This window comes from Fontimonas thermophila, assembly GCF_900113085.1.
In the GTDB taxonomy this organism is placed as follows: Bacteria; Pseudomonadota; Gammaproteobacteria; order Nevskiales; family Nevskiaceae; genus Solimonas; species Solimonas thermophila.
The window spans coordinates 171005-284692 of the sequence record NZ_FOOC01000001.1 but is presented as its reverse complement, the minus strand read 5'-3'; the positions used below and the strand labels follow the sequence as shown (position 1 = coordinate 284692).

Genomic DNA, 113688 nt, shown 5'->3' with positions numbered 1-113688 from the left:
GGAGACGATGAGCGGCGCCTCGCCGTGGTGGGTACAGCCGGACCAGAACGGCAAGCCGGTCCAGGTCATGAGCGGGGCGAGCATCCGCGAGGAGCGGGTGGATGTGCAGCTGACCTACGGATTGCCGCTGGCCGGACTGGATTGGGCCGTCTCCGCTGGCTATTCGGACGAGGACGACTACCGCGCGGTCAACGGCGGCATCGAAGCCGCATACAGCCCGCAGGCCGGTGCGTACACGCTGAGCGCCGGCCTCGGGTATTCCTACGACCGGCTCGAACCGACGCGCGGGGCGAGCAGCCCCGATGTGATCGAGCGTGCCGACAAGGACAGCCTCACCGCCTACGCGGGGGTGTCGTTCATCGTCGATGCGCAGACCACGATGCAGGCGGCGCTGAGCCACGGCGTGTACGACGGCTATCTCAGCGATCCATACAAGCGCGCGTTCATCACCGCGAGCGCGGCGACCGTACCCGACCGCCGCCCGAGCGAACGGCATCTGTGGTCGCTGAGCGCGAAGCTGCGCCATTACTTCGCCGGTGCCGGCGCGGCGCTGCATGCGGATTACCGCTATTACTACGACGACTGGGAAATCGAGGCGCACGCGCTCGAACTCGCCTGGCACCAGACCCTGGCCGAAACCTGGCGCGTGATCCCGGCGCTGCGCTGGTACAGCCAGTCGCAGGCCTACTTCTATGCGCCGTACTACACCGCTTCGCGCGGCGACGGCCTTGCTTCCAGCGACTACCGCCTGTCCCCGTATGGGGCGCTGTCCGTGCGCCTGGATTTGCGCAAGGTGCTCGGTGCGTGGATCGTCGGCGGCGGCATCGAGTGGTACGCCGCCGATGCGGATTACGCGCTGGGGTCGGTGGCCGTCGAAAACCCGGGCCTGGTCGAGTATCTCGTGCTCAATCTGCGCCTCGGCCGCCGCTTCTGAACCGCCGCCGGATACGCCATCCGGCGGCGACGCACCTGTCGTCATCTGTTCCCTTGCGGCATCGCGTGTCATAGTGCCGGTGTACGCCGGCGGTTTAGAGTCGGATCTTGTATCGCGGCCTGCTGGAGTCTGATATGTCGCTGGAATACGTGGACGTGCTCATCGTCGGCGCTGGATTGTCCGGCATCGGTGCCGCCGTGCACCTGCAGAACGATTGCCCGCAGAAGACTTATGCGATCTTCGAGGCGCGCGACACGATCGGCGGCACCTGGGATTTGTTCCGCTACCCCGGCATCCGCTCCGATTCGGACATGTACACGCTCGGCTACCGCTTCCGCCCGTGGACCCAGGCCAAGGCGATCGCCGACGGCCCCTCCATCCTCGACTACGTGCGGCAGACCGCGCGCGAGCACGGTATCGAGCGGCACATCCGCTTCCGCCACCGCGTCGTGCGCGCGAGCTGGTCGAGCGCGGATGCGCGCTGGACCGTCGAGGCCGAGCGCGGCCCCGACCGGGAGATCGTGCGCATCGCCTGCAATTTTCTCTACCTGTGCGCCGGCTACTACAACTACGAACGCGGCTACACTCCTGATTTCGCCGGCGTGCAGGATTTCAAGGGCCGCATCGTCCATCCCCAGCACTGGCCTGAGGATCTCGACTACAGCGGCAAACGCGTCGTCGTCATCGGCAGCGGCGCCACCGCGGTCACGCTGGTCCCGGCGATGGCCGAAACCGCTGCCCACGTCACCATGCTGCAGCGCTCGCCGAGCTATGTGATGTCACTGCCCAGCCGTGACCTCATCGCCGATGCCCTGCGCCGTGTGCTGCCATCCAAGGCCGCATATGCGCTGGTGCGCTGGAAAAACGTGCTGCTGTCGATTCTGTTCTTCCAGTTGTCGCGGCGCTATCCGGAGCTGGTGAAGAAACTGCTGCGCAAGGGTGTGCGCACGGCGCTCGGGCGTGATTTCGACGTCGATACACACTTCAAACCGCGCTACAACCCGTGGGACCAGCGCGTCTGCTTCGTCCCGGACGCCGACTTGTTCAAGGCCATCCGCTGCGGACGCGCCAGCATCGTCACCGACCACATCGAGCGCTTCACCGACAGCGGCATCCGCCTCGCATCCGGCAAGGAGCTCAAAGCCGACATCATCGTCACGGCCACGGGGCTGGAGCTGAAACTGCTCGGCGGCACCGAACTCATCGTCGATGGCCAGCGTATCGATTTGTCCAAGACGCTCACCTACAAGGGCATGATGTGCAGCGGCGTGCCCAACATGGCGTTTGCGATCGGCTACACCAACGCCTCATGGACGCTCAAGTGCGATCTCACCAGCGCCTACCTGTGCCGTCTGCTCAACCACATGGATCGCATGGGTTACCGCCAGTGCACGCCGCGCAACACCGACCCGAGCGTCACCGAACTGCCGCTGATCGACTTCTCCTCCGGATATGTCCAGCGCGCCATCGATCGCTTCCCGAAACAAGGCTCGAAGACGCCGTGGCGGCTGCACCAGAACTACGTGCGCGACCTGCTCGCGCTGCGCTACGGGCCGGTGGACGACGCGGCAATGGAGTTCTCGCGTCCGGCACCGCTGATCGAACCGGCGCGCAGCGCCGCGTGAGCGCCGGTGCGCGTCTTTTCCGTCGTCCACCCCGATGCGCGCCGGGATGCTGCCGCCTTTGGCACGATACGAGAGGTATCCGATGATCCGGTCGCTCCGCTGGCTCATCGCCGGCAGTTGCCTGTGGAACACCGGCGTCGCTGCGCAATCGCCGCTCGACGCCGATATGCTGGCGCATTGCGCCGCGCAGGTGCGCCATCTGCGTAGCGCCGCGCCGCGGCTGCTGGAACAGGATGCGCAGCTCTCGGCGCAACGGGAGCAGCTGCTCGAGCGCCAGCGCGCACTCGCCAGCGAGACGACCGGCAGCGACCTCCACGCCCATCTCGCGCGCGAGGCGCAGCGCCGCGAGCTCGATGCCGCGATCCGCGAGCACAATGCGCGCGTCGAGCAACTGCGCGCCGACATCGCCGCGCTCAACACGGTGTGGAAGGACTACGACGCCCACTGCGCCGGGCGCCCTTACCGCCGCAGCGACTTCGAGCGCCTGCCGCCGGAAGCCCAGGCGGCGATGCGCGCCGGCCTTGCCGACGTGCAGGTGCCTTATGTCCCCGCACTGATGACACCGCCGGCAAGCATCTCCGAGCGCTGAACGGTGGGTTCATGCGCCGCAACGACAGTGCGGTACGGCGTCTGGGATCCAGCGCTCACAGCAGCTTGAGCACCATTTCCACCAGCGTCGAGGTCAAACGCTCGCGCGACAGATGCGACGGCCGATACAGCACGCTCTGCAAAATCGCCGACCAGACCATCGTCATCAGCAGGTAGGTGCTCGCCTCGGGATCGTCGAAATGCACGACGCGCGCGCTTTTCTTGCGCCCCTCCTGGGCGATGTGCTGGAGCGTGTCGGAGAGATCGCGCACTTCCGGGATGTCCCAGAGAAAGGGCACCTCGCGCAGCGCCACGCGCAGCAACGCACCGCGTTTCTCCAGCGCCGCGGTCATCGCCCGCATCCAGTAATCGATCCCGGCGCGCGGCTGTCCTTCGAGCGCCACCGCGACGCGCAGGCTCGCGCCCACTTCCTCGACGATTTCGCGCATCGCGCGCGCGAGCGCGCTGGCGACGATCGCCTGCTTGTTCGGGAAGTATTCGTAGAGCGAGCCGATGCTCACGCCGGCCAGTTCGGCGACGCGGTTGGTGGTGACCGCGGCATACCCCTCCTCGGCCAAGACCCGAGCACAGGCCTGCACGATGGCATCGAAGGTGGCCTGCGCCCGCGCCTGCCTCGGCCGCTTTTTGGCTTGCAATTCAAGACGTTCGCCTTCGCCACCGCGCATGCTTCGCCCCTCGCCGGATTCCGAGTGTTTCCGAGCATTTATTCGGATTAATCTTACCGATCGGGTGCGAAGGCGGGGCGGCCGCTGTGCCGAGCCCGCGGTGGAAGGAGAGCGCACATGCGCGTGACACGATACGGCGGAGCGGTGGGCCTGCTCGTGGCTGCATGCCTGGGCGGCTGCGCCGGCGAATACGCAGGCGACGTCGGCAATGGCGCGGGCGGCGGCCCGGCGCCTGGCGGTTCCTTCAGCGTCGAGGGTTTTTTCGCGCAGCGCGTGCAACCGCGCCTTGCGTTCTGCCGCACGTGCCACATCCCTGGCGGGGTCGCCGACGTCGAGGACGGCGACGATCTGATGCTGTCGAGAAATCCCGCGCAGGATCTCGCCAATCTGCGCGCATCCTGGCTGCGGCTGGGCGGCAACAACCCGGTCTCGCGCATCCTGCTGATGGCTTCCGGTGGCGAAACCCCGCACAGCGGCGGTCAGCCCTGGCCCCGCGACAGCGCAGCCTATGCCGATGTGGCGATCCTGTTCCGCTGCTTCGAAAACCCGGTCGGCTGCCTCGACGGCGTCGGCGGCACCCCCGTGGCGGAGGAAGCGCCGCTGCTCGGCAGCAAGCGCGGCGGCCATGTGTTCGCGGACTACTGCGCGGACAAGCCGGACGATGCGCCGCTGCCGGTCGATCCGCGGTCGCGGATCCGGCCCGGCGTCAATGCCGACCGGGCGGTGTACTTCAACGCGTACTGGGAGGAATGCCACGTCAACCTGCCGGATCAGCCGCATCCCAAAACCTGCGGCGAATACCGCGCGCGCCGCGACCGCGGCCTGCATTTCCTGATCGACGAGCTGCCGGTTGCGGCGATGTCGGCGGAAGAGTTCAACAACACCTGGCAGAAATGGGGGCTGACCGAGCGCCCCGAGAATTTCGACGCGCTGTACCGCCTGCGCTACGGCCTCAACGAAGCGCCGTTCCACAATCCATATCCGTTGCCCGGCGAGGATCCGAACGCCACGAATGGCGGTTCCGGGCAATTGCCGCTGGGCCTGCGCCAGCTCAAGGACGAAAACGGGCGCTGGACCGGCGTGATCGGCACCGCCGCCTGCTTCCAGTGCCATGGCGGCCAGATCGGTGAGGCTGACGAGCCCGGCGGCAACCGCGTCGGCCTTGCCCATCTGGGTCTTGGCAACAACAACTACGACGTGCAGATGAACGCGCAGGATAACTCGCCGTTCGCGCGCACACCGCTGTCCACGCTGCTACCGCCAACCGACATCAACAGCCTGTTCAACATCGGCATCAAGCAACGCGGCCAGAACAATGCGGTCGGCGCCTTCGAGTTCCTGGTCACCGTCCTCGATCTCGATTCCTTGGGGGTCAATCCCAATCCGCTGAAAACCCTCGCCGAGACCAGCGGACCGGTCGATCAGGCGCATCCGCTCGCGCACACGCAGGACACGCCGGCGTGGTGGAACATGGGTTCACGGCCGCGCAAGTTTTTCGACGCCGGGGTGTCCAACGACAGCACGCGCATCATCATGGCTGCCGGTCCGGGTGAATTCCAGGAACTGTTCACGCTCGACGGCGCCTACTACCGCGCGCGTATCGAGGAATGGGACCAGGATCTGGAGGCGTTCTTCCTGTCACTGCGTTCGCCGCCGTACCCAGGCCCGATCGACCTGGCCTTGGCCGAGCAGGGGGCGGTGCTGTTCCACACCAAGGACCTGTGGGCCGAGCCCGGCAACGCCCAGGCACCGCGACCGCCGGGCGGCAACGGCTCCTGTGCGAGCTGCCACGGCGTCTATTCGCCGCGCTTTGTCCACGACCCGGCCTTCCTCGAATCGCCGGATTTCGAAGGCATCGCCGCGCACATCTCGCCGCTGGAGGTGATCGGCACCGACCGCGCACGCTCGGACATGCTGACGCCGACACTGCGCACACGCTGGGACACGACGTTCTGGGGTTATCACGACAACGTCGAGGGTTATGTCGCGCCGGAGGACAAAAACCCACTCGTCGAGGCAGCGGACGACCTCTATCCGGCCGCGCTGCGTCCGCAGGGCGTCTGCGGCTGGGAGAAAGACGTGATCGGCTACCAGGCGCCGCCGCTGTACGGCGTCTGGGCAACCGCCCCGTATTTCCACAATGGCTCGGTGCCCACCGTCGAACAGGTGCTCGATTCATCCAAGCGCGTGCCGATCTGGCGCCGCAAGCTGCGCGAGGAGCGCGGCATCAAGGGCTACGACCAGCGCATCAGCGTGGCCTATGACCACGTGGCGCTGGGCTGGAAACACGACGTGCTGCAGTGCACGGACATCCCCGGCAGCACTCTCGCCAACTGCAATCCGGTGAACGACCAGGGTCCTTCGCTGGTGCAGTTGATGCAAAACTTCCTCAACCGCACGATCGCCTGGAGCGGCCTGATCACGATCCCGGACCCCGCCCCCGATGCGCTCGACAAGCGCCTGGTCTACGACACGCGCATCCTCGGCAATGGCAACGGCGGCCATACCTTCAGCGACGTGCTCACCGAGCAGGAGCGCAAGGCCATCATCGAGTATCTGAAGACGCTATAGCCGCGCAGGCGGCAGGCAGAGTTGCTTTCATAAAACCGTCGCGTTGGCGGCGTAGGCTTTCCGGTCTCACAGGAAACCACCATGCCGAACTTGCCGTTGACACACCTCAGCGCCTGGCAGCGCCCCCTGACGCGCCGCGGATTTCTCGACGTCACCGCGCGCAGCGCGGCCTATCTTGCGCTCGCACGCGCGCTCGCCGGCTGTGGCTCCTCCGATGGCGCTGGCGCCGGCGGCGCCGTGCGCGGCCGCATCGGCGCGATCGGGGCGCTGGCGCCGTCTGCGGACGTGCCGGGACTGCTGATCCCGCCAGGCTTTCGCGCACGGATCCTCGCCCAGGCCAACCAGATCGTTCCCGGCACGCCGCTGGTCTGGCACACCGACCCGGACGGCGGCGCAACTTACGCAACCGAGGACGGCGGCTGGATCTACGTCTCCAATCGCGAATTCCTGCCGGGTGGCGTCAACGCGCTGCGCTTCGACGCACAGGGTGCGGTCGTCGATGGCTACACCGTGCTGCCGGGCGCACTCACGCGTATCAACTGCGGCGGCGGCATCACGCCGTGGCAGACCTGGCTGTCCGGTGAGGAATACGACCTCGGGCTGCTGTGGGAATGCGATCCGCGCGGCGTCGGCCAGCCGCAGCCGCTACCGGCGCTCGGCATGTTCGCCCACGAAGCGGCGGCGGTCGATCCGCGTACGAACTGGGTCTATGAAACCGAGGACAAACCCGACGGCCGCTTTTACCGCTTCATCCCGGATACTCCGAATGTCGGCGGCCGCGCCGATCTGTCCTCCGGCCGGTTGCAGGTCATGCAGGTGCAGGCCGCACAGGATGCCGTCGCTTCGGCGTGTGTCGGAGATATTTTTGCGGTGCAGTGGCGCGACGTACCCAACCCGACGCCGGTCGATCTGTCCGTGATCCCGCTGCCGCTGTCGATGGTCACCGACGCGCTCGCCGGCGTATTGCCGCTGTTCACCGCGACACGCCACCAGGTGCCGGAGAGTACGGCTTTCCGCGGCGGCGAGGGCATCTGGTACCACGACGGCCTGATTTATTTCACGACCAAGGGCGACCGCCGTGTCTGGGCACATGACCCGCTTGCGCAGACGCTCACCTGCGTCTATGACGACGATGCCTTCCCACAACCGGTGCTCGACTCGGTGGACAACATCGTCGTCACGCCGGGGGGCGATCTGGTCATCGTCGAGGACAAAGCCGAGCCCAACCAGCAGGCGGTCGCCCTGTGCGCGGACGGCCGCATCGTGCCGCTGGTGGAAGTGAGCGGCCAGGACGGTTCCGAAGTGACCGGCCCGGCGTTTTCGCCCGACGGCCGGCATTTCTACTTCAGCTCGCAACGCGGCCCCGGCGCCAACGCCAGCACTGGCACCGCCGGGATCACCTATTGCGTCAGCGGCCCCTGGTTCGTGCCGTGAACCGGCGGGCGGGCCGGTAGAATCGCGCCATGCGATTCGCCGCCTTCGACCCATCCCCCCTGATCGCCCATCTCAACCCGGCCCAGCGCGAAGCGGTCACCGCGCCACCCGCGCATCGGCTGGTCCTCGCCGGCGCCGGCTCCGGCAAGACACGCGTGCTCACACACCGCGTCGCCTGGCTGATCGCGGCGGAAGGGGTGTCGCCGCTGTCGATCCTCGCAGTCACCTTCACCAACAAGGCGGCATCCGAGATGCGCGCGCGCATCGAGCGCCTGGTGGACGTGCCGATCCGCGCGATGTGGGTCGGCACTTTCCATGGCATCGCCCACCGCATGCTGCGCCTGCACTGGAAAGAAGCCGGCCTGCCGCAGAACTTCCAGATCCTCGATGCCGACGACCAGGTGCGCCTGGTCAAGCGCGTGATCAAAAGCCTGGACTTGCCCGAGGATCAGTGGCCGGCCAAGACCGTCGCCGGCTGGATCAACGCGCAGAAGGAAGAAGCGCGGCGCCCCGCGCACATCACCGATGCGGGAGATTTCACGCTGGGCCAGTTCGCGCGCATCTATACCGCCTACGAGCAGGCCTGTGCACGCCAGGGTGTCGTCGATTTCGCCGAGCTGCTGCTGCGCGCCTACGAGCTGACGCGCGACTGCGCCCAGATCCAGACCCATTACCGGAACCGTTTCCGGCACCTGCTCGTCGATGAGTTCCAGGACACCAATGCACTGCAATACCGCTGGCTGCACACGCTGGCCGGCGACAGCGGCGTGCTGTTTGCGGTCGGCGACGACGATCAGTCGATCTATTCTTGGCGCGGCGCACGTATCGAGAACATGCTGGATCTGGCGCGGGATTTCCCGGGCTGCGAGATCGTGCGCCTGGAACAGAACTACCGTTCCAGCGGCACGATCCTCAAGGCCGCGAACGGCCTGATCGCGCACAACAGCACACGCCTGGGCAAGGCCTTGTGGACGGACCTCGGCGACGGCGAGCCGATCCAGCTGTATGCCGCCTTCAACGAGTACGACGAGGCGGATTTCGTCGTCGACCGCATCCGCGCGCATCTCGACCACGGCTGCCGGTATTCCGACATCGCCGTGCTCTACCGCATGGGCGCGCAGTCGCGCGTGCTCGAAGAAGCCCTGATCCGCGCGCGCATCCCGTACCGCATCTACGGCGGCCTGCGCTTCTTCGAGCGCCAGGAGATCAAGGATGCGCTCGCCTATCTGCGCCTGCTGCACAACCGCGACGACGACACCAGCTTCGAGCGCGTGGTCAACCTGCCGGCGCGTGGCATCGGTGCGGCGACGATCGAAAAACTGCGTGAGTTTGCGCGCGCCCATGGCCTGTCGCTGTGGGCGGCCGCGCAGCGCGGCGCGCTCGGACGCGCATCCGGCCGGCTGCACGACTTTCTCGCCCTGATCGACACGCTCGCCGCGGACACCCAGGGCCTGCGGCTGTCGCAAGTCACCGCCTGCGTGATCGAACGCTCGGGTCTGCGCGAACACTACCGCAAGGAAAAAGGCGAACAGGCCGAAGGGCGGCTGGAAAACTTGGACGAACTGATCAGCGCCGCGCACACCTTCGAACAGTCGGCGGAGGATACGCCGGAGGACGGCGAGCCGGCGCTCGATCCGCTGACCCGTTTTCTGACCCATGCCGCGCTCGAGGCCGGCGAGGAACGGGCAGCACCAGGCGAGGACGGCGTCCAGCTGATGACCCTGCACGCCGCCAAGGGGCTGGAGTTCCCCGTCGTGTTCATGGTCGGCATGGAAAACGGCCTGTTCCCACACGCCCGCGCCACCGACGAAGGCAAGCTCGAAGAAGAACGGCGGCTGTGTTACGTCGGCATCACGCGCGCGCGGTGGCATCTGTACATGAGTCATGCCGAGCTGCGCCGGCTGCACGGCGTCGAGCAAATCAGCATGCCCTCGCAGTTCCTGCGCGAAATTCCGCCGGAATGCATCGCATCCGTCCGGATGCGCACGCAATCGATGCGCGTCATCCACGGCGTGCGCGCCGCCGCGTACCCACCCAGGCATGGTGCCGCGCAGACGCGATGGATCACGCCGGATGCCGACACGCGCGGCCTGCGCCTGGGGCAGCGCGTGCGCCACGCGCGCTTCGGAGAGGGCACGATCCTGCAGTTCGACGGCGATGGCGAGCGCATGCGCGTGGAAGTGCGTTTCCAGTCCGCCGGCACGAAATGGCTGATGCTGTCGGTGGCCAACCTGCAGCCCGTCTGAACCCGCCCGCACATGACCGGGTTTGCGCCGGAAGCCTTCATCGCGCTCGCGCTGGGCCTTGCGCTGTTGCTGCGCTGGATGTTCGCACCGCGCAAACCGCGCATCGTCGCCGCCGCGCCGGTGCACTGGCGCGCGCGTCTGTATGCACGCGTACCGCACGCGCAGCTGGTACCGGCACAGGCGCGTGCGCGCTACGAGCACTGCGTCGAGCGCTTTCTCCAGGAAAAACGCTTCATCGGCTGCGGCGGCCTGACCGTCGACGACGACATGCGCATCGCCGTGGCCGGACTCGCCTGTCTGCTGATTCTGCGCCCGCAGGCCGCGGTGTTCCCGCTGGTCCAGCGCATACTGCTGTACCCGGACCGCTTTTACGTGCCTTCCACCGAGCCGGACGAAATCGGCCTGGTCAGCGACGAACCCGTCGAGCACCTCGGTGAGTCCTGGCAGGGCGATCGTGTGATCCTGTCGTGGGCCGACGTGCAGGCATCGCTCGACGGTGACGAGGTCAATGTGGTGGTGCACGAGTTCGCGCACCAGCTCGACGATGAAACCCCGGAAACCGAGGGTGCCCCGCCGATGCGCGACTACGCGCGCTGGTCCGCCGTGATGACGCGCGAGTTCCGCCGTCTGCAGCGCCACCGCCGGCCGCCGGTCCTCGATCCGTATGGCGCCGAAAGCCCGGGCGAATTCTTCGGTGTGGTCACCGAAGCGTTCTTCCAGCGCGGGCCGGAGCTACGCCAGCACCATCCGGAGCTGTACGACTTGCTGCGCACGTATTACCGGCTCGATCCGGCCGCGCACCGCTTGTGGCAGGTGCAGCCGCAGGATCCGGCGGCGGGGCCGGATGGGCGCTAACGCAGCCTGATGACCATCGCGTCGATGCCATTCTCGTCGAGACGGGCCAGGGTCGATTGCACCCGCCCCCAGCTCGATTCCGGACCGATGCGCACGCGGTAGTAGGTGTCGCGGCCGTCGATGGTCACGGTTTCGATGCGCGATTCAATGCCGATCAGGGCGAGCGCGGCCTTCTGCCGTTCGGCCTCGGCCTGCGACCGGAACGAAGCGACCTGGATGATGTAGCTGCCCTCGCCGGCGGCCTGGGCGGCGGGCGGCGGGGTCGGCGCGCGCGCGGTCTCCCCGGGGATCACCACCTCCTGGTTCTTGAGGATCTCGTAGAACGTAAAGCGCGGCTTTTCCTTGGGCGGCAGCGGGATGGGCCCGCTGGTGCCGGTTTTTTTCTCGGCAGGCGCGGTCTGCGCCGCCAGCGGCGGGCTTGGCGGCGCCACCGGGCGGCTCACATAGACGAATGCGGCAACCGCAAGTCCGGCGGAGAGTCCGACGACGAGCCAGACCCAGCCCGGCAGCCCGCCCGTGCTGCGTGTCCGGCGCCGGCCGCCGTTGCGTTGGGCGTAATCACGCGCCATCACATCTTCTCCGGCGCGGACACGCCGAGGATGCGCAAACCGTTGCGGATCACCTGAGCGGTTGCGCGGATCAGGGCCAGCCGCGCGGACTGCAGCTCGGGATCGTCCTCGACGAGGAAGCGATGCACGTTGTAATACCCGTGCAAGGCCTCGGCGAGATCCTTGAGGAAAAACACCAGCGTATGCGGCGCGTAGCTGGCGGCGGCGCGCTGCAGCGTCTCCGGATAGCGGCCGAGCAGCGTCAGCAGGGCCTTTTCGTGCGTGTTGGTGAGCCGGTGCAGCGTCAGCTTCGCGGCCTGGGCATCCCAGTGCCCGCCTTTGTCCGCGAGCTGCTGGAACACACTGCAGATTCGCGCATGCGCGTACTGCACGTAATAGACCGGATTGTCCGTGGACTGCGAGCGCGCAAGATCGATATCGAATTCCAGATGCTGGTCGTGCGAGCGCGTCAGATAGAAAAACCGCGTCGCATCGGTGCCGGCCTCATCGATCAGGTCCTGCAGCGTGACGAAATTGCCGCTGCGCTTGCCCATGCGCCCGGACGAGAGCGTGACGAACTGGATCAATTGCACGTTGAGCGCATCCTTGCGCCCGGTCAGCGCCTCGATCGCGGCCCGCACGCGCGCGATGTAGCCGTGATGGTCCGCACCCCAGACATCCAGCAGCAACGGCCAGCCGCGATCGAGCTTGTCGATGTGATAGGCGAGATCGTTGCAGTAGTACGTGGCCGTGCCGTCGGCCTTGATCAGCACGCGGTCTTTCTCGTCCCCGAATGCCTGGGTGCGCATCCACAGCGCGCCGTCTTTTTCGTAGGTCAGCCCTTTTTCTTTGAGCCGCGCCAGCGCCCTGGCGACGAACCCCCCGTCGACCAGGGCTTTTTCCGAGGTCCACTGGTCGAAGCGCACGTTGAATGCATCGAGCGTGGACTTGATCGCTGCAAGCTGGTCGTCGAGCGCCAGGCGCTGCACGGTCGCATAGTGCACGCCGAGCAGCGCGCGGGCGCGCGCGATCAGCGCATCGAGATGCGCTTCCTGGCTGGCCTTGGCCGCGGCGAGCTGCGCCTCGCTGGCATCGTCTGGCGCAACGGATTCCTCCGGCAAGCCCTCGCGGACGCGCGCCGCCGGAACATGGAACGCGCGGCCATGCGCATCGAACAGGCGCTGTGCGCTGGCCTTGAGGTAGTCGCCGGGATAGCCGCGGCGCGGCATCGTCACCGGCTCGCCGCAGCATTCGAGATAGCGCAGCCAGACACTGACGGTGAGCACGTCCACCTGGCGGCCGGCATCGTTGATGTAGTACTCGCGCCAGACCGTCCAGCCGGTGGCGGCGAGCAGGTTGGCGAGCGAATCGCCATAGGCGGCACCGCGGCCGTGGCCGACGTGCATCGGTCCCGTCGGATTGGCCGAGACGAATTCGATCAGAATGCGCCCCTTGCCGCCCGAATCGTCGCGGCCGTAGCGCTCGCCTAAGTCGAGGATGTCCGCGACCACCGACTGGAACGCCGCGTCGGCCAAAAAGAAATTGATGAAACCCGGGCCGGCGATTTCGACTCTGGCCACGCGCGGGGATGGCGGCAGCGCCCGGACCAGCGCTTCGGCCACGGCGCGCGGCGGTCGGCCCAGCGGCTTGGCCAGCTGCAGCGCGAGATTGGTCTGGAAGTCGCCGAACTTCCGGTCCTTGGTGGGGTCGAGCTGAATCGCCGGCGCCTGCTGCGCACCGGCATCGGCGAGCACGCGCTCGAGCGCGCTGGCCAGCAGCTCCTGCAAATGCTCTTTCATCGGGAGGATGTTGGCGGCCGGGGGCCGAAAAACCGCGGAGCGGGGGATTTTACCGCTTCCACGCACCGAGCCGCCGGATGTCTTACATCAGGTCGTAGGGATCGACATCGATCGACCAGCGCACCCGGCGCGCGTCCGCCAGCGTATCCAGCCGGGGCACAGCCGCGGCGAGCGCCCGCTGCAAGGCCGCGCGGCGGTGCGCGCGCAGCAGCAACTGGGCGCGGGTGTAACCGCCGCGCCGCTCCATGCCGGCCGGGAGCGGCTCGAACACCTCGACGCCGGGCTGCCCGGTAAACAGCGGTCGCGCCGCGTGCAGAAACCGCAGCGGCAGCGCGGGCGCACGCGCCTCGGCGCGCAGCAGCGCAAGGTGGGTATAGGGCGGCAGACCGGCCTGCTCGCGCTCGACGAGCAGGGCGTCACACAGCGCGGCATAGCCCTGCTCGACGAGCAGGCGCAGCAGCGGATGCCCGGGTTCGTGGGTCTGCAGCCAGACCTCTCCGGGCTGGCCGGCGCGACCGGCGCGACCGGCGACCTGCGTGACCAGCTGACCCATGCGCTCGATCGCGCGGAAATCGCTGCCGTAGAGCGCCTGGTCGGCGGAAACGATGCCGACCAGCGAGAGATTCGGAAAATCGTGACCCTTGGCGAGAATCTGGGTGCCGACGAGGATGCGCGCGCACCCCTCGCGGATTTCGGCGAGCTGGCGGTGCAGCGCCCTGGCGCTGGTGATGCGGTCGGAGTCCAAGCGCACGACGCGATGCTGCGGGAAACGATTCGCCAGCGCCTGCTCGATGCGCTCGGTACCGGTGCCGACCGCGATCAGCGCAGTGGCCCCGCAGGACGGGCAGGCGCGCGGTACGCGCTGCTGCGCGCCGCAGTGGTGGCAGATCAACAGGTCGCGGCCGCGGTGCAGCGTCATGTGCGCGTCGCAGTGCGCGCACGGCGCGCTCCAGCCGCAGGCGTGGCACAGCAGTACCGGCGCATAGCCACGCCGGTTGAGAAACAGCAGCACCTGCCCGCCGGCGTCGAGGTGGCGGTCGATCGCCTGCACGAGCGGGGGCGACAGGCCGTGCTCCAGCGGCAACCCGCGCACGTCGAGCACGCGCACCTGCGGCGGCGGCGTGTCGCGCACGCGGCGTTCCAGGCGGACATGGTGGTAACGGCCGGTGCGCGCGTTGTGCACGGTTTCCAGCGACGGCGTCGCGCTGCCGAGCAGCACCGGAATCCCCAGCTTCTGCGCACGCAGGATGGCGACGTCACGTGCCGAGTAGCGAAATCCGTCCTGTTGCTTGTAGGAAGTGTCGTGTTCCTCATCGACGACGATCAGACCCAGCTGCGCAAAGGGCAGCCACACCGCCGAACGCGTGCCGATCACCACGCGCGCCACGCCGGCACGCGCCTGCAGCCAGACTTGTTCGCGCTCGTGCTCGGGCAAAGCCGAATGAAAACTGCACACACCGTCGCCGAGCCGCTCGCAAAACCGCGTCTCGAGCTGCGGCGTCAAGCTGATCTCCGGCGCCAGGACCAGCGCCTGCGCGCCGGCCTCGAGCACGGCCTCGATGCGGCGCAGATAGATCTCGGTCTTGCCGCTGCCGGTGACGCCCTCGACGAGATGCACGCCGAAACGGCCACCCGCCGCCGCGAGCGCCGCCAGCGCCGCATGCTGCTCGTCGGTCGGCGCAGGCCCCGGCACACCTGGCAGCGCCGCAGACTCATCGGTCTGCACTTCGATCCAGCCGCGTTCGACGGCGCGGCGGAGCACCCCGGCGGTCGTCTGCAGTTCTTCCCGGGCACATACGCCCGCGTGCACGCGCTCCAGCAGGGCGCGCAGCGCGCGATAGCGCGCCGGCAGTGTGGTCAAGGCCGTGTGGCCGGCCGCGGTCAGCGCGTAGCGCTCGCGCCGCTCAAGCTCACCCGGCGCGCCCTGGCGCAGACGCCCGGGCAGCGCGGCCATCAAGACTTCGCCGAGCGGATGGGCGTAGTAGGCCGCGGCCCACTCGCACAGCGCGAGCAGCTCCGCGCCGAGCAGCGGCGTCGAATCGAGCACGGCCTCGATGTCGCGGAATTCGGTGCCGTCGGCACCGCCCTCGTGCGGCGGCTGCACGACGATGCCGACGAGGCTGCGCCGGCCGAATGGCACGCGCACGCGGCTGCCGCGGCGCAGCATCGGCGCCAGCGCCGGCGGCACGCGGTAATCGAAAGTCCGGTACAGCGGAACCGGCACGGCGACACTGACGAGCAGGGTGCTCACGCCTTGTGAATAAGCATGTGGATGCCCGCTGCAAGCGCGTCCCCCGCGCCGGCCGCAGCGCGCGCAACGTTCATGGATGCGCCCGGAACGGCAAAAATAATCTTCGTCAAGTCAACATTTTCCACGAACATGACAGGATCTTGACGGATCTGGGTCTTGATTGTGCCGGCGCGCCGTGTTCCGCGTCCGCTGTTCATAAGCCGGACGTACCGCCGGCCGATGATACGGACCGCTTACGCAACCTGCAGAAAACGCCCAGCGCGCGGCGGCCTGCTAGGCTGTGCCGCATGGACGCGCGCGTTACCGCCCACCCGGATCCGCTGTTCACCTCCGCCGCACCCGCGCGCGTGCGCGGGCTCGCGTGCCCGGCCCTCGGTGCGCTGCGCAAACCATACCGCGCGGCAATTCCTGGCACATCGGGGCGCGACTGCGGCACGGCGATCGATGCCCGCCGCCAGCGTCGCTACGGCGGCGCGCCGTGAGCGCAGCGGCCTCCGCGCGCGCCCTGCCGGCGCTGATTCTCGGCGCCACGCTGATTGGCCTTGCCCCCATCTTCGTGCGCGAGGCGCAGCTCGGCCCGACGGCGGTGGCGTTCTGGCGCCTGGCGCTGGCGACGCCGCTGCTCGGCCTGTGGCTATGGCGGGCGCGCGCGACCGTCCTGCCCGGCCGCGGGTGGCCCTGGGGCCTGTGGTTGGGCGGCGCTTTCTTCGCCGGCGACCTCGCGGTCTGGCATCACTCGCTGCACTGGACCTCGGTGGCGAATTCGACGCTGCTGACCAATCTGGCCCCGGTATGGGTGACGCTGGTCGCCGGACTCGTCTTCGGCGAGCGTATCGGACGGATCTTCGTCGTCGGCCTGTGCGCGACGCTGACCGGAGCCGGTGTGCTGATGGCCGACAGCGTGCGCATCTCCGCGCGGACGCTCGCCGGCGACGGGCTTGCCATCGTCACCTCGCTGTTCTACGCCGGCTATCTGCTCGTGCTCAGCCGCAGCCGGGCGCAATATCCGACCGCCGCGGTGATGTTCTGGACGACGAGCGCGGCCGCGTTGTGCACGCTGCCCTTGGTCGGACTGGCCGGCGAGACTCTGTGGCCGGCAACGGCCGCCGACTGGGGGCTGCTCGCCGGTCTGGCCTTGCTGTCACACGTCGGCGGGCAGGGGCTGATCGCCTACGGGTTTGCCCATCTGCCGGCGTCGTTCTCGGCAGTGAGCCTGCTGGTGCAGCCACTCGCCGCCGCGGTCTTCGCCTGGCTGCTGCTGGATGAACCCTTCGGCGGTCAACAGGCACTCGGCGGCGCCATCGTCCTCGCCGGCATCCTGCTGTGCCGCCACGCGCTGCGCCGCGACTGAAAGCCGCCCGCAGCGCAGTTCAGGCCAGCATCTGCGCAATGAAGCGCTCGCACGTCGCCTGATCCATGTAGCGCGGCACCGCGTAGGTGGCATGCGCCTCCTCTAGTGCCGCGGCGGCGATCGCCGGGATGTCTTCACGCCTGAGTTTGTCCACCTTGGCCGGGATTCCGAACTGGGCGTTGAGCGCGCGGATGCGCGCGATGAAGGCGTCGGCGAGCTGCGCCGGAGTCTGCCCGGCGCTGGCCAGGCCGGCGGCGACGGCGAGGTCGGCGAGGCGCTGGGTACAGGCCGGCTTGGAGTAGTCGAGGACATAGGGCATGACGATGGCGTTGGCCAGGCCGTGGGGCAGGTGGTAACGCGCGCCGAAGTTGTGCGCGATTGCGTGCACATAGCCGACCCCGGCACGGGTGAAGGCCAGCCCGGCCTTGTATGCGGCCTCGGCCATCTTCTGCCGGGCCTGCTCGTCGGCGCCATGGGCCATGACCTTGGGCAGGTTCTCCATGATCAGCCGCGTCGCCTCGAGCGCGAGCGCATCGGTTGCGCGCGTCGCATTGCGCGAGATGTAGGCTTCCACCGCATGGGTCAGTGCGTCCATCCCGGTTGCTGCGGTGATCGGTGGCGGCAAGCCTTTCATCAGTGTGCCGTCGAGCGCCGCCATCGTCGGCAAAAGCCGTGGATCCATGATCGCGAACTTGCGCTGTGCCGCAGGATCGGAGACCACCGCCGCGATCGTCACCTCCGAGCCGGTGCCGGCGGTGGTCGGCACGACGTACAGCGGCAGGATCGAACGCCAGACCTTGAACAGGCCAGCCATCTTGGCGACCGGCTTGGCATTGGTCGCGCGCGCGGCGATCACCTTGGCCGCGTCGATCGACGAGCCGCCGCCGACGGCGAGTATCGCCTGCGCGGTCTCGCGCTTGAGCACAACGAGCCCGGCTTCGATCTGCGCGATGGTCGGGTCCGGCTGTATGCCGTCGTACACCGTCCAGGCCACACCCAGCGCAGTGAGCTTCTCCTGCATCGGGCGCACAAGCCCGATTTTCACCAGCATCGCATCCGTGACGATGAGCAGTTTCTTCACCCCGGCCTGGGCAATCGCCTCGCACAAAACGAGCGAGGAGCCGGGTCCAGTGATGACCTTGGGCTGGCGAAACAGCGGCAAAAACCACGTCGCCAGCTTGAGCAGGAACATCCAGATGCGGAAAAACACCACCTTCACCGGAAAGGGAATCATCCGAGCGTCTCCAGCGCCGAAAAACAGGGGCGCATTGTGCCCCAAGCCCATGCGCCTGGCGCAGACCTTTTCAGCGATCTGCATCCAGCGGACGGCGCACGCCACCGTCGGCAAGCGAAAATGGCGAGAAATCGGTGCCCTCGTCGAAGGTATCGACATTCTCCGCGCGCTTGAGGCGGTTGACGACGAAATAGGTCACCGGCGTCATCACGGCCTCGACCGTAACCTTCATCGTGAAATTGAACGCGATCACCGCAATCAGCGCGTCGTTGGTCCAGATACCGTAGAACGCGATCGGATAGAACAACAGCGAGTCGGCGGCCTGGCCGCAGGCCGTGGAACCGATCGTCCGCATCCACAGATAGCGGCCCTGCGTCCACAGCTTCATCTTCGCCATCACGTAGGAATTGACGAAATCCCCGACCCAGTACGCCAGCATGCTCGCAGCGACAATCCGCCAAGTGTTGCCAAAGACGATCTCCAGCGCCGGCTGCAGCGTGGCATTCCACGGCTCGTGCGGACTCGGCGGCATACCGACCACGATCGCCGACATGATCGTGGCGAAGACCAGGGCGCCAAAACCGGCCCAGATCGCGCGCCGCGCGCGGGCATAGCCGTACACCTCGGTGAGCACATCGCCGAAGATATAGGCGACCGGGAAAAACAGGTTGCCCGCGCCGAACGACAGCGTCCCGAGCACGGGCAGCGTGATCGCGCACACCTTGCCCGGCCCGATCAGGTTCGAGCACAGCAGCACGGCGACCATGCCGGCCACCAGAAAGTCGTAGTAGCGGAATGCGCGCATCGGCTCCCCCGGCATGGAATGAACGCTACCGCATCGCGCGACCGGCGTCAGCGCCGCGGCAATGACGGGCAATGAAAAGGCCGGGCATCGGCCCGGCCCGGGTCCCATAGAGGATGGGCGCTCAGTGCCCACCACCCTCCAGCGACTTCACCGCCTGGATCATCGCGATCATCACTTTCTGCGCATCGCCATAGACCATGCTGCAGTTGTCGCGGAAGAACAGCTCGTTCTCGACGCCCGAGTAGCCCTTGCCCTGGCCGCGCTTGATCACGTAGACCTGTTTGGCCTGATCGACGTTGAGGATCGGCATGCCGTAGATGGGCGAGGACTTGTTGGTGCGCGCCGCCGGGTTCACGGTGTCGTTGGCGCCGATGACGACGGCGACGTCCGCTTCCTTGAATTCGTTGTTGATGTCCTCCATGTCGTAGATGATGTCGTACGGCACGCCCGCCTCGGCGAGCAGCACGTTCATGTGGCCCGGCATGCGGCCGGCGACCGGATGGATCGCGAACTTGACCTCGACGCCGGCATCCTGCAGCAGCTTGACGAATTCGTAGAGCTTGTGCTGCGCCTGGGCCACGGCGAGCCCGTAGCCGGGCGCGATGATGACCTTGGACGCATAACGCATGTTGATGGCGGCATCGCCGGCGTCCACCGACTTCATCGTGCCCTGGATGGCACCGGTGCCTTCGGCGCCGCCAGCGCCGAAGTTGGAGAACAGCACGTTGCGGACGCTGCGGTTCATCGCCTTGGCCATCAACAGGGTCAGCAGCGTACCGGCGCTGCCCACGACCATGCCGGCGATCATCAGCGCCGGGTTGTTGAGCACATAGCCTTCGAAGCCGACCGCCAGGCCGGTGAACGCGTTGTACAGCGAGATCACCACCGGCATGTCGGCGCCGCCGATCGGCATCGTCATCATCACGCCATAGACCAGCGCGAGCACGAAGAACAGCGCGATCAGCGGCATCGCCACCGCACCGTGCCGATAGACCATAAACACGCCGATGGCCACGGTGAGCAGCAGGATCGCGCCGTTGATCAGCTGCAAGCCCGGCAGACGCAGCGTCCTGTCGATGCGGCCGTCGAGCTTGGCCCAGGCGATCAGCGAACCCGACAGCGAAACCGACCCGATCAGACCCCCGAGCACCGCCAGCGTCAGGCCGACGCTGCCGTGGGTCTTGTGGCCGAGCAGTTCGATGGCGGCGATCGCAGCCGCGGCGCCGCCACCCATGCCGTTGTAGAGCGCGACCATCTGCGGCATCGCGGTCATCGCCACGCGCTTGCCGCTCCACCACGCCCAGCCCAGGCCGATGGCCAGCGCGATCGCGGCGAGGGTGATGTTGGTCGGCAGGTGCGGCCGCGCCGCCGCGTTGACGTCGAGGGTATAGAGGAAGCTGGCGAGCACGGCGACGACCATGCCCCAGCCGGCGACGACGATGCCCGAGCGCGCCGTCACCGGACTGGACATGCGCTTCAAGCCATAGATGAACAGAAAGGCCGCGGCAAAGTAAGCGGCGTCGATGATCAGAGCAGCATCCATGGGCGCTTCCCCTTTAGCCCTTGTTCTTGTCGGACGGCTTGAACATTTCGAGCATGCGCTCGGTGACGACGTAACCGCCGGCGGCGTTGCCGGCGCCGAGCAGCACACCGAAAAAGCCGATCGCCTGCTCGAGCGTCGTCGAGGCGTTGAGCAGCGCCCACAGCGCGCCGACGACGACGATGCCGTGGACGAAGTTGCTGCCAGACATCAGCGGCGTGTGCAGGATCGATGGCACGCGGCCGATGATCTCGTAGCCGGTGAACGCCGCGAGCATGAAGATGTACAGGGCGACGAAGCCCGTCAGTACCGTGGTTGCGTATTCCATGTGTCAGCCCTCGATGGCCTTCTTGGCCGCCTCGTTCTTGATTTCGCCGGCATGCGTCAGGCAGGCCTTGGCGAGCACTTCATCGTCCCAGTTGATCGCGAACTTCTTGTTGGCGTCGAACATCAGCTCGATCAGGTTGAGCTGGTTCTTGGCGTAGAGCTCGGAAGCATGCTCGGCGAGCATCGACGGCACGTTCAGCGGCGCGACGATCGTCACCTGACCGATTTGCACGGTCTCCCCGGGCTTGCTGTACTCGCAGTTGCCGCCACCATCGGCGGCGAGATCGACGATGACGGCGCCGTTTTTCATGCCCTCGACCTGCGCCTTGGAAATCAGCTTCGGCGAGGGCCGGCCGGGGATCGCGGCGGTGGTGATGACCAGGTCCGCCTGCTGGATGTGCTTGGTCAGCACGGCGGCGACCTTGTCTTTTTCCTCCTGGGTCAGCTCGCGCGCATAGCCGCCGGCGCCGCGCGCATCGACGCCGGTATCGACGAACTTCGCACCCAGCGACTCGGCCTGTTCCTTGGTCTCGGGACGCACGTCATAGCCTTCGACCATCGCCCCCAGACGGCGCGCGGTGGCCACCGCCTGCAAACCGGCCACGCCCAGACCCATCACCAGGCACTTGGCCGGACGGATCGAGCCGACCGCCGTGGTCATCATCGGCAGGATGCGGGCGAGGTGGGTGGCGCCGAGCAGCGCGCCGTAATAGCCGGCGAGCGCAGCCTGCGAGGACAGCGCATCCATCGCCTGCGCGCGCGTGATGCGCGGCACCAGCTCCATCGCAAAGCAGGTGATTTTCTTGTCGCGCATCAGCTTGACCAGCTCCGGCTCGCGATGCGCATAGACGAAGGACAGCAGCACGCTGCCTTCCTTCATCGCGCCGAGCACTTCGGCGGGCGGCGGCTGGACCGCGACGACGATGTCGGCGTCGGAGACCAGGCCCTGCGGGTTGGCCGCGAAAGTGACGTTCTTGTAGGCGCTGTCCGGGATGCGGCTGGCGACGCCGGCACCGGTTTGCATGTGAATCTCGCATCCGAGCTTGATCAGCTTGTCGGCCACGGCAGGCACCATGGCGACGCGTTTCTCGTTCGGTCGCGTCTCTTTGAGCACGGCGATCTTGACCGGCATGTAAACGGCTCCCTGGTCGGAAAACTGGCGAATCGACGCAACGCCCCGGGTTTTTCCGGATGCAGGGCCCGACGTGGGCCGGCAGGGCGCAGCGGGCTGCAAGTCTAACGGAAGGGCTGGGGAATAACACCCAAAACGATGTGAGCGCCACGATAGCCTGGGTCAATGATGCGCCGGCCCGCCCACCGCCGGCGCCAGCGGCGTACCATGACCCCGAGACCGACACCGAGGTCGCCCGATGAAGGAACGCCTGCCGATCCGCGAGCTGCCACCGTTGCCCCTGCAGGAAGGCTCGATGCTGATCGCGCAGAGCAAGTACTTTCTGCCGGGCGAGGATCTCGACGGCATGCGCCGGCGGCTCGCGCATGCGCTATCCCGCCCGGAAGCCGATCCCGGGCGCTGGGAAGAGCCGTTCTACCGCGTGCTGCACTACGCCTTTCCCGCCGGACGCATCATGGCCAACGCCGGCGCCGAGGCGCTCAAACCCAATGTCTCGACGATCAACTGCACGGTGTCGCGTACGATCGACGATTCGATGGCGGGCATCATGCAGGCCGCATCGGAAGCGGCGCTGACGCTCAAGGCCGGCTGCGGCATCGGTTACGACTTTTCCACGCTGCGGCCGCGCGGCGCGCGCGTCTCCGGTGCCGGCGCGACCACCAGCGGACCGCTGCCGTTCATGGACGTGTTCGACGCGATCTGCCGCACGGTCTCAAGCGCCGGCGGGCGCCGCGGCGCGCAGATGGGGTGCCTCGACATCGGCCATCCGGACATCGAGGATTTCATCGTCGCCAAGCGCGAACCCGGCCGGCTGCGCGCGTTCAACCTGTCGTGCCTGATCAGCGCCGATTTCGTCGAGGCGGTGCGCAAAGACCACGACTGGCCGCTGGCCTTCCCCGCGTTCCCCGATGAGCTCGACGGGCTCGATGCCGCGCAGATCGTCTGGCGGCGCTGGCCGCTGCACGATCCGCGCCATACGGTCAACGCGCGCGGCGAGACGGCCTGCCGCGTCTACCGCCGGGTCTCGGCGCGCGCGCTGTGGGATTTGATCATGCGCTCGACCTATGCCTATTCCGATCCGGGCTTCATCCTGATCGACGAGGTCAACCGCATGAACCCGCTGTGGTTCTGCGAGCAGATCCGCGCGACCAACCCCTGTGGCGAACAGCCGCTGCCGGCCTACGGCGCCTGTCTGCTCGGCTCGGTCAATCTCGCCGCGCTGGTCAAAAAACCGTTCACGGCGCAGGCGCATTTCGACTTCGATACCTTCGGCGAGGTCGTGCGCCTGTTCGCACGCATGCTCGACAACGTCGTCGAGATCAACGGCCTGCCGCTACCGGAACAACGCGCGGAAATCCTGCGCAAGCGTCGGCATGGCATGGGCTACATGGGACTGGGATCGGCGCTGACGATGCTGGGTATCCGCTACGGTTCGCCGGAATCGGTGCGCTTCACCGAAGCGGTGACCCGCCGACTCGCCGTCGAGAACTGGCGCGCCGCCCTCGATCTTGCGCGCGAAAAAGGGCCGGCGCCGGTGCTGGCGGAGCTGCACACCCTGACACCGGAGCTGTTGACCCTGCGTCCGGAACTGGCCCGCGACGGCTACGCCGTCGGCGACCGCGTGCCGGGCCGCGTGCTGCACGCGCGCTATTCGCGCTACTTCCAGCGCCTGGCCGAGCTCGAACCCGAGCTGGTGCAGGCGCTCGCCGATGTCGGCGCGCGCTATACGCACGCCACCTCGATCGCGCCCACTGGCACGATGGCCGCCGCGGTCGGCAACAACGCCAGCAATGGCATCGAACCAAGCTTTGCGCACACCTATCTGCGCAACATGATCGTGCCGGGGGAAAAGGCCAAACGCGCGATCCGCATGGACTCCTACGAGCTGCTCGCCTATCGCTGGTGGATCGACCCCCATGTCGCGGCCGAGCGCCTGCCACCGGCCTTCACCGGCACGTCCACCAACACCGATCCGAAAGCGCACATCGACGTGCAGGCGGCGGCGCAGCGCTGGGTCGATGCGTCGATCTCCAAGACCATCAACGTGCCGCCGGACATCGAGTACGAGGCGTTCAAGGATCTCTACCACTACGCGATCGACCAGGGGCTCAAGGGCTGTACGACGTTCCGTTTCAATCCGCAGGTGCACCAGGGCGTACTCGTCTGCGAACAGGATCTGGCCCAGACGCTCTACGAATTCCGCCTGTCCGACGGCCGCAGCGTGCGCCTGCCGGGCGCTGCGCTGGTGGAATACGAAGGCGGCACCTACACGGCGGCGAATCTGTACGACGCCCTCAAGGAAGGCTTTTACGGCAAGCTGTAGCCGGCGGCGGAGGGACCAATGGCAGAAAGCGGCAAGGTCACGCGGATCGACCAGCGCATCGTCGGCTGGTCGGTGGTCAAGGACGCGGCGGCGCCGGACATCGACCCGCTGACGCTGCGCATCGACCGGCGTGAGGAAGGCAGCTGGGAATCGACGACGACCAAGATCGTCCTGACCTCGGCCGGCGGACGCAAGACGATTTACTTCGTGATCGGCTTCGGCGTCGTCTGTGGCCGCATCGGCGGCCGGCGGGTGTGCATCGAGCGGCCGCTCGAATTCTTCGTGCCGGCAGGGCAGACCGCCGCCGAACATCAGTGGGTGTCGGCGACGATGCGCACGCTCTCGCTCGCCGCGCGTGGCGGCTTTCTGGCCAAGGCGCTGGCCGATCTGCGCAAGGTGTCCTGGGATCGCGGCCCGGTCTGGTACGGCAAGACTCGGTCGGGCAAGGCCATGGTGCACGACTCCGAAGTCGCGGCGATCGCCTGGGCGATCCAGCAGGCGCTCTACAGGCGCGGTTTTCTCGACGAGAACGGTCGCGAGCGGTCGCTCGCGGCGCTCGCCGACCACTACGCGCGCACGCGCGACGCCCGCATCCAGGAGCCGCTGGGCACCCCGCAGGCCGACGGCGCAAGCCCGCCGCCGGATGCCGTGCACGCCGCCGTCGGCAGGTGCCCGGAACCGGACTGCCAGGGCGATCTGGTCATGAAAGATGGCTGCCCGACCTGCCTCGACTGTGGCTACTCGAAATGCGGATGAGAGACCGCGGATGCGCAAACCGCAGCGGCGCCTCTAGCCGAAATGGCAGACGTAATGCACCGGCTCCAGCACCTCGATCTCGAAGGCGGAATCGGCAGGCACCGCGAATGACTGTCCGCCCGTGTATTCCTGCGCGGCGCCCGCACCGGGCAGACGCACGCGGCAACGCCCGGCGAGCAGCTCCATGACCTCGGGCGCGGCGGTGGTGAAACGCAGCGTCGACGGCAGCATCACGCCGACGCTCTTGCGGCTGCCGTCCGCAAACAGCACGGTGTGGCTGACGCACTTGCCGTCGAAATAGACATTGGCTTTCTTGACGACGGAGACTCCGTCGAACTGCAGGCCGTCGGCCGGTGGCGGGGTACGCATGTGAAGTCTCTATCAGTCGATCTCGACCATCTGGAAATCGGCCTTGGAGGCCCCGCAGTCCGGACAGGTCCAGGTCTCCGGCACGTCGGCCCACCGCGTTCCGGGTGGAATCCCGTCCTGCGGGGCACCCGCTTCCTCGTCATAGACGTAATCGCAGATCAGGCAGCGCCACTTCTTGTACGGCATCGCATTCTCGGGTCAGGCAAAAACGGCGGCGCATGTTACCCCAAGGCGTTACTGCGTGAGCGAGCGCCGATAAAAAAGGGCCAAGCCCTGCGGCTTGGCCCGAGTACCCGGAAAGGTTGGGGGATCCGGGTTGGGGGGAGAGACCGGTGGACAATCCGGACAGCCTAGGCGGTGGCGCACCAGGGCTTTACGAATCACCCATGGCCGTCACCCTACCGCGCCGGCGCCCGCAGTGCGCGCCCGGCAGGATGCGAGGCGACCCTGGGCAGACGAGCGGCAGTCGCGACCTGCTCATCCGCGCATCCGCATGAGCGGATATACTTACGCCCCGTCTCCCGCCCTGCGCCTTCGCATGACGCCCCATCCGGCCTGCGCCCGTCTCGACGACCTGCTCCGCCGCCGCATCCTCGTGATCGACGGGGCGATGGGTACGATGATCCAGGGCTACCGTCTCGGCGAAGCCGAGTACCGCGGCGCGCGTTTCGCCGACTGGCACCGGGATCTCAAGGGCAACAACGACCTGCTGGTGCTGACCCAGCCCGCGATCATCCGCGAGATCCACGAACAGTATCTGGCGGCCGGGGCTGACATCATCGAGACCAATACTTTCAACGCCCAGGCCATCTCGCTCGCCGACTATGGCATGGAGGCGCTCGCCTACGAGCTCAACGTCGCCGCGGCAAGGCTTGCGCGCCAGGCCGCCGACGCCTGGACCGCGCGCACCCCGGAGCGCCCACGCTTCGTCGCCGGCGCGATCGGGCCGACCAACCGCACTGCCAGCATCTCGCCCGACGTCAACGATCCGGGCAAGCGCAACGTCACCTTCGACGAACTGGTCGCGGCCTATCTGGAACAGGCGCGCGGCCTCGTCGATGGCGGCGTCGACCTGCTGCTGATCGAAACCATCTTCGACACCCTCAATGCCAAGGCGGCGATCTTTGCCTGCGAGACGCTGTTCGAGCAGCGCGCCATGCGCTGGCCGGTGATCCTCTCCGGCACGATCACCGACGCTTCCGGACGCACGCTCTCCGGTCAGGTCACCGAGGCATTCTGGAATTCGGTGCGCCATGCACGTCCGCTCGCGGTCGGGCTGAACTGTGCGCTCGGCGGCAAGGACATGCGTCCATACATCGCCGAGCTGGCGCGCGTCGCCGATTGCTATGTGTCCTGCTATCCCAACGCCGGCCTGCCCAATGCCTTTGGCGAATACGACGAGCGTCCGGCGGAAACGGCCGCGATCCTGCGCGAGTTCGCCGCATCGGGGCTGGTCAACCTCGTCGGTGGCTGCTGCGGCACGACGCCGGCGCACATCGGTGCGATCGCACAGGCCGTTTCCGACCAGGCTCCGCGCACACCGCCGCGCCTGCCGGTGGTGTGCCGGCTCGCCGGGCTCGAACCGCTGAACCTGGTGCCGGAACTGAACTTCGTCAACGTCGGCGAACGCACCAATGTCACCGGCTCGGCCAGGTTCAGGAATCTGATCAAGGCCGGCGATTATGCCGCGGCGCTCGACATCGCCCGCCAGCAGGTCGAATCCGGCGCCCAGATCATCGACGTCAACATGGACGAGGGCATGCTCGACGGCGTCGCCGCGATGCAGCGCTTCCTCAATCTGATCGCGTCCGAGCCCGACATCGCGCGCGTGCCGGTGATGATCGACTCCTCGAAATGGGAAGTCATCGAGGCCGGCCTCAAGTGCGTGCAGGGCAAGCCCATCGTCAACTCGATCTCGCTCAAGGAAGGCGAGGCGAAGTTCATCGAGCAGGCCGCGCTGTGCCGCAAGTACGGTGCCGCGGTGGTGGTCATGGCGTTCGACGAACAAGGCCAGGCCGATACCCTGCAGCGGCGCAAGGAGATTTGCGCACGCGCCTATCGCATCCTCACCGAGCGCGTCGGATTCCCGGCCGAGGATATCATCTTCGACCCGAACATCTTCGCGGTCGCCACCGGCATCGCCGAGCACAACGCCTACGGCGTCGATTTCATCGAGGCGACGCGCTGGATCAAGCAGAACCTGCCATACGCGAAGGTTTCCGGCGGCGTGTCCAACGTGTCGTTCTCGTTCCGCGGCAACACCTTCGTGCGCGAGGCGATCCACTCCGTGTTCCTCTACCACGCCATCCGCGCGGGCATGGACATGGGCATCGTCAACGCCGGCAGCCTGCTCGTCTACGACGAGCTCGATCCCGAGCTGCGCAGCCGTATCGAGGACGTGATCCTCAACCGCCGCGCCGATGCGACCGAGCGGCTGCTCGAAATCGCCGAGCGCTTCCGGCAGACCGGTGGCGACAAGCGCGAAACCGAGGATGACGCCTGGCGGCAGTGGCCGGTGCGCGAACGCATCAAGCACGCGCTGGTCAAGGGCCTCGACCAGTACATCGAAGCCGATACCGAAGCCCTGCGTGCCGCCCTCGACGCCGAGGGTAAATCGCCGCTCGACGTGATCGAAGGCCCGCTGATGGACGGCATGAACGTCGTCGGCGACCTGTTCGGCGCCGGCAAGATGTTCCTGCCGCAGGTCGTCAAGTCCGCGCGCGTGATGAAGAAAGCCGTCGCCTACCTGATTCCGTTCATCGAGGCGCAGAAAAAACCGGGAGAGGCGCAGGCCAAGGGCAAGATCGTCATGGCCACGGTCAAGGGCGATGTCCACGACATCGGCAAGAACATCGTCGGTGTCGTGCTCCAGTGCAACAACTACGAGGTCGTCGATCTCGGCGTGATGGTGCCGGCGCAGAAGATTCTCGATACCGCGAAAGCGGAGAAGGCCGACATCATCGGCCTGTCCGGCCTGATCACGCCCTCGCTCGACGAGATGGTGCATCTCGCCAAGGAGATGGAACGGCAGGGCTTCGACATCCCGCTGCTGATCGGCGGGGCGACGACCTCGCGCGCGCACACCGCGGTCAAGATCGCACCCGCCTACAGCGGCCCGGTGATCTGGGTCAAGGATGCCTCGCGGTCGGTTCCGGTGGTCTCTGCGCTGCTGTCGCCGGAGCTTAAGCCCAAGCTGCTCGCCGAAACCGAACAAGAGTACGCGCAGATCCGCGAGCGCCATGCGAACAAAGGCCGGCAGGAGAAATTCCTGCCGCTGGCCGATGCGCGCGCCGACAAGACACCGATCGACTGGAGCCGCTATCACCCGCCACGGCCACGCATGCTGGTGCAGCAGATGCGCGATGTCTGCGAAGCACCTTCCTGCGACCATCGCCATTCCGGCCATGCGCTCCAGCACGTGCGCGTGTTCAAGGACTACTCGCTCGCCGAGCTGCGCGACTACATCGACTGGCAGCCGTTCTTCATCGCCTGGGAACTCAAGGGTCGCTATCCGGATCTGCTCAACAGCCCGGCCACCGGCGAGGCCGCGCGCAAGCTCTACGCCGACGCGCAGGCGATGCTGGACCGCATCATCGACGAGAAATGGCTGACCGCCAATGGCGCGATCGGCCTGTTCCCGGCGGCACAGGTCGATGACGACGACATCGAGGTCTATGCCGACGAGGCGCGCACCGAGGTGCTCGCGCGCCTGCACTGCCTGCGCCAGCAAACCGAGCATCGCCCCGGCGTACCCCACCGCTGCCTCGCCGACTACGTCGCGCCGCGCAGCACCGGCCTGCGCGATTACATCGGCGCGTTCGCGGTCACCGCCGGGCTGGGTTGCGCCGAACGCGTCGAAGCCCTGCGCAAGGCCCACGACGATTACAGCGCGATCCTGCTCGAATCGCTCGCCGATCGTCTGGCCGAGGCTTTCGCCGAGCGCCTGCACCAGCGCGTGCGCAAGGAGTTCTGGGGCTATGCCCCCGACGAGCATCTGGACAACGACGAGTTGATTGCCGAGCGTTACGTCGGCATCCGCCCGGCGCCCGGTTACCCGGCCTGTCCCGAACACAGCGAAAAAGCGACGCTCTGGCATCTGCTCGACGTTGAGCGCAACTGCGGCATCCGCCTCACCGAGAGCTATGCGATGTGGCCCGGCGCCGCGGTCAGCGGCTGGTACTTCGCGCACCCGCAGGCCCAGTACTTCGTCGTCGGGCGCATCGACCGCGATCAGGTCGCGGACTATGCGCGTCGCAAGAACTGGTCGATCCGCGAGGCCGAAAAATGGCTGGCGGCGAACCTGGGCTACGAGCCCGAGGACTAAGCTGCATCGGCCTCACCCGGAGTCGCCCATGCCGCGCATCCTCGTCCTGCTCGCCCTGCTGTGCACCACCGTCACCGGCACAGCCCTGGCCGCACCCGCGCAACGCTTCCCCAGCGCGCACGGGGCGGTCGAGGTCGTGCGCATCGCGCAAGGACTCGAACACCCCTGGAGCCTGGCGTTCTTGCCGGACGGGCGCCTGCTGGTGAGCGAGCGGCCGGGGCGGCTGCGCCTGATCGGCCGCGATGGCACGGTCTCGGCGCCGCTCGCCGGTGTTCCTGCCGTGTCCGCGCGCGGGCAGGGCGGGTTGCTCGACATCGCGCTGGCGCCGGATTTTGCGCAATCGCAGCGCCTTTACTTCTGTTATGCCGAAGCGCGCGCACGCGACAACGGCACGACGCTCGCGCACGCCCGGCTCACCGACGGCGGCCTCACCGACCTGCGCGTGATCTTCCGCCAGCAGCCGTCATGGCCGGGGCAGCATCACTTTGGCTGCCGCATCGTCTTCGCTGCCTCCGACACGCTGTACCTGACCCTCGGTGACCGCAACAGTGCACGCGAACACGTGCAGTCGCTGGACACCCACATCGGCAAGATCGTGCGCCTGCGCGCCGACGGCTCGGTCCCGGCCGACAATCCTTACGTCGGCATTCCCGGCGTGCGTCCGGAGATCTGGTCCGTGGGTCATCGCAACGTCCAGGGTGCGGCATTGCATCCGCAAAGCGGCCGGCTGTGGGCGCACGAGCACGGTCCGCGCGGCGGTGACGAGGTCAACGTCGTCCGCGCCGGATACAACTACGGCTGGCCGGTGATCACCTATGGCGAGGAGTACTTCGGCGGCAAGATCGGCGAGGGCACGCACAAATCCGGCATGGAGCAACCGGTGCATTACTGGGTGCCGTCGATCGCGCCCAGCGGCATGGCCTTCTACACCGCCGAGCGCTTCCCTGCCTGGCGTGGCAATCTGTTCGTCGGCTCGCTCAAGTTCGGCCTGTTGGTCCGGCTGACGCTCGACGGCGAGCGCGTCGTCGGCGAGGAGCGCCTGCTCGAGGGCCTGGGCCAGCGCATCCGCGACGTGCGCCAGGGGCCGGATGGGTATTTGTACCTGCTCACCGACGCCAGTGATGGCGCGGTGCTGCGCGTCGGCCTGGTGCCGCGCTAGCACGCTTGCGCGGCGCGTCATCGCGTCGTAAAAGTGCCCGCATGCAGTACCTGCTGGATCGCATCGGCCGCGGATTCGAACAGGGACGGATCGAATTCGCGGCTCCGGATGGCCGCACCTGGACCCTCGGCCAGGGCGAACCGGTGGCGCATGTGCACCTGCGCGACGCCGGCGTGCTGCGCCATCTGCTGATCCACCCCGCGCTGCATTTCGGCGAGGCGTACATGAATGGCCTGTGGACGCCCGCCGACGGCGATTTGCGCCCGGTGCTGCGTATCGCCGTCCGTCTGGCGGCGCATCTGGGGCGGCGCGCGCCGGCACTGCGCCGCCTGCTCGCCTACCGCGAGGAGTTCAATACCCCGGCGTCGAGCCGGCGCAACGCCGCCCATCACTACGACATCGATTTCGAGCTCTATCGCCGTTTCCTCGACGAGGACCTGCATTACTCCTGCGCCTACTTCGCCGAAGACGGCATGACCCTGGAGCAGGCCCAGCAGGCCAAGTGCGCGCACATCGCGCGCAAGCTGGACCTGCGACCCGGTGCGCGGGTGCTCGACATCGGCTGCGGCTGGGGCAGTCTCGCGCTGTATCTCGCGCAGCACCACGGCGCACACGTCACCGGCATCACGCTGTCGCAGGCACAGCTCGAAATCGCCCGGCAGCGCGCCCAGGCGCGCGGGCTGGGCGCGTGCGTGGACTTCCGCCTGGAGGATTACCGGCAGACGCGCGGCCAGTTCGACGCCATCATCAGCGTCGGCATGTTCGAGCACGTCGGCCGCCCGCAGTACCGGCGCTTCTTCACGCAGATCGCGCAACTGCTTGCGCCCGATGGCACCGCGGTGTTGCACACGATCGGGCGGCGCTCGCCATCCGGCGGGATGAATCCGTGGATCCGCAAATACATCTTCCCCGGTGGTTACATCCCGGCGGCCTCGGAAGTGCTCGCGGCCATCGAACCGAGTGGCCTGGTCGTCGCCGATCTGGAGATCTGGCGTCGCCACTACGCCTACACGCTGGCCGAATGGCACCGCCGCTTCGCCGCCCGCGCGCATGAACTGCCGGCGCGTTTCGACGACCGCTTCAGGCGGATGTGGTCGTTTTATCTGCTCGCATCGGAGGCAAACTTCATCGAAGGCGAACTCGTCGTCTTCCAGTTCCAGCTCTGCCGGCGGGTGGACCGGCTGCCGCTGACGCGAGACTATCTCTACCGCCTGGACGCCGCACAGGTGCGCTGATCCGGCCTGCGCCAGCGCATGGCCCGGTGCGGCGAGCACCATCCGCAGCGGCGGGCTGCTCGCGTATCATCCGCGGCCGCCCCACGCGACCTCACCGTGTCCGAGTCATCCGCCTTCGCAGAGCGTTATGCCGCCGTGCGCGACCGGCTGCTCGTGCGCGACGCGCTGCGCCTGGACCGGCTGCTCGCGCAGAGCAATGCCCGGCGCTTGGATGCGCACCGCTTCGAGCGCGACGTGCAGCAGGCGCTCCTGCGCGCGGAGAACCGCGCGCGCCTGCGGCCGCAGCAGATCGACTATCCCGAAGCGCTGCCGGTGGTGCAGATGCGCGAGACGCTGCTCGCGGCGATGCGCGCGCACCCGGTGGTCGTGGTCTGTGGTGAGACCGGCTCGGGCAAGACCACGCAGTTGCCCAAGCTGTGCCTGGAGCTGGGATACGGGATGCGCGGCCAGATCGGCCACACCCAGCCACGCCGGCTGGCGGCGCGCAGCATCGCCAGCCGCATCGCCGCCGAGCTCAAGACGGAACTCGGCCAGCTCGTCGGCTACGAAACGCGCTTCGACCGCCGTGTCTCCGACGCCAGCCTGATCAAGCTGATGACCGACGGCATACTGCTCGCCGAGCTGGGACGCGATCCGCTGCTCGCCGGCTACGACGCGATCATCATCGACGAGGCGCACGAGCGCACGCTCAACATCGACTTTTTGCTCGGCTGGCTCAAGCGCATCCTGCCGCAGCGTCCGGATCTGAAGGTGATCGTCACCTCGGCGACGCTCGATCCCGAGCGCCTGTCGCGCCACTTCGGCGGCGCGCCGATCATCGAAGTCTCCGGGCGCACCTATCCGGTCGAGATCCGTTACCGCCCGCTCGCCGACGACAGCGACGCCGAAGGCGCCATCGCCGATGCGGTCGCCGAGCTCTGGTCGCGCGGCGCATCCGGGGGCATTCTGGTGTTCCTGCCGGGCGAACGCGAGATCCGCGATGCCGCGCGCGTACTCGGCGGCCGCTTCCCCGATGCCGAGATCCTGCCGCTGTATTCGCGCCTGGCGTCGAGCGCACAAGACCTCGTCTTCCTGCCGGCGCGAAAGCCGCGCATCGTGCTGGCGACCAATGTCGCCGAGACCTCGCTGACAGTGCCGGGGATCCGCTATGTCATCGACACCGGCACCGCGCGCATCAGCCGCTTTGCCCCGCGCACCGGTGTGCAGCAGCTGCACATCGAACCGGTGTCGCAGGCCTCGGCGAACCAGCGCGCCGGCCGTTGCGGCCGGCTGGGGCCGGGGACTTGCATCCGGCTCTATGCCGCGGACGACTTCGCCGCGCGTCCGGCATTCACCGATCCGGAGATCAAGCGCGCGAACCTCGCCGGCGTGCTGCTGCAAATGGCCGCACTCGGCCTGGGGCGCATCGAGACCTTCCCCTGGGTCGATGCACCCGAGGGCCGCCACGTCGCCGAGGCGACGCGCGTACTGGAGATGCTCGGCGCCTTCGACGAACGCGGGATGCTCACCCCGCTCGGACGCGAACTCGCACGCCTGCCGCTGGATCCGTGCATCGGACGCATCGCGCTCGCCGGGCGCGGCACGCCGGTGGAAACCGAAGTCTTCGTGCTCGCCGCCGCGCTGTCGGTGCAGGACCCGCACGAAGTGCCCGCGGATGCGCCCGACGCCGCGCGCGAAAAGCATGCGCAATGGCGCCACCGGCGCTCGGATTTTCTGTCGCTGCTGCTGCTCTGGCAGCGTTTCCGGCAATGGAGTGCATCGGCCTCCAACCGCCAACTGCGGCGGTTGTGCCGCGAGCACTTCGTCTCCTTTCTGCGCCTCGAAGAATGGGAAGCGGTGTACCACCAGATCTGCGAACTGCTCGGCAGCCGGACGGCAACGTCCGCGCCGAACTGGACGGCGGAATCGCTCGAGGCGGTGTATGCGCCGATTCACCAGGCCCTGCTCGCCGGGCTGATCGACCACATCGGCCAGAAGCTGCCCGAGCAGCCGGAATATCAGGGCCCGAAGGGGCGGCGCTTTCGCCTGCATCCCGGCTCGGCGCTGGCCAAGAAAATGCCGCCCTGGGTGATGAGCGCGCAGCTGGCGCAGACCTCGCGCCTGTATGCGCGCACCAATGCCGCGATCGAGCCGCAGTGGCTCGAATCCGTCGCCGGCCATTTACTCAAGCGCAGCCTGCTGCATCCCACCTGGCATCCGGAGCGCGGCGAAGTGCTCGCCACCGAACATCTGAGCCTGCTCGGCCTGGCGCTGGGCACGCGCGCACGGCACTACGGCTCCACGCATCCCGCCGAGGCGCGGGCGATCTTCATCCGCGAGGCGCTCGTCAACGGCCGCATTCCGAAGAAGCCGGCGTTTCTCGAACACAATCTCGGGGTCATTGCAGCGATCCGCGAAAAAGAAACACGCCTGCGCCGGCCCGACCTGCTCGCCGATACGGCGGACCTGTTCCGCTGGTATGACGAACGCCTGCCGCCGCAGATCTGCACGACGGCTGCGCTCAAGCGCGCGCTGGCCGATCCGACGCCGCCGCGCCTGGCCGAGCGCTTGACCATGACCGAACGCGATGCGCTGCGTCCCGGCGCCAACGCCGATGTCGGCGCGCTGTTTCCGGACCATCTGGACATCGGCGGCATCCGCGTGGCGCTGTCGTATCACCACGAACCCGGCGCCGCGCACGATGGCGTGACCTTTCACATTCCGGTCGATCAGGCGCATGCGTTGCCGCCCGAGGTGTTCGACTGGTTGGTCCCGGGCCTGCGGCCGGATCTCATCGAGGGATTGATCCGCACGCTGCCCAACCGGCTGCGCCGCGCCTTTACGCCGATTGCGGCGTTCGCGCAGGCCGCGGGCGCGCGGCTCGACCCCGCGCACGGGGCCTTGCTGCCGCAGCTGTGCCGTGCGCTCGAAGCGATGACCGGGGTGGCGGTGACACCGGCGGATTTCGCGCCCGCGCAGCTCGAACCGTATCTGAAACCCCGCTTCCAGCTGTTGGATGCCGACGGCCGCGTGCTCGCCAGCGGCGACTCGCTGGCGGCGCTGCGGCAGCACCATCGCGGCGCGGCGCGCGCCGCCCTGGCCCGCGCGGCCGCGCGTGACGAGACGCTCGCGCGCTGGACCCGCACCGGCATCAGCGACTGGGATTTCGACGATCTGCCGACCCACGTCGTGCTCGCGACCGGGGCGCGCGCCCATCCAGCGCTCGATGCGCAGGAAGAGCGCATCGATCTGCGGCTGTTCGAATCCGCGGAAGCGGCGGCACGCGCACACCACGCCGGCGTGCGCGCGCTGCTGTTGCTGCGCCTGAGCGATCGGCTGCGCGATCTCGGCAAGCAGGTGCGCCGCCATCTGGGGCTGCTGGCAACCGCCTTCGCGCTGGATGTGGATGTGCTCGCGCGCCAGCTCGCCGAACGCAGCGCCGATGCCGTGCTCCTCGATCCGCTGCCGTACACGCGCGCGCAATTCCAGGCCGCCCTGGAAAAACGCGGCGCGTTCTCTACGGACGCCCAGCGCCGGCTCGAGGACATCGCGCGCTGGCTCGGCCGCGCACGTGAGCTGCGTGCGCGCATCGAGGCCCTGGGCACACGCTGGCCGGATGCAAGCGCGGATCTGCGCGATCAACTCGGCAGCCTGTTTGCGCCTGGCTTCATCCACGCGATTCCGGAGCCGCAATGGCAGCGCATCGCGCTGTATCTGCGCGCGATCGACGTGCGCCTCGAGCGCCTCACCCACAAGCCGGCGCGCGATGCGGCGCTCCTGCACCAAATCGCGCCGTATGTGGCGCGTCTGCCGCACCCATTCCATCCCGCGCGCTGGCTGCTCGAGGAGTGGCGCATCGCCCTGTTCGCGCAGGAGCTGCGCGCCCAGGGTGCGCCGAGCGCGGCGAAGATCGACGCCGCGCTGCGCGGGTAGACTAGGGCAGGCCCGTCTTCTACCAGCCAGCGGATAAAGACAGCGTGGACACGATTGCCGCCGAAGACCGTCTCATCGTCGCCCTCGACGTACCCAGTGCCGTGCAGGCGCGCGCGCTGGTCATACAGCTCCAAGAGACCGTGCGTTTCTACAAGATCGGTCTGGAGCTGTTGATGGCGCCCGGTTTCTTCGACCTGCTCGACTGGCTCAAGGGCGAGCACAAGAAGGTCTTCGTCGATCTGAAATTCTTCGACATTCCCGAAACCGTGGCCCGCGCGGTACGCAACCTCGCCGAGCGCGGCGCCGATTTCTGCACCGTCCACGGCAACCAGTCGATCATGGAAGCCGCCGCCAAGGCCAAGTCTGGCGGCCTGAAGGTGCTCGCGGTCACCGCGCTGACCAGCCTGGACCGCGGCGATCTGGCCGATCTGGGCTTTGCCTGCGACGTCGCCGACCTCGTGCTGTCGCGCGCGCGCCGCGCGCTCGCTGCCGGCTGCGACGGCGTGGTGTCCTCGGGGCTCGAAGTCGCGCGCCTGCGCGCCGAGGCGCCGCGCAAACTGATCTGTGTGACGCCGGGCATCCGCCCGGTCGACAACCGGATCGAGGCGGATCAAAAGCGCATCATGACGCCGGCCGCGGCCATTCGCGCCGGCGCCGACTATCTCGTCGTCGGCCGGCCGATCCGCGATGCCGCCGACCCGCGCGCGATGGCCATGCGCATCCAGTCCGAGATCCTGCACGCGCTGCACGACGCCGGCATCCCCACGACCGGGGCGCGGTGAGGCGCCGGCTTTGTGCAAAAGCCCGGGCGCGGTTTAAGTTGACGCCATGAGACCGATCGAAAACGACCGCTTGCTGCGCGCGCTGCGGCGCGAACCGGTGGACCGCACGCCGGTGTGGATGATGCGCCAGGCCGGCCGCTATCTGCCCGAGTACCGCGCCTCGCGCGCCAAGGCGGGCGATTTCATGAGCCTGTGCCGCAACCCCGAGCTGTGCTGCGAGGTCACGCTGCAACCGATCGCGCGCTATGACCTGGATGCGGCGATCCTGTTCTCCGACATCCTCACGGTTCCGGATGCGATGGGCCTGGGACTGCGCTTCGTCGAACACGAAGGCCCGGTCTTCGACCGTCCGGTGCGCGACGCGCAGGCCATCGAGGCGCTGCCGGTTCCCGATCCCGAGACCGAGCTGCGTTACGTCATGGATGCGGTCCGCACGATCCGCGCCGCGCTCGGCACACGCCTGCCGCTGATCGGCTTTGCCGGCAGCCCGTGGACGCTCGCGACCTACATGGTCGAGGGCGGCGGCGGCTCGGACTTCACGCAGATCAAGCAGATGGCCTATGCCGCACCGGAAACGCTCGAGCATTTGCTCGCCAAACTCACCGCCGCGGTAAGCCTGTATCTCGAAGCGCAGGTCCGCGCCGGCGCGGATGCGCTGATGCTGTTCGACACCTGGGGCGGGGTGCTCGCGCCGGCCGACTACCGGCGCTTCTCGCTGGAACCGATGGCACGCATCGTCGCCCATCTCAAGCGCGTCGCCGCGCAGGTGCCGGTGATCCTGTTCACGAAAAATGGCGGCGCGCACCTCGAAGTGATGGCCGAGACCGGCTGCGATGCGCTCGGGTTAGACTGGACCACGGACCTCGCCGCGGCGCGCGCGCGGGTCGGGGATCGCGTCGCGTTGCAAGGCAACCTCGACCCGGCCTGGCTGCTCGCTCCGCCGGCGCGCATCGAGGCGGCCGTGGCGCGGGTGCTCGCATCCTACGGCTCCGGCCCGGGGCATGTATTCAACCTCGGACACGGTATCCTGCAGCAGACGCCGCCGGAACACGCGGCGGTGATGGTCGAGGCCGTGCGCGCCTTGAGCCCGGCCTACCATCGCAGGTCATAGAAAGCGACGGAGGTGCCGTCATGTTTTCTTTTCCCCCGACGATCATCGGTATGCTGACTGCAACGGTGATGATCGCGTGGATGGTCGCCTGCTTCGTGCTGCTCATGCCGGCGATCCTGCTCAAGCTGCTGCCCTATCCGCCGCTGCAGCGCGCCTGCAGCCGCTACTGCATCTGGATCGCCACCAACTGGGTGCGCAACAACAAGATCCTGTACCGCCTGCTGCACACCGAGCAGTGGGACGTCGAGTTCCGCACGCCCGTCCAGCCCGGGCGCAACTACCTGCTGATCTGCAACCACCAGTCCTGGGCCGACATCATCGTCCTGTTCGACCTCTTCCACGGGCGCACGCCGTTCCCGCGCTTTTTTCTGAAATGGGAGCTGATGTACGTGCCGATCATCGGCCTGGCCTGCTGGGCGATGGATTTCCCGTTCATGCGCCGGCACAGCAAGGAGGCGCTGCAGGCCAACCCGGCGCTGCGCCAGCAAGACATCGAAACCACGCGGCGGGCCTGCGCGCTGTACAAGACCGAGCCGGTGACGGTGATCAATTTTCTGGAAGGCACCCGCTTCACCGAGGCCAAGCGCATCGCGCGCGGCTCGCCCTACCGCCATCTGCTGCGCCCCAAGGCCGCCGGCATCAGCTTCACCCTGAACGCGATGGGTGAGCAGTTCGCCGGCCTCATCGACGTCACCATCGCCTACCAGCCGACCCGCAAGCCGCTGCTGTGGAGCTTCGCCTGCGGCGAGCAGGACCAGCTCGCCGTGCACGTCGACGTGCTGCCGATCCCGCAGGAGATGATGACCGGCGACTACGAGAACGACCCCGAATACCGCAAACGCTTCCAGGCCTGGATCAACGGGATCTGGGCACGCAAGGACGCGCGCCTCGAACGCATGCTGACGACGCGGCCAGCGGCGCAGGCCACGCCGGCACACGGCTGATCTTCCGCCTCAACCGGACCGCGCACCGTCAGCTTCGATCGCGCTGCGGCGGCGCGGCGGTTTCGGCGACGGCCGCCGCGTGTGCACCGCGTGCGTCGTCGACGCACGCCTGCAGCGGACGCTGCGCCCAATGGCGCGCCAGCAAACCCCCGGTGACGAGCTGCCAGACCCCCCACCAGGCGACGACCAGCGCCATGCCGCCCAGGCCCTGGAAGTAGCTGAAGATCAGCGTCAGCCCCAGGGCCGTGTTGTGGATGCCGGTCTCGAAGGTGATGGCGCGGCGCGCGGACGCGCCGGTTCCAAGCAGCCGCGCCAGCGACCATCCGGTGACCAGGGCGAGCGCATTGTGCGCGGCGACCAGCCAGAAGATCGCGACCAGCGCCGGGCGGAACAAGCCCTGATTGGCCGCCAGCGCGAGCACGATGAACAGCAGCAGGACGAACACGCCGAAGCGTTTGAGTGGCCGGCGCAGGCGCTCGGCGAGTGCCGGGCGGCGCTGCGCCAGGGTCATGCCCAGCACCAGCGGCAACACCAGGGCGAGCAGAATCGTGCCGACCAGCTCGGTGTACGGCACCGCCACCTCGCGCATCGCCGCGCGTGTCGCCGGATGCAGATCGCCGAGCAGCGCGAAGGTCAGCGGCGTGGTCACCGGCGAAACCAGGCTCGACAACGTCGTCATCGCCATCGACAGCGAGGTACGGCCGCCAGCCCAGTGGGTCAGCACGTTGGACATGTTGCCGCCGGGGCAGGCCGCGGTCATCATCAATCCGAGCGCAAGACTCGGTGCAGGATCGGCGACGGCGACCAGCGCGAACGTCAGCAGCGGCAGGGCGATGAGCTGGGAACACAGGCCGATGACCATCAGCCGCGGCTCGCGCAGCAGGCGCGCGAAATCACCGAAGCGCAGCTCCAGCGCCACGCCGAAGATCACGACCGCGAGAATGAGCTGCAGAGCGAGTACGGCGGACGGACTGAATTGCAGCTCTACCGCGTCGATTCCGGTCATGACAGCGCCCGGCGCGCGGATCGGATGCGTGGCGTTCTGGCCACAACGGCCTGCAGATTCATGTTCTTCTCCTCGAGATGACCGCGGCCGGCTGCTCGTGCCGGGCCTGCACTGCGCCGCTGCGCGGTTTTTACCCGCGCCGCCGGAGGCCCTGGACTAGAATGGACGCACGACCTGCCGTCCGCCACGGCCCGCTTCGCCGCACTATTGCAGCAAATTCCGTGCAGCCCGACATCCAGCACTCCCGCGAGGGATCCAGTCGATTCTCGTGCGCATCCGCGCCTGGCCCGCGGCCTTATCGCGTGCGCATGGCGACGACGGCGCCGCCGGTGCTCGCCCCCACGGTGCTCGCCTGCATCGTGCACGGCCACGCCGCGCCGCCGGATGACGACCCGCGCCGCATCCACGTCGAGCTGCCGGCCCTGCGCGGCCCCGCCGTCGAAATCTGGGAGAGCGCAACACCGGTGCGCTGCGGCGACGAGGACGGCATCCGCTATGCCGAAAACGGCGCGGTGCTGTTCGGCCAGATCAGCGTGCCGGAGGCCGAGTTCGAACCGGTCGAACACAGCGTGTACCGGATTTACACGCGGCTCGACGGCTTTTTGCGCCGGCGCGGTTTTCCGGCCTGGCTGCGAATCTGGAACTTCATCGCGCACATCAACCGCGGCGAGGCCGACGGCGAACGCTATCGCCGCTTCACGCTCGGCCGTTACCAGGCGCTTGCGCTCGAGCCGGACTTCGAGCGACACCTGCCCGCAGCCACGGCGATCGGCACACACACGGGGGGGCTGCTGATCTATTTCCTGGCCGCGCGCACGCCCGGCGTGCAGATCGAGAATCCGCGCCAGATCAGCGCGTTTCGCTATCCGCGCCAGTACGGGCCGCGCAGCCCCAGTTTCTCGCGCGCGATCTACCGGCCGTGGGCCGATACGCCGGATCTGCTGGTCTCCGGCACCGCGAGCGTCGTCGGCCACGAAACCCTCCACGCCGGCGATGCGCCGCGCCAGCTCGCAGAGACGCTGGCGAACATCGACGCGCTGCTTGCCCGCGCCGCGCAGGTGCACGGCGACACCGACCACCGGCGCTGGCAGCCGGAGCAGGTCAAGCTCTACCTGCGCGAGCCGGCGCTGCTCGAGCCGATCTGGCGACCGCTGCAGCAGGCCCTCGGCGCCGGAGTGCCGATCACCGCGCTGCAGGGCGACATCTGCCGCACCGACCTGTGCCTTGAAGTCGAGACACTGTACCGGCGGTGCTGAGCGGCCGCGCGGCGCTTTGTCCGGCCGCAAGCCTGCTCGCGCACGCCCGCCTGGGTTAGGCTGCACGAGGTCTTGCGTCATCCTGCCCGTCATGGACACCCGACATCTCGCGCCGCTGCTCGCTGTTGCGCTGTTTTCCGTCACTGCCGGTGCCGCCGGTGCCGAGGCCGTGCGCGTGATCGCGCCCGAGGATTTGCACTACGTCGCCGATGCGCGCGCACCCGGCGCGGCGATCGCCGTCGTCACCGGCGATCCGAAGGCCGCGGGGCCGTACACCATCCGCGCGCGCCTGGCTGCGGGCGCGACCACGCCTGCGCACCGGCATCCGGATACGCGCACCGTGACCGTGCTCAGCGGCCGTTATTTCTTCGCCACCGGTACGCGCTACGACGCCGGCGCGCTCACCGCCTATGGTCCCGGCACGGTCATCGTCGTGCCATCCGGCGTTGCGCACTTCAGCGCCGCGCTCGATGGCGAAACGCTGGTACAGGAATCCGGCTTGGGCCCGACCGCACTCGAGCCGGTTACGCCCGAGCGCTGAGCGCCTCACGCCCGCGCGCCATCCGGTGCTCGGTTCAGGCGCCGAGCAGAAACAGCCAGAGCGTGCAGGCGATGCCGCCGAACCAGACCAGGGAGCGCAGCGTCGCCCAGTCCGCGACGTAGCAGACAAAATAGGCGAGGCGAAAGCCGATGAAGGCCATCGCCAGTTGATCGATCCGCGCCTGCGGCGCCTGCAGTTCGGTGGCGATCAAGACCGCGGCCGCGAAGGCCGGAAAGGCCTCGAAGCTGTTGAGCTGATACCAGTGGGCGCGCTTCTGCCAGCCGCCGATCTGGTCCAGCCATTCGCGCGGATTGTGGTTCGCCGACACCGGCATGCGCCCGCCGATCTTGGCGGCGAGCGTGCCCAGGAACGGCAGAAACGCCGCGATCACCACGCACCAGTACGCAATGCTCATCCCCGTTCTCCGTGATCGTGAGGTTCCCGAAGCATACCCGAGCGGCACCGGCCCAGGTGCGGCGAGCCGGATTTTCAGGTCGAGCGCACGCGCATCACCGCGTCACGCCAGCCGGCGTAGAGCGCGTCGGCGCGCGCGGCATCCATTTTAGGCGTGAAGCGGCGGTCGGCCTGCCAGAGCCGGGCGATGTCATCGAGCGAGGCATACATGCCCGCCTGCAGGCCGGCGAGAAACGCCGCCCCGAGCGCCGTGGTCTCCACCGTGTGCGGGCGCACGACCGGGATTTGCAGTACATCGGCCAGACATTGGGTTAGCCAGTCGTTGACGACCATGCCGCCATCGACGCGCAGCTCGGTGGGTGCAACGGCGTCCTGCGCCATCGCCTGCAAAAGATCGCGTGTCTGGTAGCAGACCGACTCCAGCGCCGCGCGGACGATATGGGCGATGCCGGTATCGCGGGTCAGACCGAAGATCGCACCGCGCGCCTGCGGATCCCAGTAGGGCGCGCCCAATCCGGTGAATGCAGGAACCAGATACACCCCCTGGGTGTCGTCGATCGACTTGGCGAGATTCTCGGTCTCGCCGGCGGCCTTGATCAGGTGCACCGCGTCGCGCAGCCACTGCACGGCGGCGCCGGCGACGAAGATGCTGCCCTCGAGCGCGTAGGTGGGCTGGCCGCCGAGCCGGTAGGCGATGGTGCTGAGCAGGCGGTTCTTGGACAGCGTCAGGGTCGCGCCGGTGTTGAGCACCATGAAGCAGCCGGTGCCGTAGGTGGACTTGATCATGCCGGGCGCAAAACAGGCCTGGCCGATGGTCGCCGCCTGCTGGTCGCCGGCGATGCCGCCGATCGCGATCGGTGCGCCGAACAAGGTCGGCTCGGTGCGCCCGAAATCGGCCGCGCAGTCCAGGACCTCCGGCAACAGGCTGCGCGGTACGCCGAAGAATGCGAGCAGCTCCTCGTCCCAGTCTTGCGTGGTGACGTTGAACAACGCCGTGCGCGAGGCATTGGTCGCGTCGGTGGCGTGGCGCGCACCGCCGGTGAGCTTCCACAGCAGCCAGCTGTCGATCGTGCCGAAAGCGAGTTCGCCTCTTTCGGCGCGTGCGCGGGCGCCCGGCACGTGGTCGAGCAGCCAGGCGATCTTGGTCGCGGAGAAGTAGGGATCGAGAATCAGCCCGGTCTTGCGGTTGATCCAGTCGGAACGATCCGCATGCTGTTGGCAGAACGCGCTGGTGCGCCGGTCTTGCCAGACGATGGCATGGTGGATCGGCCTGCCGCTGGCGCGATCCCAGATCACGGTGGTCTCACGCTGATTGGTGATGCCGATCGCCGCAATCTGCTGCGCGCCGAGCCCGGATGCGCGCAGTGCGTCGCGCGCACAGGCCAGCGTATCGGTCCAGATGCGATCAGCGTCGTGCTCGACGTATCCCGGCTGCGGGAAGTGCTGCGGCAGCTCGCGCTGGGCACTGGCGAGCTTGGCGCCGTTGCGGTCGAAAACGATCGCACGCGTGCTCGTCGTCCCCTGATCGATGGCCAGCAAGGCGCTCATGCGGATCTCCTCCCGTATGCGACACTGCGCGGTGACCGAAGAAACACTGGCCAACCGCGGCTAGCGGGGGAAGGTACACGTGCACTGCCATCAATTCCAGCTCGATCAGGGCGAGGGCCGCCTTGCCTGCGTCCACGCCTGGCTGCCGGATAGCGCACCGCGCGCCGTGTTGCAGGTCGTGCATGGCATGGCCGAACACGGCGGCCGCTATGCGCGCCTCGGCGCTGCGCTCGCCGCTGCCGGCTATGCGGTGTACGCACAGGATCTGCCGGGGCATGGCCGCAGCGTGCGCAGCACCGACGAGCTGGGTCACGTCGCCGACCATGGCGGCTGGGCGATCACGCTGCGCGCGATCGAGGCCGTGCGGATGGAAATCGCCCGGCGTCACCCGCATCTGCCCCTGGTCGTGTTCGGCCACAGCCGGGGCTCTTTCCTCGTGCAGGACTATCTCGTTGCGCATGGCGAGAATCTGTCCGGCGCCGTGCTGTCGGCGAGCTGCGCCGACATGGGCCCGCTGCGCGCCATTGGCCTGGCCCTCGTCCGCCTCGAGGCCTGGTGTTTTGGACGGCACCGGCGCAGCGTCGTCGGCGAACGGCTCGCGTTCAAGGACTTCAACCGCCGCTTTCGCCCGACGCGCACCGACTTCGACTGGCTGTCGCGTGATGCCGCCGAAGTGGACCGGTACGTCCGCGATCCGCTGTGTGGTTTCCGCTGTTCCACGGCGATGTGGATCGAGCTGCTCGAAGCCGGCGCCCAGCTCGCCGACCCGCAGCGGCTGTGCCGCATTCCCAAGTCCTTGCCGGTGCTGCTGCTCAACGGCACGCGCGATCCAGCCTGCCGCGGCGAAACCGGTGCGCGCGGACTCGAAGCGATGTACCGCAGCGCCGGGCTCACCGATGTCACCCTGCGCCTTTACACCGACGCCCGACACGAGCTGCTCAACGACACCTGCCGCGACGAGGTCATGTCCGATCTGCGCACCTGGCTCGACACGCGTCTGGGTGGCGGCCACGCCGACCGCGGTGCGCCGCCTTGACATGCAGAGCACCGCGGTCTGCAATCCGGTGCCGATCCACACGCCCGCGCGCCATGCTGGTTCCGATTCGAACACTCCGGGCCGTGATCATCGCGGTCTCTCTGTCCTGGCTCTGTGCCTGCAGCGAGCCAGCGCCGCCTGCACCTGCTGCATCCGCTGCCGCCGCACCGGCGGATCCCGCCATCGCGCGGCTTTACGCGCAGACCTGCCAGTCCTGCCACGGCACGCCCGGCACGGGCGCGCCGCTCACCGGCGATACCGCTGCCTGGGCGCCGCGGCTGGCGCAAGGCATGGACACGCTGCTCGCGCACACGATCGACGGCTACAAGGGCATGCCGCCGCTGGGCGGCTGCGCCGACTGCAGCGAAGACGACTTCGTCGCGCTGATCCGGTACATGGCCGGTGCGCCGCCGTCATGAAACGCCGCACGTTCCTGATCGCCTCGCTCGGGACGCTCGCCGCCGCGAGCGGCCTGGGCAGCTGCAAAGACCGCGAGGCGACGCACTTGCCGCAGCCGCCCGCGCCAACCGTTGGGCCGGACGGCAAACGGCGCCTGCCTTGGCAGAACTGGTCCGGGTATCAGTTCGGCCTGCCCGCGGTGCGCGCCGCACCGGCTTCCGAGGACGAACTCGCGGCGCTACTGCCCCGGACAGCGGCGCCGGTGCGGCCGGTCGGCGCCGGACACTCGTTTGCGCCGCTGGTGCCCACCGACGGCACACTGCTGTCGCTGCGCAACTTCGACGGTCTGCGCGCGCACGATGCGCACGCCCTCACCGCCACCGTGGGCGCCGGCACCCGGCTCGGCGCGCTCGGCGCACTGCTCGACGGCATCGGCCAGGCGCTGCCGAACATGCCGGACATCGACGAGCAGTCGCTGGCCGGCGCGATCGCCACCGGCACGCACGGCACCGGGCAGGCGCTGGGCGCGCTGCACGCCTACGTCACCGCGCTGCGGCTGGTCACGCCGCAGGGCGAGGTGCTCGACTGTAGTCGCATGCAACATCCGGAGGTCTTCGCCGCCGCGCGCGTCTCGCTCGGCAGCCTCGGCGTGATCACGCAGGTGACGCTGCAAAACGTGCCGACGCACCACCTCAAGCGGCGGGTGTGGGCAGAGCCGCTCGACAGCCTGCTCGAACGTTTCGACGAACTGGCACGGGCGCATCACAGCTTCGAGCTGTACGTCATCCCGTTCTGCAGTCGCGGCATCGCGATCACGATCGATCCGACCGAAGAGCCGCCGCGCCCGCGCGGACAGGAGCGGGACAACGACGCGCTCGTGCACTTGCAGCGGCTGCGCGATCTCACCGGCTGGTGGCCGGGACTGCGCCGGCGCCTGCTCGATCTGGCGACGGCCGGGCTGCCGGAGGAAGAGGCCGTGGACTTGTGGTACCGGATTTTTCCATCGAGCCGCGAGGTACGCTTCAACGAGATGGAATACCACCTGCCGCGCGATGCGCTGCTGCCGGCGCTCAAACAGGTGCTGGCACGCGTCGAGTCACGCCACCGCGAGGAATTCTTCCCGATCGAGGTCCGCACCGTGCGCGGGGATGATGCCTGGCTGTCGCCTTTCTACGGACATGCCGTCTCCGGCTCGATCGCCGTGCACCGCCATCATCGCGAGGATCCGCTGCCGTATTTCGCGGACATCGAGCCGATTTATCAGGCCTACGAAGGCCGTCCACACTGGGGCAAGATGCACACCCTCGACGCGCGGACGCTGGCGCAGCGCTATCCGCGCTGGCGCGATTTTCTGGCGCTGCGGGAGATGCTCGATCCGCACGGGCGCATGCTCAACCCCTATCTGCGCAGGATGTTCGGCCTTGACTGACCGCACGCGGCGCCTGCTCCTCGCCGGCGCCCTCGGCGCGCCGCTGATCACGCTCGCTGCACTGCGGCCGCGCGGTCGCAGCGGCGCGCACGACGACTATTTCCAGACACTGCAGGGCGCGCTGCGCCGCGCCGGCCTGTGGCGGCCGACGCTGGTGATCGACCGCGCCCGCCTGCACCACAACATCGAGCGGCTGAAAACGCATTTGCCGAAGGGCAAGCACTACCGCATCGTCGCCAAGTCGCTGCCGAGCCTGAAGCTGATCGATGTGGTGCGCGCAGCCACCGGCACCCGCCGCCTGATGAGCTTCCACCAGCCGTTTGCGAATTTCGTCGCCGCGCGCATGAGCGACGCCGAGCTTTTGTTCGGCAAACCCATGCCCATCGGCGCTGCGCAGCGCTTCTTCGCCGAACACCGCAACAGCGCGTTCGACCCGGCGGCGCAGATCGAGTGGCTGATCGATACGCCGCAACGCCTCGCCGAATATGCGGAACTGGCGCGCGCCCGCCGGCACGAGGGCCTCGGACCGCTGAAGATCAATCTCGAAATCGACGTCGGCCTGCACCGCGGCGGTTTCCGCGACCCTGCCGCCGTCGCCGAGGCAATCCGCGCGATCGACGGCGAGCCGGCGCTGCGTTTCTCGGGTTTCATGGGGTATGAGGCGCACGTCGGCAAGTTGCCGGCCTGGCTCGGCGGCGGGCGTCCGGCGCTATCCCGGGCGATGGCGCGCTATGCCGCGTTCCTTGACGCGGCGCGTGCCGTGCGCGGCGCGGGCTTCGATCCCGATCAGCTCACACTCAACGCCGGCGGCAGCACGACCTACCAGCTCTACGACGAGACGGCGCCATGCAACGAGCTGGCGATGGGGTCCGGTCTGGTCATGCCCAGCGACTTCGATCTGCCGACGCTCGCCGATCATCTTCCCGCGTGCTTCATCGCCACCCCGGTGCTCAAGGCGCTGGATCGCACCGAGCTGCCGGGGCTTGAGGCGTTGAGCGGCCTGCTGCGCGTGTGGGACCCGAACACCGCGCAGGCGTTTTTCCTCTACGGCGGTTACTGGCTCGCCGACCCGGTGTCGCCGCCGGGTCTGCAGCGCAATGCGCTGTGGGGTCACTCCAGCAACCAGGATTTGCTCAATGGCGCGCCCGGGATACGGCTGGCCGCCGGCGATCACGTCTTCCTGCGTCCACGCCAGTCCGAGTCCGTCTTTCTCCAGTTCGGCGATCTCGCGGTTTTCGACCGGGGTGAAATCGTCGATTTCTGGCCGGTGTTCCAGCACACGGCATGACCGGCGAAGACGGCAAATCCGGGATCAGGCCAGCGGCTGCAGTAGCAGCCGCCAGAGGCTTTGCGCCTTTTGCTCGCGAAAGCGCTCGATGCCGATCGTCATGCCCTCATGTCCCTCGCGCGGCTGCGCGCGGTAGGTCCGGAACAGGCGGTCCCACCACGGCAGGTTGAAGCCGAAGTTGGCGTCGGTTTCGTCGCGGTGGATCGAATGATGCACGCGATGCATGTCCGGCGTGACGAGCACGCGCCGCAGCATGCGGTCGAGGCGCGGCGGCACGGCGAGGTTGGCGTGATTGAACATCGCCGTCGCGTTGAGCAGCACCTCGAAGGCGACAACCGCCCACGCCGGCGCGCCGAGCAGCGCGACTGCGCCCATCTTGATCAGCATCGACAGCAGGATCTCGAGCGGGTGAAAGCGCAGCGCCGTCGTCGCATCAAAAGCCAGATCGCTGTGATGCACGCGGTGCAATCGCCACAGCAGTGGCACGGCATGGAACGCGCGGTGCTGGAAGTAGATCAGCAAATCCAGGATCAGCAGCGACAGCAGACCGGCCACCCAGCCGGGTGCTTCGATCCAGTGAAACAGGCCGAATCCCCGCTGCTCGGCAGCAAGCGCAACGCCCAGTGCTCCGGCGCCGAGCACGAGCCGCAGCAGCAGGCTGTCGAGGACGACGAGCCCGAGATTGGCTAGGTAGCGCTGCGGCGGGGATGGATCGCGCCGCCGCGGCGCGATCCGCTCGCCCACGAGCAGCACCGCGAGCACGCCGACGAAGATCATCACGCGCAGCAGGGCCTGGGGTTCGAGCATGGGCTGGGCACGCCACCGGTATAATCCACGGCCCATTATCGGCCCAGGGTATCCATGCTGACCACCGGCACGTATCCGAGCACGCGGCTGCGCCGCACGCGGCAGGCCGCGTTCGTCCGCGAGATGGTGCGCGAAACCCGCCTGGCGCCGGCGCAGCTGATCCAGCCGTTGTTCGTCGCCGAAGGCGCGCTGTGCGGTCCGGTTCCCTCGATGCCAGGCATCGTCCGCCATGACCTCGATGGCCTGGTACAGGAATGCGCGGCGCTGCATGCGCTCGGGCTGCGTGCGGTCGCGCTGTTTCCGGTGACGCCGCCGGAACGCAAGACGGCGAACGGCGACGAGGCGCTCAACCCGGACAGCCTGATGTGCCGGGCGATCCGCGCGGTCAAGAAAGCGGTGCCGCAGCTCGGCGTCATCGCCGACGTGGCCCTCGATCCATACACCAGCCACGGCCAGGACGGCGTGCTCAACGCATCCGGCGACGTCGACAACGACGCCACCTGCGAGATCCTGCGCCGGCAGGCGCTGCTGTACGCCCGCTGCGGCGCCGATGTGGTCGCACCGTCGGACATGATGGACGGGCGTGTCGGCCACATCCGGCAGGTGCTGGAGCGCGACGGCTGCAAGAACACCCTGATTCTGTCCTACGCCGCGAAATACGCATCGAGCTTCTACGGGCCGTTTCGCGATGCCGTCGGCTCGGCCGCGAACCTGGGCCAGGGCGGCAAGCAGACCTACCAGATGGACCCGGCCAATGGCGACGAGGCGCTGCGCGAAGTCGCCCTCGATCTCGCCGAGGGCGCCGACATCGTCATGGTCAAGCCGGGTTTGCCGTACCTGGACGTCATCCGCCGCGTCAAGGACCACTTCGGGGTCCCGGTCGCGGCCTACCAGGTCAGCGGCGAGTACAGCATGCTCAAGGCCGCCGCGGAAAAGGGCTGGCTCGACGAACGCAAGACCGTGCTCGAGACCCTGATCTGCCTGCGCCGCGCCGGTGCCGACATGATTCTCACGTACTCGGCCAAAGACGCCGCGACCTGGCTGGGCGCCTGATCGCCACACCGCGTATTCGTATGGATCGTTACGCCGTCATCGGCCATCCCGTCGCGCACAGCAAGTCGCCGCGGATTCACGCCGCCTTCGCGCAGCAGACCGCGCAGACGCTGCACTACGAGGCCATCGCGGTAACTCCCGCCGAGCTGGCGGCGACGTTGCAAAACCTGCATCAGCAGGGCTATCGCGGACTCAACGTGACGCTGCCGCACAAGGTCGCGGTGATGGCCTTGTGCACGGCGGTGACCGACCGCGCGCGGCAGGCCGGCGCCGTCAACACACTGATCCGTGCCGACGATGGCTGGCACGGCGACAACACCGACGGCGAGGGCTTCATGCGCGATCTCGTCCGGCTCGGCTTTGCCGTTACCGGCCGGCGCGTGCTCGTGCTCGGCGCCGGCGGTGCGGCGCGCGGCATCCTCGAACCGCTGCTGCGCGCACAGCCGGCGGAGCTCGTCGTCTCCAACCGCACGCCGTGGAAGCCGGAAGCGCTGGCCGAGGCGTTCAAGAATCTCGGCCGCATCCGGCCGTGCACACACCTTGCGCTCAAGGGCGACCGCTACGACCTGATCATCAACGCCACTTCCGCCGGCCACGACGGCCGCATGGTGCGGCTGCCAGGCCAACTGCTCGCCGCCGGCGGCGACTGCTACGACTTGTCCTACGGCGAGGCTTTCGCGCCGTTCGCGGCGTGGGCGCGTGCCCAGAACGCCGCGCGCATCGCCGACGGCCTGGGCATGCTGGTCGAACAGGCCGCAGCCGCCTTCGAGCGCTGGCGCGGCGTGCGTCCGGACACCGCGCCGGTCATCGCCCTTTTACGCGCCTGAACTTTCTGCCGGCGCCGGATCTGGGCGCACGGCATGGCGCGCGAGCACCTCGGCGACGACAGCGCTCACCCGCTTGCCCATCGGGATGTGCAGGAACTCGTTGGGACCATGGGCGTTGGAGTGCGGCCCGAGTACCCCGGTGATGAGAAACTGCGCGTCGGGGAATTTTTCGCCGAGCATGCCCATGAATGGAATCGTGCCGCCTTCGCCCATGTACGCCGGTGGCCGGCCGAAATGCGTGCGCGAAGCCGCCTCCACGGCCTGCTCCAGCCATGCCGCCAGCGCTGGCGCATGCCAGCCGCTGCCGGCTTTTTCGAGCTCCAGCGTGACCCGGGCGCCATAGGGCGGATCGGCCTCGAGAAGGCGCTTGAGCGCGGATGCGGCCCGAGCGCCGTCCAGCGTCGGCGGGATGCGCAGCGACAGCTTCACCGCCGTGAAGGGCCGCAACACGTTGCCCGCGCTCCCCAACGGCGGCAAACCGTCGGCGCCGGTCACCGCGAGCTGCGGCCGCCAGGTGCGGTTGAGCACGAGCTCGGTCAGATCGGCGCTCGCCGGCTGCATCCCCTCGACGAACGGAAACTTGGCGTAGATCTGTGCACCGAGCGTCTGCGCCGCATGCCGCGCCTGCTCGATGCGCTGCGGCGGGATATCGACGTGGAAGGCATCCGGCTTGATCCGGCCGCTGCTTTCGTCCTCGATGCGCGAGATCAGGCTGCGCAGGATGCGAAAGCTCGATGGCACGATGCCGGAGGCATCCCCGGAATGCACGCCCTCGGTGAGCACATCGACGCGCAAAGTGCCGCCGACCAGTCCGCGCAGGCTCGTCGTCAGCCACAGCTGATCGTAATTGCCGCAGCCCGAATCGAGCGCGATGACCAGCGACGGCCTGCCCAGGCGGTCGGCCAGATGATCGACGTAATAGGGCAAATCGTAGCTGCCGGATTCCTCGCAGGCTTCGATCAGCACCACGCAGCGCGCCCGCGGCAGGCCCTGCTCCTGCACGGCGAGCAGCGCGGCAAGCGCACCGAACAGCGCATAGCCGTCATCGGCGCCGCCGCGGCCGTAGAGCCGGTCGCCCTTGAGCACCGGCGTCCACGGCCCCAGGCCATCGGCCCAGCCGCTCATCTCCGGCTGCTTGTCGAGATGGCCGTAGAGAATGACGGTGTCGTCGGCACTGGCGCCGTGCGCCGCCGGCACGTCGATGAAGATCAGCGGCGTGCGGTTGTCCAGGCGGACCACTTCAAGTGTCGCGCCGGGCAGGCCATCGAGCCTGGCGCGTGCCCACGTCGTCATCAGACGCACGGCATCGTCCATATAGCCGTGCTGCTGCCATTGCGGATCGAACAGCGGCGATTTGTTCGGGATGCGGATGTACTCGATCAGACGCGGAATGATCTCGTCATCCCACAGTGCGTCGATGAAGGCTTGCAGGCGCTTGGAATTCATGGGCATCGGAAACGGTGTGCCGGCCAGCAGTGTAGTCGGTGCGCAGCGCGCGCACCGCCGTCAGGTGCGCATCCGCCGCAGCATGGCGCGCAGGATGCGCGGGTAGCTGGTCGGGAACAGGCGCTGGATCCAATCGAGCAGGCGGGCGTCGGCACCGATGAGCACGCGCGCCTTGCGCCGTTCGATCGCAGCGACGATCTCGCGTGCAGCCTGGTCCGGGCTCGTGCGCGCCAGGCGCTCGAATTGTGCCGCCGCACGCGCCGGGTCGGTATTGCCCATCGAGTCGACGTAGTGGCGGGCATGGCGCGCGATGTTGGTCCTCACTCCGCCGGGATGCACGCAGACCGCGAACACCCCGCTGCCCTCGAGTTCCTGGCGCAGTGTCTCGGTATAGCCGCGGACGGCGAATTTGGCGGCATGGTAGGCGCCCTGCGTCGGCACCGTGATGATCCCGAAGATGCTGGAGAGATTGACGATCACGCCGTCGTTCTGCGCCCGCAGCAGCGGCAAAAACGCCTTGGTGCCATGCACGACGCCCCAGAAATTGATGTTCATGAGCCACTCGAAATCTTCGTAGTCGAGCCGTTCGAGCGTCTGCGACAGCGCCACACCGGCGTTGTTGACGACCACGTGCGCGGTTCCGTACTCACGCTTGACCGCATCGGCAAACGCGAACACCGCGGCGCGATCGGCCACGTCCAGCGTCTGGGTGAACGCCGGCACCGGGAGCATGGCGGCGGTCTCGGAGAGACTTCGTCCGTCAATGTCGGCGAGCGCGAGCCGACAGCCCTTGTGCGCGAAGGCACGCGCGAGCGCGCGGCCGATGCCCGAGCCGGCGCCGGTGACGACGGCGACTTTGCCGTGGAGTGCGTACATGCGCTTTTCCCTGGGAGTAAAACGCGGATCTTATCCCGCGCGACGGGTCGCTTCCGCGCATCGACCTGCGGCGATTCTTCAGCGCGTCTTCAGCGTGCCCATTCCGGCACGGCGAACTGCTGCTCGAGGAAGCGGACATCGTCGAAATGGCTGCGCCCGACGAAGGCCGTCGCATGGCGGCCCCACTGCCGCATCGCTCCAGGTTCGGGGACGCCGGCAACCCACAGCCACCAGCGCTCGCCGCGCTCGGTGCCGGCGACCAGCCCATCGGGCCCGAACAGGCTGCGGCTGCCCGCCTCGTGCGGCAAGGTGAGCAGGGCCGCATAGGGCTGCAATACATAGTGACGGCGCTCGCCTTGAGCCTGCGCGGCCGCAACGACGCGGCGCAACGCATGCGTCTGCGACTGGATGCGCAGCGCCAGCGGCGGCGGCGGCACGTCGGCCTGCGGAAACAGCACCGGTTCCTGCCAGAACCCCCCCTGCGCCTGCCGCTGCAGGGCTTGCGCCGGGAAGAAGTAGCGGTAGCAGCCGCAGGGGTGGATGCTGTCATAGACCAGTGGCTGACCCCAGGGATCGAGCACGACGCGCCAGATCAGTCCGTCGAGCGCGCCGGCATACGGATCGAGCGTTTTCTGCGGCGGCCGTTCCGAGAACCAGACGATGTAGCTGAGCGTCGGCAACACCGCCTTGCCCAAGCGCGTGTAGTCCGTGCGGTAATAAACGACCGGGTGCGCCGGATCGACGCCGGGTCGGCCGTGCCGGTCCCAGCGCGGCGCACCCGGCCGGTCGTAGTCCCCGCCGGTCTCGATCCACCACACCGGCGCATGGCGCTCGACGAGCCGACGCCAGACCTGCGCGTCGAGCTGCGGGATGCCGAGCGCATCGCGCGGGGCGGCGGCGAGTGCTCCATCGGCATCATCCGCCGTGTCCGCGGTGCGCGCCGGCACCCAGACCATCAGCGGACCCGGACTGTCCAGCGTCGCGAGCGGGCGGGCATAGTCGCGGCGCACCGCGGCGTGGTAGCGGCGAATACCGAGGTTGAGAAAAGGAACCGCCGCCGGGTAAAACCCGAGCACGCGCGCAGTCCAGGCGTAGTCATCCGGCACACGCACGCGTGCGCGCAAATCGGCGCGCCGCGCCGGCGAGGCGAGTTCCAGTTGCGCGAGCTCGGCACCGCAGGCGGCGCTGCGTGCGAGCAGCGCATCGGCATCGGCGGCCCCGAGATTGCGCAGTTCGGCGCGGCGCGCCTCGAGATCGCGCAGGCGCAGCCCGTCCACCCAGGCGTCGAAAGCACGGCCGTCGGCCACCTCGTGCGCAAACGATGCGAGGAAACGGTCGGCGCGCAGATACGGATATCCTGGAATACGCGCATAGCCGGCGTCGCCCACGCCGGCAGCGGCGATGCGGTCATCCAGTTGCGCGAAGAACGCCCGGCATGGGCGTGCCGCCTGTGCCGTGTCCTCGTTAAGCGGCGGCAGGTTGGCGCAGGCACCGAGAACGGCGGCGAGCGCGGTCGCGCACGTTGTGCGCAGATACCCAAGCGATTTTCCCATCACAAGACCCGCGCTGCGCATGGCCCGCGCGCCGACTCACTGGAAGCGGCCGCCGATGATCCGGCCGTCCTCGTCGAGTTCGGCGAAGTAGCGGCTGTTGTTCAGGCGTAATTCCTTGGTCGCGATCTGACCCGGCAACACCAGGGTGACGTCGGGATAAACGCGCCGGAATTCTTCCGGCGTCGGGCGCAGGGCGATGAAGCGCTCGAAGACCGGCACATCGGTGACATAGCCGGGTACTGGTTCGGGCAGTGCGCGGTTCATGCCAAGCTGGGCGTGGCAGGCGAGCAGCGGGGAAACCAGAGCGACGGCACAAACGGCACGGCGGAGCATCGAGAGCATCGGCGTCTCCGGGTGAATCGACACGGCATTAGACCACGTCCCCGCAACGATCTGGAAACTCCTCAAGAGGGGCGCGCACGGCTTGGGTAAGATCGGCGCATCCGTCGTTCCGGCATCGCCCATGTTCCGCACCTTCTCCGTCCTCATGTCCGCCTGGCTCTGCATCGCGTGCACAGCTCTGTCGCCCCCGCATCGGCTGAGCACCTTCGATGTCGCACCCCCACCGCCGCATGCCCCGGTCGATCCGCATTCCTACGCCAACACGCAGGCCTTCCGCACCCGGCACCTCGCGCTCGATCTGCGCGTCGATTTCGAGCAACGCGTGCTCGAAGGCACCGTGGAGCTGCACCTGCAGCGCCTCGATCCCACCGCGCAGACCCTGGTGCTGGATACACGCGATCTGCAGATCCGCTCCGTCGAGGCCGGCGATGCATCCGCACTGGCGCCGACGGCGTTTGTGCTGGATCCGCGCGACCCCATCCTCGGCAGCGCGCTGCGCATCGCAATGCCAGCACACGCGGACCGCGTGCGCATCGCCTATGCGACACAGCCGCAGGCCTCCGGTCTGCAATGGCTCGATCCCGAGCAGACCACGGACAAGCGGCATCCGTTCCTGTACACGCAGTCGCAGGCGATCCATGCGCGCAGCTGGATCCCGCTGCAGGACACGCCGCAGATCCGCGCGACCTACACCGCGCATATCCGCACACCACCGCAGCTGCTCGCGGTGATGAGCGCGGAGAACGCGCTCGATGCGGTGCGCAACGGCGACTACCACTTCCACATGCCGCAGCCGATCCCGTCGTATCTGATCGCGCTCGCGGTCGGCGATCTGCGCTTTAAACCCATGGGGCCGCGCACCGGTATTTATGCCGAACCCTCCGCCGTCGAGCGCGCGGCACGCGAATTCGAAGACACCGAGCAGATGCTGGCGCGCTGCGAGGCCATCTTCGGGCCTTACCGCTGGGGTCGCTACGACCTGCTGATCCTGCCGGCGAGCTTTCCCTACGGCGGCATGGAAAATCCGCGCCTGACCTTCGTCACGCCAACGGTGATCGCCGGCGACAAATCGCTGGTGTCTCTCGTGGCGCATGAGCTGGCGCACTCCTGGTCCGGCAATCTCGTCACCAACGCGACCTGGAACGACTTCTGGCTCAACGAGGGGTTCACCAACCACCTCACCTACCGGATCATGGAGGAGATCTACGGGCCCGACCGTGCCGCACAGGAACGCGCACTCGGCGCCCACGAACTCCGGGAGACGCTGGCGCGGCTCGACCGCGACGGCGACAAGACGCTCACGCCCGATCTCGCCGGCCGCGATCCGGATGACGGCGTCACCGACGTTCCCTACGAGCGCGGTGCGCTGTTCCTCGCCTACCTCGAATCGAAATTCGGGCGGCCGCGCTTCGATGCCTTCCTGCGCGGCTGGTTCGACCGCCACGCGTTCCAGAGCGTGACCACGGCGCAGTTCCTCGAGGAACTCACGCGCGAGCTGCTGGACAAGTCTCCGGATACCGTCACCCCGGCGCAGATCCAGGCCTGGCTGCACGATCCACACATGCCCGCCGACACCGTCTGGCCGCAGTCCGACGCGTTTGCCACGGTCGATGCCGCGCGCGCGGCCTTTCTCGCCGGCGCGAACGAACGTCAGCAACTCGATACCGCCGGCTGGAGCCCGCGGCAGTGGCAGTATTTCCTGGACGGGATGCCCGATGACCTGACCGCTGCGCAGATGAAGGCGCTGGATCGCGCGTTTGGCTTCTCGCGCAGTGGCAATGCGGTCATCGCCGCGCGCTGGTTCCGCCTGGTGGCACGGCATCACTACACGCCGGCCTATGCGGCGATGGAACGGCACCTCAAGACGATCGGGCGCATGCGCCTGATCGTACCGGTTTACCGCGAACTCGCCGCCACGCCGCAGGGCATCAAGCTCGCGCAGCGCATCTACCGCGAGGCACGGTCCGGCTATCACCCGATCGCGCAGAACGCGATCGAGCAGGTGCTGGCCGACGGCGCGAAATCGGGCAGCGGCTGAATTGCGTCCGCGCAATCGGCATCGGACGCTTGCCGCCGCCGGATCGCCGCGGCTCAGGTATCCCGACCGGTTGGGATGCGCGCCGTGCCCCAGCCGGCGTGATCGGTGATCGCGGTGCAGCCGCGCAGCAAATCGTCGCGTAGCTGCGCCGGCACCGGCGTCTTGCCCTGCGCATCGATCAGCACATAGACGGTCTCGGCGCGCGCGCAAAGCGCGTGGTGCCCGGCGATGCGGAATTCGGTTTCGAGCACGAACGACGTCGTGCCGACGTGCGTGCAGCGCACCTGCACCTCGAGCACGTCGTCGAAGCGTGCCGGCGCGCGCCATTCCAGCGTCTGACGCACGAGCTGGTAATCGAGCCGGCCGTCGATCAACTGCGCGCCATAGCCGAGCGCGCGCAAAAATTCGGTGGTGGCGAGATCGACATAGTCGCCGTAGCGCGCGTTGAACACCACTTTTTGCGCGTCGCACTCGCCGTAACGCACGCGCAGGTAGTAGCGGAAGCCCTGGCTCATGCGCGCACTGGGTCAGTGCACCTTGCGCGACTTGCCGGCGAGCCGTTCGGCATCGGGCTGAGCCTTGATGCCGGCACCGCGATCCGCGCGCAGCGCCTGGCCGCCGAAGCGCCACGGCTGCGGCTTTTGCAGCGCCTGCTTGAACGGTCCTTTCTTCGGCGCGGTTTTCTTCGGCGGGGTCTTGGCCGTGCTCATGTTCGGCTCGGGAAACCGCGCCGATTGTAGCGGCCGCGCGGCGCTCAGAGCGTCAGGCGCCGGATGTCCGCCAACAGCGCCGTGAGATGCACGATGAACCGCGCTGCGTAAGCACCGTCGATGACGCGATGGTCATAGGACAGGGACAACGGACACAGCAGGCGCGGAACGAACGTCTTGCCATCCCACACCGGCTTGATCTCGGCCTTGGACACGCCGAGGATGGCGACCTCCGGCGCGTTGACGATCGGGGTGAAATAGCCGCCGCCGATGCCGCCGAGCGAGGAAATCGAAAAACAGCCGCCTTTCATTTCATCTGGCTTGAGCCGGCCCTCGCGCGCTTTGGCGGCCAGCGCCGCGCATTCGGCGGCCAGCTCGGCGATGCCCTTGTGCCAGACGTCGCGCACGACGGGCACGACCAGTCCGTGCGGCGTGTCGGCGGCAAATCCGATGTGGCAGTACTTCTTGAGGATGAGCTGCTCGCCGTCCGGGGCGAGCGCGGCATTGAACTCCGGATACTGCTTCAATGCCGCCGCACAGGCCTTCATCACGAACGGCAGCAGCGTCAGCTTGGGTCCGCCGGCTGCGACCGATGCCTCGCTCTGCTGCTTGCGGAAAGCTTCGAGCTCGGTGATGTCGGCGTCGGCGGTTTGCGTGACGTGGGGCACGTTGAGCCAGGCACGGTGCAGATGCGCCGCCGACAGCCGGCGGATGCGTGCCAGCGGCCGGATTTCGATCTCGCCGAACTGCGCGAAATCGACCGGCGGCAGCGATGGAATGCCGCCGGTCGCGGCTGGCGTCGATGCCGGTGTGCCCAGGCGCTGCTTGACGAAGGCCTGCACGTCTTCGATGCGGATACGTCCGCGCGGCCCGCTGCCGCGGACTTGTGCGAGATCAACGCCCAGCTCGCGCGCGAATTTGCGTGTCGCCGGGCCGGCATAGGGCACCGATGGCGGCGCAGACGGCGGCGCGGGCGCCTGCACCCGCTGGTCCGCCGGCTGTGCGGCAGACGCTGCCACCGCAGCCGGCGCGGGCGATGGTGTGGATGTCGCAGGCGCCGCGGCACGCGTATCGGTGGAGGCGTGTGCCTGCGCGGCCGCCGATGAAGCGCCCACCAGCACGCACACCCGATCGCCCTGCGAGACCTTGTCGCCGACGCGGACGGACAAGCCCTGGACGATCCCGGGTGCCGGCGCCGGAACTTCCATCGTCGCCTTGTCCGACTCGAGCACGATCAGGGGTTGGTCCTTGACCACGGTCTCGCCGTCGGCGACCAGCACTTCGATCACCGGTACGTCGCGGTAGTCGCCGATGTCCGGGATGCTCACCTCGATCCGCGCCGCATCCTGCGGCATGGCTTGCGGCTCGTCTTGTGTCGCGGCGGTGGCCACGGCCGGCGCGGCGGGACCGGCGGTGGGCGGCGGTACGGTCTGCTGCGGCGCCGCTTGCGGAGTAGGCGCAGCAGCCTGCGACGCATCATGCTCGAGCGCGCAGATCAGGCTGCCTGCGGACACCCGGTCGCCCACGTTCACGCGCAGCCCGCGCACGATCCCCGCCGCCGGCGCCGGAACCTCCATCGTCGCCTTGTCCGACTCGAGCACGATCAGGGGCTGGTCTTTGACCACGGCCTCGCCGTCGGCGACGAGCACCTCGATCACCGGTACGTCCCGGTAGTCACCGATGTCCGGAACCTTGACTTCGGTAAGTGGATTCATCGCTCACACCGTCCAGGGCGAAGGGCGCTCGGGTTTGATGCCGTAAATCTTGATCGCCTGGCTCACGCGCTCGACCGGCACCGTGTGCTGCTCGGCGAGTGCCTTGAGCGCCTTGACCACGATCCAGCGGCGATCGATCTCGAAAAAGTCGCGCAGCGCCGGCCGGTTGTCGGAGCGGCCGAAGCCGTCGGTACCGAGCACATGGAAGGGCATCGGCACGTACGGCCGGATCTGCTCCGGATACGCACGCACCCAGTCGGTCGATGCGATCGCCGGTCCGGTCATCCCGGCCAGGCATTGGGTGACATAGGCCTGGCGTGGCGGTTCGTGCGGATGCAGCAGATTCCAGCGCTCGACCTCGCGTCCTTCGCGCGCAAGTTCAGTAAAGCTCGGCACACTCCAGATATCGCTGGTTACACCCCATTCCTCCTTGAGCAGGTCGCTGGCCGCGATCACCTCACGCAGGATGCTGCCGGAGCCGAGCAGCTGCACATGCGCCTTGGCCGGGCGTTCCTCGGCGCGCAAAAGATACATGCCTTTGACGATGCCACTCTCCACGCCGGGCGGCATCGGCGGATGGACGTAGTTCTCGTTGTAGAGCGTGACGTAGTAATAGACATCGCGGTGCTCGACATACATCTCGCGCATGCCGTGATGCAGGATCACCGCGAGCTCGTAGGCGTACGCCGGATCATAACTGCGGCAGTTGGGAACCACCGCACTGATCACGTGCGAGTGACCGTCCTGGTGCTGCAGGCCCTCGCCGTTGAGCGTCGTGCGGCCGGCGGTCGCGCCGAGCAGAAAGCCGCGCGCGCGCATGTCCCCGGCAGCCCAGGCCAGATCGGCGATGCGCTGAAAACCGAACATCGAATAGAAGATGAAGAACGGCAGCAGCGCGACACCGTGGTTGGCATAGCTCGTCGCCGCCGCGATCCACGACGACATCGCGCCGGCCTCGGTGATGCCCTCTTCGAGAATCTGGCCCTTGATGTCCTCGCGGTAGAAGGCGAGCTGGTCGGCGTCCTCGGGGTTGTATTTCTGGCCGACGACGGAGTAAATCCCCAGCGAGCGGAACATGCCCTCCATGCCGAAGGTGCGCGCCTCGTCCGGCACGATCGGGACGACGCGCTGGCCGACGTTTTTGTCGCGGCACAGCGTCTGCAGCATCTGCACGAAGGCCATCGTCGTCGAGATCTCGCGCTCGTGGCTGCCGGCGGTGATCCGCTCGAAGGCGGACAACGGCGGAATCGCCAGCGTCTCTTCCTTGACCACGCGCGCCGGCAGAAAACCGCCGAGTGCTTCGCGCCGCTGCTTGAGATACCGGATTTCGGGCGAATCCTCGGGCGGGCGGTAGAACGGCGTGTTGGCGATCTGGTCGTCCGAGATCGGAATGCGGAAGCGGTCGCGAAAGGCGCGCAGCGCCTCCTCGCCCATCTTTTTCTGCTGGTGCGTGATGTTCTGGCCTTCACCGGCCTCGCCCATGCCATAACCCTTGATGGTCTTGGCCAGGATCACCGTCGGCGACCCCGTGTGTTTCACCGCCGCGGCATAGGCGGCGTAGATCTTGTGCGGATCGTGCCCGCCGCGGTTGAGCTGGGCGATCTGCTCGTCGCTCCAGCCCGCGACCAGGCGTTCGATCTCCGGGTATTTCTTGAAAAAGTGCTCGCGGGTGTAGGCGCCACCCTTGGCCTTGTAGCTCTGGTATTCGCCATCCACGGTCTCGTTGAAGGCCTGCAGCAGCTTGCCCGAGGTGTCCTGGGCGATCAGCGGGTCCCACAGCGATCCCCAGATGACCTTGATCACATTCCAGCCGGCGCCGCGGAACACGCCTTCGAGTTCCTGGATGATCTTGCCGTTGCCGCGCACTGGTCCGTCGAGGCGCTGCAGGTTGCAATTGACGACGAAGATCAGGTTGTCGAGCTTTTCGCGTGCGGCGATGTCGATGGCGCCCAGCGATTCGGGTTCGTCCATCTCGCCGTCGCCGCAGAAACACCAGACCTTGCGTCCATCCATGCGCTTGATGCCGCGGTTCTCCAGATATTTCATCAAGCGCGCCTGGTAGATCGCCTGGATCGGACCCAAGCCCATACTCACCGTCGCGAACTGCCAGAACGTGGGCATCAGCCAGGGGTGCGGATAACTCGACAGCCCCGGCTGCAGGGCCTCCATGCGGAAGCGATGGAGCTGCTCCTCGGTCAGGCGTCCTTCGAGAAAGGCGCGCGCATAAATCCCCGGCGTGCTGTGTCCCTGGATATAGATCAGATCCGCGCCCTGCGGGTGGTCGGGGCCCTTCCAGAAATGATTGAAGCCGACGTCGTAGAGCGTCGCCGCCGATGCAAAGCTGGCGATGTGCCCGCCGATGCCGGCATGCTCGCGGTTGGCGTTGACCACCATCGCCATCGCGTTCCAGCGGATGATCGAGCGGATTCTCCACTCCAGCGCATGGTCGCCGGGCGAGCGCTCCTCGAGATGCGGCGGAATGGTGTTGATGTAGGCGGTATTCGCCGAAAACGGGATGAACGCCCCGCTGCGGCGGGCTTTCTCGACCAGGGTCTGCAGCAGGAAATGCGCGCGCTCCGGACCCTCGCGCTCCAGGACGGCTTGCAGCGCGTCCAGCCACTCGCGGGTTTCTTGCGGGTCGGAGTCAGGCATCACCGACAACGGCTCGTTCACGGCGTACTCCTTCGCAATCCGGGACCAACGTCTTGTTACGCCGGAAACTGTAGATCGCCGCGCAGCGATACGTCCAATATATGAAAGATTGGATTGCAATCTTTCAAAGATATCGCTCATGGAACTGCGCCATCTGCGCTATTTCGTCGCCGTCGCCGAGGCGCGGCATTTCACGCGCGCGGCACGGGCACTGGGAATCGGCCAGCCGCCGCTGTCGCAGCAAATCCAGGCGCTGGAGCGCGAGCTGGGGCTGGCGCTGTTCACGCGTCTGCCGCGGGGCGTAGCCCTGACCGAAGCCGGCGCCGCCTTCTACGAAGACGCGTGCCGCATCCTGCGCGAGACCGAGCGCGCGGTCGAACGCGCCCGGCGGGTCGCGCGCGGCGAGCTGGGCCGGGTGCGCATGGGCATGATCAACTCGGCCCCGTTCCATCCCTTGGTCCCACGGTTGATCCGCGAATTCCGGCGCGCGCATCCGCAGGTCACGCTGTCCTTGGAGGAAGGCACGACGCCTGCGCTTGCCGCGGCGGTGCGCAACGATCTCATCGATATCGCCTTCGTGCGCCCGCTGCTCGGCGAAACACAGGGACTGTGCATAGAGCCGCTGCTCGACGAAGATCTCGTGGTCGCCCTGCCGTCGAGCCACCCGCTGGCGCGGCGCGTGCGCGTGCCGCTGCTGGCGCTGTCGATCGAACCCTTTGTGCTGTTCCCGCGAACGGTCGGTGCCGGTTTGCACGACGAGATCATCCGCGCCTGCCGCACGGCGGGATTCTCCCCGCGCATCGTGCAGGAGACTTCGCAGGTGACGTCGATCGTCAATCTCGTCGCTGCCGGGCTTGGCGTGTCGATCGTGCCGGCGTCGATGCAGCAAATCCACGGCGAGGGCATCGCCTACCGGCCGATCCAGAAACCGGTTCCCAAGGCGCGGCTGTCCGTGATCTACCGCGAGAGCGACCGCACCGTGCCGCACTTGCGCCGCCTGCTCGAGCTTGCGCACGCGCTGGCGCGCCAGGTGCGCGCATAATCGCCCGGTCGGATCGATCCGGAACACGCCATGAAACCACCGCCGCAGGTGCTCTCCGATGTCGAAGCGGCCGTCGATGCCACACTCGCGCGCCTCGGCAAGACCATCGTCCTGGGTTTGCCGCTCGGGCTGGGCAAACCGGTTGAGCTGACCAATGCGTTTTACCGTCGCGCACGGCTCGATCCGTCGATCCGCCTGAAGATCCTGACCGCGCTGTCCCTGGAGAAACCGCGCGGCGGCAACCGCATCGAGCAGGCGTTCCTGCAACCTTTCGTCGACCGCGTTTTTGCCGGAGTCCCGGACCTCGACTATGTGCGCGACCTGCGCGAAAACCGGCTGCCGCCGAACGTCGAGATCTGCGAGTTTTACTTCCGCCCCGGCTCGATGCTCGGCAACGCCCATGCGCAGCAGCATTACATCAGCAGCAATTACACGCATGCCGCGCGCGACGTGTTCAACCAGGGCTGCAACGTCGTCGCGCAGACGGTGGCGCGGCGCACGGTGGACAACCAGGCGCGGTACAGCCTGTCGTGCAACCCGGACACCGGACCGGAACTGATGCAGATGCTGCGCGAAAGTGGCCGGCCGCACCTGAAGATCGCCGTCGTCAACCAGAACCTGCCGTACTTTGGCCTTGATGCCGAAGTCGAAGCGGACGCCTTCGACATCGTCGTCGATGATGCCCGCTACACCACTGCGCTGTTCCCGACCCCGAAGATGGCGGTGTCGGTGCCGGACTACTTCATCGGCCTGAACGCGAGCAGCCTGGTGCGCGATGGCGGCACGCTGCAGATCGGCATCGGCGCCCTCGCCGATGCCCTCGTGCACGCCCTGCTGCTGCGCCATCGCGAGCCGGCCGTCTATCGCCGGGTGCTCGCCGACACCGGCATCCTCTCGCACAACGCCGCACTCATCGAGGCGATCGGCGGCACCGATCCGTTCGTACAAGGCCTGTATGGCGCCACCGAAATGTTCGTCGACGGCTTCTTGCATCTGCTGCGTGCCGGAATTCTCAAGCGCCGCGTCTACGACTTCTGGGCGCTACAGCAGCTGATCAACGAGGGGCAATGCGACCCGGACCGCTTGATGCCGGATGTGCTCGATGGTTTTGCGCGGCTGGGCGTGCGCGTGATCCGCGGCAAGGATTTCGATGTCTTGCAGCACCACGGGTTTTTCGCCGACGACGTGCGCTACGACAACGGGCATATCGTCGCCGCCGACGGCACGCGCGTCGTTGCCAACGTCGCCGATCCGGCATCGCGCGCGGTGCTGGCGCGCTGTCTGGGCGAACATCTACGCAACGGCATCCTGCTGCACGGTGGCTTCTTCCTTGGCCCGACCGCGTTCTATCGCGACCTGTGCGCGCTCGACGATGCGACGCGCAACGCGATCTGTCTGACCTCGGTCGCCAAGACCAACCAGCTCGATTACAACCCGCGGCTCTACCGCCAGCAGCGCCGCCATGCGCGCTTCATCAATACCGGCATGATGGCCACGCTCTCCGGCGCGGTCTGTTCGGATGGCCTTCAAAACCTGCAGGTCGTCTCCGGTGTCGGCGGGCAGTACAACTTCGTCGCGATGGCGCACCAGCTCCCCGCTGGCCGCTCGATCCTGCTGATCCGCGCCACGCGCGAAAGCGAAACCGGCGGCGCGCCGACCAGCAACATCGTGTTCAATTACGGACACACGACGATCCCGCGCCATCTGCGTGACATCGTCGTCACCGAATACGGCATCGCCGATCTGCGCTCGAAGACCGACAGCGAGGTCGCCAAGGCGCTGATCCACATCGCCGATGCGCGTTTCCAGCAGGACCTGCTCAAGCAAGCCCAGCGCGCCGGCAAGATCGAGGCCGACTATGTCATCCCGCCGCCGTTTCGCGACAACCGGCCGGAACGGCTGGAGGCGCTGCTTGCGGCGCACCGCGCGCATTTTCCCCCGTTTCCGCTCGGCTGCGATTTCACCGACGAGGAGCTGCGGCTGGGCGCGGCCTTGAAAGCGATCAAGCGCCGCGCGGCGGCGATGCCACGCTGGCGGCTGCTGCTCAAGGCCTTGCGCCCCATGCAGCCGCCGGCGGCCGCTTCCGCCGTGCTGCGCCGCCTCGGCCTCGATGCCCCGCAAGACCTGCACGAGCGCATCGCGCGAGCGCTGTTGATCGAAACCCTATCCTCCTGAGAACGCCCGTTCAGCGGGCGCGCGCCGGCAGCTCGATCGGCTGCGGCGTGTGGCCTTGCGCGATCAGCCAGTCGCGCAGGGCAAGTCCGGTCGCGGCCGGCCAGTAGCGCGCCTGCGCCGGCGCGACACGGATGTATTCGGCGAGCTCGTCGCCGAGTGTGATCGTGCCCTCGCCGATGACGTGATACGCGATGATCAGCTGGTTCATGCGCTCAAAGCCATAATGGCCGATGAAGCGGGGGTCGCGCGCTTTCAGGCCCAGTTCCTCCTCGACCTCGCGCAACACCGCTGCATCCGGGTTCTCGTTGCGCTCGAGAAAGCCGGTGATCAGGCCGAAGAAGCGCTGCGTCCACAGTTTGTTGCGCGCCAGCACGATGTAACCCTCGTGCTCGACGACCGCGGCGACCACCGGCACCGGATTGTCCCAGTGCACGAAACCGCAGCGCTCGTCCGGACACGCGCGACGCGCAAAGCCGCCATGCTCGCGCTCGGTCAGCGGGCGGGCACAGCGGGGGCAAAACCTGAATTCGACAGACACGCGCGGCGATGCACAAGGGGAGCACTTGCACCATCGTAGCAGTGTCAGCGCAGGCCGACGCGGCCCATCCACGTCAGCGCGGTTTCGACCAGCCCCCCGATGCGCGGATCGCGCGATCCCTGCAAGTGCGCGCCGGCCTCATCGAGGCGTTCGAGCTGCGCCTGCGAACGCTGCAAGGCCTGCCACAGGGCCTCGGTCGCCGGCTGCGGGATGAGTTCGTCGTCCTGCGCAACGATCATCAGCACGCGCTGCGTCGCGCGCAGGCGCGCGGCATAGTCCTCCGGGGCGGGCAGGTCAAAGCCCCAGGTCAGCGCATTGGCCAGCCCCCAGGCCGGCCAGCGCGTCCAATCCCCGTAGCGCGGGGCCAGCTTGCGGATGAACTGCTGCGCGATGACCCGCCGGACGTCGCCAAACCCATGCACGATCACCAAGCCCGGCAGCTCGAGTTCGGCGGCCGCGATGGTCGCAAACGGCGCGCCCAGACTCGCGCCGACGATGGTGAGTCGCTGCGCATCGATGTCCTGGCGCGCGCGCAGGTGGGCCACGAGATGACCGATGCCCTCGATCGTCTGGTCGATGCCGCGATCGAGCGCCGGCAGGTGCGCCAGACTCTGCGGAAATTCAAAGCGCCGCGGCGGATCGAAGGGGTAATCGAAGCTCGCCGATACCAGCGACAGTCCGGCCGGCACCGCATCGAGCACCGTCGCCGCGCCGCGGAAACCGCCGAACAACAGCACCGCCGGCAACACCGGCGGCGCGTCCGCGGGTCGGCGGATCTCGGCGCTGATGACCCGTCCGCTGGACAGCGGCAGATCGACACGCTCAACCAGTGTGCGCGCTACCGCCGGCGCAGCCATGAGCCATGCGACCAGCGCGATCCAGCCCACGTAAACCCATTTGCCGATCCCGCCCTTCTGCGTCTGCACGGCGTCTCCCGCAACGAGGTGGTCCGCCCGGCCGCCCGCCATCAGCACTCAAGGCTCACGCCGCGCGTAGATCAAGCGCCACCGGGTCGATCTTGGCAAGGGTTTGCGTCCGCGTCCACGGCGCGCTGGCCACGAAATCCGCCACGGGATCCACCCAGCGCACACCAAACGAATCCACGCATGAACCTCAACGGTGACAGGCCTGGCGCACCATGCGGACACAGTCGTGGGTGGTATCCGCAGCACGCACCGCGTGGCCGTCGAGTTTCCCGGCGCCTTCAGCCTCCCGGGTTGCGATTTCCACCACCACCCGCTCCCAGGGCGGTGCCTCTTCGTCGAACGCAGCCAGCCGTGCGGTGAGCTTCTCTCCCGCAAGCAGCCGCGCGGCGATCTCGGCATTGTGCGGGCGCGGCACGTAGCCGAGCTTCACCCCCTGCCAGTCGATGCGCACGGCGAGCGGATCGTGGGGGTTGTCGCGCTCGTGCGTGAGGCTGAGCGTAGCGTTCGGCTGAAACTGCGCTTCCACCGCAGGCCCCTGGTGATACTGATAGCCCGCCACCGGCGCAACCAGCAGCACGTTGGGGCCTGGCTGGGGCTGACCGAGCCAGGCGAGCACCGCGGCCAACTGCCGCTCGGTCTTGGCATCGAAGCGCTGCGCCAGGCGCTTTTTGCGTTTGCGGTTCAGCAGCTCCACTTCGATGCGCCCACGCGCTTCGAGCGCTGCCCAGCGGGCATCGGCGCGGGCGGGCTCGTTGAGCACGGCTTCGACCTCGCTGGCAAAGGCGTGCATCGAGCCGGCAACCTCACGGTTGCAGGGTCCGCGCAATTGCACCAGGCAATAGCGCGTGTCGTACTCGACATCCTCGCGCAAGGCCGGCCGGTACTCGGCGGTGGCGCGCTCGCCTGCGGGGCCGCGCAGGGAAAAAATGCGCGTGCCGGCCACCGAAGCCTCCCAATAACCCCGGTTGCCGACGCAGTGATGCATCGCAAGGCCCTCCTCGAGCAGGCCGCGCGGCGTGGTGAGTTCCACGGCCAGCCAAGCCTCGCGCTCGAAGCGGCCGACGATGGCGGGCAGTTCGAGATCCCCGGGCAGATCATCGTCGATCTGCGTCGGCCCCTGCCGGTGCCAACGGCCCGATGCGCCGAGCAGTCCCAGCAACCCATGACAGGCCAGCCACCCCGCGGCAAGCCGGCCCAGCCGCGGCCCGTAGCGGCTCGCGGTGAGCGCGGCCGCCCGCTCGCGCACGGCTTCGAGAAAATCGCGGCAGTCCGCGAGCGCCGTGTGCAGGTTGCCGTAACGTCTTGCCGCCGCCTCCCAGGTGCGCGTCCAGCCCAGGCGAAAAGCGCCGCGGTGCACCTCGGGCCGCTGCGGCAACGGGTCGCCGCGCTCCGTCTCGCCCAGCAAGCCGAAGTAGTTGGCGAGATAAAGCTGCCAGCGTTCGAACTCAGACAGCGTCGGCCGCTGGTTGGCGGGCAAGGCATCGAGCAGCGCCAGATAGCCGCGCCGCGCGGCATGGCTGGGCGCGGGCCACAACGCGGTGTTGACCGGCGCGCGTACGAGGCTGCGCGAGATGCCGTAATGCTGCGCCAGCGCTCCCGTGAGATCGCGCCCCGCATCGATCGCGGCTTCCACCGCTTGATCCTTCTCGCGCCAGGCATGGCGCCTGCCGCCTTCGACATTCGGCGAATGGTGGAAGCTGAGCAGCACCGGCGCCACCAGCGCAGGAAAACGGGCGAGCGCCTGCAGGCGCCGCTCGCGCAGAACGGGCGGCAAGGTCGCGAGCCGGTTGTAGTTGCGCACCGAGGCGAAGAAGCGCCTGGGCAGTGGGTGCGGCGTCTCGCCATCGCGCCGCGTCACCGCGGGCGGCGTGGGTTCGCGCTCGAGCCACAGCAGCAGGCGCATCAGCTCGGCATCCAGGGTGGCGGCAAAGCGCTGGAAATCGGCATCGAACCAGAAACCTGCGTGCCAGCGCACGGGATTGGGCAGCACGGGCGCGGCATAGAGCACCTGCACGAAACCCGTTTGCGGCAGTTGCAACTGGTAATGGTGGCCGCCGACATCGTCGGTGAGCGCTGCGAGGATGGGCGCGATCACCGCATCGTCGCCCAGCCGCGCCTGGCCCAGCCGCAGGGCGAGCACCCGGCCATCGGACAGCGACAGCCACAGGCGCGGGTGTCCGTCCTCCGGCGCAAAGACCTGCCCGGGCAGCCACAGCCGCGCGCGCACGGCCAGCGTCGAAGCAAAAGTCGGCGCTGGCGGGACGGCATGAACAGGTGAAGAGACGTCTTCCATGCCGCGATGATGCGGCGGTTGGTGGCTCACAGGATGAGCCCGTCTCGGTCGGGGTCGGCGGGCTCCTCTGTGTCGGCCCGGTACGCCGCAAACGCGATTCGTCCACCTTGGTCGTGGCGGACGTGGCACGATGCCGTCAGGCAGACCCTAGTCATCCTTGCCCCAGGCATGACCGATCCACAGGCCCAAAAGCAGCGGCCAGATCCAGTGGACACGCTGAGGCGCGGGTCTGGTTGGCGTGGGCGCCGTTGCAGGATGTGTCGCCGCCTGTGCCCGCGCGGCGCGTTCGACGATGTCGTGCTGCACGGCAACCTGGCGCTGCAAAGGCGTCAGCCCCGCGCCGACAAAAAGCGCCGAGGTGAGCGCGAGGATGGCCGCGGCGAGGGGAATCAGCAAGGCCACCGTGCCCAAAAACCACAGCAGCACCGCCAGCATCAGCGCGACGATGAATCTCTGATCCTCGATGAGCCACAACCACAGCGTGATCCACAGCGGTGCGCTGTATGTCCAGAACCACCAGTGGCCTTCGAAGACCTTCCCGATGTAAGCCCCCAGACCTTCCGCCGACCATTTTGGCGGCCGGGGCGGCGGCGGCATATGCGCAACCGGTTGCGCCGCCCGCATGGCCGGGACAACAGGCGCAGGCGTGATTCGAGCACGACGCTGCTTCCGCTGCTGCCGCAGACGGCGGCCCTGCAGCCACGCGAAAGGGTTGCCCAAAACCCGCTCGTGCGGCTCAAGCCGCCGGCGCCAGGGACGGCGCAACACCTTGCGCAAAGCCCATTCGAGCGCCATTGATGCGAAGGTCAACGGCGCCATGAACCACCAGGGAAAACGCAGCAGTGCTGCGCCCGCCACGCCGATCGCGAGGACCGCGAAGGCCCCCACGTAAGCAGCCGGCAGCACCGCCCACAGCGGCTCGTGGGCGTACTGGTCAATGTAGTACCCCCACAGCCAACCGACAAAAATCGCCAGCCATCCCCGCACGTGGCCGTGGTAGCGATGGCGCAGGAATGCGGTGAAGGACGCGCTGCGGGTGTTCATGGTTCATCCTCCTTGCCTCATCCGCTTTGCCGTCGCGCAAGTGGTCCCAGCGCTGCCGTAGAACACAGATACTCGCCTGCGCCCAGGGCCGATCGCATGAGGCACCGGATTGCGAATGCGCGCCGTGGCGGCGGATGGGTTCGGCACCCTCGGCATCATCGATGGCCAGCATCACTGCGCCCACCCCATCCTCGTTCAGAATCGAAAACGGCCATCGGCGGGCCTCGACGGCGGCACGGCCACGGGCGGAAGGCAGGCACCGGGCGCGAGCGCTTCTGCAAGCCCCAGCAGAATCGCGATCAGGCCCACCCCCAGCAGCCGAGGCTGGAGGGCCAGCCCGACCGATACCAGGAACAATCCGGGCCACTTCAGCATGGAGGCATTGTGCGCCTGCATCTGGCTCAGAAAATGAGCCGGAGATCATCGGCTCATCGCGTGGTATGCCTTGCCCAATGCGCCAGAAATCATGGATGACGCAGGCGCGAAAACCGGTTTGCTGTGTCCGCGCCGCGACGTTCAGCGACGATTGCTGCAGGTACACCGTTACATCGGCAATGACCCCATGACATCGATGTCGCCGGTGTATTCCTATTTGCCGATGCAAAAACGGGAGAAGATGTGGCCCAGCAGATCGTCGCTGGTCACACGGCCGGTGATTTCGCCGAGCGCCTCGTGGGCCAGGCGCAGTTCCTCGGCGGCGAGTTCGGCGCCGGCACGTTCGGCGAGCCGGCGTTCGGCCTCGGTGATGCACGCGAGCGTGCGCCGCAGCGCATCGAGATGGCGAGTGCGGGCAGTGAACACGCCCTGTGTGGTGTCAGCCCAACCAGCGAAACGGTGCAGTTCGTGCACCAAGAGCGGAATCCCGTCACCCGTGACTGCCGACAGGCGGATATGAACCCGACCGCCGTCCTCCCAGCGCGCGGCGGCTTGCCGCAGAAGATCGCATTTGTTGTGCACGATCAGGGTCTGCGTATCGGCCGGCACGGCGGCGAGCAGGGCCGCGTCCTCGGCGATGATGCCCTGCGCGGCTTCGACGACGAACAGCACGAGTTCGGCCTGTGCCAGGGCTGCGCGGGCGCGGCGGATGCCCTCGCGTTCGACCGGGTCGTCGGATTCACGCAGGCCCGCGGTATCGACCAAGGTCAGCGGCAGGCCGGCGAGATCGAGGGGCTCGCGCAACACATCGCGGGTCGTCCCCGGAATGTCGGTGACGATGGCGACCTCGGCGCCGGCGAGGCGGTTGAGCAATGTGGATTTGCCGACGTTGGGCCGGCCGCTGAGCGCGACGGTCAGACCATCGCGCAGCCGCCGGCCGCACTGGGCATCGGTGAGCAACTGCTCCAGTGCGCTGCGCAGCGCGCCCAGACGCTGCGCAAGTGCGGCGTCGGCAAGCCAGTCCACATCCTCGTCGGCGAAATCGAGCGCTCCTTCGACATAGACACGCAGCGTGGTCAGCGCCTCGGCGATCGCCTCGACGCGCTGCGACAGCGCGCCATCGAGCGCGCGCAGCGCCGCACGCGCGGCTTCGCGTGTCCCGGCGTCGATCAGATCGGCGATGGCCTCGGCCTGGGCGAGATCGATCTTGCCGTTGAGGAAGGCGCGTTCAGAAAACTCGCCCGGCCGCGCCAGCCGCGCGCCGGCGCAGCAGGCGGCTTCGACCAGCATTTGCAGCACGACCGGCCCGCCATGGCCTTGTAACTCGACGACATCCTCGCCGGTGAACGAATGCGGTGCCGGGAAGTGCAGCACCAGCCCGCGGTCGATGGCCTGCCCGTGGGCATCGCGGAGCTGGCGCAGCGCTGCGGTGCGCGGCGGCGGCAGTGTGCCGCACAGCCGCATCGCGACCGCAGCGGCCTGTGGCCCGGACACGCGCACGATGCCCACCGCGCCGCGCCCCGGCGCAGTGGCGATCGCCACGATGGTGTCGGTCCGCCCGTTCATGCTGCCGCGCCCGCCCGTGTTGATTGCTGCGGACAGCAGTGCTTCAGCGCTTGGCCGCGCGGGCCGCCTCCTCGCGTTCGATCTTGCGGGTGATATACCACTGCTGGGCGATGCCGATCAGATTGCTGACGAACCAGTACAGCACAAGACCGGACTGGAAAAAGGCAAAAAACGCCGTGAGCATGATCGGCATGATGTTCATGATGCGCTGCTGCATCGGGTCCATGGCCTGCTGGCCCGAAAGTTTCTGCTGGATGTACATCGACACACCGAACAACACGGGCAGCACGTAGTACGGATCCGGTGCGGTCAGGTCGTTGAGCCAGAGCGCGAACGGCGCCTGGCGCAGCTCGACCGATTCCAGCAGCACCCAGTACAGCGCGATGAACACCGGGAATTGCACGAGCAGCGGCCAGCAGCCGGCAAGCGGGTTGAACCCTTCTTTCTTGTACAGCTCCATCATCGCTTTTTGCATGCGCTCGCGGTCGTCGCCGTAGCGCTCGCGCAAATCCTGGATCTTGGGCGCGAACTTTTTCATCTTGGCCATCGAGCGATACTGCGCTTCCGAGAGCTTGTACATCGCGGCCTTGACGAGCAGCGTCAGCAGGATGATGGCCACGCCCCAGTTGCCGGTGAGGCGGTGGAACTTGTCGAGCAACCAGAACAGCGGCTCGGAGATCGGCGTGAGGATGCCGTAGTCAAGCGTCAGATCGAAGCCGGGGGCGACATCGGCGACGCGGTCCTGCAGCTTGGGGCCGAGGAACAGCGTCGTTGCAAAGCGGGTGCGTGCACCGGCGGCGATGGTTTGCGGTGCACCGACGTACTGCGTCATGTAGCCTTGTCCGCTCGCCGGCTTGGCGGCGTAGGTCGCGGGTGCGTCCTGCGGCGGGATGATCGCAGCGACGAAGTAATGCTGCAGCATGGCGATCCAGCCGCCGGTCTGCCGTACCTCGTAAGCTTGCTCGGCGAGCTTTTCGAGCTTGGTTTTCTTGAAGCGGTATGCCGTCGTACCCTCTTTCTGCTCGTAGAACCCGACGCCGGTGAACGTGGCGACGAACGGCGGTTCATCGCCGCTCTTATAGAGCGTGCGCACCAGGCGCACATATGGGCTCGCGGTCAGCTCAGCAGCGCTGGCGTTGTCGATCTCATGGATCAACTCGACGCGATAATCCCCGCGCGCAAAACGGTAGATCTTGCGTACCGCGTAGCCGGATGGGTCGCGGTAATCCAGGACCACGTCGAGCGTATCGCTGCCGTCGGCGAGGCGGTACTCGGCCTGCGCCGCGACAAACCGCGTGCGGTGCGTGACCAGCGGCGCCTGCGTGCCGGCGATCCCGCTTTGCAGGACGAAATAGCGGCCGTTGCGATCGTCGAGCAGGGCCATCGGCGTCTTTGGTTGATCCTTCGACACGGCGTAGGCCTTGAGCTCGAGACGGCGCAGCTCGCCGCCGTCGAGCGCGATCTCGGCGCGCAGCAAGTCGGTATCGACGACGATGCGCCCGCCGGTGGCGGTGTCAACGGCGGGCGCAGCTGGCGCTGGCGCTGACGCCGGCGCAACCGGCACGTCGGCAGCGGCGGCCGGCACGTCGTTGCCGGGCGGCGTCGGCATCGCCGCCGGCGGGTTGTGATGCGCCTGCGCCGGCGGATAGTCCTTCTGCCAGGCCTGATACAGAAAGAACAGCACGACGCCGATCAGGGCGAGGAGAATGAAGCGTCGGTTTTCCATCGTTATCGATCGTTCGGATGGTCGCGGTGATCGCAGGGGTGCGTCGTGCCCGGCACCGGATCGTACCCGCCGGGATGAAGCGGGTGACAGCGCAGGATACGGCGCATGGTCAGTGCGCTGCCGCGCAGCGCGCCGTGCACACGAATCGCCTCGACGGCGTAATGCGAGCAGCTCGGGTAGAAGCGACAGCGCGGGCCGAGCAGCGGGCTGATCAGCACCTGATAGACGCGGATCAGGCCGACGAGGAGGACGCCGACAAGGCTGCGATGCGCGACCATAAGCGCTCCAGGCTGCGGTTCAATCCGGCCGCGCCGGCATGCGCGCAGCCGGGCCGCGCGAGGATGACGATGTCGAGCGCACCCAGTTCATGCTGATGCATGCGAAAGCTTTCGCGGATCACACGTTTGATGCGGTTGCGCTGCGTGGCCAGAGCGACGGACTTTCTGGCAATCGCAAGCCCAAGACGGGGGTGACCCAGCGCATTGGCGACGACGATCGCGGTCAGATGGCGCTCCTGGATGCGGCGGCCGCGCTCGAACGCGGTGTCGAAGTCGCCGGGCTTGCTCAGGCGGGCGCGCCGCGTAAAGCGCGCCATGGGTCACGGCGCGCCGTGCTTCAAGGAATCAGGCGCTTGCGGCCCTTGGCACGGCGGCGCGACAGCACGAGGCGGCCGCCCTTGGTCGCCATCCGGGCGCGAAAACCATGCGTGCGCTTGCGGCGCAGCTTCTTGGGTTGATACGTGCGCTTCGTGGCCATGACTATCCCCGACGATTCGGCATAGAGCAAAAAGGGGGCGGAGTTTAACGGTCGGATCGCCGTATCTTCAAGCAGGGGCGGGATGACCCTGTGGATAACTGCCCGGTGAAGGCTTAGACTGCCGCCCCGGCCGCCCCAGCGCGCCCCACTGTTTCTTCGACACAACCCACCATGTATCAAGAGGATCTCTGGGCACAGTCCGTGCGCTGGCTGGAAGGCGAGCTGCCGGACAAAGACATCAATACCTGGGTCCGCCCGCTGCACCCGGTCGTCAGCCAGGGCCGGCTGCTGCTGCTCGCGCCCAACCGGCTCGTGCTCGAGCGCGTGCGCGAAACCTATCTGGCCCAGATCGAGCGCGCGGTGCGCGTGGTCGGCGGCAGCGACGCGCCGGTGGTCGAACTGGGCGTGGGTTCCGCCGAGTCCCGCGTGGGCATGGCCGCACCCGCAACCGATGAGGAAGCACCGTCGGCGCTGGTCACCGGCAGGCTCAACCCAGATTACACCTTTGCGAACTTCATCGAAGGCAAATCCAACTCCCAGGCCCGTGCCGCCGCGCAATACGTCGTCGAAACCCCGGGGGGAACCTATAACCCGCTGCTGATCTACGGCAGCTCCGGTCTGGGCAAGACGCACCTGATGCACGCCGTCGGCAATGCGATCTGCGCGCGCAACTCGCGGGCACGCATCGCCTACGTCGGCGCCGAGCAGTGGATCAACCATTTCATTGCCGCGATCCGCCACGGCCGCACCGATGAGTTCAAAAACCTGTATCGCTCGGTGGACGCCCTGCTCATCGACGACATCCACTTCTTCGCGCACAAGGACCGCACGCAGGAGGAGTTCTTCCACACATTCAATGCGCTGATCGATGCACGCAAGCAGATCGTGCTGACCTCGGATCGTTATCCGAAAGAAATCGATGGCATCGACGAGCGCTTGAAGTCCCGCTTTACCTGGGGTCTGTCGGTCGCGGTGGAGCCGCCGGATCTGGAGACGCGGATGGCGATTCTGATCGCCAAGGCGGAAGCCGCCGGTGTGCCGCTGCCCAAGGACGTCGCGCTGTTCGTCGCCCAGCGCGTGCGCTCCAACGTGCGCGAGCTGGAAGGCGCGCTGCTGCGCCTGATCGCGAGCTCGCGGCTGCGCGGCGAACCGCTGACCGTGGACTTCGCACGCACGACGCTCAAGGATTTGCTCGCCGCCTATGACCGCCTGGTCACGATCGACAACATCAAGCGCACCGTGGCGGCTTACTTCAACATTCGCATCGGCGATCTGAACTCGCCGCGGCGCACCCGCTCGCTGGCGCGCCCACGGCAGATCGCGATGGCGCTGGCCAAAGAGCTGACCCAGCACAGCCTGCCGGAAATCGGCGAGGCCTTCGGCAAGGATCACACGACGGTCCTGCACGCCTGCCGCAAGATCAGTGCGCTACGCGAGACGGATCTCAAAATCCGCGAGGATTACGAGAATATTCAACGCCAGTTGGGGGTTTGACAGCTTGTGTACGACGCCAGTGAAGTAGCCGCGAATGTCACGCCGGACAAGCTGTGGATAAAACGCATGCAGAGTTTATCCACAGCCTGCTGGGACACCGGCCAAGGGACAAAGCGCTCGGCACTTCATCTGCAACACTTTGAATTCAAAATTTTTATTTGATTTGCTCAGCAATCAGGCGCGGGCTTATTGCTGTTGGAGTACCCAAAATGTCCATCGTTTCTGTGATCGGGTGAAGCCATGAAAGTGCAAGTGGGGAGAAACGAATTGCTGTCGGCGCTGTCGGCGGTGATTGGCGTGGTCGAGCGGCGACAGTCTTTGCCGGTGCTGTCGAATTTTCTGTTCGAGCTCAAGGATGACGAGCTGATCGTCACGGCCACCGACCTGGAAATCGAACTGATGGCCCGCGCCCGTGTACAGAACCTGGCTCCCGGCCGCGCGACGGTGCCGGCGCGCAAGCTGTTCGACATCTGCCGCGGTTTGCCGGAAGGCGCCGAGATCAGCCTCGACATCGGCGCCGACAAAGCCCTGCTCAAATCGGGCCGCAGCCGCTACTCGCTGGTCTGTCTGCGCGCCGAGGAATTCCCGGCCATGGGCCGCGTCAGTGCCGGGCGCAGCCTCACGCTCACCCGGGCGCAGCTGAAGAAACTCATCGAGAAAACCCAGTTTGCGATGGCGCAGCAGGATGTGCGCTATTACTTGAACGGCATGCTGTTCGAAATCGCGCGGCAACGCGTGCGCACGGTTGCAACCGACGGCCACCGGCTGGCCTTGAGTGAGCTGCAGGTGGCCACCGGTTTCGACGAGCTGACCCAGGTGATCGTGCCGCGCAAGGCGGTGCTGGAATTGCAGCGCCTGCTCGATGCAGGGGAGGAGACGGTGACACTGCGCATCGGTGTCGGCCAGATCGAGGTCGATCTCGATGCCGTGCGTATGACCTCCAAACTCATCGATGGGCGGTTCCCGGATTACGAGCGTGTCGTCCCGGACCGCGGCGACAAGCGCATGGAAGCCGATCGCGAGACCGTGCGCCGGGCACTCGCACGCACCGCGATTCTGTCCAACGAGAAATTCCGCGGTGTGCGGCTGAGTCTTTCGGACGGCACGCTGACGCTGCAAACCCACAATCCCGAGCACGAGGAAGCCGAGGAGGATCTGGAGGTCGTCTACGAGGGCGCGCCGCTGGAGATCGGCTTCAATGTCAACTATCTGCTCGATGCGCTCGGCGTGCTCGACGGGGAGCGCTTCGTCATGGAATTGAAGAATCCGGATTCCAGCGGGCTGATTCACGGTGTCGGCGATACCTCCAGCAAGTACGTGGTGATGCCGATGCGCCTGTAGGCGCGTTGCCAGGAGGCGTCGCCGCGATGCGGCTACTCCAACTCAAGGCCGAGAACTTCCGCCTGATCCGGACATTGAGCCTGCACCCCCACGGCAGGCTCAATGTCATTTTCGGCGCCAATGCTGCGGGTAAAACCAGTCTGCTCGAGATCCTTTATGTGCTGGGCCGCGGTCGTTCCTTCCGCGGGGCCTCGCCGCAGGAGTGGGAAGGTCCGGACAGGCCGGGCTGGCTCGTGTTCGGACGCGTGGAGCATCCTCTGTCGGCCCTCCGTCAGTCGCTCGGTCTGCGCTTTGCCGGTGAGCAGACCGAGATCCGCGTCGATGGTCGGGCCGCGACGAGCCTGGACTTGCTGCGCACACTGCCGGTGCAAATCCTCGAACCCGGTATGCACAAGATGCTCCAGGAGGGACCGGTTTACCGGCGCAGTTTCCTCGACTGGGGTGTGTTCCACGTGGAACCTCAGTTTCTGCCACTATGGCGCCGGTACCGCCGGGCGTTGCGGCAACGCAACCAGTTGCTGCGTGCCGGTGCCGACGACCGCCAGATTGCTGCCTGGGAACCGGAACTGGCCGAGGCCGGCGAGCAACTCGATGCCCAGCGCTGTGCCCATCTGGATGCCATCCGCCCCGCCGTGTTGGCGGGCATCGAGGTCTTGATCGGGGAAGGTGAGTGGCATTTCGATTTATACCCCGGGTGGACGCGCACGATGGCTTTGCGCGAGGTGCTGGCCCGGCAGCGCACCGCCGATCGCCGGCTGGGGTCGACACAGGCCGGGCCGCATCGCGCCGAACTGCGCATCCGTGCTGGCGGACACCGCGCCAAAAACCGGATCAGCCGGGGGCAGCAAAAAATGCTGATCGCGGCCTTGCTGCTGGCGCAGTGCACGGAGATCGGGCGTCGCACCGGGCGTCATCCGGTGTTGCTCATCGACGACTTCACGGCCGAGCTGGCTGAGCCCTATCAGGCCGCATTGCTCGCGGCCATTCAGGCCTACCCGGGGCAAACCTTCATCACGGCGTTTACACGCAGCGGCGTGCTCGCACGCGAACTCGATGCCGCCGTGTTCCACGTGGAACACGGCGTCGTGACGTCTTCCGCCGATTAAAAACCGCAGCGGCAGACCGCCCGGCGTGTCGGGCCGCGATGGTAAAATCCCGTATTCGCATGCCGCTAGCTGCCATGACGCCCAATCACACCACTGCCGCCGCTTACGACGAATCCAGCATCCAGCAGCTCGAAGGGCTGGAAGCGGTGCGCAAGCGCCCAGGGATGTACATCGGCGACACTTCAGATGGGACCGGCTTACACCACATGGTCTTCGAAGTCGTCGACAACGCCGTCGATGAGGCCTTGGCCGGTTATTGCGACGACATCGTCGTCACCATTCACACCGATAATTCGATTTCGGTCGTGGACAACGGCCGCGGCATCCCGGTCGGTATCAAGTTCGACGACAAGCACACCCCCAAGCGCAGCGCCGCCGAGATCGTCATGTGTGTGCTGCATGCCGGCGGCAAGTTCAACCAGAACAGCTACAAGGTCTCCGGCGGCTTGCATGGCGTCGGGGTTTCCTGCGTCAATGCGCTGTCGAAATGGCTTAAGCTGACGATCCGCCGCGACGGCAAGAAGCACTTCATGGAATTCCGCCGGGGTGTGCCGGTGGACCGCCTGGTCGAGGTGCAGAACGGTGTCGAGGTCTCGCCGCTGCGCATCATCGGTGACACCGAGGGGCGCGGGACCGAGGTGCATTTTCTGGCCGACGAGGAAATCTTCGGCAAGATCGAATATCACTACGAGATTCTGGCCAAGCGGCTGCGCGAGCTGTCTTTTCTCAACAATGGCGTGCGCATCCGCTTGATCGACGAGCGCGCCGGCAAGCAGGAAGACTTTGCGTTTGCTGGCGGGGTCAAGGGCTTTGTTGAGTACATCAACCGCGCCAAGACGCCGCTGCATCCCACTGTATTTCATGCATCCGGTGTGGCGCGTGTGCCGGTCGGCAGTGGAGAGCCGGTGCCGGTGACCGTCGAAGTGGCGATGCAGTGGAACGACAGCTACCAGGAACAGGTGCTGTGCTTCACCAACAATATTCCGCAGGCCGACGGCGGCACGCATTTGACCGGTCTGCGCGCGGCGATGACGCGCGTGATCAACAAGTACATCGAGGAAAACGACATCGCCAAAAAGGCGAAGGTGGACATCACCGGCGATGACATGCGCGAGGGTCTGGCCTGTGTGCTCTCGGTCAAGATGCCGGATCCGAAGTTTTCCTCGCAGACCAAGATGAAGCTCGTTTCCAGCGAGGCGCGGCCGGCGGTCGAGGAAATCGTCGCCGAGAAGCTCGCCGAATTCCTGCTCGAGCGGCCCAACGAGGCCAAGATCATCTGCGGCAAGATCGTCGAGGCGGCGACGGCACGCGAGGCGGCGCGCAAGGCGCGTGAGATGACGCGGCGCAAAGGTGTGCTCGACGGCAGCGGTCTGCCGGGCAAGCTCGCCGACTGTCAGGAAAAAGACCCGGCCAAATCCGAGCTGTTCCTGGTCGAGGGCGATTCCGCCGGCGGTTCGGCCAAGCAGGGGCGCGACCGCCAGTTCCAGGCGATCCTGCCCCTCAAAGGCAAGATCCTCAATGTCGAACGCGCGCGGCTGGAGAAGATGCTGTCCTCACAAGAGGTCGCGACGCTGATCACGGCGCTGGGCTGCGGTATCGGCAAGGATGAATTCAAGCCGGAGAAGCTGCGCTACCACCGCATCATCATCATGACCGACGCCGACGTCGATGGCGCGCACATCCGCACGCTGCTGCTGACGTTCTTCTACCGGCATATGTTCGCGCTGATCGAAAACGGCCACATCTACATCGCGCAGCCGCCGCTGTACAAGGTCAAGACCGGCAAGCACGAAACCTACGTCAAGGACGATCACGAGCTCAACGCCTGGCTGCTGGAAACCGCGCTCGACGGCGCCCGTGTGCAGGCAGGAGTGCATGCGCCAGCGGTGGCCGGCGCCGAGCTGGCCGGCCTTCTGCGCGAATATGCGGCAGTGGCCGAGCTGATCGAGCGGCTCTCCCGCCGCTACGACCACCACGTGCTGACGACGCTGGCCCGTCTTGCACCGGTGCCGGGCGAAGACGCCGGCCTTGCGGCCTGGGCGGAACGTTTTCGCGCCCTGCTTCAGGGCGAGGGTCTGCGCGGGCGCTTCGCCGTGCAGGCCCGCCTCGGCGCCGAGGGACCGTTGGTGCAGGTCGAGCGCGCCGTGCATGGCAACACCCAGGTGTTCCACTTCGGTACCGAGTTTTTCACCGGCCCTGAATATGGCCGCATCGCTGCGCTACGCCAGCGGCTGCAGGCCTTCGCCGGTCCGGGACTGATCGTCAGCCGCGGGGAGCGCAGCGCGGACGTAGACGATTTCGATGCCGCCTATGCCTGGCTGATCGCCGAGGCCCGGCGCGGGTTGCACATCCAGCGCTACAAGGGTCTTGGCGAGATGAATCCGGAGCAGTTGCGCGAAACGACGCTCGACCCCAAGAACCGCCGGCTCATCAAGGTGGAGGTCGAAGATGCCGTCGCCGCCGACCAGATCTTCACGACCTTGATGGGCGAGCAGGTCGAACCGCGGCGCGAGTTCATCGAAAAGAACGCCTTGCTGGTCGGCAATCTCGACCTGTGAGCGCACAATCAAGAAATTCTAAATCGAGCATCCGAAAATCTCGGTTGTTGCGGCGCAACAGAAGCGGTTTAATATGCTCACCGCAGCGCGAGGGCTCTCCCCAACGCTGCACCGAGTCTCCTCCAGTCCCGGGTCCCCCCCGGGATCGCACCTTAAGCCGCTCTTCCCCTGGGCGGCTTTTCTTTTGCTCGCGCGCCGGTAACAGGCACAATCGCCCGATCAGCCTTGCTTGCGACGACCCACGATGCCGAGCACGCGCCCCGTTGTCCTGATCACCGGTTGTTCGAGCGGCATTGGCCGTGCGCTCGCCCAGGCCTTCCATGCGCGCAACTGGCAGGTGTATGCGACGGCGCGCAACCGCGAGGCGCTGCAGCCCCTCGCCGCGCAGGGCATGCACATTGCCGCGCTCGACGTGACGGATGGTGCCAGCATCGCATCGCTGGTCCGGCTGCTGGAGCAGCAAGGCGTTGCGGTGGACATGCTCATCAACAACGCCGGATATGGGCAAATGGGGCCGCTCGCCGAGCTCGATGAGGAGGCCTTGCGGGCGCAGTTCGAAACCAACGTGATCGGCTTGATGGCGGTCACGCGTGCGCTGCTACCCGGGATGATCGCGCGCCGGCGCGGCTGCATCGTCAACATCGGCAGCGTCTCGGGAATCCTGGTGACTCCGTTCGCCGGCGCCTACTGCGCGAGCAAGGCGGCGGTGCATGCCCTGTCCGCTGCACTGCGCATGGAACTGGCGCCTTTCGGCATCCGGGTCGTCACCGTACAGCCGGGTGCGATCCGCTCCGAATTCGGTGCCAATGCAACCCGCGTGCTGCCGGAGTCCATATCGAAGGCCTCGATATACGCCCCGGTTGCCGATGCGATCGCCGCGCGCGCCAATGCCTCCCAACAGCATGCGACGCCTGCAGAGGTATTCGCGCAGCAACTGGTCGCCGCGCTGCTGCGCGATCCGCCGCCGGCCGTACTGCGCATCGGCCGCGGCAGCCACCTGCTGCCGGCACTGGCGCGCTGGCTGCCGCGCACACTGCGCGACCGCCTTTTAGCCCGCCGCTTCCATCTGCCGCGGTTACGCACGCCAGAGGCTGGACCCGCCAGGGGCTGACCGGGCAACAGCGGCAGAGATGGCGGGCTTGCTAACATGCCGCCGTCCTTGGTTGACGGGAAATTTCCATGCGCATCGGTGTCGTCGCCGACGCGAGCTGTGACCTGCCGCCCGAGTTTTACCGCGATCACGGCATCGACATCCTGCCGGTCGTGATCCGCATCGGCGAGCAGCATCTGGTCGACGTCCGCGATCCCCAGGCGACCTTGCGGTTCTACGCCGAACAGCTCGCCGACAAGGGCGTCGATGCAGAGACGCAGCCGTTGCCGGCCGAGGCGATCTACACGCGGTTCTTCGAACGCATCGTGCCGGCCTACGACTACGTTTTTTGCATCACGGCGATGGCGAGCCGCAGCCCGATGTTCGAGAACGCGACCAAGGCCTCGTTTGCGATTCTTGCCGACTGCAAGCCGGCGCGCGCGGCAGCGGGGATTGCCGGTCCGTTTGCGCTGCGCATCGTCGATTCGAAGAATCTGTTCTCCGGCGCCGGGGTACTCGTCGCCGAGGCCGCCAAGCTCGCCCGCGCCGGCGCGCATCCCCACGACATCCGCAGGCGGCTCGACGAGCTGCGCGAGAACATCTGCGGCTACATGGTGCCGGGCGATCTCTACTACATCCGCAATCGCGGCATCAAAAAAGGCGAAAGAAGCGTGGGGCTGATCAGCTATGCGATCGGTTCGGCGTTGGACATCAAGCCGGTCATCCTGTGCTACCGCGGCGAGACCCAGCCGGTGGCCAAGGTCCGCAATTACGAACGCGCCGTGGAGAGGATGTTCGAGCACGTCGCGCGGCAGATCGACCACGGCATCGACACCGGCCACGTCTGCGTCAGCTACGGCGGGGATCCCGACTACATCGATCAGTTGCCGGGCTATCCGGCGCTCGCCGCCGCGGCGCAGCGCAACAACATCGAAATCCTGCGCAGCTTGATGTCGGCGACGGCTGCGGTGAACGTCGGTGCGGGTTGTGTGGCCGTGGCCTACGGCGGCGAGCTGCGCAGTTTCGGCGAATAGCCGGGCCGATCCGCCGCAGCCGGTCTTTCAGCTTTCGGCGGCGCGCACCAAATCCTGCAGGCGTCTGAGGCGTTCGGCGAGTTCGGCCGCGCTGTCCGCCGTGACCGTGGCGTGGCCGACCTTGCGCTGTGGTTTGGGGGTCTTGCCGTAATGATGGATATGCACGCCGGGAATCGCGGCGAGCGCGGCGTTGTCTGGTGCGGCGCCGATGAAATTCACCATCGCCGAGTGCCCGCGCAGCGCGGTGGAGCCGAGCGGCAGGCCGGCGATGGCGCGCAGGTGGTTTTCGAACTGCGAGCATTCCGCACCCTCGATGGTCCAATGCCCGGAGTTGTGCACGCGCGGCGCGATCTCGTTGCCGTAGAGCGCTCCGCCGGCGACGAAGAATTCGAAGGCGAGAACGCCGACATATCCGAGATGGTCGACGACGCGCCGCGCATACTCCTCGGCCTGCGTCTGCAGCGGATCGTTTGCGCGCGGCGTGGCCGTGCGCAGGATGCCGTCGCGGTGCACGTTCTCGACCACCGGATAAAACGCCAGCGCGCCGTTTTTGTCGCGCACGGCCAGGCACGACAGTTCGCGTTCGAAGGCGACGAAGGCTTCGAGGATCAACGGCTGGGTTCCCAGGCGCGCCCAGGCCGCATCGAGGTCTTGCGGCGTGCGCAGCACCGCCTGGCCTTTGCCGTCGTAGCCGAGCCGGCGGGTCTTGAGTACCGCCGGCAGACCGATGGCGTGCACCGCCCGATCCAGATCCGCGCGCGTGCTCACTGGCAGATAGCGCGGGACCGGGATCCCGAGCTGGTCGAACAGGGTTTTTTCCGACAAGCGGTCCTGGCCGACGCTGAGCGCGATCGGTGCCGGCAGAAGCGGCACGCGCGCACTGACGAACTCGGCGGTCTTGGCCGGCACGTTTTCGAATTCGTAGGTGGCGACGTCGATCGAGCCGCAGAACGCGGACAGCGCGTTCTCGTCGTCATACGCGGCGCGGAAATGCGTGCCCAGCGGCGCGGCGCAGGCTTCCGTCGCCGGGTCGAGGAAAACGAAGTCGAAATCGAGCGGATAGCCGGCCAGCGCGAGCATGCGCCCGAGCTGGCCTGCACCGAGGATGCCGATTCTCATCGCGCGGATCTCACAAACCGGTTCGGCATCACTGCTTGAGCGAAAGCGGCGCTTCGTCGAGCACCGACTGCGTCTGCTGGCGCCGGAACGCGGCGAGCCGCCGTGCGACGGCACGGTCTTCGTTGGCGATGATGGCGGCGGCCAGCAGGGCGGCGTTGATCGCGCCCGCCTTGCCGATCGCAAGCGTGCCCACTGGAACCCCGGCAGGCATCTGCACGATCGACAGCAGCGAATCGAGCCCGTTGAGTGCCTTGGACTGCACCGGGACACCGAGCACCGGCACGGTCGTCTTGGCGGCGCACATCCCCGGCAGGTGCGCGGCACCGCCGGCGCCGGCGATGATCGCCTTCAGGCCACGCTTGTGCGCGCTGGCGGCGTATTCGAACAACAGATCGGGCGTGCGATGCGCGGAGACCACGCGCGCTTCGTGCGCAATACCGAGCGCTTCGAGCGTTTCGACGGCGTGCGCCATCGTCTCCCAGTCGGACCGGGACCCCATGATCACGCCGACCAGCGGCGAGGCTTTCTTCGACACGGATGCAGACCTGCGGTCGGGAAAGCGGCGAATTATGGCACCGTCGGCCGGCGTGCGCATGACGGTGCGTCAAACCCGGCGCAGGCACACACGCGCGATGAGGAAAAAGCCTAGGGCGCGAGCAGATCGAATTCGACCGCGACGTCCGCACGGATGCGGATCTCGCCGGTGGACAGCCCCATCTCCTGGTTGCCACCATCAAACGTCTCGGCTTGTGCGCGCATCGCCATGACTTTATACGGCACCGGCGCCGCCGAGCCGGTTTCGCGCACCAGACGTGGGGGACCGAGTTTCACGTTCAGCGCCCGCGCCAGTGCCTCGGCACGGGCCTTTGCATCCAAAGCGGCGCGGGACAGCGCCTCGCGCGCCAAGCGCTCGGCCTGGCTCGATTCCAGTTGCGGCGGCGTAACGTGGTTCACCCCTGCGGGCGTTGCGCGCAAGATCAGCTCGCCGAGCTGGTCGAGGTTGCGCACCAGAATCTGGATGTCACGCCGCGCGCGATAGCCGACCAGCTTCTGTTGGCGGGTTTGCTCGTCCCAGACATATTCCGGCTGCAGCGAAATGCCGCTGGTGGCGATGTCCTCGGCCTTGAGGGCCAACGGCTGGATCGCCGCAAGATAAGCGCGCACCGCGCGGTTGACCCGATCCTGGGCCTGGCCGACCTCGGTTTCGAGTGCGTCGACGGCCAGCGTCAGCCGCGCGCGGTCGGGCAGGGCCGTCACCTCGCCGTGACCGGAAACCGAAAGCGTCCGCGGTGGCGGCGCTGCGGCGGCGCTGCCGCAAATCCCGAGGGCAAGAGCGGCAAAGAAAACGGCGCGGCGGGGCGAGGATTTCATGGCCAGGGTTTACGGTGCAGGACGAGGCAGGAAAAGCGCCGTTCCCTGAAGGGATGCGGGCGCACCTGGGTGAGTTTAAACTTAAGTCCCTCTTGCGACATCCCCGAGCGAACGACCGGACGCCGGGGTTGCACCACCGTCCACCAGACCCGCGATGAGTGCCCTCTACGAGCCCGTGACCCTGCGTCGGGATGTGATCGGCATCCTGATCCCGCAGGGAACCAAGGTCGAACTGCCAGAAGGCGCCAGCGGTGCGATCACCCAGGCGCTCGGCGGCAGCTTCACCGTGCAAGTCGAGGGCCATTTGTTCCGCATCGACGGCAAGGATGCCGATGCCCTCGGCAAGGAGCCGGTCAAAGGTCCCGAAGTGCCCCCCGACGCCAGCGACGAGGAGCTCGAAAAAGCCGTCTGGGCGCAGCTGCACACCTGCTACGACCCCGAGATTCCGGTCGATATCGTCGAGCTCGGGCTGGTCTATGAATGCAAAATCGAGCCGCTCGGCGAAGGCCAGCGCCGCGCAAAAGTGCGCATGACGCTCACCGCCCCGGGTTGTGGCATGGGCGACATCCTCGTCGGGGATGTGAAATCCAAGATCCTGGCGCTGCCGACGATCGCCGAGGCCGATGTCGAGCTGGTCTTCGATCCGCCGTGGAATCCGTCGATGATGTCGGATGCGGCCAAGCTCGCGACCGGCATGTTTTAGATAGAAAACGCGCACATGTCAGAAACGCTGACCCGCGGTGTACGCATCATCGTGCGGCCGCGCTACGTGCCGGAGCAGTCCGATCCGGCTGCCGGGCAATATCTGTTCGCCTATCACATCACGATCCGCAACGAAGGCGAGGACACCGTGCAGTTGCTGTCGCGTCACTGGGTCATCACCAATGGCGAAGGCAGAATCGAGGAAGTGCGCGGCCCGGGCGTCGTCGGCTACCAGCCGGTCCTCAAACCGGGCGAGGAATTCCAGTACACCAGCGCCTGCCCGCTCGACACCCCGGTCGGCACCATGCACGGTGAATTCCAGATGATCCTGCCTGCGACCGGCGAGGGTTTCGACGCCCGCATCAATCCGTTCCGCCTCGCCGTTCCGGGCATCCTCAACTAATCCGCCGGCATCCGCCCGGCCGCGAGCATGCGGCGGGCGCGACGCATGTTCCACGCCGTGCGCTGTTCGTCCCACAGGTAGTAGAAGAAGGATCGCAGCAGGCCGCGGCGGGGATCGGCGTTTTGGCCGTCGGCGAGCCGGAAGATCTGCTGGTAGTACCAGCCCTGCTGGCCGAGCACGTTGAGCAGCTTGATGAAGAAGATCGGCGAGGCCCCAGAGAGCCAGCGGCTGTGCCCGAGCACGACGGTCTTTTCATAACGCGGGGCTTCATCGATCTCGCCGGCGAGCAGCCGCTTGGGAAAATCGGGGTCGGTGCACAGCGGTCGTGCCAGGCCGATGACCGCGCAGTCACCGGAGGCCAGCGCCGCCTCCATGCCGGCACGCGTGCGAAACCCGCCGGTGACCATCAGCGGCATGCGCGCGACCGTGCGGATTTTCGCCGCGTAATCGAGGAAATAGGCTTCACGCTGGCGTGTGCTTTCGCGCTGCGGTTCGGCGGCGCTGTCGGCACGTCCGGCGTAGCCGAGCAGGCGCGGTTGCTCGTAAGTGCCGCCGGAGATTTCCAGCAGATCGACCGATTCGGCATTGAGCAGCTCGACGACGCGCAGACACTCGGCATGGGTGAAGCCGCCTTTGCGGAAGTCGTCGGAGTTGAGTTTGACGCTGATCGGAAAATCGGCGCCCACGGCTTTGCGCGTCGCGCGCAGGGTTTCGATGAGAAAGCGCGCACGGTTCTCGATGCTGCCGCCCCAGGCATCGGTGCGCCGGTTGGTCACCGGTGACAAAAACGAGCTGAGCAGATACCCATGCGCCGCGTGGATTTGCACACCGGTGAAGCCGGCTTCGCGCGCGATGGCCGCGGCACGGGCGAAGCGCTGGATGAAGTCGAGGATTTCATCCTCGCGCAGGGCACGCGGCCTGGCGTAGTTGCCGAACAGCTCGAGCTGCACCGCAGACGGACCCAGCGGTTCGCTCGTGACGTAGCGCGGGGACTGGCGACCGGCGTGCGAAAGCTGCATCCACAGATGGTTGCCGGCGTGCGTGCCGGCCCGGGCCCAGGCCTTGAGCCGGTCAAAGCCGCCATTGCCGTCGATGGCGACGTTGCCGGGCCGTTCGAGCACGCGCCGGTCGATCATCACGTTTCCCGTGATCAGCAGACCGGCGCCGCCCTCGCTCCAGCGCCGGTACAAGGTGACGTGACGCGCGGTTGCGCGCAGCCAGGGATCGGCGATGCCCTCGGTCATCGCGGCCTTGCACAGGCGGTTGGGGAGCACGGCGCCACAGGGCAGGCGCAGCGCTTGCGCGAGCAAACCGGTCATCGGCGGGATCTCCTGATCGAATATGCGCGGGGCGGGCCAGAGTCTGTCCGTGCACGCCCGGCATGGCAAGCGGCGCGCAATGCGCCGTCAGCGCTGACAGCGCGGGCAGTAGAACGAGGAGCGCTGGGCGATGACGAGACGGCGGATGGTGGTGCCACAGCGGCGGCAGGGCGCACCGGCGCGGCCATAGACGGACAGCTCCTGCTGGAAATAGCCGGATGCGCCATCGGCCCCGGCGAAGTCTCGCAGCGTCGTGCCACCGAGCGCCACTGCGTCGGCGAGCACCGCGCGGATCGCCGCGGCCAGACGTGTGCAGTCGGCGCGCGTGAGCCGACCGGCCGAGCGACTCGGGCGGATGCCGGCGCTAAACAGCGCCTCGGTCGCGTAAATGTTGCCGGCACCGACGACGATGCGCCCATCCATGACAAAGCTTTTCACCGGTGCGGTGCGGCCACGGGACTGCTGGAACAGATAGGCGCCGTCGAATTCCGGTGCGAAGGGTTCCGGTCCCAGATGACGCAGCAACGCAGGCATCGATTCACCGGCCGGCCACAGCAGCATGGCGCCAAAGCGGCGCGGATCGTGGAAGCGGACCAGGCGGCCGTCGTCCAGCCACCAGTCGATGTGGTCGTGGGCGCGCGGCGGCGTGTCGGCGGGGAGGACACGCAGGCGCCCGCTCATGCCCAGATGCACGAGCAGGCGGTCGTCCGAATCGAGGGTGACGATCAGGTATTTGCCGCGGCGGTCGAGCGCGACGACGCGCCGGCCGCACAGCCGCTCGGCGAGATGGGTCGGCACCGGCCAGCGCAGGCGCGGCTCACGCACGGCCACGCGGACGATGCGTCGCCCGGTCAGATGGGGCGCAAGCCCCCTGCGGACGGTTTCGACTTCCGGCAGCTCGGGCATGATCGGCATCCCGGCGCGCCGGCGAGGAGCCCGGCGCGCCGAAGCAAACGCTCAATCCTTTTTCTCGGATTCCGCTTGCGGCTTGGATTCCGACGCAGCCGGTGCGGGCGGTGGGTCGGGCAGCTTCAACAGCTTATCGACGTCGGTTTTCGACAGTGTGTAGCGGACGCCGTAGTCCGGCCGGTCGATCTGCAGCTGCGGGTCGCGCGCGACGATGCGCAGCAGCACGTCGCCGTCGGCGAGTGTGAGCTTGACCACCTCGCCGCTGTCGCCAGCATCGCTGGGGCGGCGCGCGTTCCACATCGCCCGCGCGTTCTTCCAGGCATCGACGAAGCGCTGTAACCGCTCGGCCGCGACATCGGCCTGACCTTCGGCCACCCAGGAGGCGCCGTCGTCGCTGCGGCGCACGGTCAGGCCCGGCACCTCGATCCGCCGGATCTCGGCGTTTTTCGGCAGCAGCTCCTTGGCGACGAGATCGCTGTAGTCGGCGTCGAGCGCAGCGCTCGGCGGATCGCTGACCAGTGCGACGCGGTCGCCGGTCTTGATATAGCGCCGGTACTCGAGCGGCTCGCTGTCGCCGAAGGCGAGCACCTGATCGTTGAGCGTGACCGTGTAGCGGGGCGGGTCGAGCTTGAGTTCGGCCAGCGAGACCTCGGTCAGCGGCAGGCTGCGCTTGACCTCGAGTTTGGCCAGACCGACGAGGCTGCTGACCTCGAAGGGGTCGGTCGGTGCCTTGACCGGCTCGACCAAGCGCCACTCGCCGTCTTGTTTTTCGAGCTTGATCACCGGCGCATCGGGATGCGCGATCGTGATCGTCTTCAGATCGTTTTCCGCGAGCGGCGTGAGCGGCGGCAGCGTCTCCGGCTTGGCGCGACCCAACCAGGCCGCAAGGGCAAGACCCACCACCACGACCGCGAGCGCGAGATTGAGGTGTACGCGTTTCATCGGCCAAACCCCCGTGGTTTTACTTGCGCCGGCGCACGATCCAGCGGCCGACGCCGAAGCCGAGCAGGATGAGCGGCAGCAGCAGCACGAAGAAGCCGGCGATACTCATCAGCGCCCACCCCGGCAGGTACAAGGATGTATCCGGAGCTTTCTTGACGTCGATGTTGAGCTGGGCGTCGCGGCTGGCGAGCCACTGCACGATGTTGAGCCCGAGCTGCTGATTGCCGAGCTCGCCGACGTAGGCGTCGGAGAGAAAATCGGCGTCGCCGACCAGCACAATGCGCTGCGGCCGGCTCTTGGTGGTGTCCGTGGCCGCATCGGCCTTGTCGCCATCGCCATCCGCCTTCTTTTCGCCTTGCGTCTGCGCCGGCGGGGTGTACTGGCGCGTCAGGGTCAGGCCGATCGTCAGCGGCCCGCGGATGTCGCTGGCATCCAGGCTCACGCGGCCGGAGGCGATGTCGCCGGTTTCCAACCATGCCGCCGCCGAAGTCTGCAGCATCGGCTGCGCGGTCCAGCCCTCTGCCCCGAGGCTTTTGACCGAGCGCGCCAGCGGGAACAGCGTGACCATGTCCAGATCCTGGGTCACGGGATTGGGCGGATAACCGACCGCGGCGAAGAAGCCGGGATGGCCGGTGCCGAGGAGCTGGTACTCCGGCAGGATCGCATAACCGTTCTGCCACTCGATGCCGAGATCCTGCGCAAGACCGTCGATGCCGGCCGGAAAATCCGGATCCGCGAGCCACAGCAGGTTGCCGCCGCGCTTGACGTAATCGCGCAGGATCTGCACTTCGCCGTCGAATAGCTTCGACTGTGGCGAGGCGATCACCAGTACGCTGGTGTTGTCGGGGATGCTGGGCGTGCGCACCAGGTTGAGGCTTTGCACCTTGAGCCCTTTGTCGCGCAGGGTCTGCGCAAAGCGCGCATAGCCATCCGGCGTGCTGCCCTGGATCGAGCGCTCGCCGTGCCCTTCGAGGAAGACCACGTACTGTTCGCCCGAATAGGCCAGGCGCTGCAGCGCCGTCGTCACCGCCTGCTCGGTGGTCGCGCGCAGGTTCTCGCGCCGGCCCTGGTACTCGACGACGACTTCGCCGACGAAATTGATGTTGAACTCGCGCACCTTTTGCGGCGAGGTGCTCGGATCGACGAACTCGATGCGGATGTCCTTCTTCACCCGCGTGTACTTGCCGAGATCCTCCTCGACACTGCGCCGGGTGTCCGCGCCGCTCGGAGCGAACACGTAGAACGTGATCGGATCAGGCATCGATTCGAGCTGCTTGACGCTCGCATCGGTGAGCGTGTTGCGCTTGTTCGCGGTCCAGTCGAGTTCGGCCTTGTAGCGCACCGACAGAAAGCCGAGCAGGACGACGACGGCGAGCACGAGCACGCCGTTCAAGAGTTGCTGGATGAGGGTTTGCTTCTTGTTCATGTGTCTGTAGCCCCCGATCAATTGCGTTCCATGTCCAGGCGCAGCACCGTCAGCCACAGGAACAGCGCCGAGAACAGGACGTAATAGATCGCATCGGCGGTGTCGAAGACGCCGCGACGCAGGCTTTCGTAATGGCTGATCAGCGACAGATAGCCGAACAGCTCCTTGAACGGCACGCTGTCGTTGTAGGCGAGGATGTTGATCAGCCAGACGACGAGCAACAGGCCGAAGCTGCCGACCGCGGCGATCGTCGGTTCGCGCGTCAGCGACGACACGAACAGACCCGCGGCGCCGAACGCCATCATCAACAGGAACAGGCCCAAGAGTCCGGCAGCCAATCGGCCCCAGTCGAGATTGGTGGACCAGTTCAGCGCCAGCGGCATCGCACCGAGCAGCAGCACGATCACGGCGATGAAGCCGAGCAACCCGACGAACTTGCCGAGCACGATCTCGATCAGGGAGATCGGCGCCGAGAACAGCAAGGTGATACTGCCGGATTTGCGCTCTTCGGCGAACAGGCGCATCGTCATCAGCGGCATCACCAGCAGCAGCAGGATCGTCGCAAAGCCGTACAGCGAGCCGCCGATATAGTCGGACACGCCGAACTGATCGCCGCCCATGCCGGCACTGTTCGCGTATTCGACCAGCAGGTTGATGAAGACAAACCCCATGATGAACTGCACGACCGCGAGCACCGCCCAGGCCAGCGGCGACAGGAAGATGCGGCGCAGCTCGTAACGCGCGATGTTGAACACGGTGCTCATGCCGCCGCCCTCGTTTCGTCACGCGAGGTCAGTTCCACGAAGATTTCCTCCAGCGTGTGCGTGTGTGCCGACAACTCGTACAGGCCCCAGTTGCCGCGCGCCGCGGCGTCGGCGAGCGCTTCGCGCGGGTCGCTTCCGCTCTCAGGCTCGAGACGGAACAGGCCATTGCCGAGCGCGGAGACGGTTTTCACGCCCGCGATGGCGGCCAGCGCCGCCTGCTCCGGCGGCCGGCGCAGGCCGATGGTGATCGCGCCGATGCGCCCGGTGCGGGTTACGTCGAGCGACTCGTTATAGACCACGCGGCCGCGCGCAACGATCATCACGCGGCCGCACACGGCCTGGATCTCCGGCAGGATGTGGCTCGACAGAATGACGCTGTGGTTTTGGCCGAGATCCTTGATCAGCTTGCGGATCTCGCGGATCTGGATCGGGTCGAGGCCAACCGTCGGCTCGTCGAGGATGACCACCGGCGGTCGATGGATGATGGCCTGCGCAATGCCGACACGCTGCTGATAACCCTTGGACAGGTTGCCGACCAGGCGGTGCCCCACGTCGGTGAGCCCGCAGTCGCGCTTGGCCGAATCCAGCGCCGCGTCGAGCGCCTTTTTGGCGACGCCGTGCAGTGCGGCGCAGTAACGCAGGTATTCATCGACGGTCAGCTCCGGATAGACCGGCGGCTGTTCTGGCAGGTAGCCCAGATGCCGCTTCGCGGCCTTGGGATCCTCATGCAGCGACACGTCCTTGATGAACACCTCGCCGCTGGTGGGCGCGAGGTTGCCGGTGAGCATTTTCATCGTCGTTGACTTGCCGGCGCCGTTGGGACCGAGCAGGCCGAGGATCTCCCCCTTGCGCAGCGTCAGATCCAGGTTGTCGACGGCCACGGTCGGTCCATAGCGGCGCGTCAGCGCGCGCGCCTCGATCAGGACTTCGTTATCCATACCCCTCGTTCGATGGTTGTTGGTGGAGGCCCCGGCACGGCCGGGCGCAGCTGTGACTGCACAACGGCCGCCGAGTTCCAAAAAGTGAAGCCGGGATTGTAAGAACCCCCCGTCCGCCTGCAAGGCGGTCGATCAATAAATACGGGGTTGACCCGGCGGCCGCCGGCGGAACCGTTTGTAACCCCACCAGTACTGCTCGAGGCAGTCGCGTGCGCAGCGTTCGAGCCCTGCATTCATCGCGGCGACCGCCGTTTGCAGATCAGAGCTGTAGATCTCCGGCGGGGCGGCGAACCAGTGGGCGACGAATCCGCGGCCCCAGCTTAAGCGTTCGCCGTAGAAGAACACGACCCGGGCCCCGGTTTTCTGCACGAGCTTGGCGACCAGCGTCGGGGTATGCGCCTCGACACCGAAGAAAGGCGCGAACACGCCGCGGCCCGGCGGCGGGTCCTGATCCGGCATGAAGTAGACCGTCTCGCCGCGCTGCAGCACTTCGACGACCCGGCGGCCGACGCCGCCCTCGGCCGCGAGCATCTTGCCGCCGAAGCGGCAGCGGCCTTGCAGCGACAGCGCGTCGATCGCGTTCTTCTGCGGTTTATATAAACCGGTGGCCGGGTAACGTCGGGAGAACGGAATCGCGCAGGCTTCCCAGTTGCCCTGGTGCAGCGTCAGCAGCAGCATGCCCTTGCCCTGCGCCAGGGCCTGATCGATGACCTCGGCGCCGCGCCAGGCCTTGACCAGAGCGAGCACCCGTTTTTCCGGCGCGAGCCAGATCACCGGCATTTCCAGAATGGTTTTGACCTCATGGCACAAGGAGCGGCGCACCAATCGCCGGCGCTCGCCGGCGCTTAGATGCGGCAGACAGACTTCGAGATTGCGGTAAGCGGTGCGGCGGCGGCCGTTGGGCACCAGCCACAACACCCAGCCGGCGAGATTGCCGATGCCGTGGAGGACGACCAGCGGCAAGCGGGACAGGATCAAAAACAGGATGCGCATGGGCGCGGATTATGCGCATCCGCGCCGAAACGCGCCCGTGACGGCGGTTTTCAGGATGCGAGCGCTGGCGCCGGTCCGGCCAGTTCCAGGTGCCGGATCAAGGCGTCGAGCACGGTGAAATAGCGGGCGGGGTCGCGCAGCAGTTCGTGATAGCGGGCCAGCTCACGGCAAAGCCGCGGATGCGCATTGAGCCACGGTCCCAGACGTGCCGACAGCGTGCGCAGCACCTGGGGATGGTCGCGCTCCAGGGCTTCGATCTCGGCGAGCGCCGGTTGCAGCCACTGCTGGCGGCGGGCACGCGCGCGGGCGCGCCGCCACAGGGTCAGCAGATAACCGATCGCCGTTCCGGCGACGGCGCTGCCGGCGGCAGGCAACAGTGCATCCGGGTCGAGCGCATAGGGGACGAGACCCAGGCCCAGGCCGGTCAGCGTCAGCAAGGTGTCGAGGTCGCGGAAACGCGCGGGATCGGCATCGGCATAACGCTGGGTGTGCGGCAGGCGCGCCTTGATGCGCAAAGCGAGGTGATAGGGGTGCATCGCCATGGCTGGAAGCGGATGTCGTCGGGAAGGCCGATTCTCGGCGCGGACGGTGCCATCTTGCCGGCGGTGGTGACCGGAGGTCGTGTGCGGATGGACGGATGGCGTGCCGCTGGACGAAAGCGGGCGCGGCCGGAGGAGCACTTCGTCCGGCCGCGCCCCTTGCGCCCCCACCCGACAATGGCTGTGCAGGCAGTGCGCAGACGGGATCAGGCAGCGGCCGTCAGCGGTGCGCCAGCGACGGCCGGGGTACGGCGGGCGCTCCAGCCGATGCGCCAGCCCGCCGCCTCGAGGCGGTCGAGCCAGGCATTGGCGAGCGCATCGGCATAGGCGGTCCCGAACCGCGAGCGCGTGCGGCGCTGGTCGATCCAGACCATCCAGCCGTCGTCGGCACCCTCGCACAGGCGCAGCAGGCAATCACCGCGCGCATCCTGGCTGACGAACAGCGCGCGCATGCCGGCGCCGTTGCGGGTGAGCAGCACGCTCGCAAGCAGGGTCTCGTGGGTTTCGATCCATGCGCTCAGCGTCGCATGCGGGCCCATGCCGGGCAGATAAGTCGTCGTGTCCATGTCCCGCTTAGCGGACCGCACGCGGCTGTGCTGAGCCGGCAAAAGCCGGCGGATCGTGTAGGAAAACGCCGCGCGCAAGATCGGAAAAATGCGCTCACGCCAGCAGCAGGCCGTGCGCGATCCGGACCGCATGGCCGCCGACCCGGACCGCGCGGACCGCGCCGCCAGCGCGTTCGGCAGTGACGTAGAGCCGGCTCGGCCGGCCCATTTCGATGCCCTGATCGATCCACCACTGCAGGACGCCGTCGGCAATCGTAGCCTCGGTCGCCAGCGCGCCGCCCAGCGCCGCCGCGGCCGAACCGGTGGCCGGATCTTCGACGACACCCATCGCCGGCGCAAACATGCGTGCGCGCAGTTCGCCTTCGTAGCCACGGGCATAGACGTAGAGCGCCTCGGCCCATTGGCCGGCGAGGCGGGCGCGCCAGGCGGCGACGTCGAAGGCGATGCCTGCGAGGATTTCGGGCGCGCGCACCGGCACCAGGACGAATGGCAGGCCACAGGACACCGCGCGCACGGTCTCACCGGCGCTGCCCAGGTCGGCAGGATCCAGGCCGAGGATGTGTGCGATGTCGGCGGTGCGCGGCGGCGTGCCGTATTCTGGGCGCTGCGCCGCGGTCAGCTCCGCGTACGGCGGCTGACCGGGGATCCGGCACACGCGCACCGGTACCGGGCCGATGCCCTCCTGCAGTGCAAAGCGCACCTCCGCTTGCGTCTGTGGCACGAGTCCCAGTTCCACGAGCAGGCAGGCGGTGCCGATCGTCGGATGCCCAGCAAAGGGCAGTTCCCGTAGCGGGGTGAAGATGCGGACACGCGCCGGTGTGCCCGCGGCGTTTGCGGTCTGCACGAACACGGTTTCCGACAGATTGAATTCGCGCGCGATGGCCTGCATCCGCGCATCCGACAAGCCGTCGGCCTCGAGCACGACCGCGAGCGGATTGCCGCAGAACGGCTGGTCGGTGAAAACGTCGAGCAGGTGGTAGGGCAGTGGCATGCAGCGCTCCGGGTGCCGGAATGCCGATTGTCGGTCACCATCCCGGCGCACGCACCGGCGCGACGGATGCCTGCTGGGCTTTTACACTCGGACTTTGCGCAAGCGATCACGTACACGAGGGGGACAGGCCATGACCGGAGCTGTGACGACGCGGCCAGGTGCTGCCGGGCGACTGCTGGGTGCCATCGAACGCATCGGCAACAGGCTGCCCGATCCGGCCCTGCTGTTCGTGGCGCTGCTGCTGATCGTGTGGGTGTTGTCGTGGCTGCTCTCCGGCGTGAGCTTCGAGGTCGTCGATCCGCGCAGCGGCGCACCGGTGCAAGTCAAAAACCTGCTCGCTGGCGGTGAGCTGACGCGGTTCTTTGCCGACATGGTGCGCACGTTCGTGGGGTTCCATCCGGTTGGCGTTGTGCTCGTCGCGATGCTGGGCATCGGGGTGGCCGAACACACAGGTTTCATCCATGCCGCGTTGCGCGCCCTGCTCGCGGTGACCGCGCGGACCTGGCTGACGCCGATGGTGATATTCGTCGGCATCATCCTGCTGACCGCGTTTCTCAACCCGTTCGTGGGCTCGGCGTCGGCGAAATGGGCGCTGCTCGCGCCGATCTTCGTGCCCATGCTGATGCAGCTCGGCATCGCGCCGGATCTGACGCAGGCGGCATATCGCATCGGCGACTCCAGCACCAACATCATCACCCCGCTGATGCCGTATTTTCCGCTGGTCGTGGTGTTCTGCCAGCGCTATGTCAAAAACACCGGCATCGGGACCGTGACCGCGATGATGCTGCCGTACGCGCTGGTGTTTCTCATCGTCTGGAGCGCGTTTTTGCTGTTGTATTGGGGGCTGGGTCTGCCGCTCGGGCAGCAATCGGCGTACACCTATTCCCCGGATCCGGCTTGAAGCGCCGTTCTCAGCGATCTGGCGCGGCGGCGCGCAGATCGGATGGCAGCCGCGGCGAGGCCAAAAGCTCGGCGAACACGCGCCAGCGTGCCGCCGGATCGCTCCCGGCGCGCGCTTCGACGTAGCGCGCGACCAGCGCTTCTCCCAGGGCGTAGTTGACGATGTAGCTGCCATAGCGGCGGAAAAAATCCACGCGCTGCGCCGCGCGCGCCGGCGAGGCCAGCGCCAGATCCTGCAGACGCTGCCGGGTTTGTGCGGCGTCGGCGCGGCCGTCGAGGAACTCGCGCGCGGCGGCGATCGTCGCCAGGCCAATCACGTCTGCAGCGGCGGTGACCTCGACGTAGCGCTGTGCCTCGGCCGGATCGAAGCCGGCGAGCGGGAACAACACATCCCTCAGGAAAGCGATGCGCTCGGCGCGTGGGAAGGTCAGCTCGAGCGCATAGTCGGCGCTGCCTTCGGCGATCAGCGATTGCGGCGAAAACAGCGGATAAACGCTGTATTCGATCCAGCCGCGGTCGCGCACGAGGGCTTTTTCGAGCAGGCAGTTGTAAACGTGATGACCGGGATAGCCTTCGTGCACGGCGAGTTCGAGCGCGCGCGCCACGGTGACCGGCAGGTCGGTGTTGATCTCGATGCGGCTGCGATAGCCGCCCTGGTACCAGTTGTATGCACTCCAGGGTTGGCCGCGGACCAGCACGAGCTCGAAGTTTTCTCCGGGCGGCAGATCGATGAAGCGGGCCGTGCGCCGCCGGGCCTCCTCGATCGCCGCGCGCATCACCGTCTCGAGGCGCTTGGGCGGGATCGCAAAGCGTTCGAGATAGGCGTTGTAACGCTGCGCCAACGTGCCATCGCCCGGCAGCAGGGCGGCGAGCGGCGCCAGGCGCGCGCGCAGCTCGGTGTCGGTGACCGGCGGCGGGACGACATCGTAGAGCGCACGCGCCTGCGCATCGAAGCCCAGGCGTTCGCCTTGCAGCGCGCGGGTATGGACGAGCAGCGCATCGAGCTGGCGCAGCAGATAACGCTGGCGCAGGACGACGAGTGGATCCGGCGACACCGGCATCGCGGCCAGCGCTGCGCGCGTGGCCTGCGCCTGCTCGGCGATGCGCGCCAGCGCCAGCGGCGCCGCGGCCGCCTCTGTGCGCCATGCCGCGGGGCCGTAATAGGCATCGACGTAGAGTGGATCGTGCTGCCCCACCGCCAGCACGAGGCGCACATAGGTTTCGGCGATGCGGTTCATCGGCGCGGCGTCGTCCGGGCGCGGCGCCGGAGTGCTGCATGCGCACAGGACGGCGGCGAACATGAGCAGGTAGTGTTTCGACATGGCGATGGAGCGTGCGGAACGGATTGAGGCCGGCATCGGAAAAGCTTTAGTTTGCACACGGACCGGCTGCGGATGGCGCTGATGGACCGAAGACCCGAGCTTGCCCGCTACGGCGCACTGGCACAACTGGGGCACTGGCTGACGGTGCTGTTGCTCGTCGGCGTGTTCGGTTTGGGCTTTTACATGGTCGATCTGCCGCTGTCGCCGGCGCGGGTCAAGCTGTTTGCCTATCACAAGTGGATCGGCGTGACCGTGTTCGCCGTGGCCGTGCTGCGGCTGATCTGGCGGGCGGTGTCACCGCCGCCGCCACTGCCGGACACGCTGCGCCCCTGGGAGCGGCAGCTCGCCGCGCTCACACACCGGCTGCTGTATCTGCTCGTGCTCGCCGTGCCCCTATCCGGCTGGTTGATGAGTTCGGCCAAGGGGTTTCAGACCGTATGGCTGGGCGTGCTGCCGATCCCGGACCTGCTCGACAAAAATCCCGCCCTCGGCGCGGCGCTCCAGCGCGTGCACTTCGCATTGAACAAGCTGCTGCTCGCAGTGGTCGTACTGCATGTGGGCGCGGCACTCAAGCACCATTTCATCGACCGCGATACCGTGTTGCTGCGGATGCTGCCGCGGGCGATGATCCAAACCCGGCACAGGGGCAAGGCATGAAATTCACTGCGGGGATCGCGGCGCTGCTGCTCGCCGGTGTACTGTTACCGGCCATTGCTGCGCCGCGCACGCTGATCCGGGAGAAGAGCTACATCGAGTTCACCGTGCGGCAAATGGGGGTGCCGGTGAGCGGCCGGTTCACCCGCTTCGATGCACACATCACGCTCGATCCGGCCCATCCACAGACGGCGGCGGCCCAGATCCAGGTCGATGTCGCGAGCCTGACCACCGGCAGCGAGGAAGCCGACACGGTCGCCCTCGACCGGCCGTGGCTCGATGCCGCGGGCTTCCCGAAGGCCACGTTCATCAGCACGGCAGTACGCGCCGTGGACGGTACGCGCTGGTTGGCCGAGGGCACGCTCACGATCCGCGGCATTTCGCGCCCGGTCAGCGTGCCGGTTTCGCTGCAGCCGCAGGCCGAGGGCGCGCTGCTCGCCAACGGCGAGCTGCGCATCCGCCGCACCGATTTCGCGATCGGCGGCGGCGAATGGAACGAGGATGAGCTCGTCGCCGACGAGGTGCTGGTGCGCTTTTACCTGTGGCTGGCGCCGCCTGCGCGCTGAAGCCCCCGACCCGGTTTTTCAGGAGCAGTACCGCACAAGGAGACGCAAGATGAAGAGACGATTGCTGGCGCTGATGCTGTTGACCACAGGCGGCGTGGCCGTTGCCGCGCCCGAGACCTACGTCATCGACGACACCCACACGCTGCCGACGTTCGAAGTCAGCCACCTCGGCTTTTCGACGACGCGCGGCAGCTTCACCCGCACCCAGGGGACGATCGTGCTCGACCGCGCCGCCAAAACCGGACGTATCGAGGTCACGATCGATGCGAACTCCCTGCACACCGCGGTACCCAAGCTCACCGAGCATCTGAAGAACCCGGATTTCTTCGACGTGGCCAAATACCCGACGATCACCTTCAAGTCCAACCAGCTGGAGTTCGACGGGGATGAACTGGAAGCGGTCACCGGCGAGCTGACGATGCACGGCGTCACCCGCCCGGTGACGCTGGAGATCACCCACTTCGTCTGCAAGGAGCATCCGATGAAGAAAGTGCCGCACTGCGGCGCGGATGCAGAAGCGACGATCCGGCGCAGCGACTGGGGCATTAGCGCGTACTCGCCCGCAATCGGCGAGGAGGTCAAGCTCAAGATCCAGGTCGAGGCGTCGAAGCAGCCGTAAGCGGTTTACCCCAGCGGGGCCGGCAGCGGGCGCAGGCCCTTGCCGGCACCCGCTCTGATGTGCGCACGGATCAGCCGCCGCCTTGCTGTTGCTGCTCGACCTCGCGGCTGTCCGGCACGAGAATGCGCGCGGCGACGATGCCGAGCTCGTAGAGCAGATACACCGGGATGGCGAGCATGATCTGCGAGACCACGTCCGGTGGCGTGAAGATCGCGCCGACGACGAAGGCGCCGACGAACACATACTCGCGGATCGACGCGAGCTTCGCCGGTGTGACGAAGCCGGTCTTGACCAGCAGCACCAGCGCGACCGGGGTTTCGAACGCCAGGCCGAACGCCAGGAACAGGCCGAGCACGAAATCCAGGTATTTGCTGATGTCGGTCATCACCGCGACGCCTTCGGGTGCGATGCCGACGATGAACTTGAACACCGTCGGCAGCACCAGGAAATAGGCAAACGCGATGCCCAGGTAGAACAACAGCGTGCTCGACACCATCAGGGGCACGACCAGGCGCCTTTCGCTCTTGTACAGACCGGGTGCGACGAACGCCCAGACCTGGTAGAGCACCCACGGCATCGCGACGAAGCAGGCGACCAGCGCGGCGAGCTTGATCGGCGTGAAGAACGGCGAGGCGACTTCCGTTGCGATCATCGACGCGCCTTCGGGCAGCATGCGCAGCAAGGGCTGCGCCAGCCAGGCGTAGAGCTCCTTGGCGTAGATCACCAGCGGCAGGAAGACCAGCGCCACGCCCCAGACGATCTTGAGCAAGCGGTCGCGCAGTTCCAGAAGATGCGCGACCAGCGGCTGCTCGGGTTGTTCGGATTCGGTCATGGGTCAGCGGTCGTCGCTGCGCGGATCACCCGTACCGGGTCGGGGCGGCTGGGTGCCGACATCGGCGATCGTGCGCTGGACGGCGTCCTGGACGGCCTGGCCCTGGTCGCGGAGCAGCCGGTTGGCGTCTTCGAGCTGCCGTTTGAGTTCGGCCAGCCTGGCCTCGCGGTCCAGCTCCGCGGTCAGATGGCGCAGATAACCACGCGCCTGGCCGGTCCAGCGGCCGAGTGTGCGCGCCACACCCGGCAGTTTTTCCGGGCCGAGCACGATCAGCGCGATGACGAAGCACAGCAGCAGTTCGGAGAAGCCGATGTCGAACATGGCGGACCCCAGCCGGCGCGACGATGCGCGGTGGTGCTGTGGCTAGATCTTCTCGTTCTGCCGCGTTGCGTCGCTGCCGGTGGGCTTGCTGTCGGCGGCGGTGATCTGGCCGGCGGCGTCCTTGCCCTCGGTTTCACCCTCTTTCATCGCCTGTTTGAAATTCTTGATCGCGCTGCCGAGATCGCCGCCGAGGTTGCGCAGCTTCTTGGTGCCGAAGATCAGCAGGACGATCAGCAGGACGATCAGCCAGTGACCAATGCTCAGAGATCCCATGTGCCTTACCTCGTCTTGTCTTGCAAACGGGCCGCCTTCTCGGCATGACCCGACGTACCGAACCGACGCGCCAGCTCGTCGGTGAGCCGCGTCAGCGGCAGATCGCGCTGGGCCAGCAGCACCAGCGTGTGGAACCACAGATCGGCGAGCTCGTGCACGAGCGCACCGTCGTCCCCGTTTTTCGCGGCGATCAGGGTTTCTGCCGCCTCCTCGCCGATTTTCTTCAGAATCGCGTCCATCCCCTTGGCATAGAGGCTGGCGACGTACGAACGATCGGGGTCCGCGGACTTGCGGGCCTGCAGCACGCGGTACAGCTCGCCAAGAATGTCGCCGGCGGAAGTCAAGGATGTCACCGTCAGGTTGCACTCCGGCGACAGTTTACGCCTGGATGGCTGACGCGGGGGCGCGATGCGGATCGCCGCGGTTCAGATGCGCACAGGCACCCCTTTGTCGGCGAGGTAGCGCTTGGCCTCGCCGATGGTATGGGTGCCCTGGTGAAAAATGCTGGCGGCGAGGACCGCATCGGCACCGCCGGCGGTCAGGCCGTCGTAGAGATGGTCCAGGGTGCCGACCCCGCCGGACGCGATCACCGGCACGGGTACGGTGGCGCTGATCGCCTGCAGCAGCTCGAGGTCATAGCCGGACTTGGTGCCATCGCGATCCATGCTGGTGATCAGCAGTTCGCCGGCGCCGTGCTCGACCATGGTGACGGCCCATTCGACGGCGTCGAGTCCGGTGGCGCGGCGGCCGCCGTGCGTGAACACCTCCCAGCGTGGCGGCTCGGTCTTGGGCTTGCGGCCCAGCGGCGACTTCTTCACGACGCGCTTGCAGTCGATGGCAACGACGATGCACTGCACCCCGTAGCGCTCGCCGGCTTCGGTGACGAAGCGGGGGTTTTCGACCGCCGCCGTGTTGATGCTGACCTTGTCGGCCCCGGCCGAGAGCAGCGCACGCACGTCGGCGCAGCTGCGCACGCCACCACCGACGGTGAGCGGGATGTAAATCTCGCGCGCGACCTGCTCCACGGTCTGGAACAGCGTCGGCCGGTCTTCGGCGCTCGCGGTGATGTCGAGAAATACCAGTTCGTCGGCGCCCTGATAATCGTATTTGCGCGCGACCTCGACCGGATCGCCGGCGTCGCGTATGTCCTCGAACTTGACGCCTTTGACGACACGACCGCGGTCGATGTCGAGACAAGGAATGATGCGTTTGGCGAGCACGGGAGCGTGGGCGGGGTTGGGGAACTAGCGCAGGGCTGGCGCGCGGGCGGTCATCGGCCCGCTCTCTCTTTACGCGCGGGCGATCTTCAACGCCTCCTTGAGGCTGAGGCTACCCTGGTAGAGCGCACGGCCGATGATGGCGCCGGCAACGCCGTCGCCTTCCAGCTCCTTGAGGCGGTGGATATCGTCCAGCGAGCTGACGCCGCCGGAAGCGAGCACCGGCGTGCGCAGGGCCCGCGCCAGCGCACGCGTGGATTCGACGTTGAACCCCTGCATCATGCCGTCGCGGGTGATGTCGGTGTAGATGATGGCTTCGACGCCGTCGCGCTCGCAGTGCAGCGCGGTTTCGATCACGTCGTGCCCGGTCAGCTTGGACCAGCCGTTGAGCGCAACGCGCCCGTCCTTGGCGTCGAGGCTGACGATGATATGACGGGGAAATTCCAGGCACAGATCGTGCAGGAAATGCGGCGCATTGATCGCTTTGGTGCCGATGATCACGTACTGCACACCGGCGTTGAGATACCGCTGCACGGTTTCCTCGTCGCGAATGCCGCCGCCGACCTGGATCGGCACGTTCACCGCCGCGGCGATGCGCTCGACGCTGTCGATGTTGATCGGCTGGCCCTTGACCGCGCCGTCGAGGTCGACGATGTGGATGCGCTCAGCCCCTTCATCGGCCCAGCGTCGGGCCACGGCCACGGGATCGTCGGAGAACACCGTGACGTCATCCATCCGGCCCTGGCGCAGGCGGACGCACTGGCCGCCCTTGAGATCGATCGCGGGTATCAACAGCATCGGCTGTACGAAAGCGTGGGTGGAATAACGTCTGTCGGTGCTCGGCGTGATGCGGGCCGGGGTTTGCTTGGGATTTCGGCTGGAATCCTGACGTCGGTAGCCACTGTGCCGCAAACCCCGGGGTGCTGGCAAGCCGTGGCCTTTAAGGACTCCACTGGGTGAAGTTGGCGAGCAGGGTCATGCCGACGTTCTGCGATTTTTCCGGGTGGAACTGGAACGCGGCGATGTTGTCGCGCGCGATCGCAGCGGCAAACGGATGCCCATACTCGGCCGTGCCGAGCACATGCGCGGGATCGGCCGGCTGCGCGTGATAGCTGTGGACGAAATAGAACCAGGATTCGTCCGGCACGCCGGCCCACAACGGATGGGCCTGCGCCTGGCGGACGCGGTTCCAGCCCATGTGCGGCACCTTCAGGCGCGCGCCCGGCGTGCCCGGCGAAGGATCGGGAAAGCGCACGACCTTGCCAGGGAACAGCCCCAGCGCTGCCACCCCGCCGTTTTCGTCGCTCCACTCGAGCATCACCTGCATGCCCAGGCAGATGCCCAGCATCGGCTTGCTGCGCGCGGCCTCGACGATCATCTCGTTCAATTCCAGGCGGCACAGCTCTTTCATGCATTCGCGCACACCGCCGACGCCCGGCAATACCAGGCGGTCGCAGGACAGCAGTTCCTCGGGGTCGTAGCTGATGAGCACGCGGCCCGATGATGAGACCCGCTCCAGCGCCTTGCCGAGCGAGTGCAGATTGCCCATGCCGTAATCGATGATGCCGATCGCGCTCATGCCGGACGGTCACTCCACGGGCCCGCCGCGCGGACGTCGCAATGGGGGGAAAACGCGTTCATCTGGGGAGGATGCCTACAGGCTGCCCTTGGTCGATGGCACCGTATCGCCGAGACGCGCATCGCGGCCGCAGGCCATGCGCAGCGCGCGGCCGAACGCCTTGAACACGGTTTCGACGATGTGGTGCGCGTTGCGGCCGCGCAGGCAGTCGATGTGCAGCGTCACCTTGGCGTGATTGACGAAACCCTGGAAGAACTCGCGGAACAGATCGACGTCGAAGGTGCCGATGCGCCCGCGCGGAAACTCGACGAAATATTCGAGCCCCGGCCGGCCGGACAAATCGACGACGACGCGCGAGAGCGCCTCGTCGAGCGGCACGTAGCTGTGGCCGTAGCGCACAAGCCCCTTCTTGTCGCCGAGCGCCTGGTCGAAGGCCTGGCCCAGAGTGATGCCGATGTCCTCGACGGTGTGATGGTCGTCGATGTGCCGGTCGCCGCGCGCCTGGATGTCGAGATCGATCAGGCCATGGCGGGCGACCTGGTCGAGCATGTGCTCGAGGAAGGGGATGCCGGTGTCCAGGCGCGACTGACCCGAACCATCGAGGTTCAGACTGACCCGGATCTGGGTCTCGCGCGTATTGCGTTCGACGCTAGCGGTGCGGGCGGCCATGGGCCCTAAGAGGCTGGCACAAAGGGGCGGCTATGGTACTCCCGGGTTGCGCGAATTTGAACTTGCCCGGGGCTGCGCGGTTTGCTCAATGCGCCTCCAGCCAGAACGTCACCGGGCCGTCGTTGACTAGGCCGACCTGCATGTCGGCGCCGAAGATGCCGCTGCCGACGGTCGGCCACAGGTGCTGGGCGCGCGTCACCAGCCATTCGAAAAGCCTGCGCGCCTGCTCTGGCGGCGCCGCCGTGGAAAACCCCGCCCGCGTGCCCGAGTGGGTATCCGCCGCGAGCGTGAACTGCGGTACCAGCAGCAGGCCGCCGCCGTGGTCGCGCAGCGAGCGGTTCATGCGGCCGCGATCGTCGGCGAAGACGCGATAGCCGAGCACGCGGTCGAGCAGCCGCTCGGCCTGCGCCTCGCCGTCGCTGCGCTGAATACCGACCAGTACCAGCAAGCCGGGGCCGATCGCGGCGATGCGATGGCCGCCAACGCTCACCGAGGCTTCGGACACCCGCTGTAACAGGCCAATCATCCACCCCCCATCCGGCTTTTGGTGCGATTGAGAATTTTCCTACACGATCGGTTCCGTTCGGCGGACAGCGGTACTCCCTGGGGTTGCGCAAACTAAGCGTGCTCCGTCGGGCCGCCCCCTTACTGGCACGGCGGGGCAACATGGTTTTTCCTCCTCCCTTCGAGCCCGGTTCCCCACCGGGCTTTTTCTTGTCTTGTCGTCTTGGCTCGTACGGCCTGCGATTTTGTGGCGGGGTGACGCCGTGGCCCTGCCGCATCAGGTCATCAGCGGGCCGATTTTGTTCACCGCGCTGCCCTGGACGTAATCGACGCCGGCGGCGCGCAGCAGCGCGAGCGCGGATTCGGATTCGATGTTGATTGCGGCGGTTTTGCGCCGAAGCAGGTGAGCGGCCTCGCACAGCCATTCGAGATGTGAACGATCGAGCGCATCGAACTCGATGTTGCGGGTCACGTGCGGATGGATCTTCATGTAATCGACCGGCAGGTGGCGCAGTTGGGTGAGGCCGGTCGTCGTATGGCAGCGGTCGAGCGCAAAGCGCACACCGAGCGGCCGCAGCTGCTCCATGAAGCGCTGCACCACCGAGCTTTGGCTCACGGCGAAGGACTCGTCGATCTCGAGGCACAGCCGGTCGGCCGCCACCGATGAGTTGCCGATGATTTCGAAGGCAGCCGGCGCGAACGAGGGGTCGATCAGGCTCTGTGATGCAAGATTGAGACTCGCCACTGCGTGCGTTTCGAGCAGGTGCGGATTGGCGGCGAGTGCATCGAGCAGGTGTTGCAATGCCCATAGATCGACCCGCCGCGACTGCTGCAGGCGTTCGATCGCCGGCAGATAGTAGCCCGGCTCGAGCCAGACGCCGTCGTCGTCCTCGACGCGGATGAAGAACTCGACCAGCGGTCGCTCGGGCGGGGTTGTCAGCGAGCGCAGCTCCTGAGAGATCAGGTGCGCGCGACCGTCCTCCAGGCGGGGCAGCAGCCACGCGAGCCAGGCCTGGTCGTCCCGGCGGCGCGATGCCACCACGGCATCGGGGACATCGCGTTGCACGCGGTTGCCGCCGTGCTGCTTGGCGAGCAGCAGCAGATTCTCGGCGACGCCAAGGACGGCGGAGCGGTCCACGGTCTCGCGGGTGATCGGCACGAGGGCGATGCTGAACGTGCAGGGTATGCGCTGGCCCTGCCAGACCAGCGGATGGTCCTCGGCGTGCTTGCGCACGCGCTCGGCCACTTCAGCCGCGCGTCTCTCGTCGTGGCCGATCAGCAGCGCCGCCATGCGCGCGTTGGAGTAGCGGTAACCGCTGCCGGCGTCGACCAGCGACATCGCGAAATTCTTGGCCGCATGCCACAGCGCCTGCTCGCCGGCCCAGTAACCGTGCTGCTCGTTGATGCGGTCGAGGTCGTCGACGCGCAGGTACAGCAGCATGTGCTGCACGCCGGTGGATTTGGCCTCGGCGATGAGCTCGTCGAGGCGGCGTTCGAAAGGCTCCCGCGACAGCAGTTTGGAGCCCCAGCCCTGCATGTCGGCGTCGCTGAGCGACAGCGTCGGCTTCTCGGTGTGCGCGACGGCGTTCGGGTCGTCGGCCCGGCTGAAGCGCACGGTGCAGCCGAGCGTGCGCCCGGTGCCATCGAGGATCGCACCGGCGGTGACGAACACCGGGACCGGCTCGTTCTCGTGGTTGACGAGCACCGCCTGCTGGATCTGCGGGATGCCGGAGCCGGAACCGAGCACGCGAGGCAGGAAGTTGCGCAGCGGAAAGTCGCGGAACTGTTCGGGGCCGTCCTGGAACAGCGGCGCGACGTCGTCGAAGCGCTTGCCGATCAGGCTTTCGCGCGGAGCGCGCAGCAGCGTTGCCGTCGCCGGGCTCACGCCGACGACGGTGCCGGTCGCGTCGGTGACCAACACGGCGTCCTGGACCGTGTTGAGCACGGCATCGCGCAGGCCCAGCGCGGCTTGCTGCTCCGCGGCGAGCCGCGTCAGGCGGTCGCGCATGCTGCGGTTGATCTGCAGCAGGGCATTGAGCTGCTCGCCGCGCTTGTCGTTTTCCTGCGCCAGTTGCTCGTGCCGTGCGTGACGGTGAGCGGTCCGCTGGCGCAACCTGCGCGCCCGCAGCTTGCGCCGCAATTCGACGAGTGGCTGGCGTACGCTGCGCCGCCATACGCCGTAGGCGACCAGCAGCACCAGCAGCACCTGGAGCGCAGCGTGCAGTTGGATCAGCGGCCAGGCGGCGCTGCCATATTTCGCGAGCAGCGGGCCCAGCCCGAGCTGCAGCAGCAGCCCGGCGGCGAGCAGGGCGAGGGCGATCAGCAGCAGCCAGCCCTGCAGGGCACGCGCGCGCTGGCGTCCCAATATCCGGATCAGCGGCCGCGAAACGGACATGCTCTAGCTCCCCTCGGTGCGTCCATGCGCTGGCGGTGCGGCGGTCAATAACGCCTCGATGTGTGACCTTAACTCATCGAGCCCCAATCCGGTGTGTGCCGAAAACAGCTGCATGCTCACCGCGCCGTGTTGCGGCAGCGCCCGGCGCATGGCCAGCAGGGTGTTCTTGGCCGCACCAAAGCCGAGTTTGTCGGCCTTGGTCAGCAGCAGATGGCAGGGTAGCCCGCGGTGCAGGAGCCAGTCCAGCATCTGCCGATCCGACGCAGCGAGCGGATGGCGGATGTCCATGATCAGGACGACGCCGCGCAGATTGGATCGCGTTTCCAGGTAGCGGCCGATCAGATCGCTCCAGTCGCGCTGCAGCTCGCGGGACACCTTGGCGTAGCCGTAGCCGGGGAGATCGGCGAAGCGGCCGCCGGGAATCTCGAACAGATTGATCCATTGCGTACGCCCCGGTGTCTTGCTCACGCGCGCCAGTGCGTGCTGTCCGCACAGCGCGTTGAGCGCGCTGGACTTACCGGCATTGGACCGTCCGGCGAACGCGATCTCGGGCAGCGGATCGCGCGGGAGCTGGTCGAGCCGGGCGCAGGAGCGCAGGAAACGTGCACCGGCGAACGGGTTGGCTGAAGGCGGCGGCATCGGGGTCGCGGGTTGCGGGCAACAGGGGTCCTCAAGCATAGCGACCGCGGCTTTGCGCGTGCCAACACCGCTGCCGGGCATGTAGAATCGCGCGCTGAACTTCGTCCAGGCCATGCCGGATTTGTCCGGTTCCTCGTTTCCGGCATCGGCCAAGTTTTGGGAGTCGATACGAAATGAAGCGCCTTTTGCTGGCTGTGGTCGTGTGTGCCCCGGCCACCTTGCCGTTCGCAGCCTGGGCCGAAAGCGGCCGCGATCCCTTCACCCAGGGCAGTGCCGAAGCCGGCGCCGCCAAGGCCGCGACCTGTGTCGCCTGCCACGGCCCGGCCGGCAGCAGCAGCAATCCGGAATGGCCCAAGCTCGCCGGCCAGGGGTCGCGCTATCTCTACGAGCAGCTCAAGCGCTTCAAGGCAGGCGAGCGCAAGAATCCGCTGATGGCGGCGCAGGCCGCGGCGCTGTCGGACCAGGACATGCGTGATCTGGCCGCCTATTTCGCCGCCCAGCCGTTTGCGCCGGGCGTGGCGAGCGCATCGGCCGTGCCGGTCGCGCAGAAGCTGTATCGCGCCGGTGACGCCGCGCGCGGCCTGCCTGCCTGCGCCGCCTGCCACCTGCCGGACGGCGCCGGCGTGGCGGCATCGGGCTATCCGCGGCTGGGTGGCCAGCACGCAACCTACGCCGCCAAGATGCTGCGCGAGTACCGCGATCTGGCCGCACAGGGCGCACTCGAGGGGAACCCGGGCATCATGGCCGCGGTCGCAGCCAAGCTCTCCGATGCGGAGATCGAGGCGCTCGCCTCGTACATCAACGGCTTGCAATAAGGAATCGACATGCGTTGCGTGCTTCGCGGTCTGTTCGCCACGGCGTTCTCGTTGCTGGCCTTCGCCTGCTCGGCGGGGGATTCCCAGGGCACGTTCACGGAAGGCAAGGACTACAAACGGGTCCGCGAAGTGCAGGCGCCGGCCGATCCCAAGCGCATCGAGGTCAACGAGTTCTTCTGGTACGGTTGTCCGCACTGCTATGCCTTCGATCCGGCCATCGAGGCCTGGGCCAAGACCCGGCCGGGCGACGTCGATTTCGTGCGCGTGCCGACCACGCTCGGCCGGCCGGAGGGCCGGCTGCACGCCAAGGCGTTCTATACCGCCGAGATCTTGAACGCCCTCGATGCGATGCATCCGGCCTTGTTCGACACCCTCCACAAACAGCATCAACCGCTCAACGGCGAGGCGCAGATCCAGGCGCTGTTCAACCGCACGACCGGTGTGCTGCCCGATGTGTTCAGCGCAACGTTCAATGGTTTTGCCGTGGATGCGCGCGTACGCAAGGCCGAACAGCTGGCGATGAGCTACGGGATCACCAGCGTGCCGACGCTGGTCGTCGGCGGCACCTACGTCACCAGCCCGGCGATGGCCCACGGCTTCACGGAAGCCACGCGCGTGCTCGATTTCCTCATCGACAAGGTGCGCAAGGAACGTGCCGGTCGTTGATCGGGGGGCAGGATCGGCCCGGGCCCGGCATCTCGCCGGGCTTTTTGTTCTGGCCTCGGGTCTGGTCGCGGGCATCGCTGCCGCTGCGGCGCCGGCGTTGCCGCTGACCACGGTCGAGCGCGCCTGCGCGCTGATCGGCAGCCGCTTGCAGAGCGTCGGGGTCGAGCGCTGTCTCGCCGCCGGTCTTCAGGCGGCCGAGGGCGCCAGCGTGCACGGCATGCCGCTGCTCTATCGCGATTATCCGCCGACCTCGCGCCGCGCGCCGCCGCAGCGCGTGCTCTTGATCGGCGGTATTCACGGCGACGAGCTGTCGTCGGTGAGCATCGTGTTCCAATGGATGCAACACCTTGCCGAGGCACGCTACCAGCCCTTCCACTGGCGCGTCTTGCCCTGCGCCAATCCGGACGGATTGTTGCGCGACCCGCCGACGCGCACCAATGCGCGCGGGGTCGATCTCAACCGCAATTTTCCAACCCGCGACTGGCAGGCCGAGGCGATGGCCTACTGGGAGAAGCGCACGGGGCGCGATCCGCGCCGCTATCCGGGGCCGGCCGCGCTGTCCGAGCCGGAGACGCGCTGGCTGGTCCAAGAGCTGGAGACGTTTCGGCCCGATGCGATCGTGTCCGTGCATGCGCCCTACGGCGTGCTCGATTTCGACGGGCCGCGCGAGCCGCCGCAGCGCTTTGGTTATCTGCACCTGCACCAGCTCGGCACCTATCCGGGTTCGCTCGGCAATTTCGCCGGAATCAACATCGGCTTGCCGGTGATCACGCTGGAGCTGCCGCACGCCGGCATCATGCCGAGCCTGCCGCAGCAGCAACGCATCTGGGCCGACATGCTGACCTGGCTGGAGAAAAATCTGCCGGCCGAGGCGCCTTTGTATTTCCGCCTCGGCGATCACCCCTGGAACGGGCAGACCGGCGCATCGCCATAGCGGTCTTGCGATCGGCGGCATATGCCGGCCGGTGCGATCAGCGGTTTTCCTCGCGCACGATCTTCCACGAGCCGTCGGCCTGCCGGCGCCAGTACTGCTGCTTGCGCGTGGTCACGCTGAAGTTGTCGGAACGGTAGTCCATCGTGAACTCGGCGAGGACCAGGCCGTCCTCGACGCCGGGATACCGGAACAGGCTGAGGTCGCGCAGCTGCACGTCGATGAACTTTTTGCTCGCATTGACGCGGCGTTTGTGCGCGGCGAAAGCCTTGCGATCCATGCCGTCGGTGCCGAAGTCGTCGGCGTAGTAGGCCAGATATGCCTCGGTGTCGCGATTCGACCATTTCTGCCGCCAGTCCTCGATGCGGCGCAGCAGGCTCTCGCGCAGTGGCGCGATCGCCGCGTCCGGCACCCATTCCAGTTCGTCGCTGAGCACGACCGGGGTTTGGCCGAAGCGCACGTACTGGCGCAGCGCCTCGAGGTCGGCATTGGCCATGGTCACGCAGCCCTCGCTGGAGCGCGGCGGGCGGCTGTACGTGTCGCGCGGCACGCCGTGCAGCCAGATGCCCGAGCCGGTGCGTTGCTGCAAGCGGTCCCAGACGTTGGGATAGTCGAGCGGTAGCGCGCCGGCGCCATAGAGCTCGGGCAAGGCGGCATCGTCGATCCAGTGGGTGATGTGGTAGAGGCCCACCGGCGTGCGCAGATCGCCGGCGGACTGTTTACGCGCGCCGTTGCGGCCCATCGCCGCGTAATGGTGGCGTTCGAGGGCGAGCCTTCCGCCCTGGTTCTGGAGGACGTACAGGCGCGCGCGCTGCAGATCGACCACGACCGCGTGTGGGATGTCGGCGGACAGGTGCAGCAGCGCGTTCGGCACCGTACCCGGCGCCGGGATGGCGCGCTCGCTCGCCAGGCGCAGGCGTGCCTCCTCGGCGAGTTCGCGCAGGCGCGGATCGGTGGACAGGCTGGCTGCCGTCAGCTTGGCCCCTTTTCCGGACAGCGCGGCGAGGAGCTCGCCGTAGAACAGCTGGGCGAGGGAAATGGGGCTCGCGCCGGGTCAGCGCCTCCAGCGTCGACAGCGCATCGTTGGAGCGGCCGGCACGCAATTGTTCGATCGCCGCGGTGAACTGCTGCTCGGGCCCGGGTTCCGAAAGAGCGCCAGCGCTGAACAAGGCGGCGAGCACGCAGGGCAAGATGCGCATCCGTGCACGACAGCTCATGGGAATCGCAGCAGGCAAGCGTCAGCGGGTGTATTCGCGCACGATCTTCCAGCCATCGGCAGTGCGCTCGAAGTCGAGGGTTTTGGTGACGGTATCGGAGAACGTGTCGGAAGCGTAGGACTGGCGGAACACCACGCTCGCGCGCCCCGGGCCGGTAGCCTTGAACTGCGGATCGGTGACGGTCACCCGGATTTGCTTGGGCTGGGAGATGCGTTCGCGCCGCTGCGCCTGCCAGGTGCTGCGCGACAGGCCGCCTTCCGGGACGAACTGCTCGGAATAGGCAGCGAAATAGGCATCGAGATCCTGCTGCGACCAGGCTTGCGCCCAGGCGTCGAGGGCGCGCTGCAGCGCCGCGCGGGTGTCGGCGTCGAGAGTCGGTTCGGCGGGTTCGGCGACCTGCGGCACCGGGCCCGCGCTTGCGACCGGCGCAGCGGCCGGCGCGGCCGGCGTCGACGTGCTTGCTGCCGTCGCTGTTGCTGCCGGCGGCGGCTCGGCCGGCGCGCTGGCATCGAGCTGGTTGATCAGGGCCAGCTTGCGGCGTACGACCTGGTTCGACTCGTCGAGCATCAGCGCCCGGTTGTAGGCAGCGCCGGCGAGGGCGGCATAGATGTCGCCGAGATTCTCATGTGCGGTCGCATAGCTGGGATGCGTGGCCAAAGCCGCTTCAAGGGCGTCGCGCGCTTTTTCGTAATCGCCTTGTGCGGCGTAGAGCACGGCCAGGTTGTTGTATGGCTCGGGGAGCTGCGGGTAGTCGCGGGTGAGGTCGGCAAAGACGCGGATCGCATCCTTGTTGCGTTCCAGCCGCACCAGCGCAAGCCCCTTGGCGAAGCGCGCTTCCGCATCCTGCGGATTGTTCTTCAAATGCTCGTCGAGCAGCCTCAAGGCTTCGTCCGCGCGCCCCTGCTCGATCAGGGTCTGGGCCTGGGCGGAGACGCTCGATGCGAAGGCGACGGGCGAGAGAATGAGCGCCGCGGCGATGGCGGCGATGCGGCAGAACACGGACATACGAAACCCCCGATGATCCTAGCGGCAACTATACCGTAGGCGGGGCGCCGGACGCCGCGCCGTCCTCTCAGCGCGGAGGACTCCCGCCGTAAACGGGCGGCGTGCCCGGCGGCACGCCCTTGAAGCGCTTGTGCACCCAGAAATACTGCGTCGGCACCGGCGCGATGGCCTCCTCGATGATGCGGTTGATGCGCGCCGCATCGGCGCATTCGTCGGCACTCGGAAAATCGGCGAGCGGCGGCAGGATGGTGATGCGGTAGCGTGCGCCGATGCGCTGCGGGAAATACGGCACGACCCGTGCGCGGCCGAGTGCGGCCAGGCGTGCGGTGGCCGTGATCGTGCGCACCGGCATGCCGAAGAACGGGGCGTACACGCTCAAGCGCGCGTCCAGCGTCTGATCCGGGGCATACCAGATGGCATGCCCGCTGCGCAGCGCGCGCACCAAGGGGCGCAGCTCGTCGCGCGGCAGCGCGGGCAGCCCGGAACGGCCCTCACGCCAGTGATGCATCAGATGATCCATGACCGCATTGTTGTAGGGGCGGTACATCGCGTGGAACTTGACGCCGGCCAGGCACAGGAAACGCGCGCCGATCTCCAGCGTCGTGAAATGCCCGGTGAGCAGCAGCACGCCGGAGCCATCGGCCATTGCCGCGCGCAGGTGCTCGAGCCCGACCACCTCGCCGCGCCGGCGCAGCCGCCAGTCCGGCGCGAACCAGGCCAGGGCGGTTTCGAAGATGCCGC

Annotated in this window: 106 protein-coding genes (2 of these 106 only partly in view); 44 read left to right on the top strand and 62 right to left on the bottom strand. The window is 67.3% G+C overall.

What is annotated here, in order from left to right; genetic code table 11:
- The 3 genes from BMZ48_RS01230 to BMZ48_RS01220 form a co-directional block, all read left to right on the top strand.
- On the top strand, positions 1 to 934 hold the 3' portion of the coding sequence (locus tag BMZ48_RS01230; RefSeq protein WP_234981456.1) for a DUF3570 domain-containing protein. 242 nt of this gene lie to the left of the window's left edge; the window shows 934 of its 1176 coding nt (coding positions 243-1176); its start codon lies off the left edge, out of view; it ends in the stop codon at positions 932 to 934.
- Between the two features lie 134 nt (positions 935 to 1068).
- Positions 1069 to 2559, top strand: a complete 1491-nt coding sequence (locus BMZ48_RS01225; RefSeq protein WP_091530404.1) for a flavin-containing monooxygenase — start codon at positions 1069 to 1071, stop codon at positions 2557 to 2559.
- 82 nt (positions 2560 to 2641) lie between these two features.
- Positions 2642 to 3148: a hypothetical protein gene (locus BMZ48_RS01220; RefSeq protein WP_143383592.1), complete on the top strand. Its 507-nt coding sequence runs from the start codon at positions 2642 to 2644 to the stop codon at positions 3146 to 3148.
- A gap of 55 nt (positions 3149 to 3203) precedes the next feature.
- On the opposite strand, the gene BMZ48_RS01215 is transcribed toward BMZ48_RS01220, so the two are convergent.
- Positions 3204 to 3833 (bottom strand): TetR/AcrR family transcriptional regulator, encoded by a 630-nt coding sequence (locus tag BMZ48_RS01215; protein ID WP_091530399.1) that lies wholly within the window; start codon positions 3831 to 3833, stop codon positions 3204 to 3206.
- A gap of 117 nt (positions 3834 to 3950) precedes the next feature.
- On the opposite strand from BMZ48_RS01215, the gene roxC reads away from it, so the two are divergent.
- The 4 genes from roxC (at position 3951) to BMZ48_RS01195 (ending at position 10939) form a co-directional block, all read left to right on the top strand.
- Positions 3951 to 6404, top strand: coding sequence for a putative rubber dioxygenase RoxC (gene roxC, locus BMZ48_RS01210; protein WP_143383591.1), 2454 nt, complete (start codon positions 3951 to 3953; stop codon positions 6402 to 6404).
- 81 nt (positions 6405 to 6485) lie between these two features.
- On the top strand, positions 6486 to 7838 hold the full coding sequence (locus BMZ48_RS01205) for an alkaline phosphatase PhoX (protein ID WP_091530391.1): 1353 nt from the start codon (positions 6486 to 6488) through the stop codon (positions 7836 to 7838).
- A 29-nt stretch (positions 7839 to 7867) separates the two neighbouring features.
- The gene (gene uvrD, locus BMZ48_RS01200) at positions 7868 to 10084 is read left to right on the top strand and encodes a DNA helicase II (protein WP_091530387.1); all 2217 of its coding nucleotides are present in this window, start codon (positions 7868 to 7870) and stop codon (positions 10082 to 10084) included.
- A gap of 12 nt (positions 10085 to 10096) precedes the next feature.
- Positions 10097 to 10939, top strand: a complete 843-nt coding sequence (locus BMZ48_RS01195) for a M90 family metallopeptidase (RefSeq protein ID WP_200769468.1) — start codon at positions 10097 to 10099, stop codon at positions 10937 to 10939.
- On the opposite strand, the gene BMZ48_RS01190 is transcribed toward BMZ48_RS01195, so the two are convergent.
- The 4 genes from BMZ48_RS01190 to BMZ48_RS12830 all read right to left on the bottom strand — a co-directional run bounded on the left by BMZ48_RS01190 (position 10936) and on the right by BMZ48_RS12830 (position 15734).
- Positions 10936 to 11508, bottom strand: a complete 573-nt coding sequence (locus BMZ48_RS01190; RefSeq protein ID WP_091530383.1) for an SPOR domain-containing protein — start codon at positions 11506 to 11508, stop codon at positions 10936 to 10938. The two genes, BMZ48_RS01195 and BMZ48_RS01190, sit on opposite strands and share 4 nt — an antisense overlap.
- Positions 11508 to 13286 carry an arginine--tRNA ligase gene (argS, locus tag BMZ48_RS01185; protein ID WP_091530379.1) on the bottom strand — a complete coding sequence of 593 codons (1779 nt, stop codon included), beginning with the start codon at positions 13284 to 13286 and terminating at the stop codon, positions 11508 to 11510. The genes BMZ48_RS01190 and argS overlap by 1 nt, the downstream gene beginning before the upstream one ends.
- 82 nt (positions 13287 to 13368) lie before the next feature.
- The gene (locus tag BMZ48_RS01180) at positions 13369 to 15537 is read right to left on the bottom strand and encodes a primosomal protein N' (protein ID WP_091530374.1); all 2169 of its coding nucleotides are present in this window, start codon (positions 15535 to 15537) and stop codon (positions 13369 to 13371) included.
- Positions 15534 to 15734: a hypothetical protein gene (locus BMZ48_RS12830; protein WP_143383590.1), complete on the bottom strand. Its 201-nt coding sequence runs from the start codon at positions 15732 to 15734 to the stop codon at positions 15534 to 15536. The genes BMZ48_RS01180 and BMZ48_RS12830 overlap by 4 nt, the downstream gene beginning before the upstream one ends.
- Before the next feature lie 90 nt (positions 15735 to 15824).
- Here BMZ48_RS12830 and BMZ48_RS01175 point away from each other — a divergent pair, with 90 nt between their 5' ends.
- Both BMZ48_RS01175 and BMZ48_RS01170 read left to right on the top strand, forming a co-directional pair.
- A complete protein-coding gene (locus BMZ48_RS01175; RefSeq protein WP_091530372.1) occupies positions 15825 to 16019 on the top strand; it encodes a hypothetical protein in 195 nt (64 codons plus the stop codon).
- Entirely contained in the window at positions 16016 to 16888 is an 873-nt protein-coding gene (locus BMZ48_RS01170; RefSeq protein WP_091530369.1) for a DMT family transporter, read from the top strand. Before BMZ48_RS01175 ends, BMZ48_RS01170 begins: the two co-directional genes overlap by 4 nt.
- A 19-nt stretch (positions 16889 to 16907) precedes the next feature.
- On the opposite strand, the gene BMZ48_RS01165 is transcribed toward BMZ48_RS01170, so the two are convergent.
- The 5 genes from BMZ48_RS01165 to BMZ48_RS01145 form a co-directional block, all read right to left on the bottom strand.
- Positions 16908 to 18122: an iron-containing alcohol dehydrogenase gene (locus BMZ48_RS01165; protein WP_091530729.1), complete on the bottom strand. Its 1215-nt coding sequence runs from the start codon at positions 18120 to 18122 to the stop codon at positions 16908 to 16910.
- 70 nt (positions 18123 to 18192) lie between these two features.
- Positions 18193 to 18927: a queuosine precursor transporter gene (locus BMZ48_RS01160; RefSeq protein ID WP_091530366.1), complete on the bottom strand. Its 735-nt coding sequence runs from the start codon at positions 18925 to 18927 to the stop codon at positions 18193 to 18195.
- A gap of 121 nt (positions 18928 to 19048) precedes the next feature.
- Positions 19049 to 20470, bottom strand: a complete 1422-nt coding sequence (locus tag BMZ48_RS01155) for an NAD(P)(+) transhydrogenase (Re/Si-specific) subunit beta (protein WP_091530363.1) — start codon at positions 20468 to 20470, stop codon at positions 19049 to 19051.
- Between the two features lie 13 nt (positions 20471 to 20483).
- The gene (locus BMZ48_RS01150; protein ID WP_091530360.1) at positions 20484 to 20795 is read right to left on the bottom strand and encodes an NAD(P) transhydrogenase subunit alpha part 2; all 312 of its coding nucleotides are present in this window, start codon (positions 20793 to 20795) and stop codon (positions 20484 to 20486) included.
- Positions 20796 to 20798: 3 nt separating this feature from the next.
- A complete protein-coding gene (locus BMZ48_RS01145) occupies positions 20799 to 21926 on the bottom strand; it encodes an NAD(P) transhydrogenase subunit alpha (RefSeq protein WP_091530357.1) in 1128 nt (375 codons plus the stop codon).
- A gap of 238 nt (positions 21927 to 22164) precedes the next feature.
- Here BMZ48_RS01145 and BMZ48_RS01140 point away from each other — a divergent pair, with 238 nt between their 5' ends.
- Together BMZ48_RS01140 and BMZ48_RS01135 are read left to right on the top strand one after the other, a co-directional pair.
- Positions 22165 to 24249 (top strand): adenosylcobalamin-dependent ribonucleoside-diphosphate reductase, encoded by a 2085-nt coding sequence (locus tag BMZ48_RS01140; protein ID WP_091530354.1) that lies wholly within the window; start codon positions 22165 to 22167, stop codon positions 24247 to 24249.
- Between the two features lie 18 nt (positions 24250 to 24267).
- The gene (locus BMZ48_RS01135) at positions 24268 to 25005 is read left to right on the top strand and encodes a hypothetical protein (protein ID WP_091530350.1); all 738 of its coding nucleotides are present in this window, start codon (positions 24268 to 24270) and stop codon (positions 25003 to 25005) included.
- 33 nt (positions 25006 to 25038) lie between these two features.
- Here BMZ48_RS01135 and ppnP read toward each other — a convergent pair whose 3' ends face one another.
- The gene (gene ppnP / locus BMZ48_RS01130) at positions 25039 to 25374 is read right to left on the bottom strand and encodes a pyrimidine/purine nucleoside phosphorylase (protein ID WP_091530347.1); all 336 of its coding nucleotides are present in this window, start codon (positions 25372 to 25374) and stop codon (positions 25039 to 25041) included.
- Between the two features lie 12 nt (positions 25375 to 25386).
- Positions 25387 to 25560 (bottom strand): rubredoxin, encoded by a 174-nt coding sequence (locus BMZ48_RS01125; RefSeq protein WP_091530344.1) that lies wholly within the window; start codon positions 25558 to 25560, stop codon positions 25387 to 25389.
- Between the two features lie 352 nt (positions 25561 to 25912).
- On the opposite strand from BMZ48_RS01125, the gene metH reads away from it, so the two are divergent.
- The 7 genes from metH (at position 25913) to yihG (ending at position 38841) form a co-directional block, all read left to right on the top strand.
- Positions 25913 to 29698 carry a methionine synthase gene (metH, locus tag BMZ48_RS01120; protein WP_091530341.1) on the top strand — a complete coding sequence of 1262 codons (3786 nt, stop codon included), beginning with the start codon at positions 25913 to 25915 and terminating at the stop codon, positions 29696 to 29698.
- A 28-nt stretch (positions 29699 to 29726) separates the two neighbouring features.
- On the top strand, positions 29727 to 30857 hold the full coding sequence (locus BMZ48_RS01115; RefSeq protein WP_091530338.1) for a PQQ-dependent sugar dehydrogenase: 1131 nt from the start codon (positions 29727 to 29729) through the stop codon (positions 30855 to 30857).
- A 41-nt stretch (positions 30858 to 30898) separates the two neighbouring features.
- Positions 30899 to 32092, top strand: a complete 1194-nt coding sequence (locus BMZ48_RS01110) for an SAM-dependent methyltransferase (protein ID WP_091530336.1) — start codon at positions 30899 to 30901, stop codon at positions 32090 to 32092.
- 96 nt (positions 32093 to 32188) lie between these two features.
- Positions 32189 to 36004 carry an ATP-dependent RNA helicase HrpA gene (hrpA, locus tag BMZ48_RS01105; protein ID WP_159431031.1) on the top strand — a complete coding sequence of 1272 codons (3816 nt, stop codon included), beginning with the start codon at positions 32189 to 32191 and terminating at the stop codon, positions 36002 to 36004.
- 44 nt (positions 36005 to 36048) lie between these two features.
- A complete protein-coding gene (pyrF, locus tag BMZ48_RS01100) occupies positions 36049 to 36786 on the top strand; it encodes an orotidine-5'-phosphate decarboxylase (protein ID WP_091530330.1) in 738 nt (245 codons plus the stop codon).
- Between the two features lie 46 nt (positions 36787 to 36832).
- On the top strand, positions 36833 to 37897 hold the full coding sequence (gene hemE / locus BMZ48_RS01095; RefSeq protein WP_091530327.1) for a uroporphyrinogen decarboxylase: 1065 nt from the start codon (positions 36833 to 36835) through the stop codon (positions 37895 to 37897).
- Between the two features lie 20 nt (positions 37898 to 37917).
- Positions 37918 to 38841, top strand: coding sequence for a 1-acylglycerol-3-phosphate O-acyltransferase, YihG family (gene yihG, locus BMZ48_RS01090; RefSeq protein ID WP_234981454.1), 924 nt, complete (start codon positions 37918 to 37920; stop codon positions 38839 to 38841).
- Between the two features lie 28 nt (positions 38842 to 38869).
- On the opposite strand, the gene BMZ48_RS01085 is transcribed toward yihG, so the two are convergent.
- Positions 38870 to 39847 (bottom strand): bile acid:sodium symporter family protein, encoded by a 978-nt coding sequence (locus BMZ48_RS01085; protein WP_091530323.1) that lies wholly within the window; start codon positions 39845 to 39847, stop codon positions 38870 to 38872.
- Positions 39848 to 40155: 308 nt separating this feature from the next.
- Here BMZ48_RS01085 and BMZ48_RS12945 point away from each other — a divergent pair, with 308 nt between their 5' ends.
- Both BMZ48_RS12945 and BMZ48_RS12940 read left to right on the top strand, forming a co-directional pair.
- The gene (locus tag BMZ48_RS12945; protein ID WP_091530321.1) at positions 40156 to 41103 is read left to right on the top strand and encodes a chorismate transformation FkbO/Hyg5 family protein; all 948 of its coding nucleotides are present in this window, start codon (positions 40156 to 40158) and stop codon (positions 41101 to 41103) included.
- A gap of 91 nt (positions 41104 to 41194) precedes the next feature.
- Positions 41195 to 41644 (top strand): cupin domain-containing protein, encoded by a 450-nt coding sequence (locus tag BMZ48_RS12940; RefSeq protein ID WP_091530317.1) that lies wholly within the window; start codon positions 41195 to 41197, stop codon positions 41642 to 41644.
- 34 nt (positions 41645 to 41678) lie between these two features.
- Here the strand turns inward: BMZ48_RS12940 and BMZ48_RS01070 are convergent, their stop codons facing one another.
- Both BMZ48_RS01070 and glpK read right to left on the bottom strand, forming a co-directional pair.
- Positions 41679 to 42059: an MAPEG family protein gene (locus BMZ48_RS01070; RefSeq protein ID WP_091530313.1), complete on the bottom strand. Its 381-nt coding sequence runs from the start codon at positions 42057 to 42059 to the stop codon at positions 41679 to 41681.
- 74 nt (positions 42060 to 42133) lie between these two features.
- Complete coding sequence (gene glpK, locus BMZ48_RS01065) at positions 42134 to 43606, bottom strand: glycerol kinase GlpK (protein ID WP_091530310.1); 1473 nt, start codon at positions 43604 to 43606, stop codon at positions 42134 to 42136.
- A 79-nt stretch (positions 43607 to 43685) separates the two neighbouring features.
- Here glpK and BMZ48_RS01060 point away from each other — a divergent pair, with 79 nt between their 5' ends.
- Genes BMZ48_RS01060 through BMZ48_RS01045 form a run of 4 tightly spaced genes read left to right on the top strand, consistent with a single transcriptional unit; the run spans position 43686 to position 47758 of the window.
- Positions 43686 to 44642, top strand: coding sequence for an alpha/beta fold hydrolase (locus tag BMZ48_RS01060; RefSeq protein ID WP_091530306.1), 957 nt, complete (start codon positions 43686 to 43688; stop codon positions 44640 to 44642).
- 53 nt (positions 44643 to 44695) lie between these two features.
- On the top strand, positions 44696 to 45061 hold the full coding sequence (locus BMZ48_RS01055; protein WP_091530304.1) for a c-type cytochrome: 366 nt from the start codon (positions 44696 to 44698) through the stop codon (positions 45059 to 45061).
- Positions 45058 to 46470: a D-arabinono-1,4-lactone oxidase gene (locus tag BMZ48_RS01050; RefSeq protein WP_091530300.1), complete on the top strand. Its 1413-nt coding sequence runs from the start codon at positions 45058 to 45060 to the stop codon at positions 46468 to 46470. The genes BMZ48_RS01055 and BMZ48_RS01050 overlap by 4 nt, the downstream gene beginning before the upstream one ends.
- Positions 46463 to 47758: a DSD1 family PLP-dependent enzyme gene (locus tag BMZ48_RS01045; RefSeq protein ID WP_091530296.1), complete on the top strand. Its 1296-nt coding sequence runs from the start codon at positions 46463 to 46465 to the stop codon at positions 47756 to 47758. Before BMZ48_RS01050 ends, BMZ48_RS01045 begins: the two co-directional genes overlap by 8 nt.
- Positions 47759 to 47782: 24 nt before the next feature.
- On the opposite strand, the gene BMZ48_RS01040 is transcribed toward BMZ48_RS01045, so the two are convergent.
- Complete coding sequence (locus BMZ48_RS01040; protein WP_091530293.1) at positions 47783 to 48565, bottom strand: sterol desaturase family protein; 783 nt, start codon at positions 48563 to 48565, stop codon at positions 47783 to 47785.
- Between the two features lie 54 nt (positions 48566 to 48619).
- Here BMZ48_RS01040 and hemB point away from each other — a divergent pair, with 54 nt between their 5' ends.
- Positions 48620 to 49618, top strand: a complete 999-nt coding sequence (gene hemB / locus BMZ48_RS01035) for a porphobilinogen synthase (RefSeq protein WP_091530289.1) — start codon at positions 48620 to 48622, stop codon at positions 49616 to 49618.
- Positions 49619 to 49638: 20 nt separating this feature from the next.
- A complete protein-coding gene (gene aroE / locus BMZ48_RS01030) occupies positions 49639 to 50445 on the top strand; it encodes a shikimate dehydrogenase (protein WP_091530286.1) in 807 nt (268 codons plus the stop codon).
- On the opposite strand, the gene BMZ48_RS01025 is transcribed toward aroE, so the two are convergent.
- The 4 genes from BMZ48_RS01025 to BMZ48_RS01010 form a co-directional block, all read right to left on the bottom strand.
- Positions 50434 to 51891: a M20 family metallopeptidase gene (locus tag BMZ48_RS01025; protein WP_091530282.1), complete on the bottom strand. Its 1458-nt coding sequence runs from the start codon at positions 51889 to 51891 to the stop codon at positions 50434 to 50436. The genes aroE and BMZ48_RS01025 overlap by 12 nt on opposite strands.
- Before the next feature lie 60 nt (positions 51892 to 51951).
- On the bottom strand, positions 51952 to 52767 hold the full coding sequence (locus BMZ48_RS01020) for an SDR family NAD(P)-dependent oxidoreductase (protein ID WP_091530279.1): 816 nt from the start codon (positions 52765 to 52767) through the stop codon (positions 51952 to 51954).
- Between the two features lie 89 nt (positions 52768 to 52856).
- On the bottom strand, positions 52857 to 54320 hold the full coding sequence (locus BMZ48_RS01015) for a hypothetical protein (RefSeq protein WP_143383588.1): 1464 nt from the start codon (positions 54318 to 54320) through the stop codon (positions 52857 to 52859).
- Positions 54321 to 54356: 36 nt separating this feature from the next.
- Complete coding sequence (locus BMZ48_RS01010) at positions 54357 to 54584, bottom strand: hypothetical protein (protein WP_366449853.1); 228 nt, start codon at positions 54582 to 54584, stop codon at positions 54357 to 54359.
- A gap of 223 nt (positions 54585 to 54807) precedes the next feature.
- Here BMZ48_RS01010 and BMZ48_RS01005 point away from each other — a divergent pair, with 223 nt between their 5' ends.
- A complete protein-coding gene (locus BMZ48_RS01005; protein ID WP_200769467.1) occupies positions 54808 to 56700 on the top strand; it encodes a M1 family metallopeptidase in 1893 nt (630 codons plus the stop codon).
- Positions 56701 to 56753: 53 nt separating this feature from the next.
- Here the strand turns inward: BMZ48_RS01005 and BMZ48_RS01000 are convergent, their stop codons facing one another.
- Genes BMZ48_RS01000 through aceE form a run of 4 tightly spaced genes read right to left on the bottom strand, consistent with a single transcriptional unit; the run spans position 56754 to position 61777 of the window.
- A complete protein-coding gene (locus tag BMZ48_RS01000) occupies positions 56754 to 57215 on the bottom strand; it encodes an acyl-CoA thioesterase (protein ID WP_091530259.1) in 462 nt (153 codons plus the stop codon).
- A 12-nt stretch (positions 57216 to 57227) separates the two neighbouring features.
- Positions 57228 to 57410, bottom strand: coding sequence for a hypothetical protein (locus BMZ48_RS00995; protein WP_091530256.1), 183 nt, complete (start codon positions 57408 to 57410; stop codon positions 57228 to 57230).
- 44 nt (positions 57411 to 57454) lie between these two features.
- Complete coding sequence (aceF, locus tag BMZ48_RS00990) at positions 57455 to 59125, bottom strand: dihydrolipoyllysine-residue acetyltransferase (protein ID WP_091530252.1); 1671 nt, start codon at positions 59123 to 59125, stop codon at positions 57455 to 57457.
- Positions 59126 to 59128: 3 nt separating this feature from the next.
- Positions 59129 to 61777: a pyruvate dehydrogenase (acetyl-transferring), homodimeric type gene (gene aceE, locus BMZ48_RS00985; protein ID WP_091530722.1), complete on the bottom strand. Its 2649-nt coding sequence runs from the start codon at positions 61775 to 61777 to the stop codon at positions 59129 to 59131.
- 139 nt (positions 61778 to 61916) lie between these two features.
- On the opposite strand from aceE, the gene BMZ48_RS00980 reads away from it, so the two are divergent.
- Both BMZ48_RS00980 and BMZ48_RS00975 read left to right on the top strand, forming a co-directional pair.
- Positions 61917 to 62819, top strand: coding sequence for a LysR family transcriptional regulator (locus BMZ48_RS00980; protein ID WP_091530249.1), 903 nt, complete (start codon positions 61917 to 61919; stop codon positions 62817 to 62819).
- A 30-nt stretch (positions 62820 to 62849) separates the two neighbouring features.
- Positions 62850 to 64994: an acetyl-CoA hydrolase/transferase C-terminal domain-containing protein gene (locus tag BMZ48_RS00975; protein WP_091530246.1), complete on the top strand. Its 2145-nt coding sequence runs from the start codon at positions 62850 to 62852 to the stop codon at positions 64992 to 64994.
- Positions 64995 to 65004: 10 nt separating this feature from the next.
- Here the strand turns inward: BMZ48_RS00975 and BMZ48_RS00970 are convergent, their stop codons facing one another.
- The 10 genes from BMZ48_RS00970 to rpmH form a co-directional block, all read right to left on the bottom strand.
- Complete coding sequence (locus BMZ48_RS00970) at positions 65005 to 65532, bottom strand: NUDIX domain-containing protein (protein WP_091530243.1); 528 nt, start codon at positions 65530 to 65532, stop codon at positions 65005 to 65007.
- Between the two features lie 44 nt (positions 65533 to 65576).
- Complete coding sequence (locus BMZ48_RS00965; protein WP_159431030.1) at positions 65577 to 66458, bottom strand: alpha/beta hydrolase; 882 nt, start codon at positions 66456 to 66458, stop codon at positions 65577 to 65579.
- Positions 66459 to 66645: 187 nt separating this feature from the next.
- Positions 66646 to 68751 (bottom strand): HIRAN domain-containing protein, encoded by a 2106-nt coding sequence (locus BMZ48_RS00960; protein ID WP_091530234.1) that lies wholly within the window; start codon positions 68749 to 68751, stop codon positions 66646 to 66648.
- A 147-nt stretch (positions 68752 to 68898) separates the two neighbouring features.
- Positions 68899 to 69795: a hypothetical protein gene (locus BMZ48_RS00955; RefSeq protein WP_091530230.1), complete on the bottom strand. Its 897-nt coding sequence runs from the start codon at positions 69793 to 69795 to the stop codon at positions 68899 to 68901.
- A gap of 195 nt (positions 69796 to 69990) precedes the next feature.
- On the bottom strand, positions 69991 to 70170 hold the full coding sequence (locus BMZ48_RS00950; RefSeq protein WP_143383586.1) for a hypothetical protein: 180 nt from the start codon (positions 70168 to 70170) through the stop codon (positions 69991 to 69993).
- Between the two features lie 213 nt (positions 70171 to 70383).
- The gene (gene mnmE, locus BMZ48_RS00945; protein ID WP_091530223.1) at positions 70384 to 71736 is read right to left on the bottom strand and encodes a tRNA uridine-5-carboxymethylaminomethyl(34) synthesis GTPase MnmE; all 1353 of its coding nucleotides are present in this window, start codon (positions 71734 to 71736) and stop codon (positions 70384 to 70386) included.
- Positions 71737 to 71779: 43 nt separating this feature from the next.
- Complete coding sequence (yidC, locus tag BMZ48_RS00940; protein ID WP_091530220.1) at positions 71780 to 73462, bottom strand: membrane protein insertase YidC; 1683 nt, start codon at positions 73460 to 73462, stop codon at positions 71780 to 71782.
- A 2-nt stretch (positions 73463 to 73464) separates the two neighbouring features.
- Positions 73465 to 73740 (bottom strand): membrane protein insertion efficiency factor YidD, encoded by a 276-nt coding sequence (gene yidD / locus BMZ48_RS00935; protein ID WP_091530217.1) that lies wholly within the window; start codon positions 73738 to 73740, stop codon positions 73465 to 73467.
- Positions 73695 to 74057, bottom strand: coding sequence for a ribonuclease P protein component (gene rnpA / locus BMZ48_RS00930; RefSeq protein ID WP_091530214.1), 363 nt, complete (start codon positions 74055 to 74057; stop codon positions 73695 to 73697). Before rnpA ends, yidD begins: the two co-directional genes overlap by 46 nt.
- A 20-nt stretch (positions 74058 to 74077) precedes the next feature.
- Positions 74078 to 74218 carry a 50S ribosomal protein L34 gene (gene rpmH / locus BMZ48_RS00925; RefSeq protein ID WP_091530210.1) on the bottom strand — a complete coding sequence of 47 codons (141 nt, stop codon included), beginning with the start codon at positions 74216 to 74218 and terminating at the stop codon, positions 74078 to 74080.
- Positions 74219 to 74389: 171 nt separating this feature from the next.
- Between rpmH and dnaA the strand changes: the two genes are divergently transcribed.
- From dnaA to BMZ48_RS00895, 6 genes are all read left to right on the top strand, one after another.
- The gene (dnaA, locus tag BMZ48_RS00920; protein WP_091530208.1) at positions 74390 to 75712 is read left to right on the top strand and encodes a chromosomal replication initiator protein DnaA; all 1323 of its coding nucleotides are present in this window, start codon (positions 74390 to 74392) and stop codon (positions 75710 to 75712) included.
- Positions 75713 to 75952: 240 nt separating this feature from the next.
- The gene (dnaN, locus tag BMZ48_RS00915; protein WP_091530205.1) at positions 75953 to 77053 is read left to right on the top strand and encodes a DNA polymerase III subunit beta; all 1101 of its coding nucleotides are present in this window, start codon (positions 75953 to 75955) and stop codon (positions 77051 to 77053) included.
- Between the two features lie 26 nt (positions 77054 to 77079).
- Positions 77080 to 78159, top strand: a complete 1080-nt coding sequence (recF, locus tag BMZ48_RS00910) for a DNA replication/repair protein RecF (RefSeq protein WP_091530201.1) — start codon at positions 77080 to 77082, stop codon at positions 78157 to 78159.
- 74 nt (positions 78160 to 78233) lie between these two features.
- Positions 78234 to 80717 (top strand): DNA topoisomerase (ATP-hydrolyzing) subunit B, encoded by a 2484-nt coding sequence (gene gyrB, locus BMZ48_RS00905; RefSeq protein WP_200769466.1) that lies wholly within the window; start codon positions 78234 to 78236, stop codon positions 80715 to 80717.
- Between the two features lie 244 nt (positions 80718 to 80961).
- Positions 80962 to 81828 (top strand): SDR family oxidoreductase, encoded by an 867-nt coding sequence (locus BMZ48_RS00900; protein WP_091530194.1) that lies wholly within the window; start codon positions 80962 to 80964, stop codon positions 81826 to 81828.
- 68 nt (positions 81829 to 81896) lie between these two features.
- On the top strand, positions 81897 to 82841 hold the full coding sequence (locus BMZ48_RS00895; RefSeq protein WP_091530191.1) for a DegV family protein: 945 nt from the start codon (positions 81897 to 81899) through the stop codon (positions 82839 to 82841).
- A 27-nt stretch (positions 82842 to 82868) separates the two neighbouring features.
- Here BMZ48_RS00895 and BMZ48_RS00890 read toward each other — a convergent pair whose 3' ends face one another.
- The 3 genes from BMZ48_RS00890 to BMZ48_RS00880 all read right to left on the bottom strand — a co-directional run bounded on the left by BMZ48_RS00890 (position 82869) and on the right by BMZ48_RS00880 (position 85331).
- The gene (locus BMZ48_RS00890) at positions 82869 to 83960 is read right to left on the bottom strand and encodes a 5-(carboxyamino)imidazole ribonucleotide synthase (RefSeq protein WP_091530189.1); all 1092 of its coding nucleotides are present in this window, start codon (positions 83958 to 83960) and stop codon (positions 82869 to 82871) included.
- Positions 83961 to 83988: 28 nt separating this feature from the next.
- Positions 83989 to 84459 carry a 5-(carboxyamino)imidazole ribonucleotide mutase gene (purE, locus tag BMZ48_RS00885; protein ID WP_366449851.1) on the bottom strand — a complete coding sequence of 157 codons (471 nt, stop codon included), beginning with the start codon at positions 84457 to 84459 and terminating at the stop codon, positions 83989 to 83991.
- Between the two features lie 146 nt (positions 84460 to 84605).
- On the bottom strand, positions 84606 to 85331 hold the full coding sequence (locus tag BMZ48_RS00880; protein WP_091530180.1) for an SIMPL domain-containing protein: 726 nt from the start codon (positions 85329 to 85331) through the stop codon (positions 84606 to 84608).
- A 154-nt stretch (positions 85332 to 85485) separates the two neighbouring features.
- Between BMZ48_RS00880 and sufT the strand changes: the two genes are divergently transcribed.
- The gene (sufT, locus tag BMZ48_RS00875; RefSeq protein ID WP_091530177.1) at positions 85486 to 86034 is read left to right on the top strand and encodes a putative Fe-S cluster assembly protein SufT; all 549 of its coding nucleotides are present in this window, start codon (positions 85486 to 85488) and stop codon (positions 86032 to 86034) included.
- A 15-nt stretch (positions 86035 to 86049) separates the two neighbouring features.
- Positions 86050 to 86436 (top strand): Co2+/Mg2+ efflux facilitator ApaG/CorD, encoded by a 387-nt coding sequence (gene apaG, locus BMZ48_RS00870; protein WP_091530172.1) that lies wholly within the window; start codon positions 86050 to 86052, stop codon positions 86434 to 86436.
- Here the strand turns inward: apaG and BMZ48_RS00865 are convergent.
- The 10 genes from BMZ48_RS00865 to BMZ48_RS00820 all read right to left on the bottom strand — a co-directional run bounded on the left by BMZ48_RS00865 (position 86433) and on the right by BMZ48_RS00820 (position 95823).
- On the bottom strand, positions 86433 to 87755 hold the full coding sequence (locus BMZ48_RS00865) for an NADH:flavin oxidoreductase/NADH oxidase family protein (protein WP_091530166.1): 1323 nt from the start codon (positions 87753 to 87755) through the stop codon (positions 86433 to 86435). The genes apaG and BMZ48_RS00865 overlap by 4 nt on opposite strands.
- An 87-nt stretch (positions 87756 to 87842) precedes the next feature.
- A complete protein-coding gene (gene mutM, locus BMZ48_RS00860; RefSeq protein WP_091530719.1) occupies positions 87843 to 88661 on the bottom strand; it encodes a bifunctional DNA-formamidopyrimidine glycosylase/DNA-(apurinic or apyrimidinic site) lyase in 819 nt (272 codons plus the stop codon).
- A 51-nt stretch (positions 88662 to 88712) separates the two neighbouring features.
- The gene (locus BMZ48_RS00855) at positions 88713 to 89606 is read right to left on the bottom strand and encodes a DUF4340 domain-containing protein (protein ID WP_091530162.1); all 894 of its coding nucleotides are present in this window, start codon (positions 89604 to 89606) and stop codon (positions 88713 to 88715) included.
- Between the two features lie 19 nt (positions 89607 to 89625).
- Positions 89626 to 91032: a GldG family protein gene (locus BMZ48_RS00850; RefSeq protein WP_091530154.1), complete on the bottom strand. Its 1407-nt coding sequence runs from the start codon at positions 91030 to 91032 to the stop codon at positions 89626 to 89628.
- 17 nt (positions 91033 to 91049) lie between these two features.
- Positions 91050 to 91796 (bottom strand): ABC transporter permease, encoded by a 747-nt coding sequence (locus BMZ48_RS00845; protein WP_091530151.1) that lies wholly within the window; start codon positions 91794 to 91796, stop codon positions 91050 to 91052.
- The gene (locus tag BMZ48_RS00840; protein ID WP_091530147.1) at positions 91793 to 92734 is read right to left on the bottom strand and encodes an ABC transporter ATP-binding protein; all 942 of its coding nucleotides are present in this window, start codon (positions 92732 to 92734) and stop codon (positions 91793 to 91795) included. Before BMZ48_RS00840 ends, BMZ48_RS00845 begins: the two co-directional genes overlap by 4 nt.
- Before the next feature lie 132 nt (positions 92735 to 92866).
- Entirely contained in the window at positions 92867 to 93727 is an 861-nt protein-coding gene (locus BMZ48_RS00835) for a lysophospholipid acyltransferase family protein (RefSeq protein ID WP_091530140.1), read from the bottom strand.
- A gap of 50 nt (positions 93728 to 93777) precedes the next feature.
- Entirely contained in the window at positions 93778 to 94269 is a 492-nt protein-coding gene (locus BMZ48_RS00830; RefSeq protein WP_091530137.1) for a hypothetical protein, read from the bottom strand.
- A gap of 203 nt (positions 94270 to 94472) precedes the next feature.
- A complete protein-coding gene (locus tag BMZ48_RS00825) occupies positions 94473 to 94832 on the bottom strand; it encodes a hypothetical protein (RefSeq protein ID WP_143383585.1) in 360 nt (119 codons plus the stop codon).
- A 94-nt stretch (positions 94833 to 94926) separates the two neighbouring features.
- Complete coding sequence (locus tag BMZ48_RS00820; RefSeq protein ID WP_091530129.1) at positions 94927 to 95823, bottom strand: PhzF family phenazine biosynthesis protein; 897 nt, start codon at positions 95821 to 95823, stop codon at positions 94927 to 94929.
- Between BMZ48_RS00820 and BMZ48_RS00815 the strand changes: the two genes are divergently transcribed.
- Positions 95822 to 96724 carry an AbgT family transporter gene (locus BMZ48_RS00815; protein ID WP_436198139.1) on the top strand — a complete coding sequence of 301 codons (903 nt, stop codon included), beginning with the start codon at positions 95822 to 95824 and terminating at the stop codon, positions 96722 to 96724. The genes BMZ48_RS00820 and BMZ48_RS00815 overlap by 2 nt on opposite strands.
- Positions 96725 to 96734: 10 nt before the next feature.
- On the opposite strand, the gene BMZ48_RS00810 is transcribed toward BMZ48_RS00815, so the two are convergent.
- Positions 96735 to 98045 (bottom strand): hypothetical protein, encoded by a 1311-nt coding sequence (locus BMZ48_RS00810; RefSeq protein WP_143383584.1) that lies wholly within the window; start codon positions 98043 to 98045, stop codon positions 96735 to 96737.
- A gap of 81 nt (positions 98046 to 98126) precedes the next feature.
- Here BMZ48_RS00810 and BMZ48_RS00805 point away from each other — a divergent pair, with 81 nt between their 5' ends.
- The 3 genes from BMZ48_RS00805 to BMZ48_RS00795 are packed head-to-tail and all read left to right on the top strand — an operon-like array spanning position 98127 to position 99884.
- Positions 98127 to 98702, top strand: coding sequence for a cytochrome b (locus BMZ48_RS00805; protein WP_091530715.1), 576 nt, complete (start codon positions 98127 to 98129; stop codon positions 98700 to 98702).
- A complete protein-coding gene (locus tag BMZ48_RS00800) occupies positions 98699 to 99265 on the top strand; it encodes a YceI family protein (RefSeq protein WP_091530113.1) in 567 nt (188 codons plus the stop codon). The genes BMZ48_RS00805 and BMZ48_RS00800 overlap by 4 nt, the downstream gene beginning before the upstream one ends.
- A gap of 49 nt (positions 99266 to 99314) precedes the next feature.
- Complete coding sequence (locus BMZ48_RS00795; protein ID WP_091530110.1) at positions 99315 to 99884, top strand: YceI family protein; 570 nt, start codon at positions 99315 to 99317, stop codon at positions 99882 to 99884.
- A gap of 70 nt (positions 99885 to 99954) precedes the next feature.
- On the opposite strand, the gene tatC is transcribed toward BMZ48_RS00795, so the two are convergent.
- The 11 genes from tatC to yihA all read right to left on the bottom strand — a co-directional run bounded on the left by tatC (position 99955) and on the right by yihA (position 108313).
- Entirely contained in the window at positions 99955 to 100716 is a 762-nt protein-coding gene (gene tatC / locus BMZ48_RS00790; protein ID WP_091530106.1) for a twin-arginine translocase subunit TatC, read from the bottom strand.
- A 3-nt stretch (positions 100717 to 100719) separates the two neighbouring features.
- Positions 100720 to 101037 (bottom strand): Sec-independent protein translocase protein TatB, encoded by a 318-nt coding sequence (gene tatB / locus BMZ48_RS00785; protein WP_091530103.1) that lies wholly within the window; start codon positions 101035 to 101037, stop codon positions 100720 to 100722.
- Between the two features lie 42 nt (positions 101038 to 101079).
- Positions 101080 to 101310 (bottom strand): Sec-independent protein translocase subunit TatA, encoded by a 231-nt coding sequence (gene tatA / locus BMZ48_RS00780; protein ID WP_091530100.1) that lies wholly within the window; start codon positions 101308 to 101310, stop codon positions 101080 to 101082.
- A 5-nt stretch (positions 101311 to 101315) separates the two neighbouring features.
- The gene (locus BMZ48_RS00775) at positions 101316 to 101663 is read right to left on the bottom strand and encodes a phosphoribosyl-ATP diphosphatase (RefSeq protein WP_436198138.1); all 348 of its coding nucleotides are present in this window, start codon (positions 101661 to 101663) and stop codon (positions 101316 to 101318) included.
- Positions 101664 to 101735: 72 nt separating this feature from the next.
- Positions 101736 to 102530: an imidazole glycerol phosphate synthase subunit HisF gene (hisF, locus tag BMZ48_RS00770; RefSeq protein WP_091530096.1), complete on the bottom strand. Its 795-nt coding sequence runs from the start codon at positions 102528 to 102530 to the stop codon at positions 101736 to 101738.
- A 69-nt stretch (positions 102531 to 102599) separates the two neighbouring features.
- Entirely contained in the window at positions 102600 to 103325 is a 726-nt protein-coding gene (gene hisA, locus BMZ48_RS00765; RefSeq protein ID WP_091530092.1) for a 1-(5-phosphoribosyl)-5-[(5-phosphoribosylamino)methylideneamino]imidazole-4-carboxamide isomerase, read from the bottom strand.
- Positions 103326 to 103467: 142 nt separating this feature from the next.
- On the bottom strand, positions 103468 to 104106 hold the full coding sequence (hisH, locus tag BMZ48_RS00760) for an imidazole glycerol phosphate synthase subunit HisH (protein ID WP_091530089.1): 639 nt from the start codon (positions 104104 to 104106) through the stop codon (positions 103468 to 103470).
- A 75-nt stretch (positions 104107 to 104181) separates the two neighbouring features.
- Complete coding sequence (gene hisB / locus BMZ48_RS00755) at positions 104182 to 104775, bottom strand: imidazoleglycerol-phosphate dehydratase HisB (RefSeq protein WP_091530085.1); 594 nt, start codon at positions 104773 to 104775, stop codon at positions 104182 to 104184.
- An 85-nt stretch (positions 104776 to 104860) separates the two neighbouring features.
- Positions 104861 to 105301, bottom strand: coding sequence for a D-aminoacyl-tRNA deacylase (gene dtd, locus BMZ48_RS00750; protein ID WP_091530080.1), 441 nt, complete (start codon positions 105299 to 105301; stop codon positions 104861 to 104863).
- 255 nt (positions 105302 to 105556) lie between these two features.
- Positions 105557 to 107674 (bottom strand): EAL domain-containing protein, encoded by a 2118-nt coding sequence (locus BMZ48_RS00745; protein ID WP_091530078.1) that lies wholly within the window; start codon positions 107672 to 107674, stop codon positions 105557 to 105559.
- Between the two features lie 3 nt (positions 107675 to 107677).
- Complete coding sequence (yihA, locus tag BMZ48_RS00740; protein WP_091530708.1) at positions 107678 to 108313, bottom strand: ribosome biogenesis GTP-binding protein YihA/YsxC; 636 nt, start codon at positions 108311 to 108313, stop codon at positions 107678 to 107680.
- A gap of 173 nt (positions 108314 to 108486) precedes the next feature.
- Between yihA and BMZ48_RS00735 the strand changes: the two genes are divergently transcribed.
- Genes BMZ48_RS00735 through BMZ48_RS00725 form a run of 3 tightly spaced genes read left to right on the top strand, consistent with a single transcriptional unit; the run spans position 108487 to position 110728 of the window.
- Positions 108487 to 109128 (top strand): c-type cytochrome, encoded by a 642-nt coding sequence (locus BMZ48_RS00735; RefSeq protein ID WP_091530075.1) that lies wholly within the window; start codon positions 108487 to 108489, stop codon positions 109126 to 109128.
- A 9-nt stretch (positions 109129 to 109137) separates the two neighbouring features.
- Positions 109138 to 109794, top strand: coding sequence for a thiol:disulfide interchange protein DsbA/DsbL (locus BMZ48_RS00730; RefSeq protein WP_091530071.1), 657 nt, complete (start codon positions 109138 to 109140; stop codon positions 109792 to 109794).
- Positions 109781 to 110728, top strand: coding sequence for a M14 family murein peptide amidase A (locus BMZ48_RS00725; protein WP_091530068.1), 948 nt, complete (start codon positions 109781 to 109783; stop codon positions 110726 to 110728). Before BMZ48_RS00730 ends, BMZ48_RS00725 begins: the two co-directional genes overlap by 14 nt.
- 37 nt (positions 110729 to 110765) lie before the next feature.
- Here BMZ48_RS00725 and BMZ48_RS00720 read toward each other — a convergent pair whose 3' ends face one another.
- From BMZ48_RS00720 to lpxL, 3 genes are all read right to left on the bottom strand, one after another.
- Entirely contained in the window at positions 110766 to 111599 is an 834-nt protein-coding gene (locus BMZ48_RS00720) for a L,D-transpeptidase family protein (protein ID WP_159431029.1), read from the bottom strand.
- Between the two features lie 364 nt (positions 111600 to 111963).
- Positions 111964 to 112947 (bottom strand): YybH family protein, encoded by a 984-nt coding sequence (locus BMZ48_RS00715; RefSeq protein WP_091530061.1) that lies wholly within the window; start codon positions 112945 to 112947, stop codon positions 111964 to 111966.
- 67 nt (positions 112948 to 113014) lie between these two features.
- On the bottom strand, positions 113015 to 113688 hold the 3' portion of the coding sequence (lpxL, locus tag BMZ48_RS00710) for an LpxL/LpxP family Kdo(2)-lipid IV(A) lauroyl/palmitoleoyl acyltransferase (RefSeq protein WP_091530058.1). 259 nt of this gene lie beyond the right edge of the window; 674 of the gene's 933 nt are visible here — the last part of the coding sequence; the start codon falls outside the window, past its right edge — the gene reads right to left on this strand; its stop codon occupies positions 113015 to 113017.

Coding starts and splice junctions, on each gene's coding strand:
- BMZ48_RS00815 (WP_436198139.1), top strand. CDS start 95,822: ATGCAGCGCTCCGGGTGCCGGAATGCCGATTGTCGGTCACCATCCCGG.
- mnmE (WP_091530223.1), bottom strand. CDS start 71,736: ATGAACGGGCGGACCGACACCATCGTGGCGATCGCCACTGCGCCGGGG.
- rnpA (WP_091530214.1), bottom strand. CDS start 74,057: ATGGCGCGCTTTACGCGGCGCGCCCGCCTGAGCAAGCCCGGCGACTTC.
- BMZ48_RS12945 (WP_091530321.1), top strand. CDS start 40,156: ATGGCGACGACGGCGCCGCCGGTGCTCGCCCCCACGGTGCTCGCCTGC.
- BMZ48_RS00830 (WP_091530137.1), bottom strand. CDS start 94,269: ATGGCGATGCACCCCTATCACCTCGCTTTGCGCATCAAGGCGCGCCTG.
- BMZ48_RS00960 (WP_091530234.1), bottom strand. CDS start 68,751: ATGGAAGACGTCTCTTCACCTGTTCATGCCGTCCCGCCAGCGCCGACT.
- BMZ48_RS01125 (WP_091530344.1), bottom strand. CDS start 25,560: ATGCCGTACAAGAAGTGGCGCTGCCTGATCTGCGATTACGTCTATGAC.
- BMZ48_RS00975 (WP_091530246.1), top strand. CDS start 62,850: ATGAAACCACCGCCGCAGGTGCTCTCCGATGTCGAAGCGGCCGTCGAT.
- BMZ48_RS01165 (WP_091530729.1), bottom strand. CDS start 18,122: ATGATTCCCTTTCCGGTGAAGGTGGTGTTTTTCCGCATCTGGATGTTC.
- BMZ48_RS01190 (WP_091530383.1), bottom strand. CDS start 11,508: ATGGCGCGTGATTACGCCCAACGCAACGGCGGCCGGCGCCGGACACGC.
- BMZ48_RS00950 (WP_143383586.1), bottom strand. CDS start 70,170: ATGCTGAAGTGGCCCGGATTGTTCCTGGTATCGGTCGGGCTGGCCCTC.
- dnaN (WP_091530205.1), top strand. CDS start 75,953: ATGAAAGTGCAAGTGGGGAGAAACGAATTGCTGTCGGCGCTGTCGGCG.
- BMZ48_RS00835 (WP_091530140.1), bottom strand. CDS start 93,727: ATGCGCATCCTGTTTTTGATCCTGTCCCGCTTGCCGCTGGTCGTCCTC.
- BMZ48_RS01215 (WP_091530399.1), bottom strand. CDS start 3,833: ATGCGCGGTGGCGAAGGCGAACGTCTTGAATTGCAAGCCAAAAAGCGG.
- BMZ48_RS01155 (WP_091530363.1), bottom strand. CDS start 20,470: ATGGATGCTGCTCTGATCATCGACGCCGCTTACTTTGCCGCGGCCTTT.
- apaG (WP_091530172.1), top strand. CDS start 86,050: ATGTCAGAAACGCTGACCCGCGGTGTACGCATCATCGTGCGGCCGCGC.
- BMZ48_RS00995 (WP_091530256.1), bottom strand. CDS start 57,410: ATGAGCACGGCCAAGACCCCGCCGAAGAAAACCGCGCCGAAGAAAGGA.
- BMZ48_RS01145 (WP_091530357.1), bottom strand. CDS start 21,926: ATGCCGGTCAAGATCGCCGTGCTCAAAGAGACGCGACCGAACGAGAAA.
- roxC (WP_143383591.1), top strand. CDS start 3,951: ATGCGCGTGACACGATACGGCGGAGCGGTGGGCCTGCTCGTGGCTGCA.
- BMZ48_RS00955 (WP_091530230.1), bottom strand. CDS start 69,795: ATGAACACCCGCAGCGCGTCCTTCACCGCATTCCTGCGCCATCGCTAC.
- BMZ48_RS00890 (WP_091530189.1), bottom strand. CDS start 83,960: ATGAGAATCGGCATCCTCGGTGCAGGCCAGCTCGGGCGCATGCTCGCG.
- BMZ48_RS00850 (WP_091530154.1), bottom strand. CDS start 91,032: ATGAACAAGAAGCAAACCCTCATCCAGCAACTCTTGAACGGCGTGCTC.
- BMZ48_RS01150 (WP_091530360.1), bottom strand. CDS start 20,795: ATGGAATACGCAACCACGGTACTGACGGGCTTCGTCGCCCTGTACATC.
- BMZ48_RS01085 (WP_091530323.1), bottom strand. CDS start 39,847: ATGACCGGAATCGACGCGGTAGAGCTGCAATTCAGTCCGTCCGCCGTA.
- recF (WP_091530201.1), top strand. CDS start 77,080: ATGCGGCTACTCCAACTCAAGGCCGAGAACTTCCGCCTGATCCGGACA.
- BMZ48_RS01220 (WP_143383592.1), top strand. CDS start 2,642: ATGATCCGGTCGCTCCGCTGGCTCATCGCCGGCAGTTGCCTGTGGAAC.
- BMZ48_RS01195 (WP_200769468.1), top strand. CDS start 10,097: ATGACCGGGTTTGCGCCGGAAGCCTTCATCGCGCTCGCGCTGGGCCTT.
- BMZ48_RS01140 (WP_091530354.1), top strand. CDS start 22,165: ATGAAGGAACGCCTGCCGATCCGCGAGCTGCCACCGTTGCCCCTGCAG.
- BMZ48_RS00825 (WP_143383585.1), bottom strand. CDS start 94,832: ATGGACACGACGACTTATCTGCCCGGCATGGGCCCGCATGCGACGCTG.
- BMZ48_RS01070 (WP_091530313.1), bottom strand. CDS start 42,059: ATGAGCATTGCGTACTGGTGCGTGGTGATCGCGGCGTTTCTGCCGTTC.
- BMZ48_RS01020 (WP_091530279.1), bottom strand. CDS start 52,767: ATGTACGCACTCCACGGCAAAGTCGCCGTCGTCACCGGCGCCGGCTCG.
- hisB (WP_091530085.1), bottom strand. CDS start 104,775: ATGGCCGCCCGCACCGCTAGCGTCGAACGCAATACGCGCGAGACCCAG.
- BMZ48_RS00745 (WP_091530078.1), bottom strand. CDS start 107,674: ATGTCCGTTTCGCGGCCGCTGATCCGGATATTGGGACGCCAGCGCGCG.
- BMZ48_RS00865 (WP_091530166.1), bottom strand. CDS start 87,755: ATGACCGGTTTGCTCGCGCAAGCGCTGCGCCTGCCCTGTGGCGCCGTG.
- yihG (WP_234981454.1), top strand. CDS start 37,918: ATGTTTTCTTTTCCCCCGACGATCATCGGTATGCTGACTGCAACGGTG.
- BMZ48_RS01005 (WP_200769467.1), top strand. CDS start 54,808: ATGTCCGCCTGGCTCTGCATCGCGTGCACAGCTCTGTCGCCCCCGCAT.
- tatA (WP_091530100.1), bottom strand. CDS start 101,310: ATGGGATCTCTGAGCATTGGTCACTGGCTGATCGTCCTGCTGATCGTC.
- BMZ48_RS12830 (WP_143383590.1), bottom strand. CDS start 15,734: ATGAACAGCGGACGCGGAACACGGCGCGCCGGCACAATCAAGACCCAG.
- aroE (WP_091530286.1), top strand. CDS start 49,639: ATGGATCGTTACGCCGTCATCGGCCATCCCGTCGCGCACAGCAAGTCG.
- BMZ48_RS00845 (WP_091530151.1), bottom strand. CDS start 91,796: ATGAGCACCGTGTTCAACATCGCGCGTTACGAGCTGCGCCGCATCTTC.
- BMZ48_RS00900 (WP_091530194.1), top strand. CDS start 80,962: ATGCCGAGCACGCGCCCCGTTGTCCTGATCACCGGTTGTTCGAGCGGC.
- BMZ48_RS01175 (WP_091530372.1), top strand. CDS start 15,825: ATGGACGCGCGCGTTACCGCCCACCCGGATCCGCTGTTCACCTCCGCC.
- BMZ48_RS00715 (WP_091530061.1), bottom strand. CDS start 112,947: ATGTCCGTGTTCTGCCGCATCGCCGCCATCGCCGCGGCGCTCATTCTC.
- BMZ48_RS01000 (WP_091530259.1), bottom strand. CDS start 57,215: ATGAGCCAGGGCTTCCGCTACTACCTGCGCGTGCGTTACGGCGAGTGC.
- BMZ48_RS00855 (WP_091530162.1), bottom strand. CDS start 89,606: ATGAAACGCGTACACCTCAATCTCGCGCTCGCGGTCGTGGTGGTGGGT.
- dtd (WP_091530080.1), bottom strand. CDS start 105,301: ATGATTGGCCTGTTACAGCGGGTGTCCGAAGCCTCGGTGAGCGTTGGC.
- BMZ48_RS01110 (WP_091530336.1), top strand. CDS start 30,899: ATGCAGTACCTGCTGGATCGCATCGGCCGCGGATTCGAACAGGGACGG.
- BMZ48_RS00810 (WP_143383584.1), bottom strand. CDS start 98,045: ATGTCGAAACACTACCTGCTCATGTTCGCCGCCGTCCTGTGCGCATGC.
- BMZ48_RS01225 (WP_091530404.1), top strand. CDS start 1,069: ATGTCGCTGGAATACGTGGACGTGCTCATCGTCGGCGCTGGATTGTCC.
- BMZ48_RS00730 (WP_091530071.1), top strand. CDS start 109,138: ATGCGTTGCGTGCTTCGCGGTCTGTTCGCCACGGCGTTCTCGTTGCTG.
- BMZ48_RS01135 (WP_091530350.1), top strand. CDS start 24,268: ATGGCAGAAAGCGGCAAGGTCACGCGGATCGACCAGCGCATCGTCGGC.
- metH (WP_091530341.1), top strand. CDS start 25,913: ATGACGCCCCATCCGGCCTGCGCCCGTCTCGACGACCTGCTCCGCCGC.
- BMZ48_RS00820 (WP_091530129.1), bottom strand. CDS start 95,823: ATGCCACTGCCCTACCACCTGCTCGACGTTTTCACCGACCAGCCGTTC.
- BMZ48_RS01050 (WP_091530300.1), top strand. CDS start 45,058: ATGAAACGCCGCACGTTCCTGATCGCCTCGCTCGGGACGCTCGCCGCC.
- aceF (WP_091530252.1), bottom strand. CDS start 59,125: ATGAATCCACTTACCGAAGTCAAGGTTCCGGACATCGGTGACTACCGG.
- BMZ48_RS00840 (WP_091530147.1), bottom strand. CDS start 92,734: ATGGATAACGAAGTCCTGATCGAGGCGCGCGCGCTGACGCGCCGCTAT.
- hemB (WP_091530289.1), top strand. CDS start 48,620: ATGCTGACCACCGGCACGTATCCGAGCACGCGGCTGCGCCGCACGCGG.
- BMZ48_RS00880 (WP_091530180.1), bottom strand. CDS start 85,331: ATGAAATCCTCGCCCCGCCGCGCCGTTTTCTTTGCCGCTCTTGCCCTC.
- tatB (WP_091530103.1), bottom strand. CDS start 101,037: ATGTTCGACATCGGCTTCTCCGAACTGCTGCTGTGCTTCGTCATCGCG.
- BMZ48_RS01025 (WP_091530282.1), bottom strand. CDS start 51,891: ATGAATTCCAAGCGCCTGCAAGCCTTCATCGACGCACTGTGGGATGAC.
- tatC (WP_091530106.1), bottom strand. CDS start 100,716: ATGACCGAATCCGAACAACCCGAGCAGCCGCTGGTCGCGCATCTTCTG.
- BMZ48_RS00795 (WP_091530110.1), top strand. CDS start 99,315: ATGAAGAGACGATTGCTGGCGCTGATGCTGTTGACCACAGGCGGCGTG.
- BMZ48_RS01160 (WP_091530366.1), bottom strand. CDS start 18,927: ATGCGCGCATTCCGCTACTACGACTTTCTGGTGGCCGGCATGGTCGCC.
- BMZ48_RS00800 (WP_091530113.1), top strand. CDS start 98,699: ATGAAATTCACTGCGGGGATCGCGGCGCTGCTGCTCGCCGGTGTACTG.
- yidD (WP_091530217.1), bottom strand. CDS start 73,740: ATGGTCGCGCATCGCAGCCTTGTCGGCGTCCTCCTCGTCGGCCTGATC.
- BMZ48_RS01040 (WP_091530293.1), bottom strand. CDS start 48,565: ATGCTCGAACCCCAGGCCCTGCTGCGCGTGATGATCTTCGTCGGCGTG.
- ppnP (WP_091530347.1), bottom strand. CDS start 25,374: ATGCGTACCCCGCCACCGGCCGACGGCCTGCAGTTCGACGGAGTCTCC.
- BMZ48_RS01115 (WP_091530338.1), top strand. CDS start 29,727: ATGCCGCGCATCCTCGTCCTGCTCGCCCTGCTGTGCACCACCGTCACC.
- BMZ48_RS12940 (WP_091530317.1), top strand. CDS start 41,195: ATGGACACCCGACATCTCGCGCCGCTGCTCGCTGTTGCGCTGTTTTCC.
- argS (WP_091530379.1), bottom strand. CDS start 13,286: ATGAAAGAGCATTTGCAGGAGCTGCTGGCCAGCGCGCTCGAGCGCGTG.
- purE (WP_366449851.1), bottom strand. CDS start 84,459: ATGGGGTCCCGGTCCGACTGGGAGACGATGGCGCACGCCGTCGAAACG.
- mutM (WP_091530719.1), bottom strand. CDS start 88,661: ATGCCCGAGCTGCCGGAAGTCGAAACCGTCCGCAGGGGGCTTGCGCCC.
- dnaA (WP_091530208.1), top strand. CDS start 74,390: ATGTATCAAGAGGATCTCTGGGCACAGTCCGTGCGCTGGCTGGAAGGC.
- hemE (WP_091530327.1), top strand. CDS start 36,833: ATGAGACCGATCGAAAACGACCGCTTGCTGCGCGCGCTGCGGCGCGAA.
- hisH (WP_091530089.1), bottom strand. CDS start 104,106: ATGAGCGCGATCGGCATCATCGATTACGGCATGGGCAATCTGCACTCG.
- yihA (WP_091530708.1), bottom strand. CDS start 108,313: ATGCCGCCGCCTTCAGCCAACCCGTTCGCCGGTGCACGTTTCCTGCGC.
- BMZ48_RS01055 (WP_091530304.1), top strand. CDS start 44,696: ATGCTGGTTCCGATTCGAACACTCCGGGCCGTGATCATCGCGGTCTCT.
- aceE (WP_091530722.1), bottom strand. CDS start 61,777: ATGCCTGACTCCGACCCGCAAGAAACCCGCGAGTGGCTGGACGCGCTG.
- BMZ48_RS00735 (WP_091530075.1), top strand. CDS start 108,487: ATGAAGCGCCTTTTGCTGGCTGTGGTCGTGTGTGCCCCGGCCACCTTG.
- BMZ48_RS01205 (WP_091530391.1), top strand. CDS start 6,486: ATGCCGAACTTGCCGTTGACACACCTCAGCGCCTGGCAGCGCCCCCTG.
- gyrB (WP_200769466.1), top strand. CDS start 78,234: ATGACGCCCAATCACACCACTGCCGCCGCTTACGACGAATCCAGCATC.
- rpmH (WP_091530210.1), bottom strand. CDS start 74,218: ATGGCCACGAAGCGCACGTATCAACCCAAGAAGCTGCGCCGCAAGCGC.
- sufT (WP_091530177.1), top strand. CDS start 85,486: ATGAGTGCCCTCTACGAGCCCGTGACCCTGCGTCGGGATGTGATCGGC.
- glpK (WP_091530310.1), bottom strand. CDS start 43,606: ATGAGCGCCTTGCTGGCCATCGATCAGGGGACGACGAGCACGCGTGCG.
- BMZ48_RS00980 (WP_091530249.1), top strand. CDS start 61,917: ATGGAACTGCGCCATCTGCGCTATTTCGTCGCCGTCGCCGAGGCGCGG.
- hisA (WP_091530092.1), bottom strand. CDS start 103,325: ATGCTGTTGATACCCGCGATCGATCTCAAGGGCGGCCAGTGCGTCCGC.
- uvrD (WP_091530387.1), top strand. CDS start 7,868: ATGCGATTCGCCGCCTTCGACCCATCCCCCCTGATCGCCCATCTCAAC.
- BMZ48_RS01010 (WP_366449853.1), bottom strand. CDS start 54,584: ATGAACCGCGCACTGCCCGAACCAGTACCCGGCTATGTCACCGATGTG.
- BMZ48_RS00805 (WP_091530715.1), top strand. CDS start 98,127: ATGGACCGAAGACCCGAGCTTGCCCGCTACGGCGCACTGGCACAACTG.
- BMZ48_RS00895 (WP_091530191.1), top strand. CDS start 81,897: ATGCGCATCGGTGTCGTCGCCGACGCGAGCTGTGACCTGCCGCCCGAG.
- yidC (WP_091530220.1), bottom strand. CDS start 73,462: ATGGAAAACCGACGCTTCATTCTCCTCGCCCTGATCGGCGTCGTGCTG.
- BMZ48_RS01015 (WP_143383588.1), bottom strand. CDS start 54,320: ATGGGAAAATCGCTTGGGTATCTGCGCACAACGTGCGCGACCGCGCTC.